We start from the raw sequence: 115,343 nt of genomic DNA on the forward strand, positions 1-115,343 counted from the left end.
TTGCGATACAGATCGGTGACAAACTTCAGCGCCGTTTCATCATTACCGCCGGGTTGCGCTTTGGCATAAGCCCAGGCCGCCAGGAAGTTCCAGCGTGCGCCGCCGGAGGTTTTCGGGTTTGGCGTAATCACTTCAATACCCGGTTTGACCAGATCGCCCCAATCCTTAATTTGCTTCGGATTGCCTTTTCTCACCAGGAAAACGATGGTGGAAGTATAAGGCGTACTGTTGTCAGGCAAGCGCGCCTGCCACTTCGGATCGATAATTTGCTGATTCAGATTAAGCGCATCGATATCGCCGGCCAGCGCCAGCGTTACCACATCGGCCTGTAAGCCGTCGATAACGGAACGAGCCTGTTTACCCGATCCGCCATGCGAATTTTTGATCGAAACATCCTCGCCGGTGGTCTCTTTCCAGTGCTTGATAAAAGCGGCGTTATATTGCTGATAAAGCTCACGGGTAGGATCATAAGATACATTCAGTAACTCGGTTGCCGCGGAAGCGACGCCGGAAAAGAGCAGCGTCGCGGTCGCAAGAGATAGTCCCAGACGGCGTATTGACATCATTATCACTCCCTAAAATTGAACTGTATTTTTAACTGTCGTTTTTCAAGTTATAGCAATATTGGCTTCCCTTCCGCCTCAGGACAACGGCTTAATGCATTATCATTTCTGATGTATTGCATCAACCGATGCCCAAAGGTGGCAGCGAATACCCGCCATGAAAATAACAATGGATGTGACTGATTAGCGCAGCTTACACAGGCATCAGGCCAACAACATAGGGGTGACAATAGAGGATATGGGAAAGGGGCAAAAATACTGTTTCGCGATAATTTATACCCTCGCGTTATATTGTTTATGGATATGTAATAGTTTTCAATCTAAGTAAATAATACCGGCCAGAACGGCGTTTCCACGGCCTCATACCGCGCCAGCGTGGTCGACAGCTACTTTTCCTCATCCAGTTGCAGAGCGATATACAACAGCAGACGGTCGTCGAAATTGCCCAAATCCAGCCCGGTGAGCTCGGAAATGCGGTTAAGGCGATATTCCAGCGTATTGCGATGAATAAATAAGGCTTTTGCCGTTGCGCCAGGCTGCACGTTATGACGAAACCAGGCGCCTAGCGTGCGGCGCAACAGACCATTGCCGTCCATCGCCGTCAGTCTGGTTAACGGACGTGCCAGTTCGTTCGCCTGCCAGCCGCCTCTCAGGCTATCCAGCAATACCGGCAACATTAAATCCTGATAATAATAACAGCGCTGAGCAGGCATACGCTGCTTGCCGACGCTCATGGTCGTGCGGGCGGTGCGATAGGAACGGGCAATGCTGCCGGGACCGGAGAAATAGTTCCCCAACGCCAGACGAACACGCAACCGGCTGCTTTCCGCCATGCGGGACAGCAGGGTGTCCACGCGCCGGCGATGTTCTTCCGCATCCCAGCGCCCGTGGCTGTTGAGTGCGGGCTTCAACACCACCATTTCCGTCAGGGACACAATGGCGATCAGGTTGTCGCGCTCCGGCGTCGTCAATAGAGTTTGCAACTGTTGAAGTTCGGCCATCGCGCTGTCTACGCCTAGCTGTCCGCTATCAACCTCAATCACGGCCACGACGCGCGGTTTATTAAGATCGATACCTAAACGTTGCGCCCACTCCATCAACGCGGGTGACAGCTCATCCGTTCGCAACAGGTTAAGCACCAGTTCTTCACGCAGGCGACTATCCTGCGCCAGGATATGCAGCAATCTTGCCTGCTCAAGCATCATTTCCGCCGTCATGCAGACCAGTTCGCCATACTGGCGTAACTGTCCTGGATTACCGGTCAAACCAATCACCCCGACGATATCGCCGTCAATGCGCAATGGCAGATTGATGCCGGGACGAACGCCATGTAAATGCCGCGCAACCGCGTCATCGATATCAACCACCCGTCCCTGAGATAACGCCAGTAAAGCGCCTTCATGCAATTCACCCAATCGCGCCCGATCGCCGCTGCCGATGATCTTGCCGCTTGCATCCATCACGTTGATATTACTATCAATAATTTGCATGGTCCGCGCGACAATATCCTGTGCCATTTGGGCATTGAGATGATACGACGCCATTTTTACCTCGAAGAGGAACATTGACAATCGCACCAGCATAGCGCCGCGCCGGGCGTCGCACATTGTGCAAATCAACAAAGAATCGCGGATTCACCTGAAACTGTGGGAACTCTCACAAAATACAGGCGGAAGGAGAAAGGAAAGGCATAGCCGGGTATCACGATACCCGGCGGAGGTTGATGACAAAGTGCGTCGAGCGTTGAGAATGGATAGATCGTAAAGACGCTGCGAGTACATCCCTGTAAGCTCGAACCGCGCGAATAGGTATCTCATCCCTGAGATTCCCCCTTGCAGGGCCGTCGCAAGCGACGTTCAAAGGCGTTCCCAACGCCTTTGTCCCTGGCGCGGACGCTTTACTCTTCTATACCATTCTCACCGTTCCGATTCGCCAGAGACTGTTGAGGGTTATTGCATCAGCAGATAAATATTACTTTCACCGCGGCGGATACTCAGCGCCAGCACCGCCGGCTTGCTATCCAGAATTTTACGCAGCTCGCCGAGATTCTGAACCGGTTGCTGATTCACACCCAGGATAATGTCATCCTTTTTCAAGCCGATTTTCGCCGCCGCCGAGCCGGCTTTCACGTTATCGACTTTGACGCCTTTCTGACCATCGATCTGGGTATTGCTCAATTCGGCGCCTTCGATGCCGGAATACAGGTTACCCGATGCGACCTGGGCCTGAGTGCTTTGCTGCAACGTGACCGTCACCGTAACGGGTTTGCCGTCGCGCAGCAGCCCCAGCGACAGCTTGCTGCCGACCGGCAGCGAACCGACCTGCGCCCGCAATGCCGCGAAACTGCTTATCGCCTTGCCGTTTAGCGACACAATGACGTCGCCGGCTTTAATACCGGCTTCAGCCGCGGCTGATTTCGGTTGAACCTGGCTGACGAACGCGCCGCGCTGCGCATCGACTTTCATCGCCTGCGCCAGGTCTGAATTCAGCTCCGTCCCGGTAATGCCCAGTTCACCGCGTTTTACTTCACCAAACTCGACAATCTGGGCAACCAGACTTTTCACCATATTGCTGGGGATGGCAAAACCGATACCGATATTGCCGCCGTCAGGCGCCAGGATCGCGGTGTTTAAACCAATCAATTCGCCATTCAGGTTGACCAGCGCCCCGCCGGAATTACCGCGGTTGATGGCGGCGTCGGTTTGTATGAAGTTTTCATAATTTTCGATATTCAACCCGCTGCGCCCCAGCGCCGATACGATCCCGGAGGTCGCCGTTTCGCCCAGGCCATATGGGTTGCCGATCGCGACAGTGTAATCCCCTACGCGCAGTTGATCGGAGTCGGCCAATTGGATCGCCGTCAGATTTTTAAAGCTTTGCAACTGCACCAGCGCAACATCGGAGCGCGGATCTTTACCGATCACTTTGGCGTCATATTTACGGCCGTCATTGAGACGAACCTGAATTTTATCCGCATTGTCCACCACATGGTTATTCGTTACCACGTAGCCTTTTTCCGCATTGATGATTACGCCGGCGCCCAATGCCTGAAAGGCCTGCTGGCGGGATGGCTGCCCGTCGCCGTCATCTCCGCCCTGACACATGGGGGATTCCTGAAACGGCGAGCCGTCCTGACAGAATGGCGAGTCTTCGCCAAAAAACGGCTGCAACTGCTGCGGGATCTTTTCCCTGGCGACGCTGGCATGCCCTTCTACAGAAATACTCACCACCGACGGCATGACTTTTTCCAGCATCGGAGCCAGACTGGGCAGTTGGTTGGATGAAGATAAGGAAGGGGTCGGCTCCGCCGCATTCGCGCCAAGCGATCCCATCGCCATTGCGAGACTTAATGTCAGCGCACTTAGAACCAATGATTTTCTTTTCATGGGAATAGGTCTCACAGTAATCAACAGGCAAGCTCTCACCGCCTTTATACCCTTCATCGCGCAAGATGCGGGGTAGATACAGAGGTGTGCTGTATAAGATAAATATGGATCAACTTGGTTCATTAATGGAAGACGCTGAACCGTAAGAAAATATTGGCGCTCTTTACAAAAGTTATTATTCCGCCGCCATCAGTCGGCGATATTCGTCATAGGCATAAAGATCGGTCATGCCGCTGATATAATCCTGTAGCAAACGCGCGCGGAAATAATATTCGCGAATTTCCCGCTCTTCATATGATAAGTGCCGCAGATTCTCCACGGCTTCGCGGTAAGCCATGCAATGTTTGCTGGATAATTTATGAAACAGCCGGGTTTCAATCGGATAGCGTTTGTGCGTTTCCTCGTTGACCAACTGACTGAAATCCTGATACGACATATCCAGCAGCGGGCTATAAATCTCCAGCAACCCGCGGATAACCCGGTAGCCCTGAAGCTCCAGTTGTTCCACTTCATGGTGATTAAAGACGTGTTTCAAGGCGACGTTTTTAAATATTTTCAATAATCGATTCTGCGCGCTTTCATCCTCCAGCAGCGCCTGATTAAACGCCCCCGAATAAATCTCCGGCAGGTTATCGATAAAACGCTGGGAAGCATGCGGCACCAGCGTGGCGACCGTATTCACCCGCAGATTCATAAAAAACTGATCGTTGATGCTGCGCCAGCGGTGACGATTTCGGGTCTCATAGGATTTGCCCACCGTTTCGCTGAATAAATCCCCCGGCTGAACGTCGCCCCAGGAATGACGCAAATGCTCATAGAGCTGTTCGATGGTGAGAATATCTTTCTCGACGGCATCTTCCAAATCGGCGATGCAGTAAGAAATATCATCCGCCGCCTCCATAATATAAGTCAGCGGATGGCGATGGAATTCCCCCATCGACAGCTCTTCGCGCAGCTTGGTGACGAAGGCTTCCTCCGCCAGATAATAGCCCGGCTTTTTCATCAGATAAGAAAATTCCGGCGGCGGAGTTTCGCACCGGTACGCGGGCCTGGTGTATTTCAATATGCAGCCGACCTGGCCGTAGGTCAGATTCAGCTTAAGCAAGGTATGCACCAGGCGAATGGCCTGCGCGTTGCCTTCGAAATGACTTAAATCCTGCCGAATACGCCGCCGCAGTTCATTGAGGCCATCCTCCCGGCAACGTAAAAAACCGACCCGGCATTTATCTTCGCGTGCGTCATCCGTGACCGCATGCGCGACGTCCATTAACTGTCCGAACCAGTTATTGATCGCCGACTCGCCGAAATGACCAAATGGCGGGTTACCGATGTCATGCATCAAACACGCCATCTCCACCATGCTTTCAAACGGGGTTTGTAGTTGGGCGAGTCCCAGCGCCTCCAACCGATTGTCGCGCTTGAGGCGTTCCAGTATATCCTTGACGATATAGCGGCCGACCTGTTGCACCTCCATGGAGTGCGTCAGACGAGAGCGCACCGCGGCATTGCGCTCCAACGGAAAAACCTGGGTTTTTTGCTGCAAGCGGCGAATGGCGGCGGAGTTGATAATACGTCCGCGATCGCTCTCGAACTGACGAACAATGGCATATTCATCTTTAGCCGCAATCGGACGACTGAGCGGACGCTGAAAACTCATCTTTTTCGCGAAATCGATATCAGACATAGGACTCCCCATTTAGTGCCGCCGCATCGCCATCTAACCCCGTAAGCCATGATAGACTAGCGGACGCTATACTCGTGCTATTTATAACAAAATTTGTGGGGAATACTATGAAAGTCGGCATTATCGGAGCTATGGAACAAGAAGTTACCCTGCTTCGCGATCGTATCGAAAACCGTCAGACCATACAGCGCGCAGGTTGCGAAATTTACACCGGTCGGTTAAACGGCGTTGATGTCGCCCTATTGAAATCCGGCATTGGCAAAGTCTCTGCCGCGCTGGGCACCACATTATTGCTGGAGCACTGCCGCCCGGACGTGGTGATCAACACCGGTTCGGCCGGCGGATTGGCCGCAACGCTGAAGGTCGGCGATATCGTCGTTTCCGATGAAGTGCGCTATCACGACGCCGACGTCACCGCTTTTGGTTATGAACCCGGCCAGATGGCGGGCTGCCCGGCCGCCTTCACCGCGGACGAAGGGTTGATTACGTTGGCCCAGGACGCCATCGCCAAGCTAGATTTGAACGCGGTGCGCGGTCTGATCGTCAGCGGCGACGCGTTTATCAATGGCGCGGAACCGCTGGCCCGCATCCGTAAAACCTTCCCTCAGGCCATCGCGGTAGAAATGGAAGCCACGGCGATTGCCCATGTTTGCCATCAATTCGCCGTCCCTTTCGTCATCGTGCGGGCGATTTCCGATGTCGCCGACCAGGAATCTCATCTGAGCTTTGACGAATTTCTGGTTGTCGCCGCCCGGCAATCCACCCGCATGGTAGAGACCATGTTACAGGCGCTGGCTGAACGTCGGTAACGCCACAATGCAATTGCGGATTCATTCTCTGTTCGGGCTTCTGCTGTTTTTCACCATCGCCGCGGCAAACGCGCTGCCGCAGCGCGTGATCAGTCTGGCGCCGCACGCCACCGAACTGGCCTACGCCGCCGGGATGGGAACCCAGTTGGCGGCGGTCAGCAGTTGGTCAGACTATCCCCCGGAAGCCCGGAAACTGGAGCAGGTCGCCTCCTGGCAGGGAATTAACCTTGAGCGGATCCTGACGCTGAAACCCGATCTTATTCTGGCCTGGCGTGAAGGCAATCCGCAAAGACCGCTGGAGCAACTCGCCAATTTTGGTATTCCCGTGGTCTATCTGGATGCCAAAACGCTCGATGATATTCCCGCAATGCTGAAGACGCTGGCGCAATACAGTTCGCATCCTGAACAAGCGGAGCAGAACGCCGCCGCATTGCGCCGGCAACTGGCGGAATTGCAGAGCCGCTACGCCGATAATCATCCTCTGCGGGTTTTCATGCAGTTTGGCGCCCACCCGCTGTTTACGTCGGCGAAAGGCACGTTGCAAAGTCAGGTTGTTTCGTTGTGCGGCGCGCAGAATATTTTCAGCGACAGCCCGGTTCCCTGGCCGCAGGTCAGCCGGGAACAGGTGTTAATGCGCAAACCACAGGCTATTATCATCAGCGGTTCCGCTGATGATATCGCCGCTACGCAGGCCTTCTGGCAACCGCAATTATCCGTTCCGACGATCGCGGTGAATGAAGATTGGTTTAATCGCAGCGGGCCGCGCTTACTGCTGGCCGCGCAACAGATATGCCGGCAATTGGCCGAACTGAAAAAAAATGATTAGCAGAGTCATCATCAGCCGGGCTTAGGCAACAAAAAACCCGTGACGCGATGCGGACTCACGGGTTTTGCTTTTTTGCCGGCTGAAGCAGAATCAGATACTGAAAGAAGAACCGCAGCCGCAGGTCGTTTTGGCATTCGGGTTGCTCACGATAAAACGCGAACCCTCCAGACCTTCGGTATAGTCGACCGAACCGCCGACCAGATATTGCAGGCTCATCGGGTCGACCACCAGCGCGACGCCCTGCTTTTCAATGGTCATATCCCCTTCGTTGATCTGATCATCAAACGTAAAACCATACTGGAAGCCGCTGCAACCGCCGCCGGTAATATAAACCCGCAGTTTCAGATCCGGATTTTCTTCATCAGCAATCAGGAGTTTCACCTTGTTCGCCGCTGCATCGGTAAATTGCAGGGGCAATGCCACTTCGTCGCTCATACTTTTACTCCCAACCTACATTCTTATCGGGTGATACGTTATTCACTCAATTATACGCTTATTATTCAATAGCGGGTTAAAACGTGCAAGATTTGACGTCAGTCAGCGCGTGACGCCGCGTATTAAGCCTTGTTCCCGCCGCAATCCGCCGCGCTTGCCGTCGAACCGCGGCGTTGTATTTTCAGTCCGTATCGCCGCACAACGATTTTCATAACCGCGGCCAGTTGATTAGAATGACCTTACTTTCCACGACAAACGTAAAGTCAGGATCCTTTAATGAACAAATCTGAAAGTCTGTACGCCGCGGCACAGCAACTTATTCCGGGCGGCGTCAATTCGCCGGTTCGCGCATTTAACGGCGTGGGCGGCGTGCCGCTGTTTATCGAACGGGCGGACGGAGCCTATCTTTACGATGCCGATGGCAAATCCTATATCGATTACGTGGGTTCCTGGGGACCGATGATATTGGGACACAACCACCCCGCCATTCGTCAGGCGGTCATCGCCGCCGCCGAGCGCGGGTTAAGTTTTGGCGCTCCGACGGAAATGGAAGTGCGGATGGCGCGGCTGGTGACCTCGCTGGTGCCGACCATGGATATGGTGCGTATGGTCAACTCCGGCACCGAAGCGACCATGAGCGCCATCCGTCTGGCGCGAGGTTTTACCGGACGCGACAAAATCATCAAATTCGAAGGCTGTTATCACGGACATGCCGACTGCCTGCTGGTGAAAGCCGGTTCCGGCGCGCTGACGCTGGGGCAGCCCAACTCGCCGGGCGTACCGGCGGATTTCGCGCGCCATACGCTGACCTGCACCTATAACGATCTGGCTTCCGTACGCGCCGCCTTTGAACAATATCCGCAGGACATCGCCACGGTTATCGTCGAACCCGTGGCCGGGAATATGAACTGCGTGCCGCCGCTGCCGGATTTCCTGCCGGGGCTGCGCGCGCTGTGCGACGAATTCGGCGCGCTGCTGATTATCGACGAAGTGATGACCGGTTTCCGCGTCGCGCTGGCCGGCGCGCAGGCGCACTACGGCGTCGTACCGGATTTGACCTGCCTGGGGAAAATCATCGGCGGCGGCATGCCGGTGGGCGCCTTTGGCGGCCGGCGCGACGTGATGCAGGCGCTGGCCCCCACCGGGCCGGTTTATCAGGCGGGAACCCTGTCCGGCAACCCGATAGCCATGGCGGCGGGTTTCGCCTGCCTGAGCGAAGTCGCCAAACCCGGCGTGCATCAAAAACTGACCGCACTGACGGAACAACTGGCGGCGGGGCTGTCCGCGGCGGCGCAGGCGGCGAATATTCCGCTGGTGGTCAATCAGGCCGGCGGGATGTTCGGGCTATTTTTCACCGATGCCGAGCGCGTCACCTGTTATCAGGAGGTGATGACCAGCGACGTAGAGCGCTTCAAGCGCTTCTTCCATCTGATGCTGGAGGAAGGGATCTACCTGGCGCCTTCCGCCTTTGAAGCCGGCTTTATGTCGCTGGCGCACAGCCCGCAGGATATTGAACGCACGATAGAAGCCGCGCATCGTTCTTTTGCGCGGCTGTAATCAAATGGCAGGCCCGGTTGTCCTCACTCCGTGGGGCTTTATCGGGCCTGCCGGCGCAGCAGATAAACGAAATACGGCGCGCCGATAAAGGTCGCCAGCAGCCCGGCCGGAATCTGGTTCGGGAACAGCAACATTCTCCCGCACCAGTCGGCCGACACCATCAGCCCCCCGCCAAGCAGCGCGGAAGCGCAGATCTGCGGCATGATACGGCTGAACCCCATCATACGCGCCAGATGCGGCGCCATCAGTCCCACAAAGCTCATCGGCCCGACGATTAACGTCGCCGCGGCGGTCAGTACCGAGGCCAATAACAGCACCAGCAGACGCACCGGGGTAACCGCCACCCCAAGCGAGCGGGCGGTGGCGGCGCCTAACGGCAAAATGCGTAGCCAGCGCTGACACAGCGGGACTATCAACAGCAGCGATACGGCGATAACCACGGATCGCACGGCATCCGGCCCTTCCACGTTATAGGTCGACCCGGACAGCCAGGTAAGCACGCTCGCCACCCGCGGATCGCCGCTGGCCAACAGCAACGTAATCACCGTGGCGAACACCATGCTCAGGGCGATACCGGCCAGCAGCATGCGCTGGGTGGAAAAGCCGCCGCGCCCGGCAATCATCACCATCGCCAGCAGCGCCGCCGCGGCGCCGGCGCTGCCGGCCGGGATCAGCCACGCAAAGGCGTCGCCGGGTACGAAAAACAGCAGAATGATGACGCCGAAGGAGGCGCCGGAGCTGATCCCCAGCACTTCCGGGCTGCCCATCGGGTTGCCGGTCAGTTTCTGTATCAGCGTGCCGGCCACCGCCAGCATCACCCCGGCGGCCAGTGCCGCCAGCACGCGCGGCCAGCGCCACGGCAATAGCTGCGTTAACTGATCGCCGCCGCTCCAGTGCCACCCCTGCGCGTTTTTTCCCAGCGTCAGCGCGATTAACGCCACGGCGATCAACAGCGCGCCGCCCGCCAGCATCCACCATCCCCACCGGCGTCGCTCCGTCTCCCGTATTCCGCCCGGCTCCATCATCGAAGGCTGTCCGCCGGTGCGCAAACGCGGCAACAGCCACAGCAGCAGCGGCGCGCCAATCACCGCCGTCGCCGCGCCGGTCGGCACTTCGCGCCATACGCCGCTCAGCCAGATGACGAGTTGATCGGTCACGCCCAGCAATAAAGCGCCGAGCAACGGGGCCAGCCAGAGTCGGTGCAGTAAACGCCTGGCGCCGAGCATTTTGGCCAGCAGCGGGGCAAAAAGGCCGATAAAACCGATAATGCCGGCCGCGTTGACCAATTGCGCGCTAAGAAAAATAGCCAGTCCGAGAGCGCCCAGCCGCGCCAGCGATATGCCCAGCCCCAGATTGCCGGCGACGGCGTCGTCCAGTCCCAGCAGGGTTAGCGGACGCAGCAGCAGCAACGCCAGGCAGAAACAGAGCAACAGACGCGGAAAGATAAAGCTCACGTTACTCCAGTCCTGCTGATTCAGCACCCCGCTGCTCCACAGGAACATATTCTGTAGCTGGTCATGATAAAACAGCGCCAGCAGTTGGTTGAGCGCGCCGCAGTAAAAGCTTACCACCAGCCCGGCCAGAATCAGCGTAACCGGCGACAGGCGTCTTCCCCAGGCGACGCCGAACACCAGCGCGCCAACCGCCAACGCGCCGATCATCGCCGCTATTTGCTGCATAAACACGCCGCCGGGCAGCGCCGCCAGCGTGACGGCCGTCACCCCCAACTGCGCTCCGGTGGCGATGCCCAACGTCGAGGATTCCGCCAGCGGATTGCGCAAAACCTGTTGAAACAGCACCCCGCTCAGCCCCAGCCCGGCGCCCACCAGCAGCGCCAGCGCCATACGCGGCAGCAGACTATAGTGAAACAGCAGTTGGCGAATATCCTCGGCGGAGGGTCGCCATAATCCCTGCCACCACTGCGCCGCGGGCAGTTGCCGCAACAAATTGTAACCGCCCAACAGCAGTAGCGCCGTCAGCAAAAAACCGATCGGCAACACGGGCGACAGCCGGTTTCTAGTTAACGTCACGCCGCGCCTCCAGAGCCTGTTCCAGCAGACGGCAGAAGCGCATGGCCGACAGCGTGGCGCCATACAGCCAGACCGGGGGTACCCGCTGCAAGCGGCGTTCACGCACGAACGACATCGCCTGCCACAGCGGGCTGTCCGCCAACTGCGCCATCACGGCGTCGTCGCCGTGACCGAAGCAGAGGGCGTGGGCGCCTTCAATCCCGGCCAGACGTTCAATGCCGACAATGGTGCTTCCCCAGAAACTGGTTTCGCCGCGCCAGGCGTTTTCTATCCCGACTTCATCCATTACTTCCTGAAACAGGCTGTTTTCGCCAATCACCACCGCGTGACGCAGATCCAGCAGGGTAAACAGCAGCAACGGACGACGGGTATAAGGCTGTAAACGCGTTTTTGCCTGCTGCATAAATTCGGCGAACTGGCGTAAATGCCGATGCGCCGCCTCGGGCATGCCCAGCGCCTCCGCCAGCTTCTCCAGCGAGGGCTTGGCCAACGCCAGCGGCTTGCCGCTTCCATCGTTAAAACCGAACCCCATGGACGGCGCGATACGGACGAGTTTCTCCGCCGACGGGCCGTAACCTTCGGAATGCAGGATCAGCGAGGGGCGCAGTTCGGCCAGCAGTTCCAGATTCGGTTCGGTACGAAAACCGACATCAATCACCCCCGGCGGCAGTTCGGGTTCCGCCACCCACAGGCGGTAATTATGGATATCCGCGACGCCCATCGGCGCAATCCCCAGCGCCATCAGCATTTCAACCTGCCGCCACTCCAGCGCCACGATGCGGCGGGGATCGGGATAGGCCGCGGCGCGGCCGGCGGCGGAATAAAGAAGCGGGGAGAGCGCCAGCGCGGTCAGCAGGCGGCGGCGCACAATATCGGCGCTACGGCCGGACGATAATGGATAAGACATAGTCAGCAAACGAAACTTACCGGCGCGCCGCCGCCGGGATGAGGCAATATTCCCATGGGGATCCCATAAATACTTTCCAGCACCGGACCTTGCATCAGCGCCAGAGGCTCGCCTTGCGCAATCATTTCGCCGCCGCGCAGCGCCACCAGATAATCGCAATAACGCGCCGCCATATTGATGTCGTGCAACACGGCGATCACCGTCAGCCCCCGTTGCCGGCTCATCCGCTGGATCAACGCCAGCACCTCGACCTGATGCGCGATATCCAGCGCCGACGTCGGCTCGTCCAACAGCAGACAACGGCTATCCTGCGCCACGGTCATCGCCAGCCAGGCCCGCTGCCGCTCGCCGCCGGACAGGCTATCCACCAGACGATTGGCGAAGGACTTCAACCCTACCAGCCTAATCGCCTCGTCGACCTTTTCCCGATCGGCGCCGCCGAAACGCCCCAGAGCGCCGTGCCACGGATAGCGCCCGATGGCGACCAGTTCGCGCACGGTCATGCCTTCCGCCGCGGGCAGTTGTTGCGGCAGGTAGGCCACCTGACGGGCAAAGGCTTTACTGTCCCAGCGGTCGAGGGAACGTTCGCCCAGCCACACCGAACCGCCGCTGGCCGGCTGGTGGCGGCCAAGAATTTTCAGCAATGTAGATTTACCGGAGCCGTTGTGTCCGATCAAACCGCAGACTTTCCCCACGGGAAAAGTCAGGGACAGCGGACGCAGCAGCATACGGTCGGCAATAGAAAAGCTGACATCGTCCAGCCTGAAGGTGGTATCGGGCAGTGCATGTTGGTTTTGCATAACGTTTTGGATTTCACCGCCGGCCTGAAATCAAGGCGGCTAATGGTTATCAAACTAAAGGACAATGATAATAATTATTATAAAGATTGCATAATAGGCGTAACGGAATGCGCTCCGCAAGGAATTTACACAGCCGGAAATCAAAGAAGAAGACGCCGAAACGTCAGAAACAAAGTGGAAAGCCCCCGGCGACGCGCTGTCTCTTATACACAAATGCGGGAGCGCTGACGGAAGTGGGTGTTACGCGGCGTAAAAAATTATGCTGAGGCGATAGCAGGCTTAGGATGAGCCGCATGGATGCGGCGAAAGCTTGCGCCACGTCTGGAACGTGTCGCAAGCGGTCCGTTAAGCCTGATACCGACGAAGGCACCGCACAGCGGCATAATTTAGCCGCAAGCCCGGGTTCATAGGGGGCTGGCGCTTGAGCCACCTATGTCGGGCGCGTGCTACGACGTAGCATGGAAATGGCGGCATTGTGGCGCACGAAACTGCCTCTGAGTCCGCATAAAAATGTGACTAAGAGACAGCGGCGACGCGGGGGCGGAAGCAAAAATTATTGCCCGAACATTTCCCTGATCCAGTCCGCCACGCCGTCGCCGTTTTGCTGCGCTGGCTGCGCCGGTTGCGTCGTCTGCGGCTGGCTGGCCTGACACAGCGCCTGCGGATTATCCGTCCAAATCGGTAAAGACCGCCCGGCGCTGCTGCCGTTACAGATAAAATTGCCGCTGGCATCCACCGTCATGGCCGCAATGCCTTCCGGCGGCGTCAGCATCAGCGGCAACGGCGTCTGATTTTCCAGGTAGCGGCGGTAGAGGGTCAATGCGCCGTTCGCGCCGGTCAGCTTCGCCGGCCCGTTGTTGTCGCGCCCCACCCAACTTATCGCCACTTCCTTACCGTCCACCCCGGCAAACCAGCTATCGCGCAGATCGTTGGTGGTGCCGGTTTTCGCCGCCAGATGATAATTCGGGAATTTGACCGCCAGCGAACGCGAAGTGCCGCGTTCCACCACCTGCTGCATGCCGTACAGCGTCAGGTAGGCCGCCTGGGCGGGAACCGCGCGCTCAGCCTGCGGGAAACTCTGGAACAATACCGTGCCGTCTTCGGCAATCACCGAACGTAAAGACGACAATGGCGCGCGATTTCCGCCGCCGGCGATGGTCTGGTATTCCTGCGCCACTTCCATCGGCGTCAGGCTGATCGCCCCCAGCAGCATCGAAGGCATCGGCGAGATCACGTTTTCAGGAATCCCCAGCCGTTTCAGCGTGGCGGTAACCTGATCCAGTCCCACCGCCATCCCCAGATTCACCGTCGGCACGTTAAGCGAGTTAGCCAGCGCATCGACCAGCATCACGCGTCCGCGGAACTGGCGATCGTAGTTTTTCGGCTGCCACAGCTGGCCGTTGGGCTGCTTGAGCGACAGCGGCTCATCCGCCAGCCAGGTATTCAGCCGATAGGTATCCGGCTGGCTGAGCGCCGTCAGATAAATCGGCGGTTTAGCCAGCGAACCGACCGGACGACGCGCCTGCAAGGCGCGGTTGAACCCGGCGTATTGCGTCTGCGATCCGCCGACCATCGCCCGGATCTCGCCGCTGAAACGATCGACGATCACCATGGCGGCTTCCAGATCGTTAACGCCGCGCGCGGCCCTTAATGCCGGAATCCCCTCTTCCACCGCTTTTTCCGCCGCATCCTGCGAGACCGGATCAAGGGTAGTGAACACCTTCACGCCGGACAGATCGCTGACCTTATCGCCCAGCTTTTGCTGTAATTCCTGCCGCACCAGTTGCATAAACGCCGGCTGAGGACTGATGACCCCGCCCCTGGGCTGTACGCCCAGCGGACGCGCGCTCAGCATGTTATACAGTTCGACGTCTATCACCTGCTGGTTCTGAAGCAGGCGCAATACCAGATTGCGGCGCTCCAGGGTGAGTTTAGGGTTGCGCCACGGATTATACAGCGACGCCCCTTTCACCATCCCCACCAGCAGCGCCTGCTGATCGAGACTGAGCTCATTCACCGGACGGCCGAAATAGTAAAGGCTGGCCAGCGGGAAACCGCGGATCTGATCGCCGCCGCTCTGACCGAGGTACACTTCGTTGAGATACAGTTCCAGAATGCGATCTTTGCTATAGCGATAATCCATGATCAGCGCCATATAGGCTTCGTTGGCTTTACGCCACAGGGATCGCTCATTGGTGAGAAACAGGTTTTTCACCAGCTGTTGCGTCAGCGTACTGCCGCCCTGGATCGCCCGTCCGGCGGTGATATTGGCTAAAAACGCGCGCCCGATCGAGAACAGGCTGATACCGTCGTGCTCGTAGAAATGGCGATCTTCGGTCGCCACCAGCGTATCCACCAACAGATCGGGGAAGCCGGAACGCGGCACGAACAGACGTTGCTCGCCATTCGGCGACTGCATCATGGTGATCAATTTCGGATCGAGGCGGAAGAAGCCGAAGTTACGCTGATTCTCCAGATTCTGGATCTGCGACAAACGCTCGTTGCTGAACGTCAGACGGGCGTGAATCTGCCCCTCTTTGCCATCGGGGAAATCAAAAGGACGGCGCAGCATTTCAATACTGTTGCCGCGTACGCTGAATTCCCCCGGGCGGGTAATACGGCTCACCTGACGATACTGCATCCCTTCCAGCAGACTGATCATCTCTTTCTGGTTATAGGGCATGCCGGGTTCAAGATTGAGCATCCGGCCGTACACCGCCGCCGGCAACTGCCATACCTTGCCCTCGATACGGGTGCGGATTTGGCTGTCGAGATACACGCCGTAAATGGCCAGCGTCACGGCAAAAATCAGAGCCAGTTTGATGAACAGTCCCAGCCAGCGACGTTTCTTACGCGGTTTGCCGGTCATGCTGTCCTCGTCATCATAGCCATTATCATCGTCATCAAAATCATCCTGATCATCTTCATAATCATCATCATAGTCGTCATTCCTGCGGCGCCGAACTGTTTGCCTGCGCGCAGGTTTACGTCCCGACGCTTTTCCCTTGCGTCCAATAGGTTCGCGATCATCCCCAGACATGCTTGTTGCTTCTCCGTCAGATTGTCACAGCCATCCGCTTTACGCTTAAGCCGCCTTACTCTGTTTCCCGCGCCTTTCTCAAGGAAGAGGAAACATCTGAAATTAATGATTCTGATACTTTTTGGTGCGTCGCGTCGGGAGCGCATTCGCCGGGTCGTCCGGCCAGACATGCTTGGGATAACGCCCCTTCATCTCTTTTTGCACCTCGCGATAAGCGCCTTGCCAGAAAGCGGCCAGATCGCGCGTAATCTGCAAAGGGCGTTGAGCCGGCGATAACAGCTCCAGCACCAGCGCGACGCGGCCTTCCGCCAGCAGCGGGCTTTGCCGCTCGCCGAACATTTCCTGCATCCGCACCGACAATACCGGCGGTTTGTCTTCATAGTAGGTAATCGCCAACCGGCTGCCGCCCGGCACGGTGTAATGGCTGGGCAACGCGCTATCCAGCCGTTGCCGCAACGGCCAGTCCAGCAAACGCATCAACGCCTCGACCAAATCGATTTGCCGCAATGCGCGCAGATCCCTCACGCCGGATAAAGACGGCTGTAGCCACTGTTCCAGCGTCGCCAGCAGGGTTTCGTCATCCACCGCCGGCCAATTCGCCTCGGGCAACCACTGTCGGGCGCACAACAGCCGGACGCGCAGCTGTTGCGACGCCGTATCCCAATTCAGCGCGGCAAGCCCTTGTTCCCGCAGCCAGGCCAGCAGCGCCAACTGCAACTCCTCATCGGAGGGCTTATTTAACGGCCGGGAACGCAACGTCAGGCATCCTATCCGACTGTGTTTGCCGGCGCGCAGCGTACCTTTTTCTTCGTCCCAACGCACCACATTATGTTCGCTAATCAAGCCGGGCAACTGTTGTTCCAGACGCGCGATATCCAGCGGCAGCGCCAGCAGGATGCGCGCATCCGCACTATGGTCGTTCTGTAATAAAGCCGGCGCCATCAGCCAGTCGGCGCCGGACAACGCTTCGTCCGGCGACATCATCGCGCCGGCGCCGTTCGCCAACTGGTAGCGGCCGTCCTGACCGCGCCGCCGGGCGATGCGATCGGCAAATCCCTGCGCCAGCAGCCAGGCGGCCCATCCCGCATCGATACGGCCCGCCGCCGCCGATAAACGGCGCGTAAGCTGTTGCGAACGCCGCAGCCAGTGCGGCAGCGGACGATGCAGCCAGTCCAGCAGATTCATCGACCCGCCGCGCGGCGGCTCTTCCAGTATCGCCGCCAGACAGCCCGCCGTCGCCAGCGCATCTTTCTCCCGGCGCGCCGCCGCAACCAACATCGTCGCCAGCCGCGGATCGCAGCCGAGAGCGGCGATTTTGCGGCCATCCGACGTCAGCTTGCCCTGCCCGTCGGTAGCGCCGAGTTGACGCAAAAGCTGACGCGCGGCCTGCAAGGCGGGAAGCGGCGGCGGATCCAGCCAGACTAACTGTTCGACATCCGTGCAGCCCCACTGCAACAGATCCAGCCAAAAACTGCTGAGATCGCTATTCAGTATTTCAGCATCGCTTTGCGCGGCGGCGCGTTCGGCCTGTTCTCGGGAACATAAGTGCCAGCAGATACCGGCGCTCAACCGGCCGGCGCGCCCGGCGCGCTGCACCATTGACGCCTGGCTGACGCGCTGCGTCACCAGACGGGTTAAACCGCTTTTGACGTCAAAATGCGTGGTGCGTTCCAGACCGCTGTCCACTACCAGGCGGATCCCTTCGATGGTCAGACTGGTTTCGGCGATATTGGTCGCCAGCACCACCTTGCGCCGTCCGTCCGCCGCCGGCAGGATGGCTTTCTGCTGCTCCGCCAGCGTCAGGGCGCCGTATAAAGGACACAGATCCACATCCGCCGCCACGCTATCGGCCAGCAAGGACTGTACCCGTTTGATTTCCGCCACGCCGGGCAAAAACAGCAACAGCGACCCGGACTGTTCGCTCAATAAGCGTCTTACCTGGCGGGCTACGCCCTCTTCCAGCCGTTCGTGGCTATTTAACGGATGATAGTGCCGTTCCACCGGATAACTGCGCCCTTCGGAAACCACCGTCGCCGCCTCAGGCAGCAGCGCCGTCAGCCGGGTATTGTCCAGCGTGGCGGACATGATCAACAGCTTTAAATCCTCACGCAGCCCCGCTTGTACATCCAATAATAGCGCCAGCGCCAGATCGGCCTGCAAACTGCGCTCATGAAATTCATCCAGAATCACCAGCGCCACGCCGTTCAGTTCGGCGTCCTGTTGCAGCATGCGCGTCAAAATGCCTTCGGTCACCACCTCCAGACGGGTGGCGGGGCCGACGCGGCTTTCACCACGCATCCGATAACCCACCGTCTGACCTGGCTCCTCGCCCAACTGCTGCGCCAGACGCCAGGCGACGCTTTTCGCCGCCAGACGACGCGGCTCCAGCATAATTATCTTGCCGTCCGACTCTCCCAAGCAAAACAGTTGCAACGGCAGCCAGGTTGATTTCCCCGCACCGGTCGGCGCATGCAATAAAACCTGAGGCGACACGCGCAGCGCTGTTATCACGTCATTCAGTACGGCACTGACGGGCGGTAAAATCACAGAAATCTCCGTAAAGGTTAACTTTCGACGGCGGGCATTGTAGCATCGGATGGAATCAGAACTTAAGAGAGCGACATGCACCCGACCCGACGCCTGTTTTTTGCCCTATCATTGCCGGAAAAAATCCAGCGGGAGATCGTGCGCTGGCGCGCCGACCATTTTTCGCCGGAGGCCGGTCGTCCGGTGGCGGCCGCCAATCTTCACCTGACGCTGGCTTTTCTTGGCGAAATCAGCGAACAAAAAGAACTGGCGCTGCGTACGCTGGCCGGGCGCATCAGCCAGCCTGAATTTACGGTCGACCTGAATGACGCCGGCCAATGGCCGCGCCCCGGCGTGGTATGGATGGGTTGCCGGCAGGCGTCCCGGGGGTTATTGCAACTGGCCGACCTATTGCGCTCGCAGGCGGCCCGCAATGGCTGCCATCAAAGCGCGCAACCGTTCCACCCGCATATCACGCTGTTACGCGGCGCGACCAGACCGGTCGCCCTGCCGCCCGCGGATTTCAACTGGTCGATCCCCATGCGCCGTTTCTCCCTGTATCAGTCGCTGTTTGAACATGGCAAAACGCGCTATCAGACCATCGCCAGCTGGCCGCTGACCAAACAAAAATAGGATACCGATGCAATACACGCCCCGCTTACAGCCGGCCCGGTTAATTCAACGCTACAAACGTTTTCTTGCCGACGTGGTGACGCCGGAAGGAAAAACCCTCACCCTTCATTGCGCCAATACCGGCGCGATGACCGGCTGCGCCACGCCCGGCGATACCGTCTGGTACTCCACCTCGGACAACCCCAAACGTAAATATCCGCACAGTTGGGAGTTGACCGAAACGCAGCGCAACGACTGGATTTGCGTCAACACGCTGCGCGCCAATACGTTATTGCACGAAGCCTTGCTGGACAATCGGGTGGCGCCGTTGGCGGGTTATACCGCTTGCAAGACCGAGGTGAAGTACGGCGCGGAAAACAGCCGCATCGACCTGCTGCTACAGGCGCCGGACAAGATTAACTGCTATATTGAGGTGAAATCCGTTACATTGCTGCAACAGGGACAGGGCTACTTCCCCGATGCAGTCACCCTCCGGGGGCAAAAACATCTGCGCGAACTGCAACAGGTCGTCGCCAACGGTGAGCGGGCGGTGCTATTTTTCGCGGTGTTGCATTCCGGCATCAAACAGGTTTCCCCCGCCCGTCATATTGACCCGCGTTATGCCGAATTATTCACCGCAGCGCGGCGACAGGGGGTTGAAGTTTTATGTTACGGCGCCACATTATCTCCCGATGGCATCAAGTTAGCCGATCCGTTGCCGTTATTGATATGAAAGATAAATAAAGTGGCCATGCAATAACACGCTAACACGTTGTTTATCATCCGATGATAATACGTTGTTCCTCACACTTTATCAGGCCGGTGTCAGGAACCATTGCCAACCTAATCTTCATCTGCTATTTATAGCGGCCTGTTTTTCCCCCTTGGGGGATCGATATACCCAGTAATTGGATTTGCAGTAAGCAAAACGAATGAATCTGACGCGCCGGCGAAAGTCGGTCAGTCAGGTAAATACGGGCCGCTGAACAATGCTGTAACTTCGAGTGAGAAGGGTATAGTGCGTGTCGTGTTATGTAGGAGAAGCAACATGCAAGAAGGGCAAAACCGTAAGACATCTTCTCTGAGCATTCTCGCAATTGCCGGAGTAGAGCCGTACCAGGAGAAGCCGGGCGAAGAGTATATGAACGACGCTCAGCTGGCTCATTTCAAGCGTATTCTTGAAGCATGGCGCAACCAACTCAGGGACGAAGTGGATCGTACTGTATCGCATATGCGCGATGAAGCAGCGAATTTTCCCGATCCGGTGGATCGTGCCGCTCAGGAAGAAGAGTTCAGCCTGGAGCTGCGCAACCGCGATCGTGAACGTAAGCTGATCAAGAAGATCGCCAAAACACTGCAAAAAATCGAAGACGAAGACTTCGGTTATTGCGAATCCTGTGGCGTAGAGATTGGCATTCGTCGTCTGGAAGCCCGTCCAACGGCTGATTTGTGTATTGACTGCAAAACGCTGGCAGAAATACGCGAAAAGCAGATGGCAGGATAATTATCCATCCTGACAGCCTACGCCTGCGGGCAAGGTCATCTGACCCAGGGGTAGGCTGTACGGGATTTACCCCGCTTAATTGATTGAAACTGCCGCCGTACTTTGATGTTCACCACGCAATAGCGGCGTCGTGCTTGTCTATATGTCCGAAACAGATCATTACATCGGTCGCTTTGCGCCTTCCCCGTCCGGCGATCTGCACTTTGGTTCACTGATTGCCGCGCTCGGCAGTTATCTGCAAGCTCGCGCCAAACAGGGGCGCTGGCTGGTGCGCATTGAAGATATCGATCCTCCGCGTGAAGTTCCCGGCGCCGCCGCACGAATACTCTCTCAGTTAGAACACTACGGCCTTTATTGGGACGGTGAAGTCACCTATCAGTCGCAGCGCCGCGCGCTTTATCAGGAGACGCTCCACTGGCTCGCCCAACAGGGATTAAGTTATTACTGCACCTGTTCCCGCAGCCGTATCCAGCAGTCCGGCGGCCGATATGACGGCCACTGCCGGGAACTCGCCCTGCCGGCGGAAGGCGCCGCTATCCGCATACGCCAGACTTCGCCGGTATTCAGCTTCCATGACGGCCTGAGCGGCGAGATTCACGCCGATGCCGCGCTTGCGGGCGAGGATTTTATTATTCATCGCCGAGATGGTCTGTTTGCCTATAATCTGGCCGTGGTGGTCGACGATCATGCGCAACAGGTTACGGAGATCGTGCGCGGCGCCGATCTGATTGAACCAACGGTACGGCAAATTTCGCTATACCGGCTGCTGGGATATCAGGAACCCGATTATATTCACCTGCCGCTGGTGCTGAATGCGGACGGCCACAAGCTCTCCAAACAGAATCACGCTCCGGCGCTGCCGGATAGCGATCCGCGTCCGGTATTAATCGCCGCCCTGGAATTTCTCCATCAGCCGTTGCCGGAAAGCTGGCAAGACCTGACGCTCACGGCATTGCTGGCCTGGTCCGTGGCCCATTGGTCGCTCTCTCCCATTCCCCGTCAGGGGGCAAAAACCGGTCCGCGATCACTTCAGCATTCTCAAATCGAGCCTGGTGAGCTATGATTAGCCGCTATTTTTTTGGTTGTGTTTTTAATTATTGATCACTATCGAGGTGTATTATCTTTACCCGAGTCGCTAATTTTTGCCGTAAAGTACTGAATCGTGAGCACGAAACGGTCAAAGCCGAGGAGCCGCGTCAACATCTGACCGTGATCCCTCGCGACCAACATAATATTTCACGCCGCGACATCAGCGATAATGCGCTGAAGGTACTTTACCGTCTGAGCAAAGCGGGCTACGAAGCTTATCTGGTCGGCGGCGGCGTGCGTGACCTGCTGTTGGGCAAAAAGCCTAAAGATTTTGATATCACCACCAGCGCAACCCCCGATCAGGTACGCAAGCTGTTCCGCAACTGTCGTTTGGTGGGCCGCCGTTTCCGTCTGGCTCACGTGATGTTCGGGCCGGAGGTGATCGAGGTCGCCACGTTCCGCGGACACCACGATCAGCATCAGGAGCAGAGCGAAGCGAAGAATTCCGCCCAGCAGGCCCAGAGCGGTATGCTGCTGCGCGACAATATTTTCGGCTCCATTGAAGAGGACGCGCAGCGCCGCGATTTCTCCATCAATAGCCTGTATTACAGCATTGCCGATTTCACCGTCCGGGACTACACCAACGGCCTGAACGATCTGCGTCAGGGCGTGATCCGCATGATCGGCGACCCGGAAACCCGCTATCGCGAAGATCCCGTACGCATGCTGCGCGCCGTTCGCTTCGCCGCCAAACTGGATATGACCATCAGCCCGGAAACGGCGGAGCCGATCCCTCGCCTCGCCTCGCTGCTGCACGATATCCCGGCGGCGCGGATGTTTGAGGAGTCGCTGAAGCTGCTACAGACGGGTTACGGTCATCCGACCTACAAAATGCTGTGTGAATACCAGCTTTTCCAACCGCTGTTCCCATTGATCAGTCGTAACTTTACCGAAGCCGGCGACACCACGCTGGAACGGATGATCGAACAGGTGCTGAAAAACACCGACCAACGTCTGCAAAACAATATGCGGGTCAATCCGGCGTTTCTGTTCTCCGCCATGCTGTGGTATCCGCTGATTGAACATGCGCAGAAACTGACCCAGGAAAGCGGTCTGGCTTATTTCGACGCCTTCTCGCTGGCGATGAATGACATTCTGGATGAACAATGTCGTTCGCTGGCGATCCCCAAACGCATTACGTCATTAGTCCGCGACATCTGGCAATTGCAACTTCGCCTGTCGCGGCGTCAGGGTAAACGCGCCTACAAACTGATGGAGCACCCTAAATTCCGGGCGGCCTACGATCTGCTTTGCCTGCGGGCTGAAATAGAAAAACATCAGGATCTTCTGCGTCTGGCTCAGTGGTGGGGAGAGTTCCAGGTCGCCGCGCCGCCGCGTCAGCAGACGATGTTGCACTCGCTGGATGACGGCCCGACGCCACACCGTCGCTCTCGCCCGCGGCGCTCGCGCAAACCGGCGGCCGCACACAGAGAAAAAGCCTGATGACGCGCGTTTATCTGGCGCTGGGCAGTAATCTCGCACAACCCTTACAACAGGCGCATGCGGCCCTGACGGCGCTGGATAACCTGCCGAAAACCCGTCTGGTCGGCTGCTCCTCTTTTTACCGCAGCCGGCCATTGGGCCCGCAGGATCAGCCCGATTACCTGAACGCCGTCGCGGCGCTGGAAACCGGTCTGGATGCCGAGCGACTGTTGGATCATACGCAAGCCATTGAGCAGGAACAGGGCCGGGTGCGTAAAGCGCATCGCTGGGGGCCGCGCACGCTGGATCTGGATATTTTGCTATTCGGCAACGACGTCATCCGCACGGCGCGGCTCACCGTCCCGCATTACGACATGAAAAATCGCGAGTTTATGCTCTATCCGCTGGCGGAGATCGCCCCTGAACTGGTTTTTCCCGACGGACAATCCCTTGCCCATCTTCTGACAAGCATCGATCGCAACGGCCTGACGCTGTGGCATAACGACGCCGACTGACCGCTGTTCGTCCAAGTGGGCGCTTGATCGCTATCGCTGCCCGCCTGCATCCATTAGAATGATCTCCCTCTATTCTTTGTCCTATTGATTGAATCAGGAAGGCTGTCATGAAACCGACGACCCTATCTCACTTGCGCCGATGGAAACAAGAGCAGCGGAAGTTCGCTTCAATTACGGCTTACGACGCCAGTTTCGCTCGTTTGTTTTTTGAACAAGGCATCCGTGTGATGCTGATTGGCGACTCGCTGGGAATGACATTGCAAGGGCATGATTCCACCCTGCCCGTCACCATCGACGACCTGGTTTACCACACGCACTGCGTGCGCCGCGGCGCGCCGCTGGCGCTGATTCTTTCCGATATGCCGTTTATGAGCTGCGCGACGCCGGAACAAGCCTGTAATCAGGCGGCCAAACTGATGCGCGCCGGCGCCAACATGGTGAAACTGGAAGGGGGCGCCTGGCTGGCCCCTACCGTGAGGATGCTGACGGATCGCGCGGTTCCGGTCTGCGGCCATTTGGGCCTGACGCCTCAATCCGTCAATATTTTCGGCGGTTATAAAGTTCAGGGTCGGGATGAAGCGGCGGCCAATCAACTGTTTGATGACGCCCTGGCCATAGAGCAGGCCGGCGCGCAGTTGCTGGTGCTGGAATGCGTGCCGGTCGCGCTGGCAAAACGCATTACGGAAGCCCTCGCCATTCCGGTCATCGGCATCGGCGCAGGCAACGTTACCGATGGACAAATTTTGGTCATGCATGACGCATTAGGCATCACAGGCGAGAAAACACCCAAATTCGCCAAGGATTTTTTAGCACAAAGCGGCGATATACGCGCAGCCGCGCGTCTTTATGTGCAGGAAGTTGAACAAGGCATTTATCCAGCCGAAGAGCACGCTTTCTATTAATATCGCTGCGTTCGTTAAGGAGTATAGACGTGTTGATTATTGAAACCCCTCTGTTGTTACGTCGTGAAATCCGCCGCTGGCGCCAGGATGGGAAACGCATCGCCCTGGTTCCCACGATGGGTAATTTGCACGACGGACACATGAGGTTGGTTGATGAGGCCAGAGAACGGGCCGACATCGTCGTCGTCAGTATTTTTGTCAATCCGATGCAGTTTGAACGACCGGATGATTTAGCCGGCTATCCACGCACCTTGCAGGAAGACTGCGAGAAGCTGACCCGCCGCGGCGTCGATCTGGTTTTCGCCCCCGCGCCGGAAGATATCTATCCGCACGGGCTGGAAGAACAAACCTTCGTCGAAGTCCCCGGCCTTTCCTATATGCTGGAAGGCGCCAGCCGTCCCGGTCATTTCCGCGGGGTCGCAACCATTGTGAGCAAGTTGTTTAATATGGTGCAACCCGATCTGGCCTGCTTTGGCGAGAAAGATTACCAGCAGTTGGCGCTTATTCGTCAGCTTGTGCGCGATATGGGTTATGACATCAGCATTATCGGCGTGCCGATTGTGCGCGCCAAAGACGGGCTGGCCCTCAGTTCGCGCAACGGCTATCTCAGCGCCGAGCAGCGCCGGATCGCGCCGCAATTAAATCAGATCATGGCGACCGTGGCGGCGCAACTGGCTGACGGCAATCGTCAGTTGGACGAGTTAATCGCGCAGGCTGAAGTGTCCCTGAGACAAGCCGGATTCACGCCGGACGAGCTATTCATTCGCGACGCCGAAACGCTGCTGCCGCTGACGGTAGACAGTTCCCGCGCGGTGGTATTAATGGCCGCCTGGTTGGGTAAAGCGCGATTAATTGATAACCAGCAGGTCGATTTGACTGTTTGAACCGAGGTGATAAACCATGATACGCACCATGTTGCAGGGTAAACTGCATCGGGTAAAAGTGACCCAGGCTGATTTGCACTATGAAGGATCCTGCGCCATCGATCAGGATTTCATGGATGCGGCCGGCATACTGGAATACGAAGCGATTGATATCTATAACGTCGATAACGGCCAACGCTTCTCAACCTACGCGATCGCCGGCGAGCGAGGCTCGCGGATTATTTCGGTCAACGGCGCCGCCGCTCGCTGCGCCTGCGTAGGCGACAAACTGATTATCTGTTCCTATGTGCAGATGTCCGACGAACAGGCGAGAGACCATCATCCCAAAGTGGCTTATTTCGCCGGCGACAACGAGCTACAGCGCCAGGCCAAAGCCATTCCGGTGCAGGTAGCCTGAAGAAAGGCGGCGACATGCCGCCTCAGGCTGTAAAAAGCCCTTCCGCTTCCAACCCCATTGCCTTCCCATTGCAGGAAGGCAATGGGCGTCGTTCTCCCCAACCATCGATGGATGGTTATTCCTCCCGACGGCTGCTGCCGATCTGCCAGATAAAGGTGGGCGGCGTGGCGCTGATCTCCCAGGCGCCGATATTGCGTAGTTTATAAATGACCGGATTATGCGACGCCACGGTGCGCGCATTGCGCCAGTGGCGATCCAGCGCCTTATCGGCGCGGGTATCGGAGGCGCCCAGCGCGTTAAACAGCTCCGTCGCCGCTTTGGGGATCAGCTCGGTGGCGATAGCCTGGGCTTTGGCCGCGTCGACTTCGGCGGCGATATTCGCCTCCAGCTCCAGCGCCTCGTCGCCGCTGAAGTGCGCCTCGTAGGCGCGCTGCAACGATGTCGCCGCCTGAAGAACCGAGGCTTCCACCGCGTAAGACCAGGCCGATATCTGCCCGACCACCTGCTGAACCTGCACGTCGTCCCTGACCAGATCGCCGTTGCCGTGGCTGTAGATACGCTTGCGCCGGCTGACGCCCTGCGCCGCATCGCGGGTCACCGCCCTGCCGATGCCCGCCTGCACCGCCAGCAGCACCTGCTGATAAAAGGCGGTCTGGTAGCGGAAGCGATCGGCGAAATCATACACATGCTCGGCCTGCACGTGCGCCTGCTTAAAGCGGGTGGTGCCGCTGCCGGTCAGGCGCTGGCCGAAACCGTCCCAGTCGTCGTCGCGCTGGACCGCCGCCTGCGCGGTGCTGACCAGCGCAATCACCGATCCGCCGTTGTCGGCGCGCTCGGCGTAGACGTCAATCCAGTCGGCAAACAGCGTGCCGGTGCTGTAAAACTTCTCGCCGTCCAACCGCCAGCCGTCGGCGGCGGGCGTTACCCGGGTGTTGACCTCCCCCAGCTTCACCGCGCCGATTTCGCTCCAGGCGCTGCCGACGGTCTCACCGGCGACGAAACGGCGCAGCCAGCGCTCGCGCTCCGGGCTGTCCGGCGCATTCAGACGATCCTCGACGAAGGCCAGATGTCCGCGCAGCGCCTGCGGCAGGTTGGGATCGGCCTCGGCCAGCTCAATCAGCAGTTGGAACAGCTGCGGCAGCGAGGCGCCGTCGCCCCCTTGCTCCTGGGGAATACGCACCGCGCCGAATCCGGCCTCCTTCAGCCAGCGCAGCGGCTCATCGGGCAGTTGGCGCGTACGCTCCCGCTCCAGCGCGCCCGCGGCGATGCGGGTAAATATCGGACGAAACCGGGCGGCCAGCCGGGCGTAATCGGCGCCGGTCGCAATCAGCGGATTTGCGCTCATGCTTCACTCCTTTCATCAGTTACATCGTCGATATCCTGTTTGGTCGGTTCATGACGCACCGCCAGCAGGAAAATAATCGGGATAATGGCGCTGAGCGATACCAGCCAGAACATATCGGTGCCGAAGCGCGCCTGCAAAATGGGCAACACGAACAGCGCCAGCGCGCTGCCTATTCCCGACAGCGAGCGGCTGAAGCCGACGCCGGTGGCGCGAATCGACGTAGGATAAGAGAGCGCCGGGTAGATCATCAGCTGCGCCCCCGGCCCGAAGCCTTCGGCAAACAGCCACAGCGCCAGCATGCTGACCGCCAGCACGATGCCGATGGTGGCCTGCGGCTGACCAATCAACGCCAGCGCAATCAGGGCGATGAATTGCAGCGCGAAACCGGCGATCGCCACGTGGCGCGACGGAAATTTCCACGCCAGCCGCATGCCGAGCAAACCGCCGGTAAAGGCGAACAGCGCGTTCAGCCCCAGCGACGCGGAGATGGTTTCAAATACCCCGGCGCCGAGGAACTGGGCCAGAATCGAAGGCAGGAAGAAGGCGATGGCGGTATATTCGAAGGCGATACACAGGTTCATCACACCCGCCACGATGGTGCGTTCCCGGTACGGTTTCTGAAACAGCACGCGGAAGCTGACCTTGGGCGGCTTGGGCTTCTCCTCCACCGGGCGATCCGGCTCCGCTTCATGGGCCTGGATGCCGTAGGACTCGCGCAGAATGCGCACCGCGCTTTTCAGGTCGCCCTGATTGGCCGCCCACAGCGGCGATTCATTCATGAATTTGCGCCGCACGGCGATAATCAGCAGCGCCGGCACCGCGCCGAACAGCAGCGAGGCGCGCCACAGCCAGTCCATATGCTCCGCGGGCAGCAGAAAATAGAGGCCGAAGATAATCAGAAAGCACATGGATGAGGCGGCGTACCACATCGGACACCAGGCGGCGAGACGCGCGGCCTTGTTGCCTTTGCCGCTGAATTTGGAAAACTCCGCCAGATAGGCCATCGCCACCGGCAGATCGATCCCGACGCCGATCCCCATCAGGAAACGCGCGCCGATCAACACCCAGACGTTCGGCGCCAGCCCCGCGGCGATCGCCGACACCACGAAGAACAGCATGTCGGCCATAAATACCGAGTAGCGCCCGTATTTATCGGTCAGCCAGCCGCCAATCAGGTTGCCGATAATGGTGCCGATCATGATAGACGAGGTGACCAGCCCGGTGACCACCGGCGTCAGCGAAAACTCTTTCACCACATCGTCAATACCGTAAGAGAGCGTGGTGAGGTCGTAGGCATCGAGAAATATTCCGCCCAGCGCCAAAAACACAATCATGCGCGCATAGCTGGTGCTATCGGTGCGGGTGTTAATCAGCCGCGCCACATCGCCGGCCGAGCGCACCGGCGCCGATAACGATGGATCGATTCCATCATCGATATTTAATGTACTCATAATTCCCTCTAGCTATCGTTTATTTATGCAGGTGACTCACTCGGCGGAAACCGGCACCAATACGCCTTGCACCAGCGGATCGTCGGTTTCCCTTAACCACTGCTGCACCCTTGCGTCGGCAAAGGCTTTTTGCAGTTTGATAATGTTTTCGTTATGTAAATAATCGGTGCCGATCACTAACTGCGAGGCGAAGGTTTTCGGCGCCGGCGGAAATAAAATGCCTTTCTCACGCGGCACTTTGCCGGCGTCGAATTGCGAAACATAACCAATGGCGGCGTCCACCGAATTCAACGCGCGCGGCATGGTGAGCAGATCCAGTTCCTTAAAGCTAAAGCGGCGCGGATTCTCCCTGATATCTTTTAATTTGGCGGTGCGCGGCTCGATCGCCGGATCGAGGCCGATCACATTCAGGCGCTGCAACAGCCACAGCGCCTGCCCCTGATTGGCGCCGTCGTTGGGGATGACGATTTCCGCGCCGTCCGGCAGGTCGTCGAAGGAGCGATAACGATCGGAATAGATGCCGAACGCCCACTGGAACACCGGCAGCGTGGGGGTCAGCTTGAATCCGTTGGCGTCCACCACCTGTTTCAGCCACCACTGATGCTGATAAATGGTGGCGGCGTATTTCCCCTCCGCCACCGCCCGGTTGGCCTGCACCGGGTCCTGCAAACCGCTGGCAATCAGCGTCAGGCCGTAGTCCGGCGCGATATGCTCGGCGACGAACTGGATCACCCGCTCCTCCCCGGCCATCGCCGGTTCGAAATGCACCTCCAGCGTGCTGCCGAAATTCACCGCCTGCGCCTTCTGCTGGGCGAAATACCCGACGCCGACGGCGATGGCCGCGACAACCGCCAGCGCCAGCCACCACGGCCAGCGTCGTTTTTTACGTAATGTGAAAGTCGTCTGATGGGTCATGATGAATGCGTTCCCTGTGGATGACGTAACGCGGCCACCAGGCGGTCGCCGATAAACTGAATCAATTGAATGGTGACGATCAGCACCACAATGGTGGCGATCATGATGTGATGATCGAAACGCTGATAGCCGTACACCACCGCCAGATAGCCGATGCCGCCCGCGCCGATGGTGCCGGCGATCGCCGAGTATTCGATCATCGAAATCAGATTGAGGGTGATGGCGGAGACCAGCGCCGGCAGCGCCTCGCTCAACTGGGCGCGGGTAATGATCTGCCAGTGGGAGCCGCCGGACACCAGCCCGACCGCGGTCACCTCCGGCGGCAGCTCATTCAGGGCGTTCTCCACCAGCCGGCCGAAGAACGGCACGCCGGCGACAATCATCGGGATCACCGCCGCCGGGATGCCGATGGTGGTGCCGGTCAGCCAGAAGGTAAAGGGTATAATCGCCGCCATCAGCACCAGAAACGGCAGCGAGCGCCCCATATTCACCAGCCAGCTTAATGTCCGATACGCCAGCGGACGGGGAAACAGACCGCGCGTCGAGGTGTTGAACAACACCACCCCGACCGCCCCGCCGACGGCGACCACAAACAGCATCACGATGCCGACCATCAGCCAGGTTTCGCCATAGGCCGGCAGCATCAGGTGATGAATCTGATCCCAGGGGGTATCCTGGCTGATAACCTTGCTTGCCGTTTGCGTCATACCGCCTCCCGCCATGCTTCAGACTCACCCGCCACCTGGGCGATAACCCCATAGTGGCTAAGCTGTTCCACCAGCGCCCCGGGCGCCAGCGGCGCGCCCTGAAAATGCACCGCCAATTGCAGCCGTCCCGCCAGTTGACCGCCCACGCGTTCGATATGACCGCCGAGCAGATCGATGCGCAACTGCCGCAGTTGGCTGATGTGGCTGATCCAGTCGGCGGCCACCGGCTGCCGGGCGGAATAGGTGACGTGCAGCAGCAGATCCCCCTGGGCGTCGACGGCCTCCAGCGGGAACAGTTGCCTTCCGAGCAGCGAATCCGGCGCGGCCAGTAAATCCCGCACCGCCCCTTGCTGCACGATCGCGCCGTCGCGCAGCTCCGCTACCGCATCGGCGGCATTGCGCACCGCCTCCATCTCATGGGTAATCAAAATAATCGACAGGCCGAATTCGTCGCGCAGCCGTTTCAGCAGCGTCAGAATGGCGCGCGTCGACGCCGGGTCGAGACCGGAAGTGGCTTCGTCGGCCAGCAGCACCGACGGGTTGAGCGCCAGCGCCCGGGCGATGCCGACGCGCTGGCGCTGGCCGCCGGAAAGCTGCGCCGGATAGCTCGCCGCCTTATCGCTCAGCCCGACGCTCTCCAGCAGATGGCCCACGCGCTGTTCGATTTCGGCCGGGATAACCCCCAGATACTCCAGCGGCAGCGCGACGTTTTGCCACGCGGTTTTGCGTTGCAGCAGCGCCGATGACTGAAATACCGTGCCGATGGCCCGCCGTTCGCGGCGCAACGCCTCGCCGGACAGGCGCGACAAATCCTGTCCGTTGACCTGAATGCTGCCGCTGCTCGGCCGCTCCAGCAGGCTGATGCATTTGGCCAGCGTCGATTTTCCGGCGCCGCTGGGGCCGACCACCGCGGTAATCGATCCGGCCGGCACCTGCAACGACACGCCTTTCAGCACCTCGACGCTCTCGCCGTTGCGCCCGCGATACTGTTTATGCAATTGCGAAATATCGATCATGGCTGCCGCTCTCCCACCGGTTGTTCCGTCGGGTTGAGCGCCGGCCCGCGCCGGTAGGCGGCCCCCGGATGCGGCGCGGCGAGACGCGGCCCCTGTCCGAACAGTTTTTCCCGCAGGGTGCCGGGCGCATAGTCGCGTTTGAATACCCCCCGGCGCTGTAGCTCGGGAACTAACAATTCCACCACGTCGCTGAAGGTCTCATGGGTGACCGCATAGGCCAGATTGAAGCCGTCGACGTCGGTCTCTTCCACCCAGGACTGCAACTCATCGGCCACCGTCGCCGCGCCGCCGACCAGCAGCGGGCCGAAGCCGCCGATCCCTACCCAATCCGCCAGCCCCTGCACCGTCCACTGGCGATGGGGATCGGCGGTGGAGAAGTTTTCCACCGCCGACTGGATGGCGTTAGTATGCAGATGCTTGAGCACCTGATCCGGCCGGTATTGCCCGAAATCGATGCCCGTCCAGCCGGAAAGCAGCGCCAGCGCGCCTTCATAGCTCACCCAGGACTTATATTCCCGCCATTTGTCCTGCGCTTCCTTGTCCGTCTCGCCGACAATCACGGTTTGCAAATTAAAAATTTTGATGTCGTAGGGATCGCGCCCGGCTTCGACGGCGCGGCGGCGAATATCCGCCACCGTCTTTTTCAGCAGCACGCGGGAGGGCGAGGCGACGAACACGCACTCGGCGTGCTGCGCGGCGAACTGTTTACCGCGGCTGGAGGCGCCGGCCTGATACAGCACCGGCGTCCGCTGCGGCGACGGTTCGCACAGATGAATGCCCGGCACCTGAAAGAAGTTGCCCTGATGGTTGATCGGATGAATTTTGCTCGGATCGCTGAAAATGCGCCGCTGGCGATCGCGCAGAACAGCCCCCTCTTCCCAACTGCCTTCCAGCAGTTTGTACACCACCTCCAGATACTCGTCGGCGTAGTCGTAGCGCGCATCGTGGTCGGTCTGGCTCTGCTGGCCGATATTGCGCGCGCCGCTTTCCAGATAGGAGGTGACGATATTCCAGCCGACCCGCCCTTTGGTCAGGTGGTCGAGGGTGGAGAGCCGGCGGGCGAAGGGATACGGATGCTCAAAAGAGAGCGAGGCGGTCAGCCCGAAGCCCAGATGCTCGGTGACCAGCGCCATCGGGGTGATCAGCGCCAGCGGATCGTTGACCGGCACCTGCGTCGCCTGGCGGATGGCCGCGTCGCCGTTGCCGTTCAGCACATCGTAAATCCCCAGCACGTCGGCGATAAACAGACCGTCGAACTTGCCCCGCTCCAGCAGGCGCGCCAGATCGGTCCAGTATTCCAGATCCTTGTACTGCCAGGAACGGTCGCGCGGGTGCGCCCACAGGCCGGGCGACTGATGACCGACGCAGTTCATATCAAAGGCGTTAAGCCGGATTTCACGTTGCGATGACATAGTTTTCTCCATAGCGATCCCGGACCGGTGCCCTGTCTTGGCCGGGTTATTGTTATCGGGTTAACTCAGTAGAGAAGATTCAGGATGGCGCGGGACATCGCTGCGCGTCGCCGGAAGTGACGGCGGCCAGCAGTTGATGGGCGATGGCCTCGGCGTGGTCGGCGACCTGCGGCAAACCGATCAGTTCGCCAAAACGCCCGCGTGCCGCGGGGCCGGCCACCAGCAGGCGCGGATTCGCCCGGCCGTGCCGGTCAATAACCCGACTGTGCTCATCGACCAGCAGCCCCAGCCCGAGCGGGTCGGCGCGCAGCTCGCCGCGTTGAGCCAGCGCCCGGAACAGCGGATTGCTCTCCAGCAGCGCGCCGTGGGCCGGGCCGGTGGTAACGACCAGCCGGTCGACATGCAGGGTTTCCGCGCCGCCGCCGCGTTTTCGCAGTTGCAGCGCGATGGCGTTATCGTCGCCCACCGACGCCTGTTGCAGCCGGGCGGCCAGCACCCGCAGGCTGCCCTGCGCGCGCTGTTGCGCCAACAGCGCGCTGACCTGCGGAGCGACGCGGTAACGGTGTACGTCCCAGTAGGCGCGCAGGTGGCGCAGGAAACGCCGCTGCTCGGCCTGCGGCCACTGCTGCCATAGCTGTTGCCCGTTGACGCGAATCTCATCCAGCACCTTTTGCCAGGGCTGCCGCTGGAGGGCGGCGCGCTGAACTTCCTGGCGGATGAGCCTCAGCAGCGCGCGCGGCGTGGCGGCCTGCGCCGGCGATATCTCCAGCGTCCAGTCGGGAAAGTCGCCGCCGACGTTGGGGCGGGACAGCAGGCCGCGGCGGGAAAACGCCACGATGGCGCCGCGATGACCCCGCCGTTGCAACGACGCCACCACGTCGGCCATGGTTAAACCGCTGCCGATAATCGCCACCCGATCGTTCTCCGCCACCGCATCCAGCGCGTCGTGACGCCAGGGGTCGGCGATCAATCCGGGATGACGTACCTGCGCCAGCGGACTCGGCAGCGACGGCTGCGGATGACTGACGGCCAGCGCCACGCCATCGGCCTTCAGCCTGACGCCCTGTTCCGTGACGATAAATCCGTCCCGCCAGTCAACGGCGCGGTCTTGCAGATGACGCAAATTCCCGCCCGCCGCCTGGGCGAATTTCTCCGCCATGTAGCGGCCGAACACGCCGCGCCGCGGGTAGATTTTACCGTCCCGCCAGAGGGCGTCGGGGTCGTCGCGCAGGCCGCCGGTTTCCTCGAACCAGCGCTCGAAACTGTCTTGCTCGGCGCGCGACAGCCACATCCTTTCCACCGGCACGTTGATACGGTGCGCCGCGTCGGCGCTGGAATAGGCCACGCCCTGCCCCACCTGCGCGCGCGGCTCCACCACGGTTATCTCCAGCTCCGGCCGGGCGGCGCGCGCCAGATGAATCGCCACCGCCGTACCGGTATAGCCGCCGCCGACAATCACTATCCGCCGTTTAGTCATGCGCTCTTCCCTCTCCATGACGCCGGCGCTCAACGCGCGCCGGCCTGTTTGTTAACCGGCCGTTTATCGCCGCCGATGGTTTCGCCGAACGGCCCGGTATTCACCTGACGCGCCTGACGCTCCGCCGCTTCGGAGACCGGCAGCAGCGGCATCACCAGTTCGGCAAAGCGGTGCGCTTCCTCCAGGTGCGGATAGCCGGAAAAAATAAAGTTCTCGATACCCAGCGCCTGATATTCGCGGATACGTTCGGCCACCTGCTGCGGATTGCCCACCAGCGCGGTGCCGGCGCCGCCGCGCACCAGTCCCACCCCGGCCCAGAGATTGGGGCCGATGCGCAGACTGTCGCGCGAACCGCCGTGCAGAGCGCTCATGCGCTGTTGTCCGGTGGAGTCCATGCGGGCGAAGATTTTCTGCGCGCTGGCGATGGTCTCCTCGTCAAGATGGGCGATCAGCCGGTCCGCCGCCGCCCAGGCTTCCTCCTCGGTTTCACGCACGATCACATGCAGACGGATGCCGTAGCTTAGCGTGCGTCCCGCTGCGGCCGCCCGCCGGCGTACCCGCGCCAGTTTCTCCGCCACCTGCTCGACCGGCTCTCCCCAGGTGAGGTAGCTGTCGATCTGATTGGCGGCGACGTCGATCGCTTCCGGGGAAGATCCGCCGAAATAGAGCGGCGGGCCGTTCTCCTGCACCGGCGGAAACAGAATCTCCGCCCCCTCGACGCGGATATGTTTGCCGGTGAAGTCGACCTTCTCCCCTTTGAGCAAGCGTGAATAGACGGTGAGGAACTCCTGCGTCACCTCATAGCGTTCGGCGTGACTGAGAAAAATGCCGTCGCCGCGGTTTTCCACCGGATCGCCGCCGGTCACCACGTTAATCAGCAGGCGGCCCGCGGATAAGCGATCCAGCGTGGCGGCCATACGCGCCGCCAGCGACGGCGGCTGCAATCCCGGACGCACCGCCACCAGATAACGCAGGCGACGGGTAATCGGCGCCAGCGCCGAAGCGATCAGCCACGAATCCTCGCAGCTTTTGCCGGTCGGGATCAGCACGCCGTAATAGCCGAGGTTGTCGGCGGCCAGCGCCACCTGTTGCAGATAGGGCAGATCCACCGCGCGTCCGCCTTCCGTGGTTCCCAGATAGCGGCCGTCGCCGTGGGTGGGCAAAAACCAAAAAACGTTGATAGCTTGTTGCTGCGCCTGGCTCATTATGCATTTCCTATATAACAATATGTCTTATATGTAGATAGAAAAACCGCCTTTCGTTATAAACGATGTCAGCACAATGCATGCCAAGATTAAAAACGAATAAAAAATATAAAAATCAATAAATTAAAAAAATCACCGTCATGCCGTTGCTGTTGCATATGCAACAGCGCCTTGACCCTCACTGCTGCAAAAGCAGCATTTTGCCTCTTTAGGGCTCTCGCCCTTTACCGGCGACTCGGATAGGATTTTCACACCGCCGTAACCACGGAGCTACTTATGCATAACCGACGCCCCTTCTCTTCGGACAAACCAGTGCTGATCGATCCCGCTTCCATCGCGTTTCAGAACGTACTGGATCAACTGGCGCCCACCGATGCCACCGTGCTGATCATTGGTGAAACCGGCACCGGGAAAGAGGTGGTCGCCCGCTATTTGCACCATAACAGTCCGCGCCGCCAGCAGCCTTTTCTGGCCGTCAACTGCGGCGCGCTGAATGAAAGCCTGGCCGAAGCGGAACTGTTCGGCCATCAGAAAGGCGCGTTCACCGGCGCGACCGAAACCCATCAGGGATGGTTCGAAGCCGCCGAGGGCGGCACCTTACTGCTGGATGAAATCGGCGAACTTAGCCTGTCGCTTCAGGTGAAATTGCTGCGGGTGTTGCAGGAGAGGGAGATCACCCGCGTCGGTTCGCGTCGGCCCATCAAGGTCAACGTGCGGGTGATTGCCGCCACCCATGTGGATTTGGCGCACGCCATCCGCGAAAAACGCTTCCGCGAAGATCTCTACTATCGGCTTAACGTCGCGGCCGTCACCCTGCCGCCGCTGCGCCAGCGCCGGGAGGACATTCCGCTGCTGGCGGAACATTTCCTCACGCTGTACGCCCATCGGCTGGGGCGGCCGCTGCTTCAGCTCTCCGCGGAGGCGCATCAACTGCTGATGGATTACCCGTGGCCGGGAAATATCCGCGAGTTGGAAAATACCCTGCACAATGCGGTGCTGCTGAGCAAAGAATCGGTGATCACGCCCCGGCAACTGCGCCTGACCAGCACCACGGAAATCCCCGCCGCGACGGAGACGGAAGAACTGGACCGCTTTATCCGCCAGCACCTACAGAGCGACGCCGGACAGATTTTTCAGCGGGTGACCCAATCGCTGGTGCGCAATGCTTTCGACATCTGCAACGGCAACCAGATACAGACCGCGGCCATGCTGGGGATCAGCCGCAATACCCTGCGTACCCATCTGGCGCATCAGGGGCTGGTCAAGCCGCGGCGGCGTTCGGCATCCGGCGTGAACTGGCCGCGGCGCTGCGCCGCAGGGCCATCGCTCGATCGGGAGCTGCGCATCGGCTATCAGAAATTCGGCAATCTGGGGGTGCTTAAGGCGCGGCAAAGTCTGGAGTCGCTGTTCGCCGGTCAGGGCATCAATGTGTCGTGGAGCGAATTCCCGGCGGGGCCGCAGTTGCTGCATGCCTTGCACAGCGACGAGATCGATTTCGGCACCACCGGCGAAGTACCGCCGATTTTCGCCCAGTCCCAGGGTTGCCCGCTGGTGTATGTCGCCTACGAGCCGCCGGCGCCGCAGAGCGTGGCCTTGCTGGTGGCCCGGGACAGCCCCATCGCCAGCGTCGCCGAACTGCGCGGCAAGCGCATCGCCGTCAACAAAGGCTCCAACGTGCATTACCTGTTGCTGCAACTGCTCGATGAACACGCGCTGACCTTGCAGGACGTGCGTATTATCTACGCCCCGCCGAAATATCCGTTGGCGCCCAGCGACTATCAGGCGGTGGACGCCTGGCTGTTATGGGATCCGCTGCTGAGCGACGCCGAGCGCAACGGCGATCTGCGGGTGCTGGCGGACGGCCGCCAGCGGGTGCAGAACCAGCAGTTCTATCTGGCCCAGCGCCAGTTTTCCGAACGATCCGAGGATATCCTGCAACAATTGTTCGCGGCATTGCAGAAAACCGGCAATTACATCGACAACCAGCGAGCGGAAGCCACCGCCCTGCTTGCGGCCGAGCTGGGCCTGCCGCGCGCCACGCTGGAACTGGCCCTGTCGCGCCGCAGCAATAAGCCGCGCTTTATGAATACCCACGTTATTCGCGAGCAGCAAATCATCGCCGATCGTTTTTTCGCCCTGGGATTGCTGCCGCGCGCCATCAATATTCGCGACGCCATTTGGCGCACCGGTTCGCCGTCGCCGCCGGCGCCGCTATATGCGGAACATAGCGCCGGGCGATATTAAGCGCCGCCGGGCGCGTGCTACGACGTAGCATGGAAATGGCGGCATTGTGGCGCACGAAATATTCACCAATGTGACATATTCCAATTTATGGGGAACACTCAGGCACGGGCGACGTTCTTATCCGCTATTTGCGGATTACGAATATCAACAGCCGGAAATCATATTTCTCCTGTTATCACGCGGGTATAGATTAGTTAACCATCTGTAAACCACGTTAATGAGTAGAGAGCGGCTTACGGCCGTTCTTCGACATGATGTCATCTTTAGGAGATAGAATGAACGTTATCACCCTGGCCGGCAGTCCGCGTATTCCTTCCCGCTCAAGCGCGCTGCTGACGTTTTCCCAACGCTGGCTTGAAGAAAAGGGTATTAACGTGATTCCCTGGAATTTGTTTAATTTTAATCCGGAAGATCTGCTGTACGCCAAATTCGACAGCCCCGGACTGAAGGTTTTTATCGACCAGTTGGCCGCCGCCGACGGGGTGATTATCAGCACGCCGGTGTACAAAGCCTCCTTTACCGGGGCGCTGAAAACCCTGCTTGATCTGCTGCCGGAGCGGGCGTTTGAAAATAAGGTGATTTTGCCGCTGGCCAGCGGCGGCTCGTCCAACCATATGCTGGCGCTGGATTACGCCCTGAAACCGGTGCTGAATGCGCTGAAGGCGCAGGAGATCCTGCATGGCGTCTTCGCCGAGGACAGTCAGATTACCCACTACGATCGCACGCCGGTATTGAGCGCGGCGCTGGAAACCCGCCTGGCCGCCTCGCTCAGCGACTTTGCCCGCGCGCTGGAGCGGCAAACCCACTATCGCGCGCCGGCGTTTTCATAAACGATCCGCCGGGCGGCATGGTAAATCCATCCCCCCGGCGGATTGGCGGAACTCAGCTACGCAAGCCGCGGCCGTTCTCAATCAGCCACCATGCCAGCAGGTAAAACGCCGCGATAAAGGCGATCAATACCGACATGGTGAACGCCAGCGGCACATCCTGAATGCCGAGGAAACCATAGCGAAAGCCGCTGATCATATACACAATGGGATTCAGCTTCGATACCGACTGCCAGAACGGCGGCAACAGCGCCAGCGAATAAAATACGCCGCCCAGATAGGTTAGCGGCGTCAGCACAAAGGTGGGGATTAAGCTGATGTCATCAAAGCTTTTGGCAAACACCGCGTTCAACAACCCCGCCAGCGAGAACAACACCGCCGTCAGCAACAGCGTCACTACGATAATCCACCAGGCATGAACATGCAGGGGGACGAAAAACAACGATACCGCCGTGACCAGCACCCCGACGCAAATCCCGCGCGCGACGCCGCCCCCGACATAACCGGCGATCACCACGTGCGTCGGCACCGGCGCCACCAGCAGTTCTTCAATATTGCGCTGAAATTTCGCGCTAAAAAAGGACGACGCCACGTTGGCATACGCATTGGTGATCACCGACATCATAATCAGTCCGGGGACGATAAACTGCATATAATCAAAACCGTGCATATCGCCAATGCGTGAACCGATTAGATTGCCGAAGATGATGAAATACAACGTCATGGTGATAACCGGCGGGACCAGCGTCTGTATCCAGATACGGCCGAAACGATGCACCTCTTTAATCCACAGGCTCTGCAACGCCACCCAATACAAACGCATCATGCTTTTTCTCCATTACCATTAACCAGAGCGACGAACAGCTCTTCCAACCGGTTGGCCTTGTTGCGCATACTCAACACCTGAATGCCCTGCGCGCTGAGCTGGCTGAATACGCCGTTCAACCCCTGTTCGCGCATCACTTCGACCTCCAGCGTGGAGGTATCCAGCAAACGATGCTTATACCCGTCAAGTTTCGGCAGCGGGCTCTTGAGCGCCAGATCGAAAATAAAGGTTTCTGATTTAAGTTTGGAAAGCAGGTGCTTCATGGAGGTATTTTCCACCAGTTCGCCATTCTGGATAATGCCGATGTTGCGGCATAGCATCTCTGCTTCTTCCAGATAGTGGGTGGTCAGAATAATCGTGGTTCCCTGCGCGTTGAGCTCTTTCAGAAATCCCCACATGGAGCGGCGCAGTTCGATATCCACCCCGGCGGTGGGTTCATCGAGAATCAGTAATTTCGGCTCATGCATCAGCGCGCGCGCAATCATCAAACGCCGCTTCATACCGCCGGACAACATACGCGCGCGTTCGTCGCGTTTTCCCCATAAATCCAGCTGTTTCAGGTATTTTTCCGCCCGTTGCAGCGCGTCCTGACGCTTGACGCCGTAATATCCCGCCTGATTGACCACGATCTGCAAGACGGTTTCAAACGGATTAAAGTTAAATTCTTGCGGCACCAGCCCCAATTGACGCTTCGCGTTAACCACATCCTGCTCAAGATCGTAACCAAACACCCTGACCTTGCCGGCGGTTTTATTGACGAGGGAGCTGATAATGCCGATGGTGGTGGACTTCCCTGCGCCGTTCGGTCCCAACAGCGCGTAGAAATCGCCCGCCTCGACGCGAAGATCGATGCCGCGCAGCGCCCTGACGCCTCCTGAATAGGTTTTGGTTAACTGCGACAGTTCCAATGCATATGTCATAAAAAATGCGTTGCCTTATTATCAGTAAGTTCTACAGTTTCAATTCTTCAACTATCGTTTTTCAAACGGCGATTGTTGTCCTATATTACCTCTCTGCTATTTGTTTGTTACAGGTCATTTACTTTCATGAAAGAAATCGAAACGCTCATCGCCAATAACCAACGCTGGTCGACAACGATGGTGGAAGAAGACCCCGGTTATTTTGAACGACTGTCGCTGGCGCAACGCCCCCGTTTTTTGTGGATCGGCTGTTCGGACAGCCGGGTGCCGGCAGAAAGTCTGACCAGTCTGGAGCCGGGCGAATTATTTGTGCATCGCAACGTCGCCAATCTGGTGATCCATACCGATCTGAATTGTCTTTCCGTGGTGCAGTACGCCGTTGAAGTTCTGGAAGTCGAACATATCATCATCTGCGGCCACTACGGCTGCGGCGGCGTACAAGCTGCGGTGGAAAACCCGGAATTGGGCTTAATCAATAACTGGCTGCTGCACATCCGTGATTTGTGGTACAAGCATAGCTCGCTGCTGGGAGAATTACCCCCGGAACAGCGGTTGAATACGCTGTGTGAAATCAACGTGATCGAGCAGGTTTACAACCTCGGTCATTCTACCGTGATGCAGTCGGCCTGGAAACGCGGCCAGAAGGTGACAATCCATGGATGGGTTTATGGTATTCAGGACGGACGACTGCGCGATCTGGAAATCAGCGCCACCAGTCGGGAAACGCTGGAACAACGCTATCGTCGCGCGATGTCCTCTCTCTCCTGAGCGCTAATGACGCCCGGCGCCGGGCGTCATTAAGTCCATTTATTCCTGCGGAATAACCTTGCCGACATAAGGCAAGTGACGGTAGTGCTGCGCGTAGTCAATTCCGTAGCCGACGACGAACTCATCCGGGATCGCAAATCCGACCCATTCGACCTGCACATCCACTTCCCGACGTTGCGGCTTGTCCAGCAGGGTGCAGATGGCCAGCGATTTCGGTGAACGCAGTTGCAGGATTTCCCGCACTTTGCTCAGCGTATTACCGGAATCGATAATATCTTCGACGATCAGAACATCCTTACCGCGGATATCCTCATCCAGATCTTTCAGGATCTTCACGTCGCGGGTGGTGCTCATACCGCTGCCGTAGCTGGAGGCCGTCATGAAATCGACTTCGTGTGAAACATCGATCGCCCGGCACAAATCGGCCATAAAAATGAATGAGCCTCGCAATAAACCGACCAACACCATATCGCTGCCGCTGTCACGATAGTGTTCGCTGATTTCCCGGCCCAATTCGGTAACGCGCGTCCTGACTTCCTGTTCGGAAATCATGACTTCTACGGTATGTTTCATCATACTCATAACTCTTTGAATAAAGGTATTCAGCACCATCAATAGGGTTCAGGATTTGATTATTGACGATGCGCCAGTGCAGACGGATAGCGCCTAAGGGCGCGAAGTATACCAGAAAGCAGGGGCCAGCCCCATCCCCCATCTTTACCGACAGGAATTATCATGAGCCAACAAGAAACAGAGATTGATTACAAAGTAAACGTTCCGGTTTCCAGCCGGCAATTTATCGAACTGCTGACCAAAACCTCTTTGGGCGCGCGTCGTCCGCTGTCCGATAGCGAGACCATCGAAGGCATGCTGGAGAACGCCAGTCTGCTGGTTTCCGCCTGGCAGGGCGAGACGCTGGTCGCCGTTGCCCGTAGCGTTACCGATTTCCATTTCTGCTGTTATTTGTCCGATCTGGCGGTATCGGAAGCGCTGCAACATCGGGGAATAGGGAAAAAACTGATTCAGGTCACGGCGCAGCAACTGTCTCCGAAGTGCAAAATCATTCTGCTCGCCGCGCCGCAAGCGGTGGATTACTACCCCAGGCTGGGCTTTACCCGACATGATAGCGCCTGGGTCATCCCGGTGAAGGCGCTGTGATGCGCCCTGTCGGCATATCGATTATGCGACCGCCGGCCCAGTGGGTTTTCCGCTACTGAAGCCGGTAATGCTCATAATTGTTAACGAATATACAAGATTGCGTTATCGCAGAATAAATCTGCGTAAAGCGCATTGCAGCGTCGCCTGATTGCGTTTCTTATAGCTGACGAAAGACCCAATTATCGGAGGTTGTATGAAAAAACTGACCACGTTATCCGGCGTCGCCGCGCTGATGCTGGCGCTGTCCGGAGCCTCGGCCTGGGCCGCGCCTGACGCGGGCAAACCTGACGGCGCGAATCCGCAGAGCGTAACCCCCCGGCAACCGGCGCCGCTGGCGCAGTTTCCCCATGCCGGGCCGGGCTTACCGCCGCCGCCGGCGCCGCTGTATGAGGCGTCTCTTCAGACGCGTCATCCCGACGAAGCGTTGAATAAGCTGGTCGCCAATGCGCCGAAGGGGGCGGATAAAAACTACGAAGTCAGAGTCATGGTAAGAGAGCTGCCGCCCGAGCCCCCTATCGCGCCGGAGCAGGCTGCCAATAAATAATTTTCACCCGTTTGCGGAACAGACAAGATTGAAATCCGTTGAAACAAGAGCGATACGGAGTACGGTATGAAAAAATCACTGACGATGCTTGTGGCATTAAGTCTGCTACTGCCGGTGAGTACGATGGCGCACCCCGGCCCCGGCGGCCCCGGTGGTCCTGGCGGCGGATTCGGCGGGCCGGGGCCAGGCGGTTGGGGGCCGGCTCCCGGCGCGGCCTTCGACAGATTGCCTTCCGGCGTGGAAACCGTGCTTATCGCCGGACTAACCTATTATGTGCTGAACGGCATTTTCTACCAGCGCCAGCACGACCAGTACGTGGTTGTTGAAGCGCCTCCCGGCGACGCCGTCGCGACGACCCGCAACGGCATCACCGTGCTGGACATAAACGGCGAACGTTTCTATGTCAAAGACGGGAGCTACTACAAACGGAATATCAACGGCGAATATATTGAGGTTCCCAAACCCGCCGGATTATAAAGACAAGCATGTGGCTATGAGCCGGGAAACAGAATAGGTTGTTCGCTCTTTATGCTCAGCCTGACCCGTTGCCCCGGCTCGAACCCGATGCGGCTTTGCACCTGTATAACCTGTTCATCCAGCCTGATGCGATAGTGGTTGGACGACCCCATGAAGATGCGATCTTCAATCTCCGCCGCGCCGTCGGGATCCAGCGCCAAGGCGATATCATGCGGCCGAATCAGCCAATCACAGCGAGAATCGATGGCTTGCCCATGCGCATGCGGGGCGGTGTGATCGCCAAAAAGACTGTGCCACTGATGATCGCTCAGAATCGTGACCGGCAGGTAGTTGCTGCTGCCCAGGTAATCCGCCACAAAACGGCTGTTCGGCCGCTGATATAAGGTTGCCGGATAGCCTTCCTGCACAATGCCGCCGTTATCCATCACCGCCAGCCTATCGGCAAACGCGAACGCCTCATCCTTATCGTGGGTCGCCAATATCGTCATGACCGGCAGTTGTTTGAGTATCAGGCGCAGTTCAGCAATCAGATGATAACGGGCCGGACTATCAATATGGGAAAACGGTTCGTCCAACAACAGGATCTTCGGCTTACAGGCTAATGCCCTGGCAATCGCCGTCCGTTGTTGCTGTTCGCCGGTCAGTTCATGCGGATAACGCGCTTCCAATCCTGCCAGCTTGAGCAACGCGATCATCTCGGCAACCGCCGTTGCGATAACCTCCTGCGGCTGGCCGTACAAGCCAAAAGCGATATTTTCCGCCGCCGTCAAATGAGGGAACAAAGCCGCGTCCTGAAAGATCATCCCCGCCTGACGCCGCTCAGGCGGCGCCAGCGTCTGCCCGTCGCTGATGATCTGTTCCGACAGCGCTATCCTTCCTTCGGCGAGGGGAATCAATCCGGCCACGGCTTTTAACAACGTGGTTTTGCCGCTGCCGCCGGCGCCCAGGAGACAGACAATCTCCTGTTCGCGCAGCGACAGGGAAACCGTGTTCAGCCCCTCATGTTGCGGGTCGCGACAGGTCACATGCTCAATGGTCAATATAGCGGGCGAGTCGATCATCTTTTATTTTCCAATACGGCATTCAGCCAAATCACAGGAACCAGCCCGACCAGCACCAGCATCAATGCGGGCAACGCCGCCTGCTCCAACTGCTCGTCAACGACGAAGGTAAACACATAGGTCGCCAGCGTGTCGAAATGCAATGGGCGCAGCAGCAAGGAGGCGTTCAGCTCTTGCATACTTTCAATAAACACCAGCAACGTACCCGTCAGTACGCTCCGCCGCAGCAAAGGCCAGTGTACGCGCTTAAACATCCGTCCCGGCGTACCTTGCAGCATCCGGCTCGCCATATCCAGCGAGCCGGGAATTTTCGCCATGCCGCCATCAATACTGACGATCATCATGGCGCAGAAACGCACGCTGTAGGCGAAGACCAACGCCACGATCGAGCCGGACAACAACAGACCGGGCAACGGCAGCGATAGCATGCCGGCCAGCGCATTCACGCCGCGATCGAACGCGGCAAGCGGAATCAATAACCCGATCGCCAACGCCGTGCCGGGTACCGCATACCCGAGACCGGCAAGACCCAGCATCGTCTCCGTTGAAGGCCGACCGCCGAGACGCGAATAAAACACCAGCAGCAGCGAGACCAGCAGCGTTATGCCGGCGGCCAGCGCGGAGAGCAGCACGCTATTCAACGCATAATGAAAAAAAACCGCGCTCCAGGCGTGCGTAAAATAGCGAAAGCTCCAATTGATCAACATCATACAGGGGATACCGGCCGCCAACAGAATAAGTCCCCAGCAGTATCCCTGCGCCAGTATCTTCTTTATGCCGGACAAGGCCGGGACGTTGTCCCGCGCCTGCCCCGGATTTTTTTGATAAAGCATCTGGCGGCGTCGACTGTAAAACGCGGCCGTCACGATCAAAAAGACCAACGGCAACATGATGGCGGAAATCCGCATGGCCGTCCCCCGATCGCCATTCCCCAACCAGGCGTCGTAGACCGCAGTGGTCAACGTGGCCGGCGCCAGGTAAGAAACGGCGCCGAAATCCCCCAGCGCTTCCGCCGCCGCCAGCAATGCGCCGACGGCGACCGCCGGCCAGATGAGCGGCAAGGTGACGCGCCGCAAGATGCCGTCGGGTGAGTGATTCAGCAGGCGGGCAGAGTGCGTCAATGCGGCCGGCAGTTCCAGCAGCGCTTTACGCGCCAGCAGATACACGTACGGATAGAGCGTCAGCGCCAGAATCATGCAGGCGCCGCCGGACGAACGAATGGGCGGAAACCAGTCATCGACGGCGCTATGCGGGGAAAACGCCTGGCGCAGCCATCTCCGCACCGGCCCGGCATCGTCCAACAGGTCGGCATAGATATAGGCCGCCAAATACGGCGGCACCGCCAGCGGCAGGCACAACATCCACCGCAGCAGCCGCTGGCCGGGGAAACGATAGCTCGTCATCAGCCAGGCGGCGGGCAAGCCGAACGCCAGACTCAGCGATACCGTCCCGACCACCACCCCCAGCGAGTTAAGAAGGTAGGTCGGCAAGACACTCCGCCAGAGAGGGATAAAACCCGCGCCGCCGGCGAAAAAAGCCTGAAAAAAGATGACGGCTATCGGCAACAGTAACAATCCTGCGCATAGCCAACTCCCCGCGCGCCAGCGCCGGATACCCAAACCACGATAACTCGCCACGTTTATGCCGTACCACCTGTAAAAATGCCCGGAATAATAAACAATGCGATGTCTGCCGGACATCAATTTATTCTATTACCTGAATATCAGAGGATTATTTACAGATCAAACTTAACCTCATCAACCCGTTTCAATGCCTGCCGACACGTCGCGCCAATCGTGCGCGACGATCGATACTGTCCGCTTCAAGTTTCCACGGAGGTAAAGACTTCAACCGCCAACATACGCGTACCGGTGCGATGTCAGGTGGAAAACAAGAAAATTTAGTCAGGTGATCTACAATTGTGATAACGTCTTCTGACAATAATCGAAATGAGTTTAACCATGAAAAACCCCGCGCTGGTGCTGCTCCTGCTGAGTCTGATGAGCTTCTCCTCCGCCAGTAAGGCACTCAATGAATTTGAAGCGGAAGACCTCGCCGATTTAACGGCTGTTTTCGTTTATCTGAAAAACAACTGCGGCTATCAGGACCTGCCCAACGAGCAGATTCGTCAGGCGCTGTTGACGTTCGCCCAGCAAAATCGCTGGGATCTCAGCAATTACGGCGCGTATAACATGACCGAACTCGGCGAGGACAGCTATCGCGATCTGAGTAAAATAGCCATCCCGACGCCTAAAAAATGTCAGTCTCTGGCCCGTAACTCACTCGGTTTGCTCGCCTACACGAAATAATCGCTTCCTTCCTCCGCGCTGACTGAAATTTGACCGTGCAAGCACGGCAAGAGTTAGCTATCATGGCGCGCCAATTTTCATGGCAGCTATCGCGGAGGAAGCCCGAACATGGCCCAGAAAGAAATTTGGTATGAAACCCTGCATGCCGACTTCGGTCAGTATTTTTCCATTGACCGGGTGCTATACCAGGAAAAGACGGATCATCAGGATCTGATCATTTTTGAAAATGCCGCGCTCGGCCGCGTCATGGCGCTGGATGGCGTGGTGCAAACCACCGAACGTGATGAATTCATCTATCACGAAATGCTGACCCATATTCCCCTGTTGTCTCACGGCCAGGCCAGGCGCGTGCTGATTATCGGCGGCGGCGACGGCGGCATACTCCGGGAAGTCAGCCGTCACCGCGATATTGAACAAATCACCATGGTGGAAATCGACGCCGGCGTGGTGGCGTTCTGCCGCCAATATCTCCCCAACCATAATGCCGGCGCCTACGACGATCCGCGCTTTCGTCTGGTGATCGACGACGGCGTCAACTTCGTTAACCAATGTAGCGAGAAATTCGACGTCATCATTTCCGACTGCACCGACCCCATCGGTCCGGGAGAGAGCCTGTTCACCTCCGATTTCTATCAGGGCTGCGCCCGCTGCCTGAATGAAGGCGGCATTTTCGTCGCCCAGAACGGCGTCTGCTTTCTGCAACAAGACGAGGCCGTCAACAGCCATAACAAACTGAGCCGCTATTTCAGCGACGTCACGTTTTATCAGGCGGCGATCCCGACCTATTACGGCGGCATCATGACGTTTGCCTGGGCCAGCAACGATCCGGCGCTGCGCCAGACCCGTTTAGAGACGCTACAACGGCGCGTTAACGCGTCCGGTCTCGAGTGCCGTTACTATAATCCGGCCGTTCATATCGGCAGCTTCGCACTGCCGCAATATTTACTGAATGCCCTATCCGCATCACGCTGATTACCGCATCCATAAGGGGGTGACTTAAATTGCACAAGCTGAAACTGCACGGCTTTAATAATCTGACCAAAAGCCTGAGTTTTTGTATCTACGATATCTGTTACACCAGAACGGCCGATGAGCGTGACGGTTACATCGCCTATATTGATGAACAGTATAACGCTAACCGGCTGACCGAGATCCTGAGTGAAACCTGCTCGATCATCGGCGCCAATATTCTCAATATCGCCCGTCAGGACTATGAGCCGCAGGGCGCCAGCGTGACCATTCTGGTCAGTGAAGAACCGATAGATCCTCGTGACGTCGACAACTCCGAACATCCGGGGCCGTTGCCCAACTCGGTGGTCGCCCATCTGGATAAAAGTCATATTTGCGTACACACCTATCCGGAAAGTCATCCCGAGGGCGGACTCTGTACCTTCCGCGCCGATATTGAAGTGTCGACCTGCGGCGTTATCTCCCCGCTGAAAGCGCTGAACTATCTTATCCACCAGTTGGAATCGGATATCGTCACCATTGACTACCGCGTGCGCGGATTTACCCGCGATATCAATGGCGTAAAGCACTTTATCGACCATCAGATCAACTCGATCCAGAACTTTATGTCGGCGGACATGAAATCGCTCTATCATCTGATGGATGTGAACGTTTATCAGGAAAATATGTTTCACACCAAGATGTTGCTGAAAGATTTCGACCTGAAGCATTACCTGTTCAACGTCGATCCCAACGCCTTGAGCGCTGAAGAACGTAAACGCATCACCGATTTGCTGTATCACGAGATGCAGGAAATTTATTACGGCAGAAACCTGCCGGTCTTGTGATCATAATAGGTAAAGGGAGCGCGGCTCCCTTTTTCCTCATCCGCGCCTGAATTGCACAAAATCACGCCGAAAAACACGCGCATTTTCCCATCGGAGAAAGAAAATTTTTTTCTTGATTTCTCTTTTTCCCTTGCGGCGTCTGGGCTGAACCCCGCTGCGAAAAAATTCAGCCTATTTCCTATATATTGTATGGTTGAAATTTAAAATACCTACATCTAGTATTTAAACCGTAGCCGCCACCACGTAATGGCTGCGCCGAGGATCGGTTGGAAGCAGAAGCCCGGCAACATAACCGTTTCGATACACTTCTTTCAAACCAAAGGGTAAATACGAATCATGCGTATTACTATTTTCACAAAACCAGATTGTGTTCAATGCAACGCCACATGCCGCGCACTGGATAAACAGGGAATTGACTATCAGCTGGTGGACCTGACGGAAGATGAGCAGGCACTGCGCCAGGTAAGAGCGCTGGGCTATCAGCAAGTGCCGGTGGTGATGACCGCGAACGATCACTGGAGCGGCTTCCGTCCGGACAAAATCAGCACCCTAGCCCAATTACAAGCATCCTAGGGGGCAAGATGAACCCGCTGGTCTACTTTTCCAGCCAGTCGGAGAACACCCATCGCTTCATCGCCAGGGTCGGGTTGCCGGCCCTGCGCATTCCGATAGCGACTGAGCGGCCCGCGCTGAAACTGGATCAACCCTATATTCTGGTGGTTCCCAGCTATGGCGGAGGCAGCGCCAAGGGCGCGGTTCCCCGTCAGGTGATCCTGTTTCTCAACGATCGGCAAAACCGCGACTACCTGCGCGGCGTGATCGCGGCGGGCAATACCAATTTTGGCGCGGCGTACGGCCTGGCCGGCGACATCATCGCGCAAAAGTGCCAGGTGCCCTATTTATATCGCTTCGAATTACTGGGTACGCCAGAAGACGTGGCAAACGTGCGTAAGGGAGTAACTGAATTTTGGCAACGACAGAATCCGTGATCACCAAACCAGCTAACACGGAGCTGGATTACCATGCGCTAAATGCCATGCTGAACCTCTACGACGACGAGGGCCGCATCCAGTTCGACCAGGATAAGCTGGCGGCGCGACGCTATTTCTTACAGCACGTCAATCAAAACACCGTCTTCTTCCATAACCTGGAAGAAAAGCTGCGTTATCTGGTGGAGGAAAGCTACTACGAAGCCGAGGTACTGGAGCAATACGCCTTCAGTTTTATCAAGACCCTTTTCCAGCAGGCCTACAGCCATAAATTTCGCTTTCAAACCTTCCTCGGCGCGTTCAAATATTACACCGGCTACACGCTGAAGACCTTTGACGGCAAACGCTATCTGGAACGCTACGAAGACCGCGTTTGCATGGTGGCGCTGACGCTGGCCGCCGGCGACACCGAGGTGGCCAGCGCGCTGGTGGAGGAGATCATCAGCGGACGTTTTCAACCCGCCACCCCCACCTTTCTCAACTGCGGTAAGAAACAGCGCGGCGAACTGGTGTCCTGTTTTCTGCTGCGCATTGAAGACAACATGGAGTCGATCGGCCGCGCCGTCAACTCCGCGCTCCAGCTCTCTAAACGCGGCGGCGGCGTGGCTTTCATGCTGACCAATATTCGCGAAACCGGGGCGCCGATAAAAAGAATCGAAAACCAGTCATCCGGCATCATACCGGTAATGAAAATGCTGGAAGACGCGTTTTCCTACGCCAATCAGTTGGGCGCGCGCCAGGGCGCAGGCGCCGTCTACCTCAACGCGCACCACCCGGATATTCTGCGCTTCCTCGACACCAAACGAGAAAACGCCGATGAGAAAATCCGCATTAAAACGCTGTCGCTCGGCGTGGTGATTCCGGATATCACCTTCCAACTGGCGAAAAACAATCAGGTGATGTACCTGTTCTCGCCTTATGACGTCGAGCAGGTATACGGCGTGCCGTTGTCGGAAATCAGCGTCACGGAAAAATACCAGGAAATGGTCAACGACAAGCGCATCCGCAAGTCGCAGATTAAGGCGCGGGAATTCTTTCAGATCCTGGCGGAAATCCAGTTTGAGTCCGGTTACCCCTATATGATGTTTGAAGATACGGTAAACCGCGCCAACCCGATTCAGGGCCGCATCAATATGAGTAACCTGTGCTCGGAAATTTTGCAGGTCAATGACGCCAGCCTATACGATGAAGACCTCGGCTATCGCCACGTCGGTAAAGACATTTCCTGCAACCTTGGCTCGCTGAATATCGCCAAGGCGATGGCATCGCCGGATTTCGGCCTTACGGTGGAAATGGCGATCCGCGCGCTGACCGCCGTCTCCGATATGAGCCATATCCGTTCCGTGCCTTCCATTGAAAAAGGCAACGACGCATCGCACGCCATCGGCCTCGGGCAGATGAATCTGCACGGCTACCTGGCCCGCGAGAGGATATTTTACGGCTCCGAGGAGGCGATCGACTTCACCAATATCTATTTTTACACCGTCGCCTACCATGCGCTGCGGGCGTCGAATCAGTTGGCGATCGAGCGCGGTCAATCCTTTGCAGGCTTCGAAAACTCGAAATATGCGTCCGGCGAATACTTTGATAAGTACGTGGAACAACATTGGCAACCGGCGACGGAACGGGGGCGTGAACTGTTCGCACAGGCGGGAATAACCCTCCCCACGCAGCAGGACTGGGCCGCATTGCGCGAGTCGGTGATGGCGCACGGTATCTATAACCAGAATTTGCAGGCGGTGCCGCCGACCGGTTCGATCTCTTACATCAATCACTCCACCTCGAGCATCCACCCGATTGTGTCGCAGATTGAGATCCGCAAGGAAGGCAAAATCGGCCGGGTTTATTACCCTGCGCCTTATATGACCAATGACAATCTGGAATATTACCAGGATGCCTACGAGATCGGACCTGAGAAGATCATTGATACCTACGCGGCCGCAACCCAGCATGTCGATCAGGGGCTGTCTTTGACGCTGTTCTTCCGTGATACCGCCACCACGCGGGATATCAACAAAGCGCAAATTTATGCCTGGAAAAAAGGCATCAAAACCATTTACTACATTCGTATACGGCAGATGGCATTGGAAGGCACCGAGGTTCAGGGCTGCGTGTCCTGTGCGTTATAAGCTATCGCTGAAGGAAATCTGAATATGACATCGCTGACACGCGTCCAGGCCATTAACTGGAACAAAATTGAAGACGACAAGGATCTGGAGGTCTGGAACCGGCTGACCTCGAATTTCTGGCTGCCGGAGAAAGTCCCTTTGTCCAATGATATCCCCTCCTGGGGAACACTAAACGCTCAGGAGCGACAACTGACTATCCGGGTATTTACCGGACTGACGCTGCTGGACACCATTCAGAACACGCTGGGCGCGCCGACGCTGATGCCCGATGCGGTCACGCCCCACGAGGAGGCGGTGCTGTCCAACATCAGCTTTATGGAAGCGGTACACGCGCGTTCTTACAGCTCCATTTTTTCCACGCTGTGCCTGACCAGCGAAGTGGATGACGCCTACCGCTGGAGCGAGGAAAACCCGGCATTGCAGAAAAAAGCGGCCATCATTCTGGGTTACTATCGCAGCGACGACCCACTGATGAAAAAGGTCGCCAGCGTGTTTCTGGAATCCTTCCTGTTCTATTCCGGCTTTTATCTGCCCATGTACTGGTCAAGCCGCGCCAAGCTGACCAATACCGCCGATTTGATACGGCTGATTATCCGCGACGAAGCCGTACACGGTTACTATATCGGCTATAAGTTTCAGCAAGGTCTGGCAAAGGCCGATGCCGCACGCCGGCAGCAGGTGAAAAGTTTCGCCTACGATCTGCTGCAAGACTTGTATGACAACGAAGTGCTGTATACCCAGGAGTTATATGACGGTGTGGGCTGGACGGAGGATGTGAAGAAATTTCTGCACTATAACGCTAACAAGGCGCTGATGAATCTGGGTTATGAAGCCCTGTTTCCCGCCGGCATGACCGACGTCAATCCGGCTATCCTCTCCGCGCTTTCGCCGAACGCCGATGAGAATCATGACTTCTTCTCAGGCTCCGGTTCATCATATGTCATCGGCAAAGCGGTAAACACCGAAGATGAAGACTGGGATTTCTGATCCCGCAAATGATGGGGCATCCGCCCCATCATTCCCACGCTGACGCCATCCTCCGCCACATAGAAAAAAACCATAAATATATCGACTGTAGTTCGACAACCTCTTTCATCAATTTTTCACTCATTAACACCATGAAATATATTGAAATCCATTAAACTTATTTAAGTTTGAAAAGTAAGGTTGCTACATATACCATAAAAACCAAATCAAACTATACCAATCATCAATATAAAATGGGGAATAATTAGCAGCAAATCATTCACCACTCATCACTATAAAACGCACACTAATAAAATATTACCACTCTTATCCTGGATATTTATATCCCAGATAATTTCGTCATGAATTTACATCCTGGATATTAAAATCCACACTTACAATAACGGAGCGTTACAATGACAAATCGTGTTTATATAAATAAAATATCTTCATTTATGCCGGGTGAACCGGTTGACAATAATTCGATTGAAAAAGTATTGGGATATATTGGCGGAGCGCCGTCCAGAGCAAAAAAAATCGTATTACGCAGCAATGGTATCAAGACCCGTTATTATGTGTTGGATCCGGAAACTGGAGAACCGCGTTATACCAATGCGCAACTCACGGCGGAGGCGATAAAAGGCCTGTTCGACGACGATTTCGCACCGAGCGATATCGAATGCCTTGCAACAGGCACCAGCATGCCCGATCAACTGATGCCTAACCACGGCGTGATGGTGCATGGCGAATTAGGCAATCCTTCTTGCGAGGTGATTTCCACGGCGGGGATCTGCATCGCGGGCGTGACCGCCTTGAAATACGGCTGGCTGTCGGTGCTTTCCGGCGCTTCCCGCAATGCCGTCACCACCGCATCTGAAATCGCCTCAACGGTGATGCACGCGCGTAACTTTATCAATGAAAATCAGGCGAAAGTCTCTGCGCTGGAAAAACACCCTGAAATCGCCTTTGAAAAAGATTTCCTGCGTTGGATGCTGTCAGACGGCGCGGGCGCTATCCTGCTGGAAAACCAACCACGAACAAACGGCCCTTCGCTGCGTATCGACTGGATTGATATCTATTCCTACGCTAATGAGTTGGAAACCTGTATGTACGCCGGGGCGGAAAAAGACGAAAACGGCGCGCTGGTTGGCTGGATGCGTTTCCCGGTCAAAGACTGGGGCGATCGTTCCATTTTCGCCGTTAAACAAGATGTTAGATTATTGAATGAAAATATTGTCGATATTGCTTTAGGAAAGCCGCTGCTTAAAACAATTGAGCGTCGGGGGATTTCGGCGAAAAATATTGATTGGTTTCTGCCTCATATGTCATCAAATTATTTTCGCCAGCCGATTGCCGAATGTATGGAAAAAAACAGTTTTCATATCCCACAGGAACGCTGGTTCACTAATCTGACCACTAAAGGCAACGTCGGCTCTGCTTCTATTTATATTATGCTGGATGAACTGATTAAATCCAACGATTTAAAAAGCGGACAAACTATCCTTTGCTTTATTCCGGAAAGCGGACGCTTCAATGGTTCATTTATGCAACTTACGGTAATGTGAATCTTTTTCCACTACCGCATCGGTAATGATACTGAATGTGCGTTTTATTTAATGCACATCCATTTCTGCTTAATAAAGAAACCGGATCACTATCGATTCGGTTTCTTTTAACATCTGGCGCAACGCCATTACTTGTCGTATAGCGCGTGTCGGACATGCCATCAACCAAATTTTGTACCGCGCTGGCGTTCTCAAGATAAGAATAGGTCCGCGCAAACGCTCATCAGGTATTTATAATATTTCTGGCTGGAGCCTATCGCTGTCTATCGGCCTGGCGTCCGGCAAACTGGAACTAACCGGCCACCATTCATTCATTGATAGCTACGTCAGGCGTCGCAAATACACCGTGCAACGCACGCATATAGCCGGCCTACGAAATTTCTCTTTCTGATGCGTAAGCCATTTCGCGCCGGATACCCCGCTACTCTGGGGGTATCATAGAGACGAAAAAAAACCGTATGCCTTTGACAGCGATACGGTTTTCATTCATCCAGAGATGTATGGAAACATCCCGGAATAGATAAGTGGCGGAACGGACGGAAATCGACCTTATCATCTATATATATGATAAGTAACAAAACTCATTACCATTCATAATCGCTGTAGGCCATATTGTAGGTCATTTTGAAAATGTTCTGCAAGCAAGGATAGCTTCTCATCTGCTTATCTACCGGTCGGATACCAAACTATCGGACAGTCAAAAACCAGCACAATCCCCCAACAAATACAAAAAAAACAAAATATAATCATACATAAAATACAAAATTAATATTTTTTACCTACCGTTATTATTGCACTACCCGTTACTATGAAATAGTTATCGGGATGTTAGTCAATTCCCGCCGATAGCTACCAACGTTGCACAGCAATTTAGTGCAGTTGCACTACAATAAACATTATAAAATTTGTGGCAATCCGCACATAATCCGAATTCATACACACCAAACTTACATAATTAATTGTTTTTTTTAACACATTACATCTACCCATCAGAAACAGAATAATTGGCGTAGTTTTTGCTTATACCATGCTATATGAAAGCGTACGCTGATAGCGGTGTACACACCATTTCTCAAAAAGTGTTGTGGAGGACAGAATATGTCCATCGTGTATTCAACTGAGAACATGGCTGACAAGCAGCGTTTTGAATACTGGACAGAGGTCGTTTGTCGTCATTGCCTCAAGGCAACGAATCGGCCGGTATCCAAGAGCGGCTTTCTGGCATACATGCAATTCCGGGCAATCAAGTCCCTTTCGCTTGCTACGCTCAATGCACCGGCACATCACTGGAAACGGGGGGCACAAGAGCTACGTAGCGGCCCCAATGACGATCTTTGGCTTGGACTGGTGCAGCGGGGGCAGGCTTGGTTCGAACAAAGTGGCCGGCAGGCCGTACTGCCAGCGGGCAGTATGGTACTGTATGATTCAGCCAAAGAATTCACTTTCAACATCGACTCGCAAGCGCTGCATATCTTGCGTATTCCCCGCCCGTTGTTAATGCGGCGCATCCCTAACGTAGAGAAATTCACCGCCATCTCGCTGGATGCCAGCCGGCCAGGCATGACGCCGCTGCGGGAGATGCTGTTGCAAGCCAGTTCAAATTCCCTTCTGATGACCCATGACGACATGGCTATCAGGTATTTCGACATGATGTTGGACATGTTGGTCTTTAGTCTGCAAGTCGCGGATAACGATAACGCGAGCGACCGCTATTACAACCTGTATGAAAAAATCGTGCAATATATCCGCGACCATTTACAGGATGACGCTCTGTCGTTGGATATGATCGCGAAAGCGCACTACGTATCCCCCCGCACCGTGGTGCGGGCGTTCTCCGCCCGGCAAAAAACGCCCATGGCCATGGTATGGCAAGAACGGCTATTGGCCTGTCGCCATGCGCTGCAGGATAAACGCGCGCGCAGCGTATCTCAGATAGCCATGGAGTACGGTTTCAAGGATCTCTCCCACTTCAGCCGGGCGTTCCGCCAAGCATTCGGTTATGCGCCAAGTTCATTGTTGAAACAGGAAATCGTCCAGTCCTGAGTCTTATCGCCCCGCCTCTGAGCGACAGCGACCTGTACAGGCGCTGTCGTTTTTTTTATTCCGCCTACGCGAAACTCAACGAGATATACGATCTTTTTCACCGGATTTCTTCCCCCTGGGCAAACTGTCCTTTTGAGTACATCCCTTGTCCATTTGAGCCATGGCGGTAATAGCACTCTCGGGTTAAAAGTGTCAATCAGGAGCGGAATCAATTTTCTACTCCGCCATTGATGGCGTCGGTGCATTCATCTACAGGCAGGCAAGACGAAAGAAATAACCACATCTTATGGTCTGAAATCACTAACAGGCCGCAGTCATTATTCCGTTTTAAACGTGGGGGTTAATCATGAAATCAGTCAAAGGTAATCGTTTGCAATATCCTAACCGCGATCCTGAGACGATGAAAAGAGGAGGTCTCAGCGCGATGATGCGATCTACTCGCTGGCGCCGACGGTATGTTATTCCTTTGGCTGCAATCTTATTTTTTCAATCCGCCCAGGCGGTGGATTTGGATTCGCTGGATTTAGTTCCTGCACCAGTGGGCACCGACGCTTTTCTTTCCTATTTCACCTATGCCCATCGCGACACTTATAAACCCGTCGGCGGCAATTATATTAAAGATGATACTCGGCTGAATTCAATGATTGGTATTTTCCGTTATGTCCATTATATGGACGTCGGCGGATTTACCCTGGCGCCCCAAGTATTATTACCCTATGGACGACTCTATGATGGCAAGCTGGCCGGCACGGAACTGAGTTCAACATCAGGGCTGGGCGATCCGATCCTCACCGCGCCCCTTTGGCTGATCAATAATTCAACTTCCGGAACCACTTTCGCCATTGTGCCTTATCTCTATCTCCCTATGGGCAATTACGATGCCGGGGAGACGCTGAACATAGGCGAAAACCGCTGGAAGTTTGATTTTCAGGTGGGCGGAACCCAGCGGCTTGGCGATAACTTTATCGCACAGGCATCATTCGATACCACCTGGTATGGCGACAATGACGACGCCGTCAGCCGGGGTGACGGCACGCTTTCACAGGACAACAGCTATCAGGCGCAATTATGGCTGTCCTATATTCCTCCTCAGGACAAAACCTGGACCTTCGCCGTCGGTTACGCCAAAAACTGGGGCGGTACCCAATATCTGGACGGTTCAGCGAACGGCGCCGCCACACGCTCACAGCAGGTGCGTTTGCAAACGGCGAAATTTGTGCGGCCCGATTTGCAGGTGCAGTGGCTGGTTCAGCGCGACATCAGCGTAGACGGCGGGTTCCAGACCGATTTCAGCACCACGCTGCGTATTATGAAACTGTTTTAATCTCTACCGGGTCGACGGACCCGGAACGTTCAATTCCAAGTACCGTACACAGTCGCGTTACACCAGGGTAATGCCCTCCCGAACAACGAATCGGGGTACGGTTGTCCTTTTTAGCAAAACAGATGTCCCGGTGAAACAAGCATCCCGAATCGTCTGCCTACATAGTATTAACCAGGTCGGGGAGCGGCCGCGTGCGCCGGCGGCGACCGGTCATACCTGTCCGCTCTCTTCGGTAAGCTGACTATTGAACATCAATCAGGAGCCCTTATGGAATCCGCAATCGACAAACATTTGAAATGCCCCCGGACACTGTCCCGCCGTGTTCATGATGACTATCAGCCGCCGTTTCCCATGTTCGCGGGCCGTGCCGATGAAAGCCTCACACAGGTGGTCATGGCCTATCTCGGCGTGCAGTTCCTTGAAGAGCAGCGTGATGCGGCCCTGAAGGCCATGCGCCACATCGTCTCAAGTTTTAGCGTCGACGACGGCCCGGGGAATCACGATATGACCTACCATGTCGACGCTCAGGGCTATGGCAATTTCATCGTCGTCGGCTACTGGCGCGATCCGGCGGCATACTGCCGCTGGCTGCGTTCGCCGTCGATCGCCGACTGGTGGGCCGATGACGCACGGCTGAACGAAGGGCTGGGCTATTTCCGCGAGATCATCGCCCCGCGCGCCGACCAGTTCGAAACCCTGTATGCATTCAAAGAAGATCTGCCAGGCGTCGGCGCCATCATGGATAACATCAGCGACGAAGTGCAGGAGCACGGCTATTGGGGCTCGGTGCGCGATCGTATCCCGCTCTCGCAAACCGACTGGCTGCAACCTTCGAGCGAGTTGCGCCTCCTGTCCGGCGATCCCGCCAAAGGCGGCCGCGTTGTGGTGCAGGGCCATGACAATATCGCGCTGATCCGTTCCGGACAGGACTGGGTCGACGCCGGAGAAGAAGAACGCGAGCTGTACTTTAAGCAGATGCTGCCCCCCCTGCAGGACGGCATGGATTTTCTTCGCGACGAGGGTCAGGCGCTGGGCTGCTACAGCAACCGTTTCGTGCGCAACATCGATCTGGACGGCAATCTGCTGGATATCGCCTACGATATCGGCTACTGGCGCTCGCTCGACAAGCTGGAGCGATGGGCGGAATCCCACCCTACCCACCTGCGCATATTCACCACATTTTTCCGCGTCGTCACCGGACTGCAAAAACTACGGCTCTATCACGAAGTTTCCGTCTCCGATGCGCGCCACCAAATGTTCGAATACATCAACTGTCATGCACAAACCGGGATGATGCGCGATGCGCAATCTGAGAACTGATCACCCCTTTTTCAATCTACCCCTAGGGCGGATTCGTCGAACTATTGATGAAGCGCCGCATTCATGAAGGAAATAACATGGCTATTGAACGCCCCACGCCCGAACAACTGCAAGAGATCGCCGACCGCCTGCACATCCAACTGACGCCGGAACTGGCGAGTGAATACCTGGCGCTGATGCAAGCCAATTTCGACGCCTATGACCTGGTTGACGAATTGCCTGATGATATCCCCGAGACGCGTTACCCGCGCGAGGCCGGTTATCGCCCCGAGGGTGCGGAAAACCCGCTGAATGCCTGGTACTACAAAACCGAAGTGAAAGGCGCCGGCGCCGGCAAGCTGGCTGGCCGCACCGTCGCGCTCAAGGATAACGTTTCCCTGGCCGGCGTACCGATGATGAATGGCTCCACCACGCTTGAGGGGTTCGTGCCTTCTTATGACGCCACCGTCGTCACCCGTCTTCTGGATGCCGGCGCCACGATCAGCGGTAAAGCCACCTGCGAGCACTTTTGTCTTTCCGGCGGCAGCCATACTTCCCATCCGGCGCCGGTGCACAACCCCAACCGTCACGGCTACGCCGCCGGCGGCTCCTCCTCCGGCAGCGCCGCGCTGGTGGCCTCGGGTGAGGTCGACATGGCCATAGGGTGCGATCAGGGCGGTTCCATTCGCATCCCGTCGGCATTCTGCGGCACTTATGGCATGAAACCCACCCATGGTTTGGTGCCTTATACCGGTATTATGCCGATCGAGGCCACAGTGGATCATGCCGGCCCGATTACCGCCAATGTCCGCGATAACGCATTGATGCTGGAAGCGATCGCCGGCGCCGACGGGTTGGATCCGCGTCAGTATGCGCCCGCGGTGCAATCCTATACCGAGTTTCTGAACCGCGGCGTGGACGGCCTGAAGATCGGTATTGTGACCGAAGGGTTCCAGCTCGCCAATCAGGATCCGCGCGTCGCGGACAAAGTCCGAGAAGCCATTGCTCGTTTTGAACGTCTGGGTGCCACGGTCGACGAAATATCGCTCCCTGAACATACACTGGCGGGCGCGCTCTGGACGCCGATCGGCTGCGAAGGGCTGACCATGCAGATGATGCACGGGAACGGCATGGGGTTTAACTGGAAAGGTCAGTATGACGTGGCGCTGCTGGATAAACAGGCGCAATGGCGTTCCCAGGCCGAAGCGCTGTCCGCTTCGCTCAAAATCTGTATGTTCGTCGGACAGTACGGACTGGAGCGCTACAACGGCCGCTACTATGCCAAGGCACAGAACATCGCACGCAGAGCCCGTGCGGGTTATGACCGCGAGCTGGCAAACTATGATGTGTTGGTGATGCCGACCGTTCCTATCACCGCGCAACCTCTGCCTGAGAAAGACTGTTCCGTTACTCAATACATATCGCGGGCATTTGAAATGCTCGGCAATACCGCGGCACAGGACATTACCGGTCATCCGGCCTTCTCTGTTCCCTGTGGGCTGGTCGATGGTTTGCCGGTGGGGCTCATGCTGATTGGTCGTCACTATGGCGAAGGTACGCTTTACCAGGCAGCGTCGGCGTTTGAAGCGGCGGGAGACTGGCGCAAGTTCTAAAACGCGGTAGCATGGACGACGGGGTTGATTCTGCCATCCATGCCACGCCGAATTCAGCGACCCGACCGCGCGGCGCCTTTCGCACGGCCGGGTAGCAAATGCGTATGCCCGGATCCCTACTGCACCTGCCGCGGGTTACACACAAGCACTGACGCTATGGAGATATCATGCCGCATAAATTTTCTTCGCTTTTCCATGCATTGCCCTTCTCCTTCCCCCATTTCACCCGCCGCCGGCATCCCGTGCGGGGCCGCTACCGGCGGTCGCTGCTGCTGGCCTGCGCGATGGCGTCGTGCGGCGCACAGGCCACAGCCACCCAGTTTCCGCTGACGTTGCAGAACTGCGGCAGCACGCTGACCTTTCAGCGCGCGCCCACAAAAGTGGTGACCATTGGCCAGACGGGAAGCGAGATGTTGTATGCCCTGGGACTGGGCGACAAATTAGTGGGAACGTCGCTGTGGTTTAACAACGTGCTGCCGCAATACCAGGCGCAGAACGCCAAGGTTGAGCGGCTGGCCGATAACGCGCCGGGATTTGAGACCGTCATAAGCAAACGGCCGCAGTTGGTGGTCTCACAGTTTGAAATGATGGTTGGCCCGCAAGGCGTGGTGGGCAGCCGTCAGCAATTTGACGAGTTAAATATTCCCACCTACGTGATGCCCGCCGATTGCGAAGGTAAAAATAATTTGATAGGCGCCGACGGCACGCGCCAGGAAACCTTCCGCATTGAGAGTCTGTATAAAAGCATCAGCCAATTGGCGGCGATTTTCGATGTGCAGCCGCGCGGTCAACAACTGAATGACGAGCTGCAGGCCAGACTGGCCAAAGCCAGAGCCATGACGCAGCGGCAGGATCTCTCCCACACCAGCGCGCTTTTCTGGTTTTCCAGCAGCGATCTCAAGAGCGATCCGTTTGTCGCGGGCCGCAAAGGCGTGCCTGACTTCATGCTCAACACGCTGGGCGTACACAACATCGTCGAGTCTGACGAAGAGTGGCCGGCTGTCGGCTGGGAAACCATCGCCAAGGCCAACCCGACGTTTATCATCATTGCCCGGATGGATCGCCGTCGTTTCCCGGCCGATGACCACCAGAAAAAACTGGCGTTTCTGCAACACGATCCGGTCACTCGCAACATGGCGGCGGTCAAGAATAACCGCATCATTATCCTGGACGCCGAAGCGATGCATGCCAGCCTGAGAATGTTCGGCGGCCTGGAAACGATCGCTTCCGCCATCGCCAAAAACGCGGATTTGCCCAAATGACCAGAAAATGGCTGGTCAGTCTTATCGCCTGCCTGGCGCTTATCGCCGCGATATTACTGGGCGTCGCCATCGGCGAAACATCGATAAAGCTCACCGTCGTCGTACAGGCGATAGTCAATAAACTGGGGTCGGCGGGCTACATACTGGATCCCATCGACGAAGGGATTATCTGGAATTACCGCCTGCCCCGCGCCCTGGTCGCCGGGGCCTGCGGCGCGGGCCTGGCGACCTGCGGCGTGATACTGCAATCGCTCCTGCGCAATCCGCTGGCCGACCCCTATCTGCTCGGCATCTCCGCCGGCGCGTCGACCGGCGCGGTGCTGGTCGCATTATTCGGATTGGGCGCCGGCGTGCTCACCCTCTCCGGCGGGGCCTTTGTGGGCGCCATCACCGCCTTTGCGCTCGTCACTCTGCTGGCCCGGGCCGGCGGCGCCTCGGCCCCGGCGACGCAAATCATTCTGGCGGGTATCGCCGGCTCGCAACTGTTCAATGCGCTGACCGCATTTTTAATCACCAAGTCGGCCAACTCTGAACAGGCGCGCGGCATTATGTTCTGGATGCTGGGCAGCCTCAGCGGCGTTCGCTGGTCTTCGGTCTGGCTGGCGGTCCCGATATCCTTGCTGGGGCTAATCGTTTGTTTGTGGCATCGCAGGGCGTTGGATGCATTCACCTTCGGCGTTGATTCGGCCGCGGGGCTAGGCATCCCCGTCCGGCGGATACAGCTGCTGTTGATCAGCAGCGCAGCGCTGGTGACCGCCATTATGGTGTCGATCGTCGGCTCCATCGGTTTCGTCGGGCTCGTCATTCCCCACGCCGTTCGTCTGCTGTCCGGCACCCGGCATGCCCATCTGTTGCCATTAAGCGCACTAAGCGGCGCACTGTTTCTGATCGCGGCCGACATCCTTTCCCGCACGCTGATAGTCGGACAGGTGATCCCCGTCGGGGTGATCACCGCACTGGTCGGCGCGCCGGTATTTGCCCTGATCTTGCTCGATAGAAGGAGAATGCGATGACCGCCGTCCCCTCGCCACCTCAACCGGTTGTGCTCAGCTGCGCCAATCTGAGTTACCAACAAGGTGGCAATGTGTTGTTGCAGGATATCGCGCTGGCGGTACGCCATGAAGAAACGTTCGGCATCGTCGGCCCCAACGGTTCGGGTAAATCCACCTTGCTCAAGCTGCTGAGCGGTTTGCGAAAACCTGACAGCGGAACCGTCCAGCTCGGAGACAAAGACCTGCGGGATTGGCCACGCTGGAGCCGCGCCCGCCAGATTGCCATGGTCGAACAACAGGCTGACACCGAGGACGTCATCAGCGTCTTTGACGTCGTTGCGCTGGGCCGCACGCCATGGTTGTCGGCGCTGAGCCCTTGGTCCGCGCAAGAGGAGGCCATCGTGCGCCAGGCGCTGCATGATGTCGGCGCCGCCCACCTTAGCGCCCGGCGCTGGCACAGCCTGTCGGGAGGCGAGCGCCAGCGGGTGCATCTGGCCAAGGCGCTGGCCCAACGTCCACAAATTTTGCTGCTGGATGAGCCGGGCAATCATCTGGATATTCAGCATCAACTGGCCATTCTGGCGCTGGTACGCCACTTACCGGTCACCACGCTGGTGGCCCTGCACGATCTCAACCATGCCCTGCTGTGCGATCGTTTGGCGGTGCTGGATCGGGGACGGCTGATCGCGCTGGGGCCACCGCGCGAAGTTCTGACGCCGCAACTGCTGCTCAGCACATTCGGCGTTCATGCCCACTATCTGGTCGATCCGTTCGACGGCGCCGCCCTGCTGCGATTCAGGGCGCCTGCGCTATGACGGACCGACGGGCGTAACCACGGCGTCTGACGGAGACACAGGGCGTTGGCTTGCGCCGCGCGGCGAACTTGTCTCTGTCAGCCCATCCCGTGACCGGCACAGCAAAGCATGCGGAAGGTTAACGCCCTATCTTGTTCTTTATGGTCCTTTGTGGCCGTTTTCCGACTGGCCTGAGCTTGCCTGAGGGTAGACGACTTTCGACACGTTTTGGCGGGATTATCCCGCCGCTGGATGGCCATTTTCGGGGTGGTCGCCAGTCAAATCCGAATCCCGATGCGATAAGGGGGTTATATGAACGGAATACATGACGTTGGCGGGATGGACGGGATGGGCCCCGTCGGCCCGACCCAATGGGAACCGGCTTACCATGCCGAATGGGAAAAAGCCGCCTATGCGATGTTTCCTTTCGCGGCGCGCGCCGGCATGTTCGGGCTTGACGAGTTCCGCTGCCATCTTGAAAAACTGCATCCTCTCCATTACCTCACGGCCTTCTATTATGAACATTGGGTAGAAGCGACCGAGCAGATCGGCGAGAAGAAAGGTTACTGGACCCAGGAAGAACTTGAAAAGCGTACCGAATATTACCTTCATTACCCTCAGGTGCCGCTGCCGCCCAACAAAGACCCGGAGCTGGTCAACTTCGCTGAATGGGCCGTCCGCAATGGTTTTTCAACCTCGCGCCAGCTGGATTCCCAACCCAAATTCAAGGTAGGCGATCGCGTGACGGTCGATGCCAGCGTGCCGAAACACCATACTCGCCGGGCGGGCTATGTCCGTGGGCGAACCGGTGAAATCATCATGTATCACGGGGCGCACGTCTATCCGGACACCACGGGTAACGGACTGCCTGAAACTTCAGAACACCTCTATACCCTGCGTTTTACCAACGCGGAGCTGTATGGCGAAGAGGCGGCTGAGCCGAACGGCGTCGTCTGTACCGATGCCTGGGAACCCTACATCACTTTGGCTAAATAAGGAGTTGACGTTATGACACGAGTGAGTCTGGCCCACACCCAGAAAACGGAGGAAGAGATCGCCGCCCGGGTCAAGGCGATTGAATCCATCCTGATTGAAAAAGGCCTGATGTCCGAGGACGGGGTGAATAAATTCGCCGATCTTTATGAAAATGAGATCGGCCCTCATCTTGGCGCGAAGGTGGTGGCGAAAGCCTGGACCGATCCCGCCTTCAAACAGCGTCTGCTGGCTGATGCGACCAAAGCCTGTCAGGAGCTCGATGTTGGCGGACTGCAGGGCGAGCACATGATTGCGCTTGAGTGCACCGATAGCGTACACCATGTGATCGTCTGTACCCTCTGCTCCTGCTACCCCTGGCCTGTGCTCGGCATGCCGCCGAACTGGTATAAGTCCATGCCCTACCGCTCAAGGATCGTGCGGGAGCCGCGTAAAGTGCTGAGCGAGGATTTCCACTTCGAACTTCCTCCTTCGACGGAAATACGGGTGTGGGATTCCAACTCGGAGATCCGCTACTGGGTTCTGCCCTTGCGTCCGGCGAATACCGAAGGCATGACCGAAGAGCAACTGGCGGCTCTGGTGACCCGCGACTCCCTGATCGGGACGGGTCCGGCCACCGCCGTCTAACCATATCGGAGGCGTCTCATGACCCCTATCATCAGCACGGATAACAGCGAACTGGCCACGGCGTTGAATCATCGCGAGGGACAGGCCCCCTTCAATAAACCCTGGGAGCTGCGCGCCTTCGCCGTCGCCGTCGCGGCCTGCGAGGCCGGCGAGTTCGCGTGGTCGGAGTTTCAGGAAGCCCTGACGGAAACGATAAAACAGTGGGAAGCCGCCAATCCCGGTTTTACCCAAGACGACTGGCGCTATTACGAACATTTCGTCACCGCATTGGAAGTGGTGCTGGCGCGGCATGACAAACTGTCGTCAAATGGGCTGGACCATCGGGCGAAGGTGATCCTGGAAACGCCGGTTCACAAACACCATGTAGCTAAATACGATCCTATTATGATCGAGCCAGCTCTGATTTAATTCCTACGGCGGGTTTCTTTGCCTGTCTAACGTATCTGTTTATGTTGTGCTCAAGCAGACCTGACAAAATCCCACTCCTGGCAATGGATAACATTGCCAGGCGTTGATCGTTTAAATGCCCGACGTTATCCCCCCGTCGACAGCGTTCGGCCGCTCTCAGCGGATTGATATGTATTGCTGGAGCCAGCAACGGCAGTACCGTAACGTCCGACTGCACACCAGTGTACACCGGGTTTGGAAAATGCGATGAGTGGGATTGAAACGATCGAACGGAAGGCTAAGTCTGAGTGAAATATCCTGCTCTCCCCTTCCCGACGTGGGCCGTGCCTGATTTATAGTTACCGGATGAATCTTATCGAGTCGATCGCGTTTCATCCGATGGGAAATCTTTTGAGGATTAGTTATCAGCTATCGCAGACAGATTAGAAGAACAGACTTGGCGATTGACCTCTCAATGTTACATTGATGAGACGTTAGAATCGATTGTTCAAATGTTGTGGCGTTATGCGTTACCACCTCTTGAGGTGAAACAATTCTTCACCATACGCAAGTAACAAAAGACTGGGATTATTGCGTGTGACATGGTCCCGTGAACCATGCTGACTTATCTACAGGCTAGCCAGTCATATAGAGCATCAGCGAAAATCCCTGAAGAAACAGCCACACCAATGGCAAAGAACCAAAACTTGAAAGCGGATTTTACAGCATCCTTTCGATTTGAATATGTGTGTATAGTGTCGATAAACAGAATGATTACCACCACGGTTATTAATATTGTCGTAAATAGCATTGACTGGTGAACCTCTCTGCTCGATGAAAGGCAACCTTACTATAAATTGGTATTTTTCAGTTTGGAATTTATTTGAAATCTATCGTTTTTTAAATTTTTCACCCCATGTTTCGCCAGTGGAAAACGATCTTGGTAGCGAGCTCAATCTTGAAAATTTCTGTGGTGTAGCCCCCCAAAAAAACTGAGTGAATGTCAATTTTACGATAATCAATTTGGACCGCCATCGAGGTCTCGAACCCCGGCTCTTACTTCCTGTCACGAAGCAATGCTCTTGCCACGTTGAGCTAATGGCGGCTGGATTTACATTTAAATATCATGGAAATATTATCACATCATGATTTCAAAAGAAAAAAAATGCCCACAGAAAAAGTAGGCAAAAAAACATACAGGTGAAGAAGAGAAAATCACTCTTGCCTGATTACCCTACTCCTATTGTTGGTAATAGATACATGTTTGATTGTTTTTTATCCACAGGTAAAGCGGGAAGCCCAGAAACGTAGACTGCGCGCTTGAAAAAGTAGGGTAGCCGACAATTTATATTCTGGGTCTGATATGACGGAGTTATGATTAGATAACCTTAACTTTAGAGTAAGCATGTATGGATACAACAAAAGAACTAAACGGCACGTAAATTTACGGGGAATCGGTGGGCTCTAGTCAAGGGGCGTTTTATTCTGGATGCTTGTTGATAAGATTTCCGACCATTTTGGTGCAAAAGATAATGAAGCAGTCTCCCATCACAACCTTATTATGCATGAAGAGGATAGCCATCATTATGAGCATTGAGCGACGTGTAATTGAACTGATTAAAAAGTATGATGGTCACATCTTTTTTGCAAAGAGATTCCTTGTAATCACTCCCGATACTGATCTAAAGCGGAACGTAAAGCTTGCCAGTGAGGATGCTATAGCTCTACTTACAGAATACGTTGAAAGTTTTGGTATCAGTACGCAAGACATAAGTTTCACTGATTATTTTCCGAATGAGAAGGGGTTATTTGAGGCATTTACACCAAAGGCACCACCAAAACCTCTAACCGTTGGTATGTTGATCGAATCCGCCAAGGAGGGCCGCTGGCTTTATGATTGATTACCAGACAAAAGACTATAAGCCTCCCGATATCGTGGGGTAACATCCCTCCCTGCCGGGGAGCTTGCGTTAACCTGCGTTCCGGGCCGCTTGCAGGGGGAATATCCGCGCTAACGTTTGAAAAACAGTCTTAGCGTGAGATATTTACCATTTTCCAAGCGGCCCTTGCTTACAGTGTTTTAATGCAAAATTATTGCGATGGCGATAAGCATCAAGATGGTGTTTTTGGCCTTTCCCCTCGCAGGTATGGGCAACATGTGAATGGCGTATTCGCCTACGTGGGAACTAGGGTGTGTCCCGTAACTGTTTTTTGTACAGATCAGCATTGTTATGACTTTGCAAAAAACACCTTTAAGCGATAAAAATCGCCCTAAAAATGCTCAGTATTCAACCAAAAATCACATTCCGGGAATGATTACTACATCACTTTTTGGTATGCAGGGAGGTTAAGGGACATACCCTAGCCTGCTTGTTGGGGCGAACGATCACCCTCTGTTGCGCCAGTAGCCAGCTCGTAGGTGGCGGCAAGCAGAAGGGAAAAAACATCCGGCGACCTGAAAACAGATGAAGGTGGTGAGCGTGTTAGAGATGCTACTTACTTGTTGATTGCTGATTTTTACAGTCCCCCTGCAGGTAACGACCACGCCGACAGTATCCATAAATAAACCATGCCGATAAGTCGGCACGGCTTAATAGTCAGACGTTCCCCCACCCGACAGCGCTGGTATCTCCGACGCACAAAGATGCCCTCAGTAGCACCACCCAGCAGGCATATCTGCAGGTAAATTCCGAGCCTCCCTAAAAACGCAAGCATTGACTACAAAGCTAAGTTCGTCACCTCCTCTCCACCATGCCGCCGACAGTGACGACGGGAACGGGCCTGAGCTTCTGCCATGTATAGCCCTCCTTGTCCGGCGGAGGCCAACTGGTCTGCTTAAGGTCCGTTTGGCATACATCCTTGACATCGGGCGAGGTGGCGGCGACATGGGCCGAGGTGACTTCGCATACCTGCCAGCCGGCGCGACTCAGTTGAGGGATGATGACAAGACTCGAGAGTGTGAAGTCCTCTGCGAGGATTGCATTTCGTCCCATGCTAGTTGCGAGAACGACGTCGCCGGACGAGCAATACAAGTACCGCCGCAGAGATGACAGCGATGACAGCGATGACGGATGCCCCAATATAGGCGTCGCGCACGCCGGCGGCAATGTTGCTTTCCCCACCAGCGCGGGTGGAGCCGACGGTCATGAGCGTGACAAGCGTCGCCGTGCCAGCTGCGCCAGCCAGTTGTTGCACGGTTGAAAAGGTCGCGCTGCCATGCGAGTAAAGCACGGCGGGGAGCGAACTGAGGGCCACAGTCATCAGAGGAGTAAAGAGAAAGGCCAAAGCGATGTGCATCACAGTGAACATAATCATCGCCGAAAGTGAGGAATCGTACTGAGCAAGCGCCAGCACGAAAGCGAACTGTGATAACGCCAGTAGAACTGCCCCGGACATGATAAGAGGACCAATACCGCCCCGATCGTACAGACTCCCGACGAGCGGTGAGAGTACCGCGAGAAGCACCCCACCAGGCAGCAGCAGCAGGCCGGTGGCAAATGGGCCGATCCCCAGCACGCTCTGCAGATAGAGAGGGAGAACAGTGAGCGTGCCGAACAAAGTCATCGCCACCAGACCGGTGACAATGATCGCCCACGAGAACTGAGGCGTCCGGAACGTGCGCAAATCCAACAGCGCAAGGTCATGATGAGCGAGATATCGTTGCCGAATGATGAATACAAGCAGGAAGGCAGCGCCAACGATAAGGGGGACCAGCGGATTAATGTGCGTCACGTCGTTCGCGGACTCACCGATGCTAACGAGCCCGAACAAGATGCCGCCAAACGCAAAAACGGAAAGAATAACCGAGAGCACATCGATACGAACGCGGCGCGTCTGGGTTACATTGCGCAAGCGGAAGATGCCAATGAGGAGCGTCGTCATAGCAATCGGCAATACTGTCCAGAACAGGAATGGCCAGTCCAATACGCTTAGCACCGCACCAGACACTGCAGGTCCGAGCGCGGGCGCTGCTGCGGTTACGATCGATATAGTGCCCATGATAGAACCCCGTCGTCGTGCTGGCACGGAGTGCATTACTGCTGTCATGAGCAAGGGCATCATAACAGCAGCGCCCGCCGCCTGCACGATACGTCCGCTCAGGAGCATGGCGAAACCTGAGGACAAGGCCGCAACTAAGGTGCCAATTGTGAATAGCGACATGGCCGTGATGAACAATTGGCGAACGGTGAAACGCTGGAGAAGGAAGCCTGAGACAGGGATCACGATCGCCATAGTGAGCAGGTATGCAGTCGTAAGCCACTGTGCTGTCGCTGCAGAGATACCGAGGTCGACAATGAGAGTTGCCAAAGCCACATTCATGATAGTCTCGTTAAGCACGACCACGAACGTCGAGACCACCAAGATCCCCAGAACAAGTTTCGTACCGGGTGCGAGACGATCACCGGAAGTACTCCCTACTTCAGCAAAGGCGCGTGGTGTCAGAATATTCCGTTCACGGTTCATTTGCTCGACACCACCACTGTTCTAGAATTATTCCACAACAAAATCAGGCCCTCAGAACGCTGCACCCAGCGGATGGGGGAAGCAATTTCTATCCAGGAGTTTCTGAATCCGCACAACGGTCCAGTTTTAGTTGACCACTTCATTTTTATCATTTTGCCCCGCGGAAATCATCATGTCTGTATAACTTTATACCAGAGAGTCACTCTACCATAGCGAACTACGCCAGCTATGCACAGAGTGTGCGACAAAGTCAACGATGACGACAGGAAGGATAAATCAGTGTGGCAGTGGCTTGGACGAAACGGACATAGTCAGTTAACCATTCGCACGGCTTCATGCTCATTGAGCAGTGAGTAAAAGCTCCGTCAATGCACATTACACAAATATTCGCTGTTATCGTCTTGCACCCGTTCCCCCATCGTTTCCGCGACCGAGACAACATCTGGCAGGTCAACCACGCAGACATAATCTCGTTTTCAAGATCCCCCCAGCCATATTACAACCCGATGCATAGCATCGGCTATGCCGCTGCTACGCGCTGACGCCCATTCCACCGGATGGGATACCATTACATTTGCCTCGTTAGCTACCAGCACAAGGGCGCAATGAACCTGATTTAAACAGTTTGCGTGTAATGCATTGCAAATGCCTCTTTAGGGTCGACTCTCATTATCAATATAAAGTAGTGTTATTCTTCACAAGTAAAAACAGGTTGTTTCCAATGGACCGTCTTACCAGTATGACTGTTTATGTTAAGGCAGTTGAACTCGGCTCTTTTACGGCAGCGGCCAATGCACTGACAATGTCGCCACAGCTTGTAGGAAAGCATGTTTCAGTACTTGAACAGCATTTAGGTGTTCGTCTACTGAACAGAACCACTCGTCAGCACAGCCTGACAGAAGCAGGCCACCACTTTTACGAGCGGGCAAAAATCATTCTTGCTGAAGTCGAAGCCGCCGAATCCTTCGCGGAAGAAGCCCGAATAATCCCCCGAGGTCGTCTTAAAATTAATGCGCCAGTAACGTTCGGCATCAATGCTCTAACACAAAAACTGCCACTTTTTATCAATCAGTACCCCGAAATCACCATCGAACTGACGCTGACTAACCGATATGTCGATCTGATTGATGAAGGATACGATGCCGTTTTTCGCGTAGGGGAACTGGCGGACAGCGGATTAATGGCGAGAAAGCTGGCGCCCTATACCCTTATGATCTGCGCTTCCCCTTCCTATCTTGCTTCGGCCTCCCCCTTGCATGTTCCGGAAGATTTGCTGCACCATGAATGTCTGATTTTCACGCATACGTCATTGCGAACGACGTGGACTTTTGAAGGCCGCGAGGGAAGCATATCTATCCCCGTGAGCGGCCGCCTGCTGCTGGACAGCGGCGAAGCCTTAATCAGCGCGGCGCTGGCCGGTTTTGGCGTGGTTATGCAGCCTTCCGAACTGGTTATTCCGCATATTGAGGCGGGCAGACTCAATGCCGTATTGCCCAATTATACAATCCCCCCCCGCCCTTTTCATTTGATGTATGCGCCGGATAGAAGACTAACCCCCAAACTGCGCCGTTTTCTGGCCTTCGCAACAGAACATTTCGGGCAAGAGACGGTGGACTCATGAGCTGATTAGGGATTTACGCCAGCGAGACATCCCAATGCAGCCCCGTGTCGGCGAGGGGGACGACTTCATTTGTCACTGCCCGCGGTATGCCGTTTTCGCTAGAATAAAATATCCGCTGAACTGCAAATAAAAAGGCGTATAGGTAAAATGTCTATCCCTGTCTCGACCGAATCTTTCCGTGGCATCGTCCATTTCGTCGCCGCCGCCAACGCACAAAGCTTCACTGAAGCTGCGGAACAGCTTGGCATTACAAAATCAGCCATAGGTAAAAGCATCAGCCGCCTTGAGCACAGTCTGGGAACGCCACTCTTTCACCGCACCACGCGTAAAATCAGCCTGACTACGGAAGGAGAGGCTTATCTGGCCAGTTGCCAGAGCGCGCTTGATATACTACAGTCGGCGGAAATAGCCTTGCGTTCAAAGCTCACGGAACCGTCGGGTCTGGTGCGGATTGATATGCCCGCCGCATTTGGCCGTTCCGTCATGCTGCCTGTCCTGCTGGATATGTGCCGGCGTTATCCTCATCTGAAACTCACGCTTACCTTTAATGACAGGGTTATCGATCCGTTGGATATGGGTTTCGATCTGGCGATCCGCTTCGGCCCTTTGAAAAACAGTACGGACCTGATCGCGCGGCGACTGAATGAGCAACGCCTGATTCTGTGCGCCTCTCCCACGTATCTGGCGCAGTACGGCATACCGAGTTCCCTTGACGAGTTGAAACAACAGCGCTGCATTATGGCCTGGCGCGGCGGTAAGCCGCTGAGCTGGCTGATTAAAGGCACCGATGGGCAGGATGTAAAGTTCAATCCATCGCCTTTTCACCAGATCAGCGACGGCGACGCCATGATTGAAGCCTGCGTGGCGGGGGCCGGTATCGTGCAATTCCCTGAATCCTTACTACGGCCTGATATTGAAGCAGGCAAGCTGGTTACGCTGCTGCCGGAGCTAACGCCTTCGGCCACGGAACTGAACGTCATCTGGCCCCGTTCGCGCCACCTTTTACCTGGCGTAAGATTTATCATTGATGAGTTGGTCAGCCTTTCCGCAGCGAATGCTTTCGGCTGATTGTAGAATTTACATCTACTCTGCGTGTTCTTTTCGCACCTTTATCAACTTGAAAGTTAGCACTAGGATAAAAGAGCCATCAGGATGACCTGACAAACCAGAATCGTTCCAACGCTGAAAGAGGATCAAATAATGCCCGTAGTTAACATCCAGATGTTCGAAGGCCGCGATGAGGCCAAACCTGCGATAGCCAAAGCCGTCACCGACGCCATTGCCGAACATGCCAATGTCGATCCGCGGTATGTATACGTTATTTTTAACGACGTGAAGACCGAGAACTGGGCCATTTCCGGTGAATTGTTTTCCGAGACGCTGAAAAAATCAGGCTGAGGATTGTTTATATCCTATCCCTTCTTGTGTCTATATCAGGCCGTTGTTCAACCGTGAACAACGGTTCTGACCCATGCGGCGTTATATAATTACCGATGAAAAGGAGGCCCGAAATGAAGATTTTCATCACCGGTTCAACAGGATACATTGGCGGCTCGCTGTCAGTATATTTACGCAGCGCCGGACACCGCATCCGAGGGCTGGTCCGTAATCCAGATAAGGCCGGACTGCTGACGGCCAGAGGGATCGAACCCATTCTCGGCGACCTGAACGACAGGGAGTTGCTCACCCGCGAGGCACAGCAGGCCGATGCCGTCATCAATGCCGCCAACAGCGATGACCGGAATACCGTGGAAACCTTATTGACAGCGCTTCGCAGCAGCGGCAAGCCGCTCATCCATACCAGCGGAACCAGCGTTATCGCCGATATGAGTGATGGCAATAAAGTCAACGACACCAGCTTTGATGAGAACAGCGCGCTGCTGATAACGCCGGAAAAACAGGCACGCAGGGCGATTGATGAAAAAATACTGGCAGCACAGGGAATACGCGGCATAGTTCTGTGCAACAGCCTCATCTATGGGGAGGGAAAGCTCCCAGGCACCCGCAGCGTACAGATCCCGCTGCTCATTAATCAGGCTAGGGAGAGCGGCGTAATGCGCATCGTTGGAAAAGGCGTGAATATCTGGTCGAACGTCCATATAGATGATCTTTGCGAACTTTACCGGCTGGCGTTGAAAAATGCGTCATCAGGCGCATTCTATTTTGTCGAGAATGGAGAATCATCCTTTGCTGAATTAGGGACGACGCTGGCGAAACGTCTCGGCGTCCAAGGGCCGGAAAGCTGGTCGATTGAACAGGCTGCACAGGTATGGGGTCAAACCCGGGCCCGCTACTCATTAGGTTCCAACAGCAGGGTCAGATCGGTGCGCGCCCGCGAGGAACTAGGCTGGAAACCGCGACATAACTCCGTTATCCAATGGATCCTGACCGAAATGGCTATCGAATAGCAACCCGTTGCCCGGCGAAAGAACGAAGAGACAGGGAGCCCCGGTTCAACCCCATTAGTTCATCCCCTACAAAACGTTTGCAGAGTCCAATCCAAATGACGCTTTATCTGCCGGAGCACCGCTGGTTATCATCACATGGAATCCATTGTTTTATATCGAATTAGCAATTGATGTCATACCATTAGCTTAGGCAATTAAATTAGCATACCGGAGAATTTATGAGTCTGATACGCACCTTACCTTTTTCTCTCGGCTTGTTCTGCGCCGCTGAATTTTTTTCCGCCGGCGCCGCGGCCAGCCTTGCCGTCGGGAACTTCACGCTTTCCGGTGTATCACTTGAACAAAGCGCGTTCAAAGGCGAGCCGGCGTTTAAAATGACCATGCCTTCTTCGGCGATACAGGATCCAGAAAAGGAAAAACTGGCCGACCGAAATTTTATGGCATGGTTGCCGCTTGATTTTGGCGACGGTGTGGTGGAAGTCGATGTTGCTAGTCAACTAGTGGAAAAGGCTCCGGCCTACGCCAGAGGGTTCATCGGTTTGACTTTCCGCATTGACAGCGACGGACGCTTTGAAAGTATTTATCTGCGCCCCACGAACAGCATTGCGGAGGATCAGGTTCGGCGCAATCACAGCGTTCAGTATGTCGCTTACCCTGATTACAAATTTGACAGACTCAGACAAGAATCGCCGGAAAAGTATGAAAGCTATGCCGAGCTGGGCATGGAGCGCTGGATACACATGAAAATTGTCGTAACCGGACAGAAGGCAGTACTCTATCTGGACAGAAAAACGACACCGTCATTAATCGTCAACGATTTGAAACTGGGCGCAAACCAGCGAGGCGGAGTTGGTGTCTGGCTAGAATCAGGCACAGTTGCTTTTTTCCGCAATTTAACAGTAACAGCTGCAAAGTGAAGCAGATAAAATGCATTACAGACACAAGAGATATTACATTAAAAACATGATTTAAAGTCAATATATAAACAACATCAGCGACTTAACTGATTGATCGTATGATCGACAGTAATGTAGCTTGACAACACCGAAACGATACTACATCGTTTCGGTGTTATACTTTTATTAATCTGCGATAAGAAATTCGATGGAGCATTAATGCCCAGAAGCAAAACAGAAAACATTCGCAACGCCTTCTTAACTGCAGCAAGAGATGTCTTTCTTGAAGTCGGTTTTGCAAACGCGACAATGGACGCAATAGCAGCAAGCTCTGGTAGCGCAAAATCGACGCTATACCGCTATTTTGACTCGAAAGAGTCGTTGTTTTCTGCATTGATAACCAAGGCATCGCAAGAACATGATGGCGAAATAATCAATTTTTTGTACCGTAGCGGACATGATCCTCAATTTAGTGCCCCTTCAGGGAACGCTATAGATTCGCTGAATTTTCCCGATCATGAAGAAGACTGCCAATACGCACTAATCAAATTTGGACAGTACATCCTTACCAGTTTTCATACGCCGCAGTCACTTGCCGTGCGGCGGATGATGATTGCTGCCTCAACAAACCCTGATGTGGGCCGGTTATTTTACCAGCAAGGTTCCGCGCGGGTAGTTTACCATCTTGAACAATATTTCAACCCATTGATTGAGAAAGGCTATTTCCACAGTTCGGATCCCCATGTTGCCGCCTGTCATTATTTTGGCTTACTGGAATCTGAGATAAATGAAGCAGGCTTATACAATGTGACTGTTCAGCTAAGCGAAAGACAAATATCGGATATTGTTTCACGCGCGGTAGAAGTCTTCATGCGTGCTTATGTGCACAAATTTCCTGAGTAAAAGATTTAGCTCTCCCACATCAAGTTATTCAAAAAACAATCACCACTGTAGCCCCAAATTACGGGACCGTATTGTTCAGGGGCAATGCTGGTAGCAATCGATCCATCGGGGAGAGCGATTTTAATACGCGCTCATATGGCTTCCGTCCGGAACTTAGTGTCCACCAGCGATCCGCACGCTAGAATTACAACTCACATTCTGCAGAGAAACGCGGGGATACAGGGTTATTGAGGGAGACCTGCCCCATTACTTCGATACTGTGCATCATCGATTACTGAACCGCCCCGGTTTTCCGGGAGAGTGTTTTGTCTGTGAACTCAGGTGACCAGATCACCGTTTCCGATGGAAGCGTAGTATGCCTGTTCTGCTTCTGCCGGCGGAATATGACCCAGTCGCTCCAGTAATCGTCTGTTGTTATACCAGTCCCCCCACGCTAGCGTGGCTAACTCCACTTTGGCGCGGTTTTTCCAGCTCTTACGATAGATCACCTCCGCTTTATAAAGTCCGTTGATGCGTTCTGCCATCGCGTTGTCGTATGAGTCGCCCGTGCTTCCGGTCGATGCCAGAAGTTCTGCTTTATATACAGACTCCTGGATATCGTTCGCACCACCATCATGGACGAGTGTACGATTCGCTATATTTCTCTCAACAGGTCAGAAGATGCAGTACCACATACTGCAGATACATCAGTCCCCACCGATTTCGTATTGAGGCTGATTATCCTCCCAGATGTACTACTTTACAGCTATTCTGCAATCAAAAGGAATGAATCTGGCTGGTCATCCCCGTAAATACCCGATGACATACGTAACCACATGAGAAGTGACTGCTCCCCGCCGTATACGGCGGGGAGCAGTCACTATTTTTACAAGCAATTGAGATTAACGGCACTCAGTCATCGGCAAACAGCGATGATTTACCACCACACCTCTGCCTGAGCACCAACGGTAAACTGATCTTTTTTATCGTCGTTAAAGGTGAATTGAGTTATCTCGTTATCAAAAGACTTCAGATAAGTAGCAAAGAAACGAATTTCCGGGCGCGAGGTTAACATGCTGGGGCCCACCTTCAGGGTGTGGAACAGCGTCATTTTCAGTCCCGACTCACGATAGCTCTCCCCGTCTGCTTTGTTGCGCTGATCGAACCACCCCAGCTCAACTCCTGTCTGGTTAAAGGTGTCCCAGATATAGGCTGGACGCATCACCGCGCGGGTAGAGTGGAAGTCGGTGTGAGCACCTGTGTAATAGTCATAGATGTCATTGCCTGCGGCATACACGAGGGCATGTGCGATGACAACATTCGGCAACAGGTAGTTTTCCCCTTCCGAGAGCACGCGCCAGGCCGTGCCGTTCGTGTGTTCACCATAATACTGACCATTGTAGCCATAGAGAGCGCTGGAATCGGTTACCAGCCCCATGCCACTGGCAATGGAGTTGTTCGCCATTTGAGCGGTCAAATAGGTAAAACCGCCGTTTTGCCAGTTTTGTGTTAGCCTTGCCCCAGCGTGCCAGGCATCTTTCACGCTGTAGTAAGTCCCATTATTTTCATCGCGCTTATTCTGGTCTGTCTTGTTGGCGGCAGAATAGCGACCAAAGAGATCCAGAGTGGCTTTATTCCATAATGGCATCCCGGTGTAACGGGCATCGACAGTATTGGTATTGATCTGCTGGGTCTGATCCATGCTACTGTCGATGGCATGCGCATCCAGATCTTCTCTCACCAGTGCGACATTAACCTTACCCGGCCCCAGTTGCCAGTTTTCCAGCCCAATACCGGCGGCGGAGTCTGACTTGTGGTATTTGAAGTCAAGCATCTGGATTTCAAATTTCGGCAGCGTATGTTTACCGACCCAAAAATCCGCCTCCGGCGCGAAAGGCAGAAAACCTCGCGTGGTCAGATAGATATCGGAAAATTGCAGCAGGTTATCGGAGGTACGGTCAAACCAGCCAGCACTGTATTGTCCGCCGACGTTGCCATCCAGCATCACCACCGCTTTAGCCGTTTTAATACCGTCATGATAAACGCGCTGCGAAAGTTCAAGGTCATACCAGGAGCTGTTTTCCTGACCGAAGCGCCCCAGTGAGCCAATAGCATAGGATTTCGCCGCCCCCCGGTTACCGGCCGCATAGCCAGAGCGGAAATAACCTGAGTAATTAAAACCGATATCCTCTTTCACATATTTACTTATGTCTGCTAAAGTCATCGAGGCAACATCAGAGGTTATAACCGAAACAGACTTTGTTTCATTTCTCGCCGTAGTGGGCAGGTTAGCCGATTCGTATTTTTTTAACTGTGCTTTGGTCGCATCCAATTCCTTCATATTAGAGGAGAGCTGATTTTCGAGGATAGCCACACGTTCTTCAAGCGTCAGCGGTGCGGCATAAAGCGCATTCGCCACAAATAAAGAAGAGGCACTTAATGTAAAGAGGTAGAGCACGGGTTTAATGTTCATATTAATCCTATAATGAAAAACTTATTTAGTTATTGTTTACAGGCGTAATGGGCGCACAGGTGATATAACCTATGATGGTCGGTCTTATTATAAAAAAGGGTTGTACCGCTAAAAGTTCACAATACAACCAGATGGAACAAACAAGGGTTAATTCAAACCTGAAATCCCTGTTTCCAGTAATTTAATTTGCAGCAAAGTTTCATCATCTTTCACTAATTTTTCTTTGCCGTTAATAAGGGTTTCATAAAGCGCGTCATAATAGCGGGCATAATCGCCCTGCTCTGTGACCACTTTTTCTTCATGATAGACACCAGTATTATCCATCCAGGTCAGCACGCCGTAATCTTCAGGAGCATCTTGCCCAAAGTCGACGTTATCGGGCATATAAAAGAGCTTGAGATGATGCTCCTGCTTATCTTTGCTGTACTTGATAAACATCCCTTTTTTTCCGTATGCCACAAAGCTCGGGCGCTCTTTGACACGGAAGTAGCTCGATTTCACTGAGACCTTCAACGTGCCGTAGTACATATCCACATCGAAATAGTCATTCATACGCCCGTCGCCCAGCAGTTGGCGAACATCGTAACGGACGTGATCCGGTACACCAAAGTACGAAATCACCTGGTCGAGGGTGTGACAGCCGTGACCATACAGATATGAGTTAATCGCACTAAACTCTTTAACCGATTCAGGAACAGACGGACGGTAATAGTCATAATGCATTTCTACTTCGAGTAAATCCCCTAGCTTGCCGGATTCAATGACTTTTTGGGTGGTCAGAAAATCACTGTCAAAACGGCGATTCTGATAACACTGCACCATTAATCCTTTCTCTTTCGCCACGTTAAATAAGGTTTGCGCCTCTTCCTCAGTATGAGTAAAGGGTTTTTCAACAACGCAGTGCTTTCCGGCCTGTAATACCTTCAAGGCAAAGTCATAATGCAGTGCAGACGGCGTACTGACCACCACCACCTGTATTTCCGGGTCGCCCAGCAGCACATCCAGATTATCGGTGTACGTCACACCCGGTAATTGGGGCCATCTGTCCCGACTTGCGGTGGCAGAATAAATGGTTTTGGTGAGGATTTTATCCGCACGCGAAAGAATAAACGGCAGATGATAACGGTTAGCGCTTTTGCCATTGCCGATAAAGCCAAGAATTAATTTCGTTGTCACTGTTTCACTCCACAATCAGTTGTTTTTTACCACTTTCAATCATCCGCGTTGCAATGGTGCTTACATCAAGTAGGCGTGCAGCAGCTTGATAATCCAGTGTGTCGATAATGCAAATAAAGGTCTGGAATTCATAAAGCAGGCGATGTTCACGACGATTAAAAGTAAACTGCGCGCGATCACCGTTATTCAATACCATATCAAAACCTGTCATTTGGTTAACCGGCAGGGGTATTTGCACATTACCTTTATCTCCCTGAATTAGGGAGGTGGTCGGGGCTTTACAGTCTTTTGCGGCAATGCAGACACATTTAAAGTCGCCGTAATCGAGCAACATCATGCCGCTGGTATCAATGTTGTTATGCACGTTGGCAACGTAATTGACCGCCTTCGGCTCACCAAACAGTCCGGCGACGAAATGAAGGTTATAGACATTGATGTCCATCAACGCCCCGCCCCCCTTTCTGACATCAAAGGCCGGGTGGACAATGCCTGCCATAAAATCATCGTAACGCGAGGAGTACTGGCTGTAATTCAGCGTCACCAGTTTAATGTTGCCGATACTAGCCAGCTGCGACTGAAGTGATAAATAGGCCGGCAGAGAATGGATATTCATCGCTTCCAGCATGATGACATTGTGCTCTGTGGCCAGCCCCTTCAGAGTACTAAGCTCATCCATACTGGTGGTGATGGGCTTTTCGATAATGACGTGTTTACCTTTTTGCAGCGCCTTGCTGGCAAACAGGAAATGCAAATGGTTCGGCAACGCCACATAAATCGTGTCGACATCGCTGTCCAACATGGCCTGGTAATCAAAAAAAATGTCGTCAATCTGGTAGCGTGTCGCCAGCTCACGTGTTTCATCTTCCGTTTGCGGCGTACCTAAAATCGCAAGAGCCCTAAAGGGCAGCTTGTGGACCGTCAAGAGCCAATCTTTGACGATCATGCCCGTGCCAAGAATGCCTAATTTCATCTACCACCTCGTTGTGTCCCCCGCAGAAGTGCAGTTGGATTAGTAAAATCAAATCTGCTTGCTTAAAGCTCAACACCGTTGGAATGGATAACGTTCTGGTACCAGTAAAAGGATTTTTTCTTGTAGCGCGCCAATGAGCCCTTCCCGTCGTCATCGCGATCGACGTAAATAAACCCGTAGCGCTTGGATAGTTGAGCTGTAGAGGCACTGACCAGATCGATGCAGCCCCAGGTGGTGTAGCCCATGACCGGTACACCATCGAGAATGGCCTCATGGACCTGCTCCAGGTGTTCACGCAAATACTGGATGCGATAGTCGTCATTGACCGTGGGTTCGCCCGCACTGTCAGTTATCAACACATCCTTCGCCCCCAGGCCGTTCTCCACAATAAACAGCGGGATCTGATAGCGGTCATAGTATTTGTTTAAGATGTAGCGCAGCCCCTGCGGATCAATCTGCCAGCCCCACTCACTGGCGGCTAAGTGCGGATTTTTAACACCGCCAATTAAATTCCCTGTAGCTCCATCGACACCGGTCTGCACGGTTTCGCAGGTACTGAAGTAATAACTGAAAGACAGAAAATCGACCGTGTGAGTCAAGATCTGAATATCGTCTTCTTCAATCTGAAGATGAATACCCTGCTCACGGAAATAGCGCTTCATATAGCCGGGGTAATAACCGCGCACGTGCACATCGGCAAAGAAATCATTGCGGTGGTCGGCGTGCATACAGGCCATCACATCATCGGGATTTGGGGTCAGCGGGTAAATGGGCAGACTTAAAACCATGCATCCAAATTTTGCCTGCGGCATGATTTCCCGGCCAATCTTCGTCGCAAGTGCGCTTGCCACTAATTCGTGGTGCACCGCCTGATATAAATCTTGCTGACTCAGCTCATTCTTAGGCGTTTCGATGCCTCCACTCATCAGGGGGTGATGTAACACCGAGTTAATTTCATTAAAGGTGAGCCAGTATTTCACCTTGTGCTGATAGCGGGTAAACACCGTGGTGACATAGCGGGCATAAAAACTGATCAGCACCCGGTTCGCCCAGCCGTTATATTCCCTGGTCAGATGCAGCGGTGTTTCATAATGCGAAAGAGTTACCAATGGCTCAATGCCGTATTTATGGCACTCGTCAAAAAGGGCGTCATAAAACGCAAGTCCCGCTTCATTGGGGTGCGGTTCATCACCATTGGGAAAGATACGCGACCAGGCAATTGAGGTGCGAAAAATCTTAAACCCCATTTCGGCAAAGAGTTTAATGTCTTCTTTATAACGATGATAAAAATCGATCCCTGTAAGCTTCAGGTTATCTTCCGTCGGCTGTGCCGTCATCGGTCCCATCACCCCTTGAGGGGTGACATCCTGGATACTCGGCCCTTTGCCGTCAATGTTCCAGGCCCCTTCACATTGGTTGGCCGCAACCGCGCCGCCCCACAAGAAACCACTTGGAAATGTCATGTTTTACTCCAGTAAGAAGAAAGGGTTAACGCTGTAACTGACGCTGGACGTCAATGATTTCCTCAATCAGCTCACGTGCCAACATGGAGGTCATGATGTGATCCTGCGCATGGACCAGCACCAGATTGACCTGCACCTTGCCGCACCCTTCGTCCAGACCAATCAACATGGTCTGAACATCGTGCGCACGTTTTGAGGCTTGCGCTGAGGCAGAAAGTTTCGCCGCTACCTGCTCCCACTCGCCACGTTTGGCGGCACGCAGAGCCTCCATCGCATAGCTGCGCGATTCCCCTGCATTGATGATCAATTCCATTACCGTTGATTCCATATCCATGTTCTGTCTCCACTCAATATAAGAAGGCGGGAGGAACGGCTTATGCCGTTGCCACTTCCTGATCTTGTTCCTGCTCAAGAAGCTGCTTTTCGTAAATTTTGAAGAAAGGCAGGTAGATAAATATGTCGATAACAATCAACGCCACAACTAACAGTGTGTTGTTCATGACCCAACCAGCCCCCCATGCTGCGCCAACCGGAGCGGGCGTGGTCCAGGGAACTAGCGAGATCACTTTGGCAATAAGGCCGCTGGTGGTGGCAAACCAGGCGATGACGGCGTTCACCACCGGGGCGATAATGAAGGGGATAAAGAGCACGGGGTTCATCACCACCGGGCTCCCAAAGATGACCGGTTCGTTGATGTTGAAGCAGACCGGCACCACCGACAGCTTACCAATAGCACGAAGGTGCACCGCTTTACTGCGCATGTAGAGAAGAACCAGCGCCAGGGTGGCACCTGAGCCACCGAGATTGATGAAGAAAGCCCAGAATGCTTCAGCGAAAATGTGCGGAATAGGCAAACCGTTGGCTAGCGCCGTCTGGTTCAGTCCGAGGTTGATCAGATAGAACGGTTGCAGAATGCCGACGACAATCGCCCCACCGTTGATGCCTGAGAACCACAATACCTGGCAGAGTAAGACCGCAATCAGAACCGCCGGTAAGGAGTCCGCCGCCGAAATCAGCGGGGTGAAGGCAGTCATGATGATCTCCGGCAACAGCATGCCAAACTGATGCTGTAGCACCACGTTCAACGGATAAATCGTGCAAATAATAACAATCGCCGGGATTAGCAGATTAAAGGAGTGGCGAATTTTATCCGGCACCTGTTCTGGCAACTTAATACCGATGTTATATACCTTCAGGATGCGGACCAGTTCGACGCAGAATACTCCCACCAGAATCGCGGTAAAAATCCCCGATCCGCCGAGGAAGGCCGCGGGGAGTGAACCCTCTTTATAGGGCGACGAGATCAGGAGAAAGGTCATCAGGGAGAGCATTGCGCAGGAAAAAGTATCCTGCTTGTAGGTTTGCGCCAGGTTATAAGCTATCCCCGCACTGATATAGCAGGCCATGATCCCCATCGTCATGTGGTAGGGGGTCATGATTTCGTTAAAATACTCTTGGGCAACGGATAACCACAGCTTACCAATAAAGAACGAGGTATCCGGCGAAAAAGGCGGAAAAGCAAAAATAAGTAAAAAAGAGCCAACGATCATAAAGGGCATAGCGCCAATAAAACCATCGCGCACCGCCATTATATGGCGTTGTGTTCCGGCGATAGCGGCAACGGGCGTGATTTTATTTTCAATAAAATTAAAAAATGCGTTCGACATAATAATACCCTGTAAAATTATTGCACTGGGTTGGTTTTAGCGTCGCGGATCAGTTTCAGTGCATCATCAAGGATTTTTTCGCCTTTGAGCATGCCGTAATCCATATTGCTGATAATGGCGATAGGTTTACCTTCACGCTGCGCAATGATTTTAAATTCCTCAAACTTATATTTAATTTGTGGTCCTAACAGACAACAATCAAAATGTGGAATGGTCGATTCAAATTCTTCCATCGCCACGGCAATAATTTCCGCCTCAATACATTTAGAACTGGCAACTTGTTTCATTTTATTTACGACGATACTTGTCGACATACCAGCCGCACAACACAGGAAAATTTTGTTCATCGTTCAGCCCTCTTTTTATAGAAAGATAAGTAAGTGACAAAGGCGATCTATTTCAACCACGACACATTAGATGAACCGGTGGGATTCCCCTGTACACCAGAGTATCTGGTAAATCGTGTATGTCCTCTCGGGTTACATGCATCTGTATGACATTTGCATACTGGCAGCACGGACAAGGGGATTCCGTGATAAGATACGCAAAAAAGATGGAGCACTTACAATTCATTACTTATTTGTGATAAAAATCACATAAAATTAAGTATTCACTTAATTTATTTCGCAATAAGTTGTTTTTTAACTATACACAGGTGCATTGTTAAGTGTTTTTAAGTGAATGAATGGAAGGCTACATTGAGAACACAAGTATCCGGCCTACCAATCGTCCATGTACGCAGACAACGTTATCAGATAATATCAATCGGCTATCCTTACATATAAAAAGAATGGAATATGTTAATGACACAAGAAGAACGGTTAATCGAGTTAGAAGAGCTAATCAAAATGCAGGGAAAAGTGACTCTTGATTACATCTGCCAGCAATATAATATTTCGTCTGATTCCGCTCGCCGGGATTTAGTTAAACTTGCTCAACTCCCGCATATTATGCGCATCCGTGGCGGCGCTATTCTGGCAGAAAAACGTGTTGAATACCCTTATGTTAAACGTACACAGTGTAGCCCTGAAAAAGCACTACTTTCAGCTTGGGCTGCAAAAAACATTAATGATAAAGATATCATTTTCATTGATGCCGGCACCACATCTGTGGCCCTTGCTCGCCAATTACCCTCATCGGTATGTGTTATTACAAACTCTATTGAAGTACTAAGTGAGATTATTGGAAAAAAAGGGATCAGCATATCCATATTGGGAGGGGGATTTGATGATTACTCTCATGCTATATTAGGCAATACAACCATAGAGCAAATTAAAAGATACCATGCTGACAAAGCTTTTATTGGCGTCAGCGCATTATCTGAAGCAGGAATAACAACAGATACGGAACTTGATGCACTGCAAAAAGTAGCCATGGCGAAACAGTCAAAAAAGGTTATCTGCATTACCTCATTTAGCAAATTCAACACTCAACTGATGTATCAGTCATGCACCTGGTCGGACATTGACCATATTATTACAGATAAACTCCCCCCACAAAACATACTAAAACTTATTGAAGCGAATGATGTGGAACTGATTGTGGTGAACGAGAAAACTGTTGACATAGATAAGTATAACTGAAACTCCCTAAATTTTTTGAGCAACCCAATTCAAAAAATCCGGATAATAATTGTTACACTGAATGTCTCTACAATAAACGTGAGCATTTCTGATTGTGACTTTTTTAATTCAGCTTATATTCCTTTTTAAGGAATATAAGCCAGTGGCATAGGGCTTGCATTTCACAATTCATGAATGATGTCTAGCTCAATATCATGTTTTAAAAAAAATCACTAAAATTATCGTATGCAGGATTGGTTACTGAATCACCCCGGTTTTCCGGGAGAGTATTTTGTCTTTGAACTCAGGCTGCCAGATCACCGTTTCCGATGGAAGCGTAATATGCCTGTTCTGCTTCTGCCTGCGTGATATGACCCAGTCGTTCCAGTAATCGTCTGTTGTTATACCAGTCCACCCACGCCAGCGTGGCTAACTCCACTTTGGCGCGGTTTTTCCAGCTCTTACGATAGATCACCTCCGCTTTATAAAGTCCGTTGATGCTTTCTGCCATCGCGTTGTCGTATGAGTCACCCGTGCTGCTGGTCGATACCAGAAATTCTGCATACTTAAACCGATGCGTGTACGCCAGCGACACATGCTGGGAGCCTTTATCACTGTGATGGATAGTGCCACCGCAGGGGCATCTGAACCACAACACCTGCGCCAGGGCGTCCAGCACGAACGTCGTTTCCATCGACGACGAACCCCATACTACCGGCGAACACGTCGATAATGAAGGCCACGTATGCAAAGCTCTGCCGGGTGCACATGTAGGTAAAATCAGCCACCCACACCTACTCCGGCCGTTCTACCACGAACTGGCAGTTCACCCGGTCACCTGCGGCAACGTCTTTCCGGCTAACCATGGTGCGCACTTTTTTACCCCGGCGCACACCAGCAAGCTCCATGACCTTCATCAGCCTAGTGATCGTGCATCTGGCCACGCTGATACCCTCCTGACGCAACTGGCGCCAAACTTTGCGTACTCCATATACACTGTGGTTTTCATCGTACACCCGCCGTATATCCACCTTCAGTCGCTCATCGCGCTAGTGACGCAGGCTGCGTTTCTCCAGATGATGGCGAATCCAGGTGCGGAGCATCTCCGGCGAGCAGCCAATCTTTGGGGCAATGGAGTTGAAGGCTGCCCATAATTAATGGTATTCGCTCTGACTTTCCAGAACCATACGGACGGCCCGCTGACGGACCTCAGGGGAAAAACGCATATTTTTGGTCATCCTGTTTACCTCTCTCAAAAAGTTTAGTCTCCAGGATTTCCGGGGCAGTTCAGTTTATCGTCACCTGACTATAACTCCGGCAGGCCCAGTTTCAGGAACAGACTGTTTGGTAATGCCATATTCAGCCCCGGACTACAGCTTATTCGCCAGAGACTGTGGCAGCTTCCCACCGTCTGCACCGCAAGCTCTTTCCCTATTCCGCGAACACGTAACTCTTCGAAGCGCCTGCGGCTTGTTTTCCACTGTTTCCACAGGACGCAGCGTAGCCTGCTCCTTATCCACATGTTTAGCGGGCGCATCAGCGACGGCCACTGGTTCAGACCGTAGTAGCTTTTCCATCCCGTCAGGTATCGCTTCAACGGCCGGATTAGCTGCTCCAGACTCCTTCCCGTGTTACGCCCCGTCAGCGCCCTTACCCGCGTTTTGAACCGCTTTACCGACTCCGGCGACACCACGCACCACACCTTCCTGCCCGTTCTGAAGCTATAGCCCAGGAACTTACGCGTGTCAGGGCGCGCTACCGCACTCTTCTTCGCGTTGACCTTCAGCTTCAGCTTCCGGCTCAGCCAGCGCGTCAGCCCCGCCATCACACGGTTACCTGCCCGTTCACTTTTCACGTAGATGTTGCAGTCATCTGCGTAACGAGCGAACTTCAGCCCGCGTTTCTCCAGTTCCCTGTCGAAGTCGTCCAGCAGCAGATTCGATAACAACGGCGACAGCAGTCCACCCTGCGGCGTCCCTTCCGTCATCGGCATTACCAGCTCTGCTTCCATCACGCCTGCTTTCAGGAACCCGTAACTGTGCTCAGAGAACATGCTGTCCCACTGCCTCTGCAACACCTGCATCGTCGCCTGCTGGACAAAGCGATCCACCACCGCCGGAATACCCAGCAGGCGTTCGCCGCCGCCGGGTTTCGGGATGGAGACTCTTCTCACAGGGGATGGGCGGTAACTGCCGGACAGCAGTTGCGCTTTCAGCTCCAGCCAGTGATGCTTCAGATAGTCCGGCAGTTCGCTTGCGCTCATACCGTCTACACCTGCCGCGCCTTTATTGGCCTTTACTCTTTTCAGGGCTTGCCTGAGATTGACGGGTTCACAGATGGCTTCCATCAGCCATGCGGTTGACGGCGGACTTTCTCCATTCGTCGGTGCCTGCACGGTTTCAGCCCCCTGACAACGACCTTCCGGGGCCTCACCCCGTCCTTCCGCTATAGGGGCGCAATGCGTTTTCTGCTGCATGACCGGTCAGAACCTCTGCTGATACTCGTCACTCATTACCGTTCGGGCCTTCAGACAACCTTGTCCTACTATGCCCTCTGCTGACTCCTGTCCGCAGGTCAGCGCACCTTGCGATGCACCCAGTTCTGAATGCAGAACGCTGGACAGGCCTCCCGGGGTAAGCTCTGCCGCTTTCGCCACACACCTGCCCAATCTACCACCCCGGCTCTTGATGGTTATGGTCTTTGCAATCATTGGCTTGCTCCGCCAGCCGGGTAGGTCTTGTATCGGGTTTCTGTTCGTCAGGTCATGGTTTTGCTCCACGCTTCCTTCAGACCCCGCCTCACGACGACGCCCTTGCGCTTCGCTAGTCCTTCGCCACCATCAAGCTGGACAGGGGACTTTCACCCCCTAGCTGCTGAGCATGCCCGGCACACCACAAAAAAACCGGCCGGAGCCGGTGTGGTGAAGACATATTATAGAATGCGCATGTGGACGCGGCCATTGAGGTTCCCAGGTGCTGGGCGGCGGCGCAGTGTTCAATCCGACTATAGGCCGCCCGCTGTAATAGCCTCCAATGGGTTCTGTAGATCAATAACACCTTATTGATCGGCAGCACCAATAGTGAAAGGAAGTTACCCCCTGTCGCACTTCGGTAACAAATCGGCTTCGCCGTCGCCAATTAACAACCCGATGGGTTTATCGCCTCCGGGCTTAGTCTTGCATTTTCGTACGCACGCCAGGCCAGGATTAGTGCTATGCGCCGCAATCACCCATCGGGTATTGTTATTGCCTGTTCCAGGGCATTTTTACCAACAGATTTGCCATGCCGCACCAGCCACTGACGCCGGCGAAAATGAGCCCTGAGCCGATAAAACCGGACAAGAGAAAGAAACCGGGATTGACACCGTAACCCGCAATTACACCGGCCAGAATGAGGCTCCCGGCAGTGATCTGCACCTGTCGCATCAGAGGAAGGGTTTGTTTTTTATCCTGTACCGTGGGCAGCCCGGCCTGTTTCCAGGCGTTGATCCCACCGTCCATGATCATAAACTCCGTCGGCTTCACCATACGGGCCAAGACATCAGCGTTTTGTTTTGTACGGGTACCGGCCTGGCAATGAAAAATCACCGGATAGCGTGTTGAAGCCGTTTCTAGTTGTCTGCCCGCTTGAATTTCTGTTAGCGGCAGAGAAATGGCGCCGTCAATATGTTCTCGGCGAAACTCATCCGTTTCACGAATATCAACGATGACAGCCCCACGCTCTCTGAGGCGCTGGATCTGGGCTGGTGAAGCCGTGTTATCACTCATTGTCCTACCTCCGGGCAGTAAATTTCTTTCAGGATTGTTACCAGCTTCCGAACCGACTCATCTTTGATGAAGTAATTCATTCGCTGTGCCAGCCGCTTGCATTCAATAAGATTTTCCGCCTTCATCCTCGCAAGATGTTGTGACGTCGCAGAAGGACTCAATCCGACCACTCTGCTTAGTTCCCCCGCAGACGTACCGGGAGAGTCAATGAGCATACAGAGGATCAGCAACCGACTGGGGTTACTCATTGACCTGAGCAAACCTGAAGCTGCCTGGGCGCTTTCTTTAAGTTGAGCTAAACTGTTTTCAGGCATTTTATTTTAGAATTCACTAAACTTAGATAAATATAAAATACACAATTATGCGTACAAAACAAAAATATTTGTGCAAGTCATGAACAATGATAACTAAGACACTGTTTTATATATTAACAAGATATTTAAGCGGTAATAAATCGGTAAGCCCCGCAATATAAGCGTAAAAAAACCGGCTTTCGCCGGTTTAAAGTCATCGCACCGCTGCCAGTTAGTCGCACTTCGGCAGCCAGTCGGCGTCGCTCTCGTCACGCAACGCTAGGTTGGTTTGCATTCCCTGCTTAGTCTTGCGTTTCAACAGCACGATTTCATACTCACACAGCGTATTCGGCACCGTCAGGCTCATCGGGTGTTGGTGCCCGCGAGCCTCCATAAACGACAGGTAAGCGTGATACAGGTAACGGCGCGGGTTGGCCGGGCGAATATTGGCGTTCCCCATGTACAACCCGACCGGCATGCTGAGCGCCGCGAGGTAGCCGCAAAAATCGACCAGCGGATCGGCATGGCGCTTGACCGTCAATGCCTCCGCCAAGTTCTGCTGCGCCTGGAGCAACGCGCGCGCCGCGTTCGGGTTGGCAAAGCGCGGCATCAGGTGGCGCACGATCACCGCCAGTTCACCGCGGATTTTTGTCAGCAGTTGCGGATCACGCTTATTGGCCTGTATCGCATCCGGGAAGGTGGTGATCACCCGGCGACGGGACACGCCGCCGCTGCGGTCGCTAAAGCACATCGGGTTGTTGTTGACCGCAAAAATGACCGCCGGAATGTGCGTGGAATACGCATCCCGGTATTTCGGGTCGATGGCCACCGCGTCGCCGCCGGTAATGGCCTTGATGCCCGCGCCGTCGCCGTTCCATTTCTCCTGGTCGGGCAGGATAATCAGCGAGAACCCGACCACGGAAGAGCACTCGAGCGCGCCGACTCCAGGGTATCGATGGTGGACGAGGTGGTATTGTCCTGCCCTGCGAGCAGGTTGGCGACGGCGGCCATCACGCTCTTGCCGCTGCCGCCGGGGTCGGTCACTTCCAGGAACAGTTGCCAGTCGTAGCGGTTGGCCAACACCATAAATAACGCCGCGAGGATACACTCCTACTTTTCGGCCTGTTGTCCGGCGGCCCGCGTCAACCAGAGCTAGAAGTGCGGCGCATGCTCGGCCAGATTATCCCCGGCCTTGGGCGCGATATAGTCCACGCTGTTGACGGTGCGCAACCAGTTCTCCTGGCGGTGGCAGCAAAACCGCCCGATGACGGTATCAAACACCCCGTTACGAAAGCCGATAAGGCGGCGGGCCAGTTCGCCCATATGCGGCACCATCAGCTTGAGGGTGCCCAGAATGCCGTTGATGCCCGCCGCCGAGAATGGCGCGCGCACCGTCTGGAACAGCGCGGCGATTTCCCGGCACAGTTGGCGGTGCGGCAACACCTGCCATGCCCCGTGTTCGTAGCGGCAAATCTCTTCACCGAGCGATGGCACGGCCAGCATATTGCCATAATGCGCGGCCAACAGCTCGGCCTTTTCGCTGGCGCTCATAGCTTTCAGGTCGGCATCGCTGAGCGCATCAAACGGGCTGGTGACGGCCGGTTGGCTGAACGCCAGCAACTGCGCCTGCGTCGCAATCGCGCCCTGCGGCTGGTACACGTCGTTCCAGTCGCCCAGTATCTACGGCGCGGGTCTGGCCGGTGCCGTTCTCGGCAGCCAGCAACAGCCGCGCGTCCGGGTAACATTCGCGCAACGCCTGCGCCACGGCGGCTAGGTTGTTGGCGCTGAGGGCCACGCAGACCGTCTCGCCGGTCAGTTGGTGCACGGACAACCCGGTGGCGTAGCCTTCGGTCAGCCAGATAACGGCATTATCCTGGCCCGCCAGCCAGTGACAGGCCGCCTTGACCTGGCCCCCGGCCAGGGTCCGCTTGTCCCCGGCGGCATTAATCAATTGCACGTTGACGATATCCCCCGCGCAGTTAACCAGCGGCAACAGCAGGTCGGCCACCCGTTCCGCCGCCGCTTTCGCCGACAGCGATAAAACCTTTTCCACCAAGTTCAGGCCGTCACCGGCCCCGCACTGGTTGCAAATCCAGGTGCCGCGCCCATCCCGGGCCTCATAGATCTCACCACTGCACTGTCAGTTTGCTAGATTAGCGTCTTTAACGCGTCGACGGTAAAATCCTGCAGCGCTGCGTGGTTACCCGTACGGATTTTGATTGCCCAGTCCGGATCGCTCAGCAATGCGCGCCCCACGGCGATCAGATCAAACTCGTTGCGTTCCAAGCGCTCGATAAGGTTATCGAGGCTGGCGGGTTTGGCATCCTCACCGGCAAAGGCGCCCATAAAGTCGCTGGAAAGGCCAACGGATCCAACGCTGATGGTCGTTGCACCGGTCAGTTTCTTCGCCCAACCGGCAAAGTTTAACCCGCCTTCACCGTCGATATCGGGAAACTCCGGTTCCCAGAACCGGCGCTGAGAGCAGTGGAGTATATTCACACCGGCGTCAACTAACGGAACCAGCCAGTCTGCCATCGCTTCAGGCGTTGACGCGAGACGCGCTGCATAGTCCTGTTGCTTCCACTGGCTGACGCGCAAAATAAGCGGGAAATCAGGGCCAACCGCTTTGCGCATGGCCTTTATTACCTCAGATGCAAAACGTGCACGCTGTTTCAGGGTTGCGCCACCGTAGCCGTCGGTGCGCTGATTGGTTCCCGACCAGAAAAACTGATCGATCAGATAGCCGTGTGCACCGTGGATTTCCACCACGTCAAAGCCCAGCCGTTTGGCCTCGGCCGCAGCCTGACCGAAGGCAGCTATGGTGTCGGCGATAGCCTCATCGCTCATTGCCACACCGTGTGGTTGACCTGGAGCAATCAGCCCTGATGGGCTTTCCACCTCGGTATCCGGTACCCAGTCAGTCAGAAAACTGCTGACTGACCCCGTGTGCCACAGCTGCGGCCCCATCTTGCCGCCGGCGGCGTGAACATGGTCGATCACGCGCTGCCAGCCAGCCAGCGCTTTTTCACCATAAAAAAAGGGGATTTTGGGGTCATTACGTGAAGCAGGCCGGTTTATCACCGTACCTTCAGAGAGAATCAGGCCCACATCACCTTCGGCGCGACGCTGGTAGTAGGCGGCAATTGTTTCATCAGGCACGCCGTCAGTTGCAAATGAACGAGTCATGGGCGCCATCACGATACGGTTCTTCAGCACCAGATTATTCAAATGGAAAGGCTGAAACAGGATGTCGGCTTTGGATGAGGTCATAGGTTAACTCTCCGGTTAGGTTGGCGTCGTTCATAGTATATTATGCATATTACTCGTCAATCAGGTACCTCAACGCCACCTGGTTTCCCTGAGGGAACCTCTATGCTGAAAAAACCGGAAGACTGTTCCGCCACTCAATGCCTTCATCGTCTGCTACTCGAGCAAATTGCAGATAAATGGCCCGTTCTGATCCTCGCTTCCCTATGTGAAAAACCGTTGCGCTTTAATGAGCTCAAACGCGAGCTGAAAGTCATCACCCAAAAGTCATTGGCGCAAAGCCTCAGGCGGCTACAACGCAATGGTATTGTTGTTCGCTGGGTGATCACTGCTTCACCCATTGCCGTTGAATACGAAATCACCCCGCTGGGCCGAACGCTTAAAGACCCCATCGAGGCACTGTGCGCATGAACCCGAAGCTATCTGCCCGCGGTCGAAGCCGCGCGGCAAGCATTCGATATGGAGGAAATGACGCCGAATATGGTGTCAAAGGTTTAGGTTTGAAGAGAAGTATGTGTCGAAGAAGCGTAACTGGTGGGATTGGATAGCTGAGGGTAATGACGCCGATTAGCAGAAAGCCCGCTCCGGTTTCCCTTAAGCGGAATTTTCGAAATGTACAGCTCTGACTGTAAGAGCCTGCGCCAGCCATTGGCTAGTGACTTAATTCATGAGATAGCGCTATTTAAACATCCTTTCACCCAGCTTGATCTGTTCTCCATCGATGCTGAAATTGCCATTTCCCTAGTGGTATATCCGCCGTTTTTCCTCCCGGTCGACATCGTTCCAGTAATCCTGCCAACGAATAGTGGACACGTTATTAATCCAGTAAAATCGTAGCAATGAGTAAGATGAACTGATCCCAACTATTTGAGAGCGGCGAAGGGTTCAGCAGATGAGGAATGGATCCTCGCAGCTTTACGGCATCATGATGCCCAATACGGTACGCATAAAGCTCCCCGATAACTGGAGGAGCAGCAAGATGAAATATTCCCCTGTTGGCATCGATATTGCAAAACATCTGATGCAGATCCACTTCATTGATGAGCATACCGGTGAAGTTATCGATAAACAGATTAAGCGCGAAGCACTGCTAGAATATGTCAGCAATCGTGAATCTTATCTGATTGCTATGGAGGTCCCCGGTGGCTATCAGTACTGGGCCCGTGAGCTGGAAAAGCTAGGGCATAAGGTCAGATTGCTTCAGGTTACAGGGCAAATTCGTCAATCCCTTCATAATGGGCAACAAAAATGACGTGATGGATGCCGCGCTATCTAGATGGCGATCCAGCAACCGTCTAAAGCTGTCGCCGTCAAAACTGAAGAGCCGCAGGCCGCACTGTCGCTGCAGAAAATGCGTCGTCAGTTGGTGAAGTTCCGCACCGCACAGCTCAACGTGCTGCATGGATTACTGCCGGTGTTCGGCGAAACGGTGCGTAAGAGCCGGTTATCACTGGACAAGACGAAGCCTGAGGTACATGAACATCTGAAGGAAAATCTGCCGCCGTTCCTTATTTACCAGATTGAAGACCAGTACCGACGGCTCAGCGACCTTGATATGTAGATAGATAGCATTGAAAAACTGCCTGCCGCCTGGGCGAAACAGAATGAAGCCTGTCAGCGGCTCATGGATATCCCGGGCATTGGCCCGCTGGTCACTACCGCCGCTGTCGCCATGATGATAGATGCGGGAACCTTCCGTTCACGCGACCTGCATCGGTCTGGTGCCTGATCAAACTGGTACAGGCGGCAAGGTGCGGCTCCCGGGCATCAGTAAACGCGGTGATGCCTGTCTGAAGACGCTGTTTATCCATGGTACAAGGGCAGCGACGCTGCTGACGAAAGAGCCAAATCCATGGGTAACAGAGCTGATGAAAAGACGGCCAGCCAGCGTAACCGTGCTGGGGATGGCTAACAAGATAGCGCGTACAGTATGTACCCTATCGGCACATAACTGGACCTGCGACAAAAAACACATCAGCATCAGGCCGTTCTGAAGGGTATGGGCTGATAAACATTAACTCTTTCAAAATAAGGATGAATACTGAAAGGTTGCGAGGGCAGCCGTAGAGATAGCAACGACAGGTAAGACCATGACTAACTAAACTTGGATGGTCCTTTGAACTTTAAGCTCATTCAGGGAATAAGGCGTGAGTCAGCGGATCTCATCGAGGCCCGCAGCACCGGCTGCGCCAAGGTCGGATATAGAGCTACAACCGACCATCAACGTCAACACAATTGAAGCCTTGCAAACGGGATGCGTTCATATAGTGAACCATGACGCAAGCAAAATCTGTGAAAAGGGCATCCCGTAATCAATATACTACGGAGTTCGCTCGGCTAGACCAGCATTCTTGCCGCAGCAAAAACTAGCGGGGTGACATGGTTAATTATTACACACGATGCGCACCGGTATCCCTAGAGCATAATTACAATATTATATAAAAACCTCAGAGCGGCCCTTGCTGCAACGTTGATATGAATGCTCTGCGCCACGCGTGTAACCTGATAAGCGGTGCGCCGTCAGACGCTGGCCCGTGAAATAAAGTGCCAGTCCAGAACGACCCGCTCCGCCGGCGAATCGGGATTATTGATTTTATTCAGCAGCAGCCCCACGGCTTTGCGGCCGATGTCGGCGGATGGCTGGGCGATGGTGCTTAACTGCGGCGATACCATCTCCGAGAGTTCCGTGCCGTCAAACCCCACTATCGCCATATCATCGGGGATGGACAGTCCCGCCTCTTCAATCGCGCGCATCGCGCCCGCCGCCAGCGTATCCGAAACCGCAAACACGGCATCGGGACGACGTTCGCCCCGCAATAGATTCTCCATCGCCGTTTTGCCGGCGCAGAAGGTGAGATCGCTGGCGTATTCGACGGCGCGGTAGGTTAGCCCTTGCCGTTCCAGCGCCATTTTATAACCCCGCTCCCTCAATCGTGCATATTTATAACTCAGATCGTGGTTAATCAATGCGATACGGCCGCGTCCGCGCGTGATCAAATGCTGGATGACAAATCCGGCGGCATCGATATCATCGATCCCGACACAGGAGACGCCGCCGTCGTCGGCATATTCGGCGCACTGAACCCAGGGCATGCGATCGATCATGGTGGTTAATTCCGGTAGTTTCGAGAACGCATCCATGGTGATAATCCCGTCGACGATCTTGCCGGAGAGTAGCTTCAGGCTGGATATGGAACGCTGAATATCCGTGCCGGAATTACACAATAAAATGCGATAGCCGTTTTTTTCCGCTTCCTCTTCAATGCCTTTCACCACATCGGCGCAGAAGGGATTGGAGATATTCGACACCATCACCAGAATCATGGAGCTCCGGGCGGTTCGGAGCTGGCGCGCCAGTAAGTTGGGTTGGTAATTACTCTCGCTGATAGCCTGAAGTACGCGTTCGCGGTTTTTCGGTTTTACCGTATCGATATTGTTCAGCACACGGGAAACCGTCGCCACTGAAACCCCGGCAAGCCTGGCGATTTTCTGAATTGACATAACAATGACATATCCTGGAATTAACCACTTATTGGGGAAGGCTATCACAGTTTAACGGGGGACTGAATCAAAGCCCGACGCCATCCTTGCGCATCGGGAAATCCGTTCAGGAAGCGACGCTGACCCAACGCTGCTGCCGATGGCTTTTGATGATCGCCTCAATGATGAACATCACGTTGGCGCCGTCATGGAAAGTGGCGAACCCACGGCTATCCGGCGCCGGCGTTTTACCGTTACGAATAGCGGAATAGTACTGCAACATCATGTTCTTAAACGCATCAGGCCATCCTTCGATATGACCGCCGGGAAAGTGCGCCCACCCCGCCGCATCCGGCTCCATCAGACCGGGATCGTCCGACAGCCATTGGTTAGGCTGACTGCGATGCCCCACCCAGAGTTTCTGCGGCGTTTCCTGATCCCAGGCCACCGACGCCTCGCTGCCGTTCACCTCGAAGCTCAGGCTATTTTTTCTGCCCGCGCAGACCTGCGAAACATGAAAACCCCCCTTACTGCCGTCATCAAAACGAAATAGCACGAACCCCATATCCTCCGTGGTGACCGGGCGGTCTTCATCGCCGCCGGCCTCCTGACGCGCGGTAAAAGTCGAGCCGCCCCGCACGCCGGCTTTCCGGGTCGGCCAGACGATGGATAAATCCGCCATGACGTCGGTAATGCGCCGTCCGGTGACGAACTGTACCGTATCGCACCAGTGAGAGCCGATATCCGCCACCGCGCGCGAAACGCCGCCGATATTCGCCTCGACGCGCCAGTTGTAATCACTTTCCAGCAGCATCCAGTCCTGCAAGTAGCTGCCGTGCGCCGAGAAAAGACGGCCTGCCTGCCCATGACGCAACATGCTGGCCGCCTGACGGACCATGGCGAACTGGCGATAAACGAAACTGACGCCGTGCACCACGCCGGCCTCCTGCGCCATTTGAACCAATTCTCGCGCTTCATCCGCGGTCATACAAAGCGGTTTTTCGGAAAAAACGTGCTTGCCGGCCCGGAGGATCTTACGGTTAATGTCCGCGTGCAGGTGGTTCGGCGTACAGTTATGCACCGCATCCAGACCGGGATGCGCCAGTAACGCGTCCACATCGCCATACGCATGCGGGACATTGAGCTGCGCCGCTTTGGCGCGCGCCACCTCTAACGGTGTGTCGCAGAGCGCCACCACCCGGACGAACCCCAGACGGCGGATCGCTTCGATATGCGCCGGCCCGATAAAACCGGTGCCGATAATGCCGACATTAATCATGAGACGTTTCCCCCGGCGCGATACCCAATATTCTGCGCACGTCGGCGCGACGCTCCACTGCCGCGGCGAAATCGTCAAACGCGCGATCGGCGACAGGTATAATGTGCCGGCGAATAAATTCGCCGCCTTCGCGCGCGCCGGTTTCGCCGTCTTTCAGGCAGCACTCCCATTCCAGCACCGCCCAGCCGTCGTAGTCATGTTGCGTCAGCCGGCTGAAAATGCCTTTGAAGTCGATAGCGCCATCGCCGGGCGAGCGAAAGCGTCCGGCGCGGTCCGACCAGCGTTGAAAACCGCCGTAGGCGCCGCTTCGCCCATTGACGGTGAATTCGGCATCTTTCACATGAAACGCTTTGATGCGCGAGTGATAGAGATCGATAAACGCCAGATAGTCCATGTGTTGCAGATAGAGATGGCTGGGATCGAACAGAATATTGCAGCGCGGGTGATGATCCACCAGTGCCAGAAAACGTTCGAAGGTCGCGCCATCATGTAAATCCTCGCAAGGATGAATTTCATAACAAACGTCGATCCCATGCGCGTCAAAACAATCCAGTACCGGCCGCCAGCGGCGCGCCAGTTCATGGAACGCTTCGCTCAGCAACGTCTGATTATGCGGCGGCCAGGGATAAATATACGGCCAGGCGAGAGAGCCGGAAAAGGTGGCATGCGCCCGCAGCCCCAAATGTTCCGAGGCCTGGGCGGCCCGTTTCAGCATGCCGGCCGCCCAGGCCTGGCGGGCGGCGCTATCCCCCCGCACCGCGTCGGGCGCAAAACCGTCAAACGCATCGTTATAGGCCGGATGCACCGCCATCAGTTGCCCTTCCAGATGCGTGGACAGCTCGCTGATGACCAGGCCATGCTGCGCCAGTTTGCCGTTAACCTCATCGCAGTAGGTCTGGCTGGCGGCGGCCAGTTCCAGATCGAAAATCGTTTTATGATTACAAGGGATCTGGAGCGCCTTATATCCCAGAGAAGAGACCCATGCCGCCAGCCCCTCGAGGGTATTAAACGGGGATTGCTCCCCGATGAACTGCGCCAGGAAAATCCCCGGCCCCTTAATGGTTTTCATTTCACCTCCGAATACTCAAACCCTCTCTTTCTCGTCATATTTGAACGAAAAGAGGAAAATAAGCGCGATAACCGCTGCGGCAACCGCCGGGATCCACCAGAACGTCACCCATGCCTGCGGCACCGTCTGACCGGCCACCAATGCGTTGTACAACGCGCCGGAAATCTGCGACCCCAGCAACATCCCAATCCCGTAGGTAAACATGACGATCATGCTCTGCGCCTGCCCCTTGACTTTGTCCCCGGCCACACGCTCGGTGTAGATAAAACCGACGACGAAGAAGAAGTCATAACAGACGCCATGCAACAGAATACCGATATACAGCAGCCAGCGGCCTTCTTCACTCACTCCCAGCGCAAAGAACGCGTAGCGAACAAACCAGGCGAACATCCCGATAAACAGCATGTATTTCACCCCCAGCCGTCTGAACAACAGCGGGATCACCAGCATGAAGAAAATTTCAGACATCTGGCCGAAAGACATGGCGGTACTGACGTCTTGCACCCCCGCATCGGCAAGATAAGAGGCTGTATAGGCGTAGTATGTACCGAGAGGAATGGAAATCAGCGTGGCGCACAGCGCGAAGATAAAGAAATGCCGGTTTTTCAGTAAGGCAAACGCATCGGCACAGAGCAGATCGCGCAACGCCACGGGCAAGCCTTTGGCCGGCGCCGGCGTATGCGGCAACGTCAGGCTATAAACCGCCAGCACCATAGAACATATCGCCGCCAATGAGAAAATATGCACCGTTGAGGAAATACCGGTCACGCCGATAAAAATGCCGGCGACGATCCAGCCGATAGTGCCGAATACCCGCACCACAGGAAAGGTTTTATCAATATCCTTCAGGCTGTGAAAGGCGATGTTGTTGGTTAATGCCAGCGTCGGCATATAACAAAGCGTATAGCCGAACAACAACGCGATCAGCAGCGTGCCGTTTTCGCTGATCAGCGCCTGCGGCACGAACCACAGAATGGCCGCGCCGGCCACATGCATGACCGCCATCACTTTTTGCGACGGGAAGAAGCGGTCAACCAGCATTCCCAGCACAAACGGCGACAGGATAGAGGCTATCGGTCCGGCGGAAAACGCGTCGCCAATCAGCAATGACATATTGTGCTGCGTCATCACCAGCCCCAACGTTACCGACCAGCTTCCCCATATAAAAAATTGCAGAAACATCATCAGCGATAACCGCGGCACAATAAACCGATGCTGCGCGCCCGCCCTTTCACTACTTCCCGTTGTTGACATCATTTTCAGCCTCACCAGGTAAAAGTAATCGATTACAAAAAAACACAACTAAAATGTAATCGATTACTTTTAAGGTTACACCATCCCTGTTCAAATTTGGGATAGCAGTCACGATAAAACCTGGCGGTAGGCAAGGCGACAACGCGTCGCCTCTATGGGCATCACGGAAAAGGGTTATAAGGGATAAAGGCGTCGTCTGGTTGGAAGGAACGCGTCGGCCGGAGAAATCAGGATTTTGGATAAACGCCGGCGGCGGTCCCAATAGAACGCGCTCCGGCTGCTGTCCAGCGCCTGGAACCGGCCGCCGGGGCGCTTACGGCCGGCGCAATTCCGTTGCGCCGGCATCGTAAGCGCGTTTCACTTCGATTTATTAAGGAAAGTCACGACATCCTGGGTAAAACGCAGCGGATTTTTGAACGCCAGGAAGTGATCCCCTTGTTGTTCTTTCGTGTAGACAAACAATTCCGATCCCGGAATAACGGAATGCATCCATTGCTGACTGGGAACGTTATGGCTGTAATCGCCAGTGAAAATAGCGGTCGGCACATTAATTTTATGGCGGATCACGTCACGCCAGTCGTTTGTTGCATGGTCAAAAAGCACCAGCGAGAGAAATTTGGGATCGTTTTTTATGAATTCACGCGCAAGCGCCTCTGAATTTTGAAAATATTTCGAGTCCATCGCCGCGTAACGTTCCATTGCGGCCATATCCACAATCTGATTATTGGTCGCCGCGCCCTGGGTAAATGCCGCAATCATGCGTTCCGGCGAGGTCGTCATTCCGCCGGCTTCCAGACGCTCTTTTTCCGACCAGTCCGAATGGGTGTAGATAGAAATCGGTTCGTCAATAAAAATCAGCTTGTTGATATTTTTTGTTCCGAAAAGATCGATATACGACCAGATGACCGACGCCCCCATCGACCAGCCGCAAAGGTTCACGGATTTTGCGCCGATATGGTCGGTAAACTCTTTAAGATCGGCGCCGTAACGCGACAATCGGTTGCCGTACTCCACATTTTGCGACAACCCCTGATTCCGTGGGTCAAGCACATAAACGTGATATTGCTTACTGAGCAGAGACATAATATTGACATACTCCGCCCCGTTCCCCGACCAGCCGGGAATAAAAATCAGGGGATCGCCTGCTCCCGCTTCCCAGTAGCTCAGCTTGACGCCGTCACTGGTGGTAAATGTGTTTATCTGTAATCCCTTGAAATCCGACAATTTTTGCGGTAATCCTTCAATTTTGTTCGGAAAAGTAAAATCCCGGCCAAGCGCCGTTACCACATCGGCGGCATGGACAGAACAGGCGGAAGCCATTAATAACATAACGCTGACTATTTTGATGATATGACGCATAACGTTTTACCTTGCAGGTGTTATCCGGCCGGATGCACGGGGACAGTAGTTTGAAGATCGACAGAAAAGCTTAGTTAAATCCGCTGGATTGATAAACAACTAAAAAGCATCAACATTGGAAACAATATATTTTAAATCATGTCGGCCATATCCATCGATGGTTCTTCGGTGCCCGCAAGCGAGAACATTGACGGCGCTGGGCCGGTTATTTTTGGCTATAGGCGAAAGTGTCCGGTCGCAAGCCGGGCGTCATTGAAATTTACTCCACGCCGAACTTCGGGTAAAAAGAAGACAACGGCAAAACGGCCATATCGAGAGGTAACACGAAGAACATATGAAAATGTCAATTGTTGGTACTGGTATGATTGTCAAGGAGCTTTTACCCGTCCTCAAAGAACTCGACCTGACTCTGGATGCCATTCTTGCCACAGAACACTCCCAGAGCAAGGGCGAGGCATTGAGCCAAACATACGGTATTCGCAACGTATTTACCGATTACGATTTATTGCTGGCAAGCGACTGCGATGCCGTGTATATAGCATTGCCCAATCATTTACATTATACATTCGCCAAAAAAGCCCTCGAAAAAGGCAAGCACATTATTATCGAAAAACCCATTGTTCCGCACCTTGCCGAGCTTTACTCCTTGTATGAACTGGCGAAGAACAATAACTTAATCATTCTTGAGGCCATGAATATTCACTATCTCCCGGCCTATGCCGACCTCAAAAATAAAATCAACGACATTGGCGATATAAAAATCGTTCAACTTAATTATAGCCAGTATTCGTCCCGTTATGACGACTTCAAAAAAGGAATTATCCACCCTGCGTTCGACAAGGAAAAATATGGCGGCGCCTTGATGGATCTCAACATCTATAATATCCACGCCATCATTGGACTTTTCGGTTCGCCGAAGACATTCAGCTACTCGGCGAATATAGAGAAGGGCGTGGATACCAGCGGGATACTTTCTCTTGATTATCCGGGTTTCAAAGTATCAAGCATTGGCGCAAAGGATTGCAAAGCCCCGATAATCAATACCATTCAGGGCACAACCGGAAATATCGTTATTAGAACGCCGCTCAATAGCATGACAAAATTCACAATAAACCGGAATGACGGCGCATCAGAAGAGCTGGACTTTAATCAGGGAAAACACCGGCACTTTTATGAATTTAAAAAATTCAATGAAATCATCAATGACAACGACACGGCGGCGGCAAACACTATGCTTGATATCAGTATGCAAGCTGTGCGTATCCTTGAGTCATCCAGAATGACGCCATGATGAAAGAATGAACGCGCGGCGGGCGCCGTCAGCCCGACGGCGAAACGACGGGCAATAGGCTATGCCGCCCATGTTCATTCGGCGCGTATCGCCGGACAATAACCACTGGATAAAAGCAAGGATCATCACCATGGATTCCGTCACACAGGCTCTGTTGGGAGGCGCAATACAAGGCAGTCTGCTGGGGCGGACGCAGGGACGGCGCGCCCTGTTCTACGGAGCCGCGCTTGCAACCCTGCCGGATCTGGATGTACTCATCCCTTATGCCGATCCGGTGTCGGCGATGACCTATCACCGCGGTTTTACGCATTCCCTTTTTGTGCTGACCGGACTGGCGGGATTGCTGACCTGGCTGATTCGGCGGCGTTGGCCCGATGCGCCCTATCGCCGTGGACGTCTGTTTTTCACCTTATGGCTGGTCCTTATCACCCACCCGCTGCTGGATGCGTTTACCGTCTACGGCACCCGGCTCTTCTGGCCGTTTCCCGCCGTGCCTGAAAGCTGGTCGGCGGTTTTCATCATTGACCCCGCCTACACCCTACCGTTGCTGGCTGCCGTGGTTTTCGCCGCGCGAAAAGGACTTAATACCCGCAGTATCCGTATATTATCCGTCGCGCTGGCGCTCAGTACCGCCTACCTTGCTTTTGGGATGGGCGGACGCATGCTGGCTGAACAGCGGGTTTCCCATGCCATGCGCAATCAGGGGATCGCGGTGACGGAATTACGCGCCGTGTCCATGCCGTTCAATGCTCTGATATGGCGCGTCATCGCCAAAACCCCGGACGGCCACTACTACGAATCCGTAAGCAGTTGGTTTGACGATAGACCACCAGAATGGATTCGTCTTCCGCTTCATCCCGATATCGCGCACATCGTAAACGGCGTACCGCTGCACGACAGGCTGCGCTGGTTTACCAATGACTGGCTGCGTTACGACATCATCGGTAACGCGTTGGTCGTCAGCGACTTACGAATGGGGATTGCCGGGCAGTACACCTTTCGTTTCAAAATGGCCGAATGCGCCGCCGATGGGAAGTGGGTCACCGTGGTTCCCTCCGCCTGGTCAAGCGGCATGCCCAGCCTGACGGAATTGAAGCTGATGATGAAACGTATTTTTCATCAGCAACCGCCTTTGCCGCTGTCCGCCTGGTCGGCGCCCTATGCAGAGACATCCGCGGCGCACACCTGCGATCTCGCCATGCCGGTCGGCAAGCCGGCATCGTCATAACCGTCGGCGTTCACTTTTGCCGCGCGCTTGCGCGGCAAAAGTGAAATGCGTTATCATCCGCCCCGGCTATCTACTTTTACATCGTTTTGATTATGCGTTCACTGAGTCAATCTTCAGTGGGATTTTTTTGTTCGCTTGATTAACCGTGCTGGTTGATAAGCGGAACAGTGATGTAAAAGGCCATTCCCATGTCATTTTCCTCCATTCGCAATTTTTGCATTATCGCCCATATCGACCACGGTAAATCCACGCTGGCCGATCGTTTTATTGAACTCACCTCTACCGTGGCCCGGCGGGACATGCGGGAACTGCTGCTCGACTCCATGGATATTGAGCGTGAACGCGGCATCACCATCAAACTGCAAACGGTGCGTATGCGCTATCAGAGCGATGAGGGCCGCCAGTATCAATTCAATCTAGTGGATACGCCGGGACACGTCGATTTTTCCGCGGAAGTTTCGCGCAGCCTGGCCGCCTGCGAAGGCGCGATACTGCTGGTTGACGCCGCGCAAGGCGTTCAGGCTCAGACCATCGCCAATCTCAATCTGGCTCGACGACATGGCCTGACCCTACTGCCGGTCCTGAACAAAATTGATAGTCCGCAAGCCGATATCGCCGGCGTGATGCAGCAACTGGCCGACATTCCCGGCCTGGATATCAGCACGGTGTTGCCGGTATCGGCAAAAACCGGGGAAGGTGTGGCCGCCGTGCTTGCGTTCGTCGCTCGGCATTTCCCCTCCCCGCTCGGCGAATCGCACACCTCGCTCCGGGCGTTGGTGTTTGACTCCCATTACGATCCTTATCACGGCGCCATCATGCATGTGCGTATCGTGGACGGCAGCATCAACACCGGCGATGCTCTCTGTTTCATGTCATCCGGTTTTCGCTTTGAGGTCACTGAAACCGGGGCTTTCCTACCCGCACGCCAGCCGTGTGAAAAACTGGATACCGGAGAAGTGGGCTATATCGCCGCCGGAATTAAAGATGCGGGCGCGATCCGCGTCGGCGATACCCTGACGCTGGCGGCGAATCCCGCAACCGAAGCGGTTTCCCGCTATCAGGAGATGAAACCGATGGTGTTTTCCGGGCTTTATCCCGATGCGGATGACGATCTGAAAGGATTGCGCAACGCCATGGATAAACTGTCTCTTAATGATGCGGCGCTGCACATTGAACCGGAAGTCTCCGCCTCGCTGGGCGCGGGCTTCCGCTGTGGTTTTCTGGGGATGCTGCACATGGATATCGTCCGCGAGCGCCTGAAGCGGGAATACGGCATCTCGGTGATTGCCACCGCGCCAAGCGTTGAATATCGCGTCTGGTTACATAACGGCCAATGCCTGAGCGTCGATAATCCGGCTCATTTTCCGGGCGAAGACGTGCTGAATTACGTCGAAGAGCCTTATGTCGTCAGCACCATTCATACCCCGGATACCTATGTGGGCGCCATGATGGAATTCTGCGCCTCCCGGCGCGGCGAGTTTGTGGATATGCGCTATCTGGACGGCGGCGCCGTGCGTCTGACCTGGGCGATCCCGCTTAATGAGATGGTTTTCGGCTTTTTTGATACGCTCAAATCCCTCACCCAGGGCTACGCCACGCTGGATTACGAACTCTCAGGCTATCGCCGCGCCGATCTGGTGCGTTGCGATATTTATCTCGATAACCAACTGGTGGACGCCTTTTCTTTTATCATCGCCCGACAAAAAGCCTGGGCGCGGGCGTCCGAAATCGTGAAAACGCTGAAGTACGTCATCCCGCGCAAGCTGTATCCGGTGCCGGTGCAAGCAAAAGTGGAAAACCGCTTCATCGCGCGGGAAGATATCCCACCGTTGCGCAAAAGCGCGCTGGCACAAGGATTTCAGGGCAGCCTCTCGCAGAAAAAACGGCTCATTCGCAAGCAACGCGAAAATAAGAAACACAACATCGGGTTTTCAAAACGGGAAATCCCACGCGAGGCGTTTATGGCGATTTTGGCGATTGACGGCTGATTATCCATCGCCGCCGGATACGGCGGCCGAAGCACACAGATCGCCCTGTATAGACAGGGCGTATTTGTCAACCGCTCTCAGGAAGAGACTCACGGCGACGGCCCGCCATGAGCGATAAATCAAGTTTGATTAAAAACGATAGAGATAACCGACGCTCACCATCGTTTGGCTTGAACTGTCGACTAACGGGCTATCTTTGATGGCGCTGCCGAACCGGGTGGCGCTCGCATCAAGAAACAAGGTGTGACGCCGCGCCAGAGTGTAATCCATGCGCACCCCCGCCTCAACATTGGTGGCAGACTCCCCCTCATAAAAACCGCGGTTTGGACGCGCTTCTGAACGCCTCACGCCATAATAGTAATCAACGAATTTGCTATCCACCCACGCAACGCCCAACCTCGGCGTTATGCCAAAAGCGCCGGAGGAAAAACGCCGCTCCGCCTGCAATTTTGCACGAGAGCCCTTGCTATTGCCGGAAACGTCGCCGAGAACTTCCGCCGAAAGATCGACGATGCCCGTCTTCCACATCATTGCCCCCCCTGCCCATATACTGCCCTTGCGATCATCCATGCCGGCAAGGAACGGGGAGTCGTCCGCATCATAGCCGTCCCCGGCGTATCTGGCCCTCAGGCTCAGGGTAACGGATTCATTGGAAAGGAGTTTTAAGTCCAGCTTTGGAACAGAAGCGCTAATCCATCTGTTTTCGTACGAAAATAGCGGTAAGGGAACAACATCAGTATCAATATCGCGATAAGGCTTCTGAACAACGGCAACGCCCGCGCCTAATGCCCATGTTGAAGATCCATCTCCGTCGGGCTTGGCAGTTTGCGCAGCCGCCATCGGCGCCCAGGACAGCGAAACGGTAAACATCGCCAATGCCGCCGATACGGAACAGCTGGTCAATCTGAAAGAATCGGTGGGGTGCTTCATTGCATAGTCCTTTTTTAACGTAAGTGAGGAAGCTCAAGGGCCGTCAATCTTGAATCGTCCCTGGAGCCAGAAAAACACATCCATCATTCGTGCTGTAGTGACCCGCCCCCTCTTTGTGAACCCGTTCGAGCGAACACTCAACAGGCTGCACCACGCACTTAAGATCAACCTAACATCATGATATTTAGCACAAAAAATACATCAGATCGCTCCGTTACGGGAGGGCATATTCCGCCTAGCCAAAGCGCCTCAGACAGGATGAAATCAATTCACCGGTAACGCACCTTCGTACAGATCGTCACATTGTTATTTACATACAGTATGAGATAGATCAACAATAACGAAACGATACTGTTTCGTTTCATTGTTGTCAATACGCAGCAATCGAGAGGGAAGCTCTAACAGGAAAAAATGCAAAAAATCAACATAACCAATTATTATATATGAAATTAAACTCCTAAATCCTCGTTAGAAAATACTCACTGATAACGTGAACGTATAATACATTACCATGTTGATATTCCAACGAATCAGCTGTTATCCAATTAAAGAAAACTACCGTCAACAAGACAATTTTTCACTCAGTTTAATTATTTTTCTAGAAAAAAATACATTCTAACATCATTAAACAACAGGGAATTGATGACTATCAAAACAGTTAGCCTCGTAATATAGAAGGAGAAGCATTATGAAAAAACACGACAAACCATTTTATTCAATGAGTAGAATACCTGACTGGGTTACAATAAGAGAAGCAGTCAAAATAGCTACTCTATCGACGAATATAAAAATAAAAAAAAGAGATATTTATCGAGATGCCTTATGTGGGAAAATACACCTCTCCATTTATTTTCAGTCTCCTGTTAGGTTAAGAAAAGTAAAAACCTTAAATAACAAAGTAAAATTAAAAAAAGCAGAAAACAAACTTACCCATAGACTTTGCTTGCTTGAAAAAGATTGCTTCATTAATAAAAGAGATTTAATTATCGACACTGAGGGAGAGTACTTTCTTTCTAAAAACAAAATCCTTGACACACCATTAATAGGATACGAATATATTTTAATACAACATTTACTAGCTCAATCGTTGAGTATTCCATCGCCGATGACAGAGAAAAACACAATAAACTACGGTTTTTCCACTATCATTTCAGGAGAAATATTTCAGGTATTTGAAGAAACCACATGGCAAGAAAGGATGAAAAAACAAATAAAACTACTACCTAAAAACATCGCCCCCCAAATTCACGATCGCATTATCTTTCACAACATAAATAAATATTGTCGAAAAGAACACTTTCCGCTCCACGCCCTACCTCTAGATGCCTGTTTCGTTCTCCGCCATACTGAGCTTGAAAAATTAATCCAGATACTGGCGAAAAATAAAACTATATCAACTTCTACAACACGGATATCCACCCCGCTATCGCGCTTGTTCTGGCTCTCCTGCAAGCATAATGAGGCCATCAGTCCATTGGTTAACCAGCCTTACAAGCTGCTGTCCATCTTTGAACAATGGGCATTAGCCGACGGTATAACGGATCGTCTAAGCGGCGAGACACTAAAAACTGCTCTTGAGCGTGGCTCACCATCTTTCCTTGGGGTATCAACATCATCAAGATAAGCATTATTTGACTGAACCCCGTATTAAGGGTTTTCCAATCCTTAATACGGGTTCATTAACTTTATCCCTGCTCCTGTTTGTGTTGTCGTGTCATTTCCGGACATAACCCATTTCTGCCACAGGAGGATACTATGACATCACATCAGCTATTACGACTAAAGCAGGTTGAAGAAAAAACCGGTTTAAAACGCTCGCAAATATATCTGTATATGAAAAGCGGCAACTTTCCTCATTCGGTCAAAATAGGTCCGGCCAGCGTAGCCTGGCTCGAATCTGAAATTGATGAATGGATCAATATTAAATTAGCCAACCGTTAATCATTTTTTCAGAGGAAAAGGATGATGAAAGATAATCAAGGTACCCTTTTATCCGTGAAACTGGACCAACTCAGGGCCTTTGAACTCGATCCCAGAATTATCCGGAATCCCTATTATGAGGAAATCAAGACATCAATTAAAAACCGCGGGCTCGACCATCCTCCGAAAATCACCCAACGACCAGGCGAAAGCCATTATATTGTATTCAATGGCGGGAATACCCGACTGTCTATTCTGAATGAACTCTGGCTGGAGACGCAGGATAAAGTATTCTGGGATATCACCTGCCTGTTCCACAAATGGCTGTCCGGTCCTGTAGAGCGCGGTAATTTACACTGTCTGCTCGGTCATCTGGTCGAGAATGATCTGCGCGGTTCGCTGACATTTATTGAAAAATCCCTGGCCGTACAAAAAGCGGCTGATATTTGCCTGTCGCTCTATGGCGCGATGTCCCAAACAGAATTACTCCAGAAACTTGATCAGGCCGGCTATGCAATCCACCAGTCGGTATACAGCAGAATGACAGCGACGATTAACTATCTCCTGCCTCATATTCCGGATTTGCTGTACAGCGGCCTGCCTAAAACCACCATTGAAAGGTTGTTAATGCTGCGCGCCTGCACATCAAAATTCTGGGATACCCAGTATCAATCTGTCGCTGGCAAACCTGACTTTAATGATGTCTTCGCTATGGCTCTTATCCCCTTTAATGGCCCGCTGGCGGGTTTCTCGTATGACGGTATTCGGGACGAACTAACGGGACTTATCAGCCAGGCGCTGGAGATCGATTACAATGCCGTGGCATTGATCACCGATGCCGGGGCTCAGAAACGCCAAGCGCTATTGGGATCACCAACCCCAACACTCCCTGAGATCAACGAGCAACGCCGTTATCAACCAGAGGTCAGAACGGTCCTCTCAACACCCCGAAATACGGCGGACGAAGTACCGGAACAAAATGACGAACCTTTTTATGATTCTCACGCAAAACCCGGATCCGCCCCTTCTGTCAAGCCCCATGCTGCAGGGAAAGAGGAACAGGAAAGCGAAAGCGGGAATATCACCGATACTGATCCGGCGGAGATATCGCCCCTGGAACGCCCGGAGGCTGGATGGGATATCGAGCCTGTCTTTGACACTACCGAAAATCTGCCATCGCTTGCCGAACAAACGGCATGGGGGCTGGCGGCAAAAGCCGGTCTGGAACATCTGATACAACCCTCGCAGGAAAACGGCTTTGATTTGGCAGAGCCAGACAGCCCGTTGTCGAATGAGGCTCGTACCTACTGGCAACTTCTGTCTTTTCTGGCGCAAAAAATGGGGGGAGCCGCGTCACTGTGGCAGCATTTATTACTGGGCTCCGCGATGACGTCAGCCGGATTTGGCGACGATGTGGTCATAAATATTTTCCAGTTGATCCGTCTGCTGCGCCGCCTGCATGAGAAACAACGGGAGGAGGCATCATCATGATCCCGTCACTGAACTACGCGGTATTGACTGACGTACTGCATGCGCTGAAAGAAGGCAACATTCGCTACTGCGAAGCGCTGGGTTTCACTTACGACGAAATGAACGCCATCAATCAGTTATCCCTAGACGAGCTGTTCATTGTCAGCCGGGCGTCCGCGCAGTTTATGAATGTCACGATCCAACACGAAGTTCTACGCCAGATCCTGGCTCAGTCCCGTCAGGAGGTACTCCTGCAACAACAGATTAACCGGGCCATCTGTCTGGGCGGTTCAATTGAGCTTCTGAACCAGTATTTTGGCCTGTCGTCTAATGAAATCAGCGCCCGACGCCGGTTGCTAGGTATATCTATTTCTCAGGGCCGGACGCAAATCCCGGATGAAGATACCGATGCTGAAATCTGGGTTCGTTGGCAAAAACGACGCCCGGAAAACATCGACTCGCTCAACGCGCTGGACATCATGATGCAAGTTACCGAAGAACTCTCATCACAAGATGAGGGCCCGTCGCTCACCGTGGTCTGGAACCGCATCACGCTTTGCGAAAAAGAAGCATCGGACAGGAGGAAATCACATGCCAGATGAAATCGATCGCGATCAGGAACTCAATGAGCAGCAGTTGGAAAAGCTTATCGAAAAAAACCGTTTCAGACCTGCTGCAACGCCATCATTGTCTTACTGCCGGCTATGCGGTGAACGCATTCCAGACAAACGGCGTGGGACATTGCCCGGCGTAACAACGTGTATTGATTGCCAGGCAAAGCTTGAGCGCCAGCTGCGCTAAGAATAAGACGACCCAAAGGCGGGGAGTTTCTTTCTCTGCGTGTTTTTCTTATCAGTGCAATCGATAGACATAGTTTTTACCGATTAATATCTCACTTTCAAACGGAAACGGTCTAAAAATATTCTGGCAGAATATTTTTAGACCGTTTCCTATCAATAATAAGAAAGTCAAAATTATAGCCTATCAAACCAGCCAGCCCATTTCCTTCATTTTTATAATTGGTTTTGCAATATCACCCTAGAATAAACTGTAACACCCTGTCCGCTCCTTCATTTGCAGGAGCCTCTCATGAACGAAAACGAACAGCAAAGCAGCCGGGATAATTACCGTCTCACCAGCGGCCCGTTACGCAGCGCCATCACCATTGAACTGCACACCCATTTGGCGACCCAGCTGTGGCAGGGGCGCCAGGCAAACCCGGAAGAAGATGTCCACGGCATCATCGGGATGCCGCGTTTCCTTAATATCATGAATATCCTCCGCCTGGATGCCATCACCGACAACCCCTATGCCGATATCTGGATGCTGAGGCTGGAAGAACGGTTACTGTCCGCTCGGGAGGAAATGAACGCATTAATCGGCAGTATGGACGCCGTATTCGCCCAGATCCCGGAAATGATGACCGTTGAAAGCTGCCTCAGTATCCAGCCTGCGCGGTTCCCGGTGTTTGCCGCTTCCCAGTTAGGGTTTATTGCCGTCTATCTGCTGACCGATTTCGACAAGCTGATGCGCAACCTGATGCTGGCGAATCACATGGCGCTGATTAACCGCGTGGAGCTCAACGACATTCGTCAGCGCGGCGGCAACCTGATCCGCAGTATTTTTGTGCTGGCCCAGAAATACCGGCGTATTCCCGTTACCCGGCAGGATATCCGTGACGGCAATGCCCGCGCACAGGCGGCGGAAGAATTAGCCGGTCCCGTGCCGGACGATATCTTTAAGGGCTCCCGACGCTCGGCCTATGCGCCACCGCTCCGGTTTGCCTCAGAGGATAGACCTGAACCTGTGGCTGATATTCCGGCCTCTGCGCCAGATGAACCTTCCGCCGATGGGCCAGACCTTGACGTATCGACGGTTACTGCGACAGAGCCCGGAGACGACGATGACTGATCCAGCCTCCATATACCAGGCGCTGACCCGCGAGGACTGGTTTGCTTACGAAAGCTGTCTAAAAGGCCTTTTAAGGGTAAGGGAGCCGCAATTATCAGCGCAATCTGCGGCAGACGCGGCGGCGACCCTGCACCAGCTACAGACGCGGATCATTCACCGTGCCTGGCGCTGGCCGTTACGAAACTTACCCTTGCTGTTATGCCGTGGGCCAGCCCGCTCTGGTGCAAATTTTCTGCGCTGGCGCAATCAGCAGAACAATCGCTCCGGCACACCGGCATGGCGCGCGCTGCTACAGGACGCCTCACAACCGCCGCAAATCAGGGACGCGCTGCTGGCGATCGAACAGGCTCGGATCCTCTTCAACATGCAGATGTCGATAACCACCTTCTGCTGTGCCAGATCCGTGAATGCTCCCTCAAAATGGCTGACGCCCGTTCAGCCGCGCTATCGGCGTCAGCCTCCCCTGCAACATATCAATACGAGGATAATCAATATGGCCCAACGTGGATTGAATAAAGTCTGCCTGATCGGTTTTCTGGGACAGGATCCGGAGGTGCGTTATACAGCGGATAAGCAGCCAGTCACCGTTTTTTCGATCGCCACCGGGGATATCTGGAAAGACAAGGAAACCGGGGAAACCAAAGAACGCACCCAATGGCACCGGATTGTAGTGTACAACAAACTGGCGGAAATCGCGGCAAAACACCTGAAAAAAGGAACGCAGGTGTATCTGGAAGGACGGTTACAAGTCAGAAAATGGCAGGACAACCTGGGCGCGGAGCGGCTGTCCACCGAGGTGGTTATCGATATTAACGGCACGCTGCACATGCTGAGCAGTAAACCTGATACAGACAAAGAACCGGGATCCTCTCCTGAAACGGAAAATAACGAGTAACTCGCTCTGGTGACGCCCTGACGGGCGTCATTCTTTTTTTACCGTATTGAATTGATACGAGACCGTGCCGGTTCGCAGCGGTTAATTAACCGATCTCATTCGTCTCCATGAGGTCACCTACATGCAATCACATAAAAATTTTCCAACAGATTCAGTCCGGCATGTTATCAGCTTATCGGGCGGCAAAGATTCGCTGGCATTGTGGTTATTGGCTCGCGAACAGGGCATAAACGCGACCGTCGTTTTTGCCGATACGGGTCATGAACATCCTTATACTTATGACTATCTCTCTGTGCTGGAGCAAAAATTGGGCGTCGTGATGCGCGTCAGGGCTGATTTTCGGCAACGTATCATCAACAAGCGCCATTATATTCAGCAAATCTGGCCGCAAAAGCTGGTTGAAAAATATCATTTTACGCCGCAGGAAGCGGAACAACGTATTCACTATGCCCTGGCAGAAATGTATCCGCGTCATATTCCCTTCCTTGATTTATGTATTCTGAAAGGCCGCTTTCCCAGCACCTGCGCCCGGTTTTGCACATTTGAACTGAAGCATCGCCCCATTGACGAGCAAATAATCACCCCATTGCTGGCCCGGTATGACGATGTGATTAGCTGGCAAGGCGTGCGCGCCCAGGAATCCGCATTCCGCGCCAGACTGCCAGAACTGGAACAGGATGTGGGCAATAAAATGGGCTTGCACGTCTATCGTCCTTTACTGCACTGGACGCATGAGGACGTATTTTCGTTGGCAAGACGTCACGGCATTCCGCCGAATCCGCTCTACCAACTGGGGTGCGCACGAGTGGGCTGCATGCCCTGTATCCATGCTCGAAAAAAAGAATTGGGCGTGATTTTCCGCCGTTTTCCGGAACAGATCGAACGCGTAGCGCAGTGGGAGCGGATTGTCGCAGCCTGCTCCACGCGCGGCAACTCGACCTTTTTCCCTTCCACCCGCGATCCGGGAAAAGCGGAAAAAGATACCTATAAAATCAGCCTCGACAGCCACGGTATCCAGACATACCGCGGCTGGGCGTTTTCAAAACACGGCGGAAAGCTGTTTGATGATATTGCCGCATTAAATGATGGTAAACCCTGCCACAGTATTTACACCGGGATCTGCGAATAAGTGAATAATTTACGCCTGCCTGAATAGGGTTTCTTCTGTCGATTTTTCTGCTTCGCCGGTTTAATTTCCCGGCAACATCGCCTTATGGCGCCCGGTAACGCGAACTGGAAGTTACCCGTAGCAATACGATGTTCATCCCCTACGCCTGATGCAACTGAAAACAGGCGGTGCAATTAATTTGCATCGTTGCCGTAAACACACTCCATTTAATTTATGAAGGAAATCACCATGAAAAGAAGCGTCATTTTTAAATCAGAAACACTCAGCCCGGTTATTCAGGAGGCCAGAAAAAACAAATGCCGTATTATTCTGGTAAAAGATCATGGTCTTTATATGATGGCTGAAAAAGGCGAGAGAGACACAGGCACAGGAAGACAAAAAACATTGTGCTATGCAGAGGGATTTAATCCCGACATACAGGAATTTGACCAATGGTACGATGAATTAAACGCTATCTGCGGCGGAGATGACTTCGGAGAATTTATTGATATAAACAGCTCCGTATTCTCAGCCGTGACAGATAACCGAAGTCATCTTGTCGTGACGTTCACCGACACGCAATTTGAGTTAAAAGCACGTAAAAAATGATATACGACATCCCTCTGTCAACACAACGGCAGAGGGAACTTCATACTGTTTAATTCTCCCCTGTACGCCTGATGCGGTTTAAACAGGCGCTCCCCTTATTTGGCTTACCGTCACAAACACATTCCATCTTATTCATAAGGAATTCTTCATGAAAGAAAACATCATCTTCAAATCTGAAACGCTTATTCCCGTCATTCAGGATGCAATAAAATATAACTGTTCAGTCCTTCTGGTAAAAGATCAGGGACTTTATATGATGCCAATACGCGGGATTACACTGTGTTATGCCGAAGGATTCAGCCCTGACAGGCAGGAGTCCGATGAATGGCGTGAGCGCTTAAATACGCTATGCGGCGAAAATGATCGCGTCGAAGAGATATCCGCACAGCACAGCGCATTACAGTCCGCCATTAATGACCGCAGCGATATTGCAGTCTCTTTTTCTGATAAAGAAATCGCCATCACCGCATTAAAATAATTAAAAGTTCATTGCCTCGCTATTATTCAGCGAGGCTTTTTTATGCGGCATTTAATTTTTCATTTCGAAAAACAGTTTTTTCTTCCCGAATAATCTCTGCCGTTGTTTACTGTGCCTGCTTTACCCATCCCTGCGATGGCCCGTACAGCAGAGCTGCAAGCTGTCCACCTCTGGTGATGCTCGCCTGATGCTCAATACGACTGAAAATGAGCAATATGCCTGCAAGCATATCGTCGTCATCCTTCACTCATATCCTTACCCCCGCCGGGAGACAACTCCCCAGCGGGGCTGTCTCCCATATCTATATTTATGGAGACAGACCATGACCACCGAAAACAAATATTTTGATCTGCATACCCGAGGCATTGGCTATGTCAACCGTCTGCGCACCGTGACGCCCAAACGCGGTGATCCGTTTATGGCATGCACCATTGCCGCCCTGCGCGGTACGAAGGACTCCCCTGAATACAGTTATATTGACGTTCGAGTCTATAACGAAAAAGCCGCCTCCCTGCTGGGAAGTTGCCAGGATGCGCTGAGTAAAAAACAGAAGGTGCTTATCGCTTTTACTGTCGGCGATATTTACCCTGAAGTTTTCACCTACCAGTCAGGCGCGAAAAGCGGCCAGTCAGGCTGCTCGATTAAAGGCCGTCTGATCAAAATCACCACCATCAAGATTGACGGCTTTGAAGTCTACCGGGAAAACGCTGAAGAAAGCCAACCCGCCGCCGCCTGATCCCTTCACCAACCCTATCGGGAGAATAACGTTTTATTCTCCCCATTAACCACTATCAGGACTGACTATGAACAACACCTCAACCGCCCCGGTGATGGTTG

Annotated in this window: 100 protein-coding genes, 1 tRNA gene and 7 pseudogenes (2 of these 108 cut by a window edge); 62 read left to right on the forward strand and 46 right to left on the reverse strand. The window is 54.5% G+C overall.

The features are described 5' to 3' along the window. The 4 genes from ABRZ26_RS11125 to dgt all read right to left on the reverse strand — a co-directional run. Positions 1–563, reverse strand: the 5' portion of a protein-coding gene (locus ABRZ26_RS11125) for a sulfate ABC transporter substrate-binding protein (protein ID WP_319604386.1). 448 nt of this gene lie to the left of the window's left edge; 563 of the gene's 1,011 nt are visible here — the first part of the coding sequence; it begins with the start codon at positions 561–563; its stop codon lies beyond the left edge, outside the window. A gap of 386 nt (positions 564–949) precedes the next feature. Then, a complete protein-coding gene (locus ABRZ26_RS11130) occupies positions 950–2,107 on the reverse strand; it encodes a CdaR family transcriptional regulator (RefSeq protein ID WP_319604329.1) in 1,158 nt (385 codons plus the stop codon). Positions 2,108–2,512: 405 nt separating this feature from the next. Next, positions 2,513–3,949, reverse strand: a complete 1,437-nt coding sequence (gene degP, locus ABRZ26_RS11135) for a serine endoprotease DegP (RefSeq protein ID WP_319604330.1) — start codon at positions 3,947–3,949, stop codon at positions 2,513–2,515. A gap of 175 nt (positions 3,950–4,124) precedes the next feature. Then, complete coding sequence (dgt, locus tag ABRZ26_RS11140) at positions 4,125–5,633, reverse strand: dGTPase (protein ID WP_319604331.1); 1,509 nt, start codon at positions 5,631–5,633, stop codon at positions 4,125–4,127. Between the two features lie 107 nt (positions 5,634–5,740). On the opposite strand from dgt, the gene mtnN reads away from it, so the two are divergent. Continuing rightward, positions 5,741–6,442, forward strand: coding sequence for a 5'-methylthioadenosine/S-adenosylhomocysteine nucleosidase (mtnN, locus tag ABRZ26_RS11145; protein ID WP_319604332.1), 702 nt, complete (start codon positions 5,741–5,743; stop codon positions 6,440–6,442). 7 nt (positions 6,443–6,449) lie between these two features. Beyond that, positions 6,450–7,268, forward strand: coding sequence for a vitamin B12 ABC transporter substrate-binding protein BtuF (gene btuF / locus ABRZ26_RS11150; RefSeq protein WP_319604333.1), 819 nt, complete (start codon positions 6,450–6,452; stop codon positions 7,266–7,268). A 90-nt stretch (positions 7,269–7,358) separates the two neighbouring features. On the opposite strand, the gene erpA is transcribed toward btuF, so the two are convergent. Then, positions 7,359–7,703 (reverse strand): iron-sulfur cluster insertion protein ErpA, encoded by a 345-nt coding sequence (gene erpA, locus ABRZ26_RS11155; RefSeq protein ID WP_319604334.1) that lies wholly within the window; start codon positions 7,701–7,703, stop codon positions 7,359–7,361. A gap of 276 nt (positions 7,704–7,979) precedes the next feature. Here erpA and hemL point away from each other — a divergent pair, with 276 nt between their 5' ends. Next, entirely contained in the window at positions 7,980–9,260 is a 1,281-nt protein-coding gene (gene hemL, locus ABRZ26_RS11160; RefSeq protein WP_319604335.1) for a glutamate-1-semialdehyde 2,1-aminomutase, read from the forward strand. A gap of 38 nt (positions 9,261–9,298) precedes the next feature. On the opposite strand, the gene fhuB is transcribed toward hemL, so the two are convergent. The 5 genes from fhuB to hrpB all read right to left on the reverse strand — a co-directional run bounded on the left by fhuB (position 9,299) and on the right by hrpB (position 18,584). After that, positions 9,299–11,290: a Fe(3+)-hydroxamate ABC transporter permease FhuB gene (fhuB, locus tag ABRZ26_RS11165; protein WP_413556198.1), complete on the reverse strand. Its 1,992-nt coding sequence runs from the start codon at positions 11,288–11,290 to the stop codon at positions 9,299–9,301. Beyond that, positions 11,277–12,197: a Fe(3+)-hydroxamate ABC transporter substrate-binding protein FhuD gene (fhuD, locus tag ABRZ26_RS11170; RefSeq protein ID WP_319604336.1), complete on the reverse strand. Its 921-nt coding sequence runs from the start codon at positions 12,195–12,197 to the stop codon at positions 11,277–11,279. Before fhuD ends, fhuB begins: the two co-directional genes overlap by 14 nt. 2 nt (positions 12,198–12,199) lie before the next feature. Next, positions 12,200–12,997 (reverse strand): Fe3+-hydroxamate ABC transporter ATP-binding protein FhuC, encoded by a 798-nt coding sequence (gene fhuC, locus ABRZ26_RS11175; RefSeq protein WP_319604337.1) that lies wholly within the window; start codon positions 12,995–12,997, stop codon positions 12,200–12,202. A gap of 553 nt (positions 12,998–13,550) precedes the next feature. Next, a complete protein-coding gene (mrcB, locus tag ABRZ26_RS11180; RefSeq protein ID WP_319604338.1) occupies positions 13,551–16,037 on the reverse strand; it encodes a bifunctional glycosyl transferase/transpeptidase in 2,487 nt (828 codons plus the stop codon). A 102-nt stretch (positions 16,038–16,139) separates the two neighbouring features. Beyond that, positions 16,140–18,584: an ATP-dependent helicase HrpB gene (gene hrpB, locus ABRZ26_RS11185; protein ID WP_319604339.1), complete on the reverse strand. Its 2,445-nt coding sequence runs from the start codon at positions 18,582–18,584 to the stop codon at positions 16,140–16,142. 75 nt (positions 18,585–18,659) lie between these two features. On the opposite strand from hrpB, the gene thpR reads away from it, so the two are divergent. The 9 genes and pseudogenes from thpR (at position 18,660) to panD (ending at position 25,888) form a co-directional block, all read left to right on the forward strand. Continuing rightward, positions 18,660–19,196 carry an RNA 2',3'-cyclic phosphodiesterase gene (gene thpR / locus ABRZ26_RS11190; RefSeq protein WP_319604340.1) on the forward strand — a complete coding sequence of 179 codons (537 nt, stop codon included), beginning with the start codon at positions 18,660–18,662 and terminating at the stop codon, positions 19,194–19,196. A gap of 7 nt (positions 19,197–19,203) precedes the next feature. Continuing rightward, a complete protein-coding gene (gene sfsA / locus ABRZ26_RS11195) occupies positions 19,204–19,908 on the forward strand; it encodes a DNA/RNA nuclease SfsA (RefSeq protein ID WP_319604341.1) in 705 nt (234 codons plus the stop codon). A 315-nt stretch (positions 19,909–20,223) separates the two neighbouring features. Further along, positions 20,224–20,679 carry an RNA polymerase-binding protein DksA gene (dksA, locus tag ABRZ26_RS11200; RefSeq protein ID WP_136168102.1) on the forward strand — a complete coding sequence of 152 codons (456 nt, stop codon included), beginning with the start codon at positions 20,224–20,226 and terminating at the stop codon, positions 20,677–20,679. Between the two features lie 142 nt (positions 20,680–20,821). Further along, positions 20,822–21,735: pseudogene (gene gluQRS, locus ABRZ26_RS11205) on the forward strand (tRNA glutamyl-Q(34) synthetase GluQRS). 63 nt (positions 21,736–21,798) lie between these two features. Then, positions 21,799–23,211 carry a polynucleotide adenylyltransferase PcnB gene (gene pcnB, locus ABRZ26_RS11210; RefSeq protein ID WP_319604388.1) on the forward strand — a complete coding sequence of 471 codons (1,413 nt, stop codon included), beginning with the start codon at positions 21,799–21,801 and terminating at the stop codon, positions 23,209–23,211. Beyond that, positions 23,211–23,705: a 2-amino-4-hydroxy-6-hydroxymethyldihydropteridine diphosphokinase gene (gene folK, locus ABRZ26_RS11215; RefSeq protein ID WP_319604343.1), complete on the forward strand. Its 495-nt coding sequence runs from the start codon at positions 23,211–23,213 to the stop codon at positions 23,703–23,705. Before pcnB ends, folK begins: the two co-directional genes overlap by 1 nt. Positions 23,706–23,812: 107 nt before the next feature. Then, a complete protein-coding gene (gene panB / locus ABRZ26_RS11220; RefSeq protein ID WP_319604344.1) occupies positions 23,813–24,607 on the forward strand; it encodes a 3-methyl-2-oxobutanoate hydroxymethyltransferase in 795 nt (264 codons plus the stop codon). A gap of 29 nt (positions 24,608–24,636) precedes the next feature. After that, positions 24,637–25,491, forward strand: coding sequence for a pantoate--beta-alanine ligase (gene panC, locus ABRZ26_RS11225; protein WP_319604345.1), 855 nt, complete (start codon positions 24,637–24,639; stop codon positions 25,489–25,491). 16 nt (positions 25,492–25,507) lie between these two features. After that, positions 25,508–25,888, forward strand: coding sequence for an aspartate 1-decarboxylase (gene panD / locus ABRZ26_RS11230; RefSeq protein ID WP_319604346.1), 381 nt, complete (start codon positions 25,508–25,510; stop codon positions 25,886–25,888). Between the two features lie 115 nt (positions 25,889–26,003). Here the strand turns inward: panD and ABRZ26_RS11235 are convergent, their stop codons facing one another. The 8 genes from ABRZ26_RS11235 to ssuD form a co-directional block, all read right to left on the reverse strand. Next, the gene (locus tag ABRZ26_RS11235; RefSeq protein ID WP_319604347.1) at positions 26,004–27,233 is read right to left on the reverse strand and encodes an acyl-CoA dehydrogenase family protein; all 1,230 of its coding nucleotides are present in this window, start codon (positions 27,231–27,233) and stop codon (positions 26,004–26,006) included. After that, entirely contained in the window at positions 27,230–28,684 is a 1,455-nt protein-coding gene (locus ABRZ26_RS11240; RefSeq protein ID WP_319604348.1) for an MFS transporter, read from the reverse strand. The genes ABRZ26_RS11235 and ABRZ26_RS11240 overlap by 4 nt, the downstream gene beginning before the upstream one ends. A gap of 36 nt (positions 28,685–28,720) precedes the next feature. Continuing rightward, positions 28,721–29,599, reverse strand: coding sequence for a MetQ/NlpA family ABC transporter substrate-binding protein (locus ABRZ26_RS11245; RefSeq protein ID WP_319604349.1), 879 nt, complete (start codon positions 29,597–29,599; stop codon positions 28,721–28,723). After that, positions 29,596–30,306: a methionine ABC transporter permease gene (locus tag ABRZ26_RS11250; RefSeq protein WP_319604350.1), complete on the reverse strand. Its 711-nt coding sequence runs from the start codon at positions 30,304–30,306 to the stop codon at positions 29,596–29,598. Before ABRZ26_RS11250 ends, ABRZ26_RS11245 begins: the two co-directional genes overlap by 4 nt. Beyond that, positions 30,303–31,322: a methionine ABC transporter ATP-binding protein gene (locus ABRZ26_RS11255; protein WP_319604351.1), complete on the reverse strand. Its 1,020-nt coding sequence runs from the start codon at positions 31,320–31,322 to the stop codon at positions 30,303–30,305. The genes ABRZ26_RS11250 and ABRZ26_RS11255 overlap by 4 nt, the downstream gene beginning before the upstream one ends. After that, a complete protein-coding gene (locus ABRZ26_RS11260) occupies positions 31,319–32,734 on the reverse strand; it encodes an LLM class flavin-dependent oxidoreductase (RefSeq protein ID WP_319604352.1) in 1,416 nt (471 codons plus the stop codon). Before ABRZ26_RS11260 ends, ABRZ26_RS11255 begins: the two co-directional genes overlap by 4 nt. A gap of 79 nt (positions 32,735–32,813) precedes the next feature. Continuing rightward, positions 32,814–34,211, reverse strand: coding sequence for an FAD/NAD(P)-binding protein (locus tag ABRZ26_RS11265; protein WP_319604353.1), 1,398 nt, complete (start codon positions 34,209–34,211; stop codon positions 32,814–32,816). 29 nt (positions 34,212–34,240) lie between these two features. Further along, entirely contained in the window at positions 34,241–35,416 is a 1,176-nt protein-coding gene (gene ssuD, locus ABRZ26_RS11270) for an FMNH2-dependent alkanesulfonate monooxygenase (RefSeq protein WP_319604354.1), read from the reverse strand. A gap of 276 nt (positions 35,417–35,692) precedes the next feature. On the opposite strand from ssuD, the gene ABRZ26_RS11275 reads away from it, so the two are divergent. Together ABRZ26_RS11275 and ssuE are read left to right on the forward strand one after the other, a co-directional pair. Further along, positions 35,693–37,660 (forward strand): aliphatic sulfonate ABC transporter substrate-binding protein, encoded by a 1,968-nt coding sequence (locus ABRZ26_RS11275; protein WP_319604355.1) that lies wholly within the window; start codon positions 35,693–35,695, stop codon positions 37,658–37,660. A 275-nt stretch (positions 37,661–37,935) separates the two neighbouring features. Next, positions 37,936–38,490, forward strand: a complete 555-nt coding sequence (ssuE, locus tag ABRZ26_RS11280) for an NADPH-dependent FMN reductase (protein WP_319604356.1) — start codon at positions 37,936–37,938, stop codon at positions 38,488–38,490. A gap of 52 nt (positions 38,491–38,542) precedes the next feature. Here ssuE and ABRZ26_RS11285 read toward each other — a convergent pair whose 3' ends face one another. Further along, positions 38,543–39,313 carry an ABC transporter permease gene (locus ABRZ26_RS11285; protein ID WP_319604357.1) on the reverse strand — a complete coding sequence of 257 codons (771 nt, stop codon included), beginning with the start codon at positions 39,311–39,313 and terminating at the stop codon, positions 38,543–38,545. Beyond that, complete coding sequence (locus ABRZ26_RS11290) at positions 39,310–40,233, reverse strand: ABC transporter ATP-binding protein (RefSeq protein ID WP_319604358.1); 924 nt, start codon at positions 40,231–40,233, stop codon at positions 39,310–39,312. Before ABRZ26_RS11290 ends, ABRZ26_RS11285 begins: the two co-directional genes overlap by 4 nt. A gap of 126 nt (positions 40,234–40,359) precedes the next feature. Between ABRZ26_RS11290 and can the strand changes: the two genes are divergently transcribed. After that, positions 40,360–41,001 carry a carbonate dehydratase gene (gene can / locus ABRZ26_RS11295; protein WP_319604359.1) on the forward strand — a complete coding sequence of 214 codons (642 nt, stop codon included), beginning with the start codon at positions 40,360–40,362 and terminating at the stop codon, positions 40,999–41,001. Positions 41,002–41,040: 39 nt separating this feature from the next. Here the strand turns inward: can and hpt are convergent, their stop codons facing one another. Then, positions 41,041–41,583 (reverse strand): hypoxanthine phosphoribosyltransferase, encoded by a 543-nt coding sequence (gene hpt, locus ABRZ26_RS11300; RefSeq protein WP_319604360.1) that lies wholly within the window; start codon positions 41,581–41,583, stop codon positions 41,041–41,043. A gap of 153 nt (positions 41,584–41,736) precedes the next feature. On the opposite strand from hpt, the gene ABRZ26_RS11305 reads away from it, so the two are divergent. The 3 genes from ABRZ26_RS11305 (at position 41,737) to ABRZ26_RS11315 (ending at position 43,180) form a co-directional block, all read left to right on the forward strand. Then, positions 41,737–42,159, forward strand: a complete 423-nt coding sequence (locus ABRZ26_RS11305) for a GNAT family N-acetyltransferase (RefSeq protein WP_319604361.1) — start codon at positions 41,737–41,739, stop codon at positions 42,157–42,159. Positions 42,160–42,352: 193 nt separating this feature from the next. Further along, on the forward strand, positions 42,353–42,703 hold the full coding sequence (locus ABRZ26_RS11310) for a hypothetical protein (RefSeq protein WP_319604362.1): 351 nt from the start codon (positions 42,353–42,355) through the stop codon (positions 42,701–42,703). 66 nt (positions 42,704–42,769) lie between these two features. Then, positions 42,770–43,180: a DUF6515 family protein gene (locus ABRZ26_RS11315; RefSeq protein ID WP_319604363.1), complete on the forward strand. Its 411-nt coding sequence runs from the start codon at positions 42,770–42,772 to the stop codon at positions 43,178–43,180. A 14-nt stretch (positions 43,181–43,194) separates the two neighbouring features. Here the strand turns inward: ABRZ26_RS11315 and ABRZ26_RS11320 are convergent, their stop codons facing one another. Together ABRZ26_RS11320 and ABRZ26_RS11325 are read right to left on the reverse strand one after the other, a co-directional pair. Beyond that, entirely contained in the window at positions 43,195–44,241 is a 1,047-nt protein-coding gene (locus ABRZ26_RS11320; RefSeq protein ID WP_319604364.1) for an ABC transporter ATP-binding protein, read from the reverse strand. Beyond that, on the reverse strand, positions 44,238–45,878 hold the full coding sequence (locus tag ABRZ26_RS11325; protein WP_319604365.1) for an ABC transporter permease: 1,641 nt from the start codon (positions 45,876–45,878) through the stop codon (positions 44,238–44,240). Before ABRZ26_RS11325 ends, ABRZ26_RS11320 begins: the two co-directional genes overlap by 4 nt. Positions 45,879–46,202: 324 nt before the next feature. Here ABRZ26_RS11325 and ABRZ26_RS11330 point away from each other — a divergent pair, with 324 nt between their 5' ends. The 18 genes from ABRZ26_RS11330 to ABRZ26_RS11415 all read left to right on the forward strand — a co-directional run bounded on the left by ABRZ26_RS11330 (position 46,203) and on the right by ABRZ26_RS11415 (position 65,350). Continuing rightward, a complete protein-coding gene (locus ABRZ26_RS11330; protein WP_319604366.1) occupies positions 46,203–46,550 on the forward strand; it encodes a YacC family pilotin-like protein in 348 nt (115 codons plus the stop codon). A gap of 108 nt (positions 46,551–46,658) precedes the next feature. After that, entirely contained in the window at positions 46,659–47,522 is an 864-nt protein-coding gene (gene speE / locus ABRZ26_RS11335; RefSeq protein WP_319604367.1) for a polyamine aminopropyltransferase, read from the forward strand. A 29-nt stretch (positions 47,523–47,551) separates the two neighbouring features. Continuing rightward, positions 47,552–48,346, forward strand: coding sequence for an adenosylmethionine decarboxylase (gene speD / locus ABRZ26_RS11340; RefSeq protein ID WP_319604368.1), 795 nt, complete (start codon positions 47,552–47,554; stop codon positions 48,344–48,346). Between the two features lie 336 nt (positions 48,347–48,682). Further along, positions 48,683–48,919, forward strand: a complete 237-nt coding sequence (gene nrdH, locus ABRZ26_RS11345; RefSeq protein WP_319604369.1) for a glutaredoxin-like protein NrdH — start codon at positions 48,683–48,685, stop codon at positions 48,917–48,919. Positions 48,920–48,927: 8 nt separating this feature from the next. Then, complete coding sequence (gene nrdI / locus ABRZ26_RS11350) at positions 48,928–49,335, forward strand: class Ib ribonucleoside-diphosphate reductase assembly flavoprotein NrdI (RefSeq protein ID WP_319604370.1); 408 nt, start codon at positions 48,928–48,930, stop codon at positions 49,333–49,335. After that, positions 49,314–51,464, forward strand: coding sequence for a class 1b ribonucleoside-diphosphate reductase subunit alpha (gene nrdE / locus ABRZ26_RS11355; RefSeq protein ID WP_319604371.1), 2,151 nt, complete (start codon positions 49,314–49,316; stop codon positions 51,462–51,464). Before nrdI ends, nrdE begins: the two co-directional genes overlap by 22 nt. Positions 51,465–51,488: 24 nt before the next feature. Beyond that, positions 51,489–52,451 (forward strand): class 1b ribonucleoside-diphosphate reductase subunit beta, encoded by a 963-nt coding sequence (nrdF, locus tag ABRZ26_RS11360; RefSeq protein ID WP_413556200.1) that lies wholly within the window; start codon positions 51,489–51,491, stop codon positions 52,449–52,451. 395 nt (positions 52,452–52,846) lie between these two features. Beyond that, a complete protein-coding gene (locus ABRZ26_RS11365) occupies positions 52,847–53,995 on the forward strand; it encodes a beta-ketoacyl-ACP synthase III (RefSeq protein ID WP_319604372.1) in 1,149 nt (382 codons plus the stop codon). Between the two features lie 1,098 nt (positions 53,996–55,093). Next, positions 55,094–56,038, forward strand: coding sequence for a helix-turn-helix domain-containing protein (locus ABRZ26_RS11370; protein ID WP_150437366.1), 945 nt, complete (start codon positions 55,094–55,096; stop codon positions 56,036–56,038). Between the two features lie 424 nt (positions 56,039–56,462). Beyond that, positions 56,463–57,362, forward strand: a complete 900-nt coding sequence (locus ABRZ26_RS11375) for a transporter (RefSeq protein WP_150437377.1) — start codon at positions 56,463–56,465, stop codon at positions 57,360–57,362. A 267-nt stretch (positions 57,363–57,629) separates the two neighbouring features. After that, positions 57,630–58,682 (forward strand): aliphatic aldoxime dehydratase, encoded by a 1,053-nt coding sequence (gene oxdA / locus ABRZ26_RS11380; protein ID WP_150437365.1) that lies wholly within the window; start codon positions 57,630–57,632, stop codon positions 58,680–58,682. Between the two features lie 77 nt (positions 58,683–58,759). Next, positions 58,760–60,274 carry an amidase gene (locus ABRZ26_RS11385; protein WP_172290890.1) on the forward strand — a complete coding sequence of 505 codons (1,515 nt, stop codon included), beginning with the start codon at positions 58,760–58,762 and terminating at the stop codon, positions 60,272–60,274. Positions 60,275–60,441: 167 nt separating this feature from the next. Continuing rightward, positions 60,442–61,536 (forward strand): ABC transporter substrate-binding protein, encoded by a 1,095-nt coding sequence (locus ABRZ26_RS11390; protein ID WP_199378709.1) that lies wholly within the window; start codon positions 60,442–60,444, stop codon positions 61,534–61,536. Further along, positions 61,533–62,549, forward strand: coding sequence for a FecCD family ABC transporter permease (locus tag ABRZ26_RS11395; protein ID WP_172290889.1), 1,017 nt, complete (start codon positions 61,533–61,535; stop codon positions 62,547–62,549). Before ABRZ26_RS11390 ends, ABRZ26_RS11395 begins: the two co-directional genes overlap by 4 nt. Further along, positions 62,546–63,343, forward strand: a complete 798-nt coding sequence (locus ABRZ26_RS11400; RefSeq protein WP_150437362.1) for an ABC transporter ATP-binding protein — start codon at positions 62,546–62,548, stop codon at positions 63,341–63,343. Before ABRZ26_RS11395 ends, ABRZ26_RS11400 begins: the two co-directional genes overlap by 4 nt. Positions 63,344–63,634: 291 nt before the next feature. Continuing rightward, positions 63,635–64,318 (forward strand): nitrile hydratase subunit beta, encoded by a 684-nt coding sequence (gene nthB, locus ABRZ26_RS11405; protein ID WP_085689560.1) that lies wholly within the window; start codon positions 63,635–63,637, stop codon positions 64,316–64,318. 12 nt (positions 64,319–64,330) lie between these two features. Continuing rightward, positions 64,331–64,942 (forward strand): nitrile hydratase subunit alpha, encoded by a 612-nt coding sequence (gene nthA / locus ABRZ26_RS11410; RefSeq protein ID WP_150437361.1) that lies wholly within the window; start codon positions 64,331–64,333, stop codon positions 64,940–64,942. 18 nt (positions 64,943–64,960) lie between these two features. Further along, entirely contained in the window at positions 64,961–65,350 is a 390-nt protein-coding gene (locus ABRZ26_RS11415) for a nitrile hydratase accessory protein (RefSeq protein WP_150437360.1), read from the forward strand. A 1,003-nt stretch (positions 65,351–66,353) separates the two neighbouring features. Here the strand turns inward: ABRZ26_RS11415 and ABRZ26_RS11420 are convergent. Then, positions 66,354–66,434 (reverse strand) — tRNA-His (locus tag ABRZ26_RS11420). A 481-nt stretch (positions 66,435–66,915) separates the two neighbouring features. Here ABRZ26_RS11420 and ABRZ26_RS11425 point away from each other — a divergent pair. Next, a complete protein-coding gene (locus tag ABRZ26_RS11425) occupies positions 66,916–67,230 on the forward strand; it encodes a DUF1493 family protein (RefSeq protein WP_172290888.1) in 315 nt (104 codons plus the stop codon). 1,093 nt (positions 67,231–68,323) lie between these two features. On the opposite strand, the gene ABRZ26_RS11430 is transcribed toward ABRZ26_RS11425, so the two are convergent. Continuing rightward, positions 68,324–69,793 carry a DHA2 family efflux MFS transporter permease subunit gene (locus ABRZ26_RS11430; RefSeq protein WP_150437358.1) on the reverse strand — a complete coding sequence of 490 codons (1,470 nt, stop codon included), beginning with the start codon at positions 69,791–69,793 and terminating at the stop codon, positions 68,324–68,326. A gap of 721 nt (positions 69,794–70,514) precedes the next feature. Here ABRZ26_RS11430 and ABRZ26_RS11435 point away from each other — a divergent pair. The 7 genes and pseudogenes from ABRZ26_RS11435 to ABRZ26_RS11465 all read left to right on the forward strand — a co-directional run. Continuing rightward, entirely contained in the window at positions 70,515–71,414 is a 900-nt protein-coding gene (locus tag ABRZ26_RS11435; RefSeq protein ID WP_150437357.1) for a LysR family transcriptional regulator, read from the forward strand. A gap of 147 nt (positions 71,415–71,561) precedes the next feature. Continuing rightward, a complete protein-coding gene (locus ABRZ26_RS11440; protein WP_150437356.1) occupies positions 71,562–72,482 on the forward strand; it encodes a LysR family transcriptional regulator in 921 nt (306 codons plus the stop codon). 132 nt (positions 72,483–72,614) lie between these two features. Further along, positions 72,615–72,812 carry a tautomerase family protein gene (locus ABRZ26_RS11445; protein ID WP_150437355.1) on the forward strand — a complete coding sequence of 66 codons (198 nt, stop codon included), beginning with the start codon at positions 72,615–72,617 and terminating at the stop codon, positions 72,810–72,812. 113 nt (positions 72,813–72,925) lie between these two features. Continuing rightward, on the forward strand, positions 72,926–73,822 hold the full coding sequence (locus tag ABRZ26_RS11450; RefSeq protein WP_150437354.1) for an NAD-dependent epimerase/dehydratase family protein: 897 nt from the start codon (positions 72,926–72,928) through the stop codon (positions 73,820–73,822). 218 nt (positions 73,823–74,040) lie between these two features. Next, positions 74,041–74,739, forward strand: coding sequence for a hypothetical protein (locus ABRZ26_RS11455; protein WP_223881676.1), 699 nt, complete (start codon positions 74,041–74,043; stop codon positions 74,737–74,739). Positions 74,740–74,937: 198 nt separating this feature from the next. After that, on the forward strand, positions 74,938–75,621 hold the full coding sequence (locus tag ABRZ26_RS11460; protein ID WP_150437353.1) for a TetR/AcrR family transcriptional regulator: 684 nt from the start codon (positions 74,938–74,940) through the stop codon (positions 75,619–75,621). A gap of 52 nt (positions 75,622–75,673) precedes the next feature. Beyond that, positions 75,674–75,898, forward strand: a pseudogene (locus ABRZ26_RS11465) (group II intron reverse transcriptase/maturase); the annotation flags it as partial. Between the two features lie 40 nt (positions 75,899–75,938). Here the strand turns inward: ABRZ26_RS11465 and ABRZ26_RS11470 are convergent. The 8 genes and pseudogenes from ABRZ26_RS11470 to ABRZ26_RS11505 all read right to left on the reverse strand — a co-directional run. Then, positions 75,939–76,196, reverse strand: a pseudogene (locus tag ABRZ26_RS11470) (integrase core domain-containing protein); the annotation flags it as partial. Between the two features lie 341 nt (positions 76,197–76,537). After that, positions 76,538–78,073: a carbohydrate porin gene (locus tag ABRZ26_RS11475; protein WP_150437352.1), complete on the reverse strand. Its 1,536-nt coding sequence runs from the start codon at positions 78,071–78,073 to the stop codon at positions 76,538–76,540. Positions 78,074–78,220: 147 nt separating this feature from the next. Then, positions 78,221–79,249, reverse strand: a complete 1,029-nt coding sequence (locus tag ABRZ26_RS11480) for a Gfo/Idh/MocA family oxidoreductase (protein WP_150437351.1) — start codon at positions 79,247–79,249, stop codon at positions 78,221–78,223. A 4-nt stretch (positions 79,250–79,253) separates the two neighbouring features. Beyond that, positions 79,254–80,219, reverse strand: a complete 966-nt coding sequence (locus ABRZ26_RS11485) for a Gfo/Idh/MocA family protein (RefSeq protein ID WP_150437350.1) — start codon at positions 80,217–80,219, stop codon at positions 79,254–79,256. Between the two features lie 62 nt (positions 80,220–80,281). Next, positions 80,282–81,682, reverse strand: coding sequence for a glycoside hydrolase family 1 protein (locus ABRZ26_RS11490; RefSeq protein WP_150437349.1), 1,401 nt, complete (start codon positions 81,680–81,682; stop codon positions 80,282–80,284). 25 nt (positions 81,683–81,707) lie between these two features. Then, positions 81,708–82,016, reverse strand: coding sequence for a PTS lactose/cellobiose transporter subunit IIA (locus ABRZ26_RS11495; RefSeq protein ID WP_150437348.1), 309 nt, complete (start codon positions 82,014–82,016; stop codon positions 81,708–81,710). A gap of 40 nt (positions 82,017–82,056) precedes the next feature. Beyond that, positions 82,057–83,349 carry a PTS sugar transporter subunit IIC gene (locus tag ABRZ26_RS11500; protein WP_150437347.1) on the reverse strand — a complete coding sequence of 431 codons (1,293 nt, stop codon included), beginning with the start codon at positions 83,347–83,349 and terminating at the stop codon, positions 82,057–82,059. 17 nt (positions 83,350–83,366) lie between these two features. Further along, entirely contained in the window at positions 83,367–83,696 is a 330-nt protein-coding gene (locus ABRZ26_RS11505) for a PTS sugar transporter subunit IIB (RefSeq protein WP_319604373.1), read from the reverse strand. Positions 83,697–84,152: 456 nt separating this feature from the next. Between ABRZ26_RS11505 and ABRZ26_RS11510 the strand changes: the two genes are divergently transcribed. After that, positions 84,153–84,932: a DeoR/GlpR family DNA-binding transcription regulator gene (locus tag ABRZ26_RS11510; protein WP_150437345.1), complete on the forward strand. Its 780-nt coding sequence runs from the start codon at positions 84,153–84,155 to the stop codon at positions 84,930–84,932. 283 nt (positions 84,933–85,215) lie between these two features. Here ABRZ26_RS11510 and ABRZ26_RS11515 read toward each other — a convergent pair. The 6 genes and pseudogenes from ABRZ26_RS11515 to ABRZ26_RS11540 all read right to left on the reverse strand — a co-directional run bounded on the left by ABRZ26_RS11515 (position 85,216) and on the right by ABRZ26_RS11540 (position 92,240). Beyond that, positions 85,216–86,149 (reverse strand): annotated as a pseudogene (locus ABRZ26_RS11515) (IS3 family transposase). A gap of 68 nt (positions 86,150–86,217) precedes the next feature. Beyond that, the gene (locus ABRZ26_RS11520; RefSeq protein ID WP_172290887.1) at positions 86,218–87,387 is read right to left on the reverse strand and encodes a reverse transcriptase domain-containing protein; all 1,170 of its coding nucleotides are present in this window, start codon (positions 87,385–87,387) and stop codon (positions 86,218–86,220) included. A gap of 765 nt (positions 87,388–88,152) precedes the next feature. Next, complete coding sequence (locus ABRZ26_RS11525; protein WP_150437343.1) at positions 88,153–88,677, reverse strand: rhodanese family protein; 525 nt, start codon at positions 88,675–88,677, stop codon at positions 88,153–88,155. Next, on the reverse strand, positions 88,674–88,991 hold the full coding sequence (locus tag ABRZ26_RS11530) for an ArsR/SmtB family transcription factor (protein ID WP_150437342.1): 318 nt from the start codon (positions 88,989–88,991) through the stop codon (positions 88,674–88,676). The genes ABRZ26_RS11525 and ABRZ26_RS11530 overlap by 4 nt, the downstream gene beginning before the upstream one ends. Positions 88,992–89,202: 211 nt before the next feature. Further along, positions 89,203–91,092, reverse strand: a pseudogene (locus ABRZ26_RS11535) (primase-like DNA-binding domain-containing protein); the annotation flags it as partial. 26 nt (positions 91,093–91,118) lie between these two features. Continuing rightward, complete coding sequence (locus tag ABRZ26_RS11540) at positions 91,119–92,240, reverse strand: NADH:flavin oxidoreductase (RefSeq protein ID WP_150437341.1); 1,122 nt, start codon at positions 92,238–92,240, stop codon at positions 91,119–91,121. A gap of 102 nt (positions 92,241–92,342) precedes the next feature. On the opposite strand from ABRZ26_RS11540, the pseudogene ABRZ26_RS11545 reads away from it, so the two are divergent. Both ABRZ26_RS11545 and ABRZ26_RS11550 read left to right on the forward strand, forming a co-directional pair. Continuing rightward, a pseudogene (locus ABRZ26_RS11545) lies at positions 92,343–92,645 on the forward strand (winged helix-turn-helix transcriptional regulator); the annotation flags it as partial. 571 nt (positions 92,646–93,216) lie between these two features. After that, positions 93,217–94,231, forward strand: a pseudogene (locus ABRZ26_RS11550) (IS110 family RNA-guided transposase). A 526-nt stretch (positions 94,232–94,757) separates the two neighbouring features. Here ABRZ26_RS11550 and ABRZ26_RS11555 read toward each other — a convergent pair. The 5 genes from ABRZ26_RS11555 to ABRZ26_RS11575 form a co-directional block, all read right to left on the reverse strand. Then, a complete protein-coding gene (locus tag ABRZ26_RS11555) occupies positions 94,758–95,738 on the reverse strand; it encodes a LacI family DNA-binding transcriptional regulator (protein WP_150437339.1) in 981 nt (326 codons plus the stop codon). Positions 95,739–95,844: 106 nt separating this feature from the next. Beyond that, positions 95,845–96,996: a Gfo/Idh/MocA family protein gene (locus tag ABRZ26_RS11560; protein ID WP_172290885.1), complete on the reverse strand. Its 1,152-nt coding sequence runs from the start codon at positions 96,994–96,996 to the stop codon at positions 95,845–95,847. Beyond that, on the reverse strand, positions 96,989–98,065 hold the full coding sequence (locus tag ABRZ26_RS11565) for a sugar phosphate isomerase/epimerase family protein (protein ID WP_150437337.1): 1,077 nt from the start codon (positions 98,063–98,065) through the stop codon (positions 96,989–96,991). Before ABRZ26_RS11565 ends, ABRZ26_RS11560 begins: the two co-directional genes overlap by 8 nt. Positions 98,066–98,080: 15 nt before the next feature. After that, complete coding sequence (locus ABRZ26_RS11570; RefSeq protein ID WP_150437336.1) at positions 98,081–99,322, reverse strand: MFS transporter; 1,242 nt, start codon at positions 99,320–99,322, stop codon at positions 98,081–98,083. Positions 99,323–99,676: 354 nt separating this feature from the next. After that, positions 99,677–100,678 carry an alpha/beta fold hydrolase gene (locus ABRZ26_RS11575; RefSeq protein WP_150437335.1) on the reverse strand — a complete coding sequence of 334 codons (1,002 nt, stop codon included), beginning with the start codon at positions 100,676–100,678 and terminating at the stop codon, positions 99,677–99,679. Positions 100,679–101,018: 340 nt separating this feature from the next. On the opposite strand from ABRZ26_RS11575, the gene ABRZ26_RS11580 reads away from it, so the two are divergent. The 3 genes from ABRZ26_RS11580 to lepA all read left to right on the forward strand — a co-directional run bounded on the left by ABRZ26_RS11580 (position 101,019) and on the right by lepA (position 105,185). Then, positions 101,019–101,969, forward strand: coding sequence for a Gfo/Idh/MocA family protein (locus ABRZ26_RS11580; protein ID WP_253906973.1), 951 nt, complete (start codon positions 101,019–101,021; stop codon positions 101,967–101,969). A gap of 130 nt (positions 101,970–102,099) precedes the next feature. Further along, positions 102,100–103,197: a metal-dependent hydrolase gene (locus tag ABRZ26_RS11585; RefSeq protein WP_150437333.1), complete on the forward strand. Its 1,098-nt coding sequence runs from the start codon at positions 102,100–102,102 to the stop codon at positions 103,195–103,197. Between the two features lie 188 nt (positions 103,198–103,385). Next, positions 103,386–105,185, forward strand: a complete 1,800-nt coding sequence (gene lepA / locus ABRZ26_RS11590) for a translation elongation factor 4 (protein WP_172290883.1) — start codon at positions 103,386–103,388, stop codon at positions 105,183–105,185. Between the two features lie 129 nt (positions 105,186–105,314). Here the strand turns inward: lepA and ABRZ26_RS11595 are convergent, their stop codons facing one another. After that, positions 105,315–106,115: a MipA/OmpV family protein gene (locus tag ABRZ26_RS11595; protein WP_150437331.1), complete on the reverse strand. Its 801-nt coding sequence runs from the start codon at positions 106,113–106,115 to the stop codon at positions 105,315–105,317. Between the two features lie 688 nt (positions 106,116–106,803). On the opposite strand from ABRZ26_RS11595, the gene ABRZ26_RS11600 reads away from it, so the two are divergent. The 10 genes from ABRZ26_RS11600 to ABRZ26_RS11645 all read left to right on the forward strand — a co-directional run bounded on the left by ABRZ26_RS11600 (position 106,804) and on the right by ABRZ26_RS11645 (position 114,506). Continuing rightward, positions 106,804–107,739 carry a hypothetical protein gene (locus ABRZ26_RS11600; RefSeq protein ID WP_319604374.1) on the forward strand — a complete coding sequence of 312 codons (936 nt, stop codon included), beginning with the start codon at positions 106,804–106,806 and terminating at the stop codon, positions 107,737–107,739. A gap of 131 nt (positions 107,740–107,870) precedes the next feature. Then, the gene (locus ABRZ26_RS11605; protein ID WP_150437329.1) at positions 107,871–108,056 is read left to right on the forward strand and encodes an AlpA family transcriptional regulator; all 186 of its coding nucleotides are present in this window, start codon (positions 107,871–107,873) and stop codon (positions 108,054–108,056) included. A 21-nt stretch (positions 108,057–108,077) separates the two neighbouring features. Then, positions 108,078–109,526: a ParB family protein gene (locus ABRZ26_RS11610; RefSeq protein WP_150437328.1), complete on the forward strand. Its 1,449-nt coding sequence runs from the start codon at positions 108,078–108,080 to the stop codon at positions 109,524–109,526. Then, positions 109,523–110,107: a DUF2857 domain-containing protein gene (locus ABRZ26_RS11615; RefSeq protein WP_150437327.1), complete on the forward strand. Its 585-nt coding sequence runs from the start codon at positions 109,523–109,525 to the stop codon at positions 110,105–110,107. The genes ABRZ26_RS11610 and ABRZ26_RS11615 overlap by 4 nt, the downstream gene beginning before the upstream one ends. Further along, the gene (locus ABRZ26_RS11620; protein WP_150437326.1) at positions 110,097–110,306 is read left to right on the forward strand and encodes a TraR/DksA family transcriptional regulator; all 210 of its coding nucleotides are present in this window, start codon (positions 110,097–110,099) and stop codon (positions 110,304–110,306) included. The genes ABRZ26_RS11615 and ABRZ26_RS11620 overlap by 11 nt, the downstream gene beginning before the upstream one ends. A 288-nt stretch (positions 110,307–110,594) precedes the next feature. Then, the gene (locus tag ABRZ26_RS11625; protein WP_150437325.1) at positions 110,595–111,416 is read left to right on the forward strand and encodes a PFL_4669 family integrating conjugative element protein; all 822 of its coding nucleotides are present in this window, start codon (positions 110,595–110,597) and stop codon (positions 111,414–111,416) included. After that, on the forward strand, positions 111,409–112,311 hold the full coding sequence (gene ssb, locus ABRZ26_RS11630; RefSeq protein ID WP_191091674.1) for a single-stranded DNA-binding protein: 903 nt from the start codon (positions 111,409–111,411) through the stop codon (positions 112,309–112,311). The genes ABRZ26_RS11625 and ssb overlap by 8 nt, the downstream gene beginning before the upstream one ends. 121 nt (positions 112,312–112,432) lie before the next feature. Next, a complete protein-coding gene (locus ABRZ26_RS11635; protein ID WP_172290879.1) occupies positions 112,433–113,440 on the forward strand; it encodes a phosphoadenosine phosphosulfate reductase domain-containing protein in 1,008 nt (335 codons plus the stop codon). A 228-nt stretch (positions 113,441–113,668) separates the two neighbouring features. Further along, a complete protein-coding gene (locus tag ABRZ26_RS11640; protein ID WP_172290878.1) occupies positions 113,669–114,028 on the forward strand; it encodes a DUF3085 domain-containing protein in 360 nt (119 codons plus the stop codon). 148 nt (positions 114,029–114,176) lie between these two features. Beyond that, the gene (locus ABRZ26_RS11645; protein WP_150437321.1) at positions 114,177–114,506 is read left to right on the forward strand and encodes a DUF3085 domain-containing protein; all 330 of its coding nucleotides are present in this window, start codon (positions 114,177–114,179) and stop codon (positions 114,504–114,506) included. A 106-nt stretch (positions 114,507–114,612) separates the two neighbouring features. Here the strand turns inward: ABRZ26_RS11645 and ABRZ26_RS11650 are convergent, their stop codons facing one another. Further along, positions 114,613–114,735 carry a hypothetical protein gene (locus ABRZ26_RS11650; RefSeq protein WP_255556162.1) on the reverse strand — a complete coding sequence of 41 codons (123 nt, stop codon included), beginning with the start codon at positions 114,733–114,735 and terminating at the stop codon, positions 114,613–114,615. Positions 114,736–114,828: 93 nt separating this feature from the next. Here ABRZ26_RS11650 and ABRZ26_RS11655 point away from each other — a divergent pair, with 93 nt between their 5' ends. Next, positions 114,829–115,242 (forward strand): DUF3577 domain-containing protein, encoded by a 414-nt coding sequence (locus tag ABRZ26_RS11655; RefSeq protein ID WP_172290877.1) that lies wholly within the window; start codon positions 114,829–114,831, stop codon positions 115,240–115,242. 67 nt (positions 115,243–115,309) lie between these two features. Beyond that, positions 115,310–115,343: the beginning of a DUF3275 family protein gene (locus tag ABRZ26_RS11660; protein ID WP_150437319.1), read on the forward strand. 608 nt of this gene lie beyond the right edge of the window; only the first 34 of its 642 coding nucleotides appear in the window; the start codon lies at positions 115,310–115,312; its stop codon lies off the right edge, out of view.

Origin of the sequence: Brenneria sp. L4-2C (genome assembly GCF_040240335.1) — a bacterium.
In the GTDB taxonomy this organism is placed as follows: domain Bacteria; phylum Pseudomonadota; class Gammaproteobacteria; order Enterobacterales; family Enterobacteriaceae; genus Brenneria.

Coding starts and splice junctions, on each gene's coding strand:
- ABRZ26_RS11130 (WP_319604329.1), bottom strand. CDS start 2,107: ATGGCGTCGTATCATCTCAATGCCCAAATGGCACAGGATATTGTCGCG.
- degP (WP_319604330.1), bottom strand. CDS start 3,949: ATGAAAAGAAAATCATTGGTTCTAAGTGCGCTGACATTAAGTCTCGCA.
- dgt (WP_319604331.1), bottom strand. CDS start 5,633: ATGTCTGATATCGATTTCGCGAAAAAGATGAGTTTTCAGCGTCCGCTC.
- mtnN (WP_319604332.1), top strand. CDS start 5,741: ATGAAAGTCGGCATTATCGGAGCTATGGAACAAGAAGTTACCCTGCTT.
- btuF (WP_319604333.1), top strand. CDS start 6,450: ATGCAATTGCGGATTCATTCTCTGTTCGGGCTTCTGCTGTTTTTCACC.
- erpA (WP_319604334.1), bottom strand. CDS start 7,703: ATGAGCGACGAAGTGGCATTGCCCCTGCAATTTACCGATGCAGCGGCG.
- hemL (WP_319604335.1), top strand. CDS start 7,980: ATGAACAAATCTGAAAGTCTGTACGCCGCGGCACAGCAACTTATTCCG.
- fhuD (WP_319604336.1), bottom strand. CDS start 12,197: ATGTCTTATCCATTATCGTCCGGCCGTAGCGCCGATATTGTGCGCCGC.
- fhuC (WP_319604337.1), bottom strand. CDS start 12,997: ATGCAAAACCAACATGCACTGCCCGATACCACCTTCAGGCTGGACGAT.
- mrcB (WP_319604338.1), bottom strand. CDS start 16,037: ATGTCTGGGGATGATCGCGAACCTATTGGACGCAAGGGAAAAGCGTCG.
- thpR (WP_319604340.1), top strand. CDS start 18,660: ATGCACCCGACCCGACGCCTGTTTTTTGCCCTATCATTGCCGGAAAAA.
- sfsA (WP_319604341.1), top strand. CDS start 19,204: ATGCAATACACGCCCCGCTTACAGCCGGCCCGGTTAATTCAACGCTAC.
- dksA (WP_136168102.1), top strand. CDS start 20,224: ATGCAAGAAGGGCAAAACCGTAAGACATCTTCTCTGAGCATTCTCGCA.
- folK (WP_319604343.1), top strand. CDS start 23,211: ATGACGCGCGTTTATCTGGCGCTGGGCAGTAATCTCGCACAACCCTTA.
- panB (WP_319604344.1), top strand. CDS start 23,813: ATGAAACCGACGACCCTATCTCACTTGCGCCGATGGAAACAAGAGCAG.
- panD (WP_319604346.1), top strand. CDS start 25,508: ATGATACGCACCATGTTGCAGGGTAAACTGCATCGGGTAAAAGTGACC.
- ABRZ26_RS11235 (WP_319604347.1), bottom strand. CDS start 27,233: ATGAGCGCAAATCCGCTGATTGCGACCGGCGCCGATTACGCCCGGCTG.
- ABRZ26_RS11240 (WP_319604348.1), bottom strand. CDS start 28,684: ATGAGTACATTAAATATCGATGATGGAATCGATCCATCGTTATCGGCG.
- ABRZ26_RS11245 (WP_319604349.1), bottom strand. CDS start 29,599: ATGACCCATCAGACGACTTTCACATTACGTAAAAAACGACGCTGGCCG.
- ABRZ26_RS11250 (WP_319604350.1), bottom strand. CDS start 30,306: ATGACGCAAACGGCAAGCAAGGTTATCAGCCAGGATACCCCCTGGGAT.
- ABRZ26_RS11255 (WP_319604351.1), bottom strand. CDS start 31,322: ATGATCGATATTTCGCAATTGCATAAACAGTATCGCGGGCGCAACGGC.
- ABRZ26_RS11260 (WP_319604352.1), bottom strand. CDS start 32,734: ATGTCATCGCAACGTGAAATCCGGCTTAACGCCTTTGATATGAACTGC.
- ABRZ26_RS11265 (WP_319604353.1), bottom strand. CDS start 34,211: ATGACTAAACGGCGGATAGTGATTGTCGGCGGCGGCTATACCGGTACG.
- ssuD (WP_319604354.1), bottom strand. CDS start 35,416: ATGAGCCAGGCGCAGCAACAAGCTATCAACGTTTTTTGGTTTTTGCCC.
- ABRZ26_RS11275 (WP_319604355.1), top strand. CDS start 35,693: ATGCATAACCGACGCCCCTTCTCTTCGGACAAACCAGTGCTGATCGAT.
- ssuE (WP_319604356.1), top strand. CDS start 37,936: ATGAACGTTATCACCCTGGCCGGCAGTCCGCGTATTCCTTCCCGCTCA.
- ABRZ26_RS11285 (WP_319604357.1), bottom strand. CDS start 39,313: ATGATGCGTTTGTATTGGGTGGCGTTGCAGAGCCTGTGGATTAAAGAG.
- ABRZ26_RS11290 (WP_319604358.1), bottom strand. CDS start 40,233: ATGACATATGCATTGGAACTGTCGCAGTTAACCAAAACCTATTCAGGA.
- can (WP_319604359.1), top strand. CDS start 40,360: ATGAAAGAAATCGAAACGCTCATCGCCAATAACCAACGCTGGTCGACA.
- hpt (WP_319604360.1), bottom strand. CDS start 41,583: ATGAGTATGATGAAACATACCGTAGAAGTCATGATTTCCGAACAGGAA.
- ABRZ26_RS11305 (WP_319604361.1), top strand. CDS start 41,737: ATGAGCCAACAAGAAACAGAGATTGATTACAAAGTAAACGTTCCGGTT.
- ABRZ26_RS11310 (WP_319604362.1), top strand. CDS start 42,353: ATGAAAAAACTGACCACGTTATCCGGCGTCGCCGCGCTGATGCTGGCG.
- ABRZ26_RS11315 (WP_319604363.1), top strand. CDS start 42,770: ATGAAAAAATCACTGACGATGCTTGTGGCATTAAGTCTGCTACTGCCG.
- ABRZ26_RS11320 (WP_319604364.1), bottom strand. CDS start 44,241: ATGATCGACTCGCCCGCTATATTGACCATTGAGCATGTGACCTGTCGC.
- ABRZ26_RS11330 (WP_319604366.1), top strand. CDS start 46,203: ATGAAAAACCCCGCGCTGGTGCTGCTCCTGCTGAGTCTGATGAGCTTC.
- speE (WP_319604367.1), top strand. CDS start 46,659: ATGGCCCAGAAAGAAATTTGGTATGAAACCCTGCATGCCGACTTCGGT.
- nrdH (WP_319604369.1), top strand. CDS start 48,683: ATGCGTATTACTATTTTCACAAAACCAGATTGTGTTCAATGCAACGCC.
- nrdI (WP_319604370.1), top strand. CDS start 48,928: ATGAACCCGCTGGTCTACTTTTCCAGCCAGTCGGAGAACACCCATCGC.
- nrdF (WP_413556200.1), top strand. CDS start 51,489: ATGACATCGCTGACACGCGTCCAGGCCATTAACTGGAACAAAATTGAA.
- ABRZ26_RS11365 (WP_319604372.1), top strand. CDS start 52,847: ATGACAAATCGTGTTTATATAAATAAAATATCTTCATTTATGCCGGGT.
- ABRZ26_RS11370 (WP_150437366.1), top strand. CDS start 55,094: ATGTCCATCGTGTATTCAACTGAGAACATGGCTGACAAGCAGCGTTTT.
- ABRZ26_RS11375 (WP_150437377.1), top strand. CDS start 56,463: ATGATGCGATCTACTCGCTGGCGCCGACGGTATGTTATTCCTTTGGCT.
- oxdA (WP_150437365.1), top strand. CDS start 57,630: ATGGAATCCGCAATCGACAAACATTTGAAATGCCCCCGGACACTGTCC.
- ABRZ26_RS11385 (WP_172290890.1), top strand. CDS start 58,760: ATGGCTATTGAACGCCCCACGCCCGAACAACTGCAAGAGATCGCCGAC.
- ABRZ26_RS11390 (WP_199378709.1), top strand. CDS start 60,442: ATGCCGCATAAATTTTCTTCGCTTTTCCATGCATTGCCCTTCTCCTTC.
- ABRZ26_RS11395 (WP_172290889.1), top strand. CDS start 61,533: ATGACCAGAAAATGGCTGGTCAGTCTTATCGCCTGCCTGGCGCTTATC.
- ABRZ26_RS11400 (WP_150437362.1), top strand. CDS start 62,546: ATGACCGCCGTCCCCTCGCCACCTCAACCGGTTGTGCTCAGCTGCGCC.
- nthB (WP_085689560.1), top strand. CDS start 63,635: ATGAACGGAATACATGACGTTGGCGGGATGGACGGGATGGGCCCCGTC.
- nthA (WP_150437361.1), top strand. CDS start 64,331: ATGACACGAGTGAGTCTGGCCCACACCCAGAAAACGGAGGAAGAGATC.
- ABRZ26_RS11415 (WP_150437360.1), top strand. CDS start 64,961: ATGACCCCTATCATCAGCACGGATAACAGCGAACTGGCCACGGCGTTG.
- ABRZ26_RS11425 (WP_172290888.1), top strand. CDS start 66,916: ATGAGCATTGAGCGACGTGTAATTGAACTGATTAAAAAGTATGATGGT.
- ABRZ26_RS11430 (WP_150437358.1), bottom strand. CDS start 69,793: ATGAACCGTGAACGGAATATTCTGACACCACGCGCCTTTGCTGAAGTA.
- ABRZ26_RS11435 (WP_150437357.1), top strand. CDS start 70,515: ATGGACCGTCTTACCAGTATGACTGTTTATGTTAAGGCAGTTGAACTC.
- ABRZ26_RS11440 (WP_150437356.1), top strand. CDS start 71,562: ATGTCTATCCCTGTCTCGACCGAATCTTTCCGTGGCATCGTCCATTTC.
- ABRZ26_RS11445 (WP_150437355.1), top strand. CDS start 72,615: ATGCCCGTAGTTAACATCCAGATGTTCGAAGGCCGCGATGAGGCCAAA.
- ABRZ26_RS11450 (WP_150437354.1), top strand. CDS start 72,926: ATGAAGATTTTCATCACCGGTTCAACAGGATACATTGGCGGCTCGCTG.
- ABRZ26_RS11455 (WP_223881676.1), top strand. CDS start 74,041: ATGAGTCTGATACGCACCTTACCTTTTTCTCTCGGCTTGTTCTGCGCC.
- ABRZ26_RS11460 (WP_150437353.1), top strand. CDS start 74,938: ATGCCCAGAAGCAAAACAGAAAACATTCGCAACGCCTTCTTAACTGCA.
- ABRZ26_RS11475 (WP_150437352.1), bottom strand. CDS start 78,073: ATGAACATTAAACCCGTGCTCTACCTCTTTACATTAAGTGCCTCTTCT.
- ABRZ26_RS11485 (WP_150437350.1), bottom strand. CDS start 80,219: ATGAAATTAGGCATTCTTGGCACGGGCATGATCGTCAAAGATTGGCTC.
- ABRZ26_RS11490 (WP_150437349.1), bottom strand. CDS start 81,682: ATGACATTTCCAAGTGGTTTCTTGTGGGGCGGCGCGGTTGCGGCCAAC.
- ABRZ26_RS11495 (WP_150437348.1), bottom strand. CDS start 82,016: ATGGATATGGAATCAACGGTAATGGAATTGATCATCAATGCAGGGGAA.
- ABRZ26_RS11500 (WP_150437347.1), bottom strand. CDS start 83,349: ATGTCGAACGCATTTTTTAATTTTATTGAAAATAAAATCACGCCCGTT.
- ABRZ26_RS11505 (WP_319604373.1), bottom strand. CDS start 83,696: ATGAACAAAATTTTCCTGTGTTGTGCGGCTGGTATGTCGACAAGTATC.
- ABRZ26_RS11510 (WP_150437345.1), top strand. CDS start 84,153: ATGACACAAGAAGAACGGTTAATCGAGTTAGAAGAGCTAATCAAAATG.
- ABRZ26_RS11520 (WP_172290887.1), bottom strand. CDS start 87,387: ATGCAGCAGAAAACGCATTGCGCCCCTATAGCGGAAGGACGGGGTGAG.
- ABRZ26_RS11525 (WP_150437343.1), bottom strand. CDS start 88,677: ATGAGTGATAACACGGCTTCACCAGCCCAGATCCAGCGCCTCAGAGAG.
- ABRZ26_RS11530 (WP_150437342.1), bottom strand. CDS start 88,991: ATGCCTGAAAACAGTTTAGCTCAACTTAAAGAAAGCGCCCAGGCAGCT.
- ABRZ26_RS11540 (WP_150437341.1), bottom strand. CDS start 92,240: ATGACCTCATCCAAAGCCGACATCCTGTTTCAGCCTTTCCATTTGAAT.
- ABRZ26_RS11555 (WP_150437339.1), bottom strand. CDS start 95,738: ATGTCAATTCAGAAAATCGCCAGGCTTGCCGGGGTTTCAGTGGCGACG.
- ABRZ26_RS11560 (WP_172290885.1), bottom strand. CDS start 96,996: ATGATTAATGTCGGCATTATCGGCACCGGTTTTATCGGGCCGGCGCAT.
- ABRZ26_RS11565 (WP_150437337.1), bottom strand. CDS start 98,065: ATGAAAACCATTAAGGGGCCGGGGATTTTCCTGGCGCAGTTCATCGGG.
- ABRZ26_RS11570 (WP_150437336.1), bottom strand. CDS start 99,322: ATGATGTCAACAACGGGAAGTAGTGAAAGGGCGGGCGCGCAGCATCGG.
- ABRZ26_RS11575 (WP_150437335.1), bottom strand. CDS start 100,678: ATGCGTCATATCATCAAAATAGTCAGCGTTATGTTATTAATGGCTTCC.
- ABRZ26_RS11580 (WP_253906973.1), top strand. CDS start 101,019: ATGTCAATTGTTGGTACTGGTATGATTGTCAAGGAGCTTTTACCCGTC.
- ABRZ26_RS11585 (WP_150437333.1), top strand. CDS start 102,100: ATGGATTCCGTCACACAGGCTCTGTTGGGAGGCGCAATACAAGGCAGT.
- lepA (WP_172290883.1), top strand. CDS start 103,386: ATGTCATTTTCCTCCATTCGCAATTTTTGCATTATCGCCCATATCGAC.
- ABRZ26_RS11595 (WP_150437331.1), bottom strand. CDS start 106,115: ATGAAGCACCCCACCGATTCTTTCAGATTGACCAGCTGTTCCGTATCG.
- ABRZ26_RS11600 (WP_319604374.1), top strand. CDS start 106,804: ATGAAAAAACACGACAAACCATTTTATTCAATGAGTAGAATACCTGAC.
- ABRZ26_RS11605 (WP_150437329.1), top strand. CDS start 107,871: ATGACATCACATCAGCTATTACGACTAAAGCAGGTTGAAGAAAAAACC.
- ABRZ26_RS11610 (WP_150437328.1), top strand. CDS start 108,078: ATGATGAAAGATAATCAAGGTACCCTTTTATCCGTGAAACTGGACCAA.
- ABRZ26_RS11615 (WP_150437327.1), top strand. CDS start 109,523: ATGATCCCGTCACTGAACTACGCGGTATTGACTGACGTACTGCATGCG.
- ABRZ26_RS11620 (WP_150437326.1), top strand. CDS start 110,097: ATGCCAGATGAAATCGATCGCGATCAGGAACTCAATGAGCAGCAGTTG.
- ABRZ26_RS11625 (WP_150437325.1), top strand. CDS start 110,595: ATGAACGAAAACGAACAGCAAAGCAGCCGGGATAATTACCGTCTCACC.
- ssb (WP_191091674.1), top strand. CDS start 111,409: ATGACTGATCCAGCCTCCATATACCAGGCGCTGACCCGCGAGGACTGG.
- ABRZ26_RS11635 (WP_172290879.1), top strand. CDS start 112,433: ATGCAATCACATAAAAATTTTCCAACAGATTCAGTCCGGCATGTTATC.
- ABRZ26_RS11640 (WP_172290878.1), top strand. CDS start 113,669: ATGAAAAGAAGCGTCATTTTTAAATCAGAAACACTCAGCCCGGTTATT.
- ABRZ26_RS11645 (WP_150437321.1), top strand. CDS start 114,177: ATGAAAGAAAACATCATCTTCAAATCTGAAACGCTTATTCCCGTCATT.
- ABRZ26_RS11650 (WP_255556162.1), bottom strand. CDS start 114,735: ATGCTTGCAGGCATATTGCTCATTTTCAGTCGTATTGAGCATCAGGCG.
- ABRZ26_RS11655 (WP_172290877.1), top strand. CDS start 114,829: ATGACCACCGAAAACAAATATTTTGATCTGCATACCCGAGGCATTGGC.